Here is a 113,867-nt window from a genome sequence, read left to right on the forward strand (position 1 = left end):
TCAAGCCTGCTTGAGGCTATGGAAGAACGCCAGGTAACAATCGACGGACATACATTCAGGGCGGAAGAACCCTTTATGGTCATTGCCACGCAGAATCCGGCTGAGTCGCAGCAAGGGACCTTTCCTCTGCCGGCTGCGCAGCTTGACCGCTTTTTCATGAGAGTTAAACTGGGCTATCCCAGCCTTCAAGAAGAAAGAATGATATTAAAGGGGAAAAGGAGGCCGTCAGGACCAGTCACTCAGGCTATAAGCATGCAGGAACTTGAAGGATTGAGGGAGGCAGCAGCACAGATACATATATCAGAAGAGCTTGAAGGCTATCTGCTCGAAATTGTCAGGAAGACGAGGGAAACCCCTGCCATTGAACTTGGGGTCAGTCCAAGGGGTTCACTTGCCCTGCAGAGGGCTGCAATCGGCGCTGCACTGATAAAAGGCAGAAGTTATGCCGTCCCGGAGGATATAAAGGAGATGGCACCATATGTGCTGGCACATAGAATCTATCTAACCGCCGAAGCATCCCTTACAGGCACAGAGGAAGAAGTGATCAAAAAGATCATCGATTCAGTTGAAGTTCCTGTTGAAGCAGGTGCCCGCTAGAATGGATTGGAAAAAGTATACGGTCGAAAACCGGTCCATGCAGATCATGTCTGCACTTGCCCTGCTGCTGGTTTTGCTTAGCCTTTATTTGGCTTCGGCGATTTTGTTCCTAATGTCCACTTTGTATTTTTGTGTGCTCCTTGCCAACAATTATTATTTGAAAAAAATGGGGGAAGGGGTTGAATTTGAAAATAAAGCTGTCAGGAAAAGGATGTTTATTGATGAGCATCATGAATGGGAGCTGGATTTTGTAAATAACGGACTTCCAATATTGAATGCACGGCTCTATATATATTTCGATGATATTGTAATCCCCTTGAAAGGTGCGCAGCAGCCGAGATTTTCAAAATACGAGCTATCCATTCCATTCACTCTGCCAAGAAAAGGGGAATATTCCGTCCGGGTTCCATTTTCAGCCGGCAGGAGGGGGCTGGCGAAAATCCGCAGCATGGAGCTGCGGATTCCCCATTTCTTCGGTTTTGGCGAGACAGTGCTTGAATACAGGGCAATGATCTCCCAGGAAGCGCTCATCTACCCGAAAAGGCTGCCCGTTGAAAACAAGGAAGAGTTTGTTTCAGCAAAACCGGGATATGAAGCTGCCAGGCATACACTTTTTCAGGATGTGATGTCTCCTGCCGGCACGAGGAATTATGTGCCGACTGACAGCTTCAATCAAATACACTGGAAAGCAACGGCAAGGAGCCAGAGCATTCAGACGAAGGTATATGAAACGGTCTCTGAAAAAGGCCTGCTGCTTTCTTTGAATTTATCCGAAGGGTACTCCATTACTCCGAGGCTTGAGGAGCTTCTGAGCTGTTCGGCCGAGCTGGCATATACAGCTGCAAAATATGGCATTCCCTTTGCAGTCTGCATAAATATCAGGACAGCAGGACCCATCCCCTTTCAATATATACCTGCCGGGACCGGAAAGGCGCATCTGCAGAAAGTGCTGGAAAGCTTTGCGGTTGCAGGCTATCATTCTGTTCTGTATCCATATGACAAGATGGCTGCCCATTATACAAGGCATTTTGCCCTGCAGCCTTATATTATCCATGGAGGCTCCAAGCCGCAGGCTGGAGAAAAGTACTTTAAAGAATTGGAACAGAATGGATTTACAGTGCTGGAAATGCAGCTGCTGGAGCAAAAAGCCTGGATAAAGCCGTTGTCAAAACCTATTCATAAAGAGGTGGTTTAGGTGCCGGGAATCAAATGGCATCCCTATATGACGCTCATTTCGGAGGCTGCTCTTGCAAGCATGCTGCTCTGCCCTGTCTTTATGCCCTCAGGCGACTGGCTGCCGGTATTATATTCGTTTTCAATCCTGGCAGCATCAGCCTTGCTGTTTTTCTACCTGCTGAATGCTGGAGGAAGCAGAGGGAGCCTGCTGTTTTTTGCCGCTGTACTGCCCTTTATCTTCATTAGCGGAACCCTTCTTGGCTTTTCGTGGTTCGCCCTGCTATGTTTCGGTGTGCTTGTGTTCTGGCGGACTGAATCTGCTTATAAAGACCCTGGGGGAAGTTCTGACAGTAATCTTTTCCTTCTTGTTTTCGCGGGCGGCTTTGCCGTCATCCTGGCGGCTGTTTTTCTGGATCCCGCATGGATAAGCAAGGTGGTTTGGATGGTCGTCCTCCAGGAAGCCTTTATTATCACAGCAGGATTCTTCTCAAGATTGGCCGCCTCCGGAACTTCCAAAAAAAACAAAGGTCTTCTCATTCGTGATTTTGTCCTTGCCATGCTGGGGATTTTTGCGATGGGAGTGGCGGCTGTGTTTGCTATTCCCGCTGTCAGCGGGCTGTTCTTTTCACTGATGAGGGGCATTGCTTACCTTTTTGGCGCAGCAGCATCTCCATTTTTCCAATGGGCCGAAAAACGCGACTGGAGCGTAAATTTAAATGAAGAACCTGAACGCCAGGAGGAGCAGCTGGATGAGAGCAGGGAACAGCCTTTGATGGAAGAACAGGGCCAGGGATTTGAAATGGTGCTCGCAGCAGCTGCTGCTGCCTTTCTTATTTTTATCATGTATTATTTATATAAGAAAAGGAAGAAAACCTCCGATGGTGTGATGCAGGATAAGGAGAAATCATATATCACTGTCGAGCGGGAGCCTGGCAGCGATGGAGGGCTGGACCGCGGAAGAAAACGGACAGAGGCGCCTTTAGACCCTGTCAGGAGGGAAATCTACCAGCTCGAAGCATACAGTGATAAACTGCAGCTCGGCAGAAGGCAGTCCGAAAGCTTTCCGGAGTGGATGAAAAGGATCGGCCTGCATGTTGATCCCTTTACCAGCAGCGTATATGAAAAAGTAAGATACGGAGAAAAGCTGGCTGACGCCGCTGAAGCTGCTGCTTTTCTAAAAGAGATTGCCTTATTGAAAAAAGATCTGAAGCGGGTTCATCTGCATCTTGTTAAAGAGGGTGAACTATCGTCAGGCAGATTCCTGGGCATTTTACAAAAAAAGCAGCTGAAAGGACGCAAATCCTAACATCTAAAGAAGCCTCCTGCATATAAATCTAAAAAGCATGGAGGAGGCGGCTTAAATGGGATTATCAAGACAAGAACGTCTTTACAGGATCATGGCCCTTGCAGATTCAATATTAGAGGAGCTGGTCGAAGACCGGACTGAATTCGGGGAAAAGGATTTGAAGCAGGCGGCCGAACTGCTTGCAAGGTGCGTGAAAGAAATGGCGAAGCTGCAGTCACAAGGTACAGAGAACACTCCATATGAATATGAGGCAGCCATTAATAAGCTGAGAGTAAGTTATAATATCCTCTTTTTGGGTAAAGAAAAGAAAACTATGGCAAATGAAAGCGTTTTATAAAAAAAATACCTGCAAATCCTTAAAAAATAAGGCATTAACGTTGTCTAAGACGGGAGGAAATGCTATTCTTTTTTTTGAGATGTTGGTTGTCTGATGACTTGAAAAAAAGGCGACTAAACTATACTTAATTTCATACATGAATAAACCATAGATGGAAAAAATACTATTGCGTGGATAAATAAATGCAATATGTACTGGCGCTTTTGGCCTGTTCCATTTAGAACGGAATGCGGCTTTTATGGGCGTTTCCGGCAACTGCTTAGTCGTTTTGGCATTAATGAGTTAAGATTAAGTTAGTAGGCAACAAACTCATATACATCTTGCTATGATTAATTAATTTTAAAGGAGACTGATCTCAATGGTTGAAAAACAATTTAAAGTAACGGCTGAAACTGGAATCCATGCTCGTCCAGCTACACTATTGGTTCAAACTGCAAGCAAATTCGATTCTGATGTGCATTTAGAATATAAAGAAAAAAAGGTTAACTTAAAGTCAATCATGGGTGTTATGTCTCTTGGTGTCGGCCAGGGCGCTGATATTAAGATCATTGCTGAAGGAAACGACGAAGCTGAGGCTGTAAAAGCACTTGAAGAGACTCTAACAAAAGAAGGACTTGCTGAATAATGAGCTTTCTACAGGGAATTGCAGCTTCAAGCGGCATTGCGATTGCAAAAGCATACCGTTTGGTAGAACCTGACCTGTCTTTCAGCAAAAAGACGGTTGAGGATGCAGACAGTGAAGTCGGCCGCTTTCAGCAGGCTTTGGCCACTTCCAAATCAGAGCTTGAGGCAATCAGGGAAAAAGCGGAAAAAGACCTTGGCGCAGACAAAGCGGCTATCTTTGACGCACATCTCCTGGTACTCAGCGATCCGGAATTAATATCACCCATCGAAGACAAGATCAAGACAGAAAAAGTGAATGCTGAACAAGCATTGAAGGAAACAGCTGATATGTTCGTCAGCATGTTCGAACAAATGGACAATGAGTATATGAAGGAACGCGCAGCAGACATCCGCGATGTCACCAAGCGTGTGCTTTCCCATTTGCTTGGAGTCCAGGTCGTCAATCCAAGCATGATTGCTGAAGAAGTGATCATCATTGCGGAAGACTTGACGCCGTCTGACACTGCGCAATTGAACAGGCAGTTTGTTAAAGGGTTTACAACCGATATCGGCGGAAGGACCTCCCATTCAGCCATCATGGCCCGTTCAATGGAAATACCTGCGGTTGTCGGTACTAAGACAGCTACAGAGGAAATCCAGAATGGCGATATGGTGATTGTTGACGGTCTTACTGGCCAGGTTCATGTGAATCCTACCCCTGAGGCAATTGAAAGCTACAAAGAGCAAAATGCTGCCTTTGAAGCACAGAAAGCTGAATGGGCAAAGCTTGTCAACGAAAAGACGGTATCAGCAGACGGCCACCATGTGGAACTGGCTGCCAATATCGGAACGCCTAAGGACCTTAAAGGAGTCATCAATAACGGCGGTGAGGCTGTAGGCCTCTACCGTACAGAATTCCTTTATATGGGCAGGGACCAGCTTCCGACAGAGGAAGAGCAGTTTGAAGCCTATAAAGCTGTCCTTGAAGGGATGGAAGGAAAGCCCGTTGTAGTCCGTACACTGGATATCGGCGGGGATAAAGAGCTTCCTTACCTGAACCTCCCGAAGGAAATGAATCCTTTCCTTGGCTTCCGTGCGATCCGCCTGTGCCTCGAAGAACAGGATATCTTCCGTACGCAGCTAAGAGCATTGCTGAGAGCGAGCTCTTACGGAAATCTGAAGATCATGTTCCCAATGATCGCTACTCTGGATGAATTCCGCCAGGGGAAAGCAATCCTTGAAGAGGAAAAGCAAAAGCTTGCATCCGAAGGCGTGAAAACAGCTGATAAGATTGAGCTTGGCATCATGGTCGAAATTCCATCGACTGCTGTCCTTGCCGATCAGTTTGCCAAAGAGGTGGACTTCTTCAGCATTGGCACGAACGATCTTATCCAGTATACAATGGCAGCGGACAGGATGAATGAAAGGGTATCTTATTTATACCAGCCATATAATCCGGCCATTCTGCGCCTTGTAAAAATGGTGATCGATGCAGCTCATAAAGAAGGCAAATGGGCCGGCATGTGCGGTGAGATGGCAGGGGACGAGACCGCCATTCCTCTTCTGCTCGGCCTCGGTTTGGACGAGTTCTCTATGAGTGCCACTTCCATTCTGAAAGCACGCTCGCAAATTCTTCGCCTGTCAAGGGAAGAAATGAAAAAGCTTGCCGAAAAGGCGCTTCAGATGGGGACAGCTGAGGAAGTAGTGGCAGCAGTTAAACAGGCAACACAAAAATAAAATCTTTTTTTAAAAAAAGGTTTTAATCTGATAAACACGGGGAATATGCAGAGTAAGCACTTAAGCAAGATGTAAGCTGATCATTCTCATTTTCCCCCCTTACTGACCGACTGGCATTGCCAGTCGGTATTTTTTTTGTTAAGGAATTTATAATTTGCAAGTCTTGTGGATAATAATCAATTCTTGATCCACGTCCAGCAGCTGCGCCTGCCCCCCCTTGAGGTCTCAATCCAAACCTCCCAAAAAGGCAAAGACCGCCTTTCCGGGAGGTTGGTTCTTTAGGCGCCCAGGAAGCTGGTCATGCAGACCTTGCCACAAGTCTTGGTGTTCTTTGTCTGCGTTCCTTAAGGTGATCAAGGTGCTTGCGCTTTTGTCCTGTCCATAAAGCTCCGCCATAAGAAGAAGAAAGCATTCAGACCAGAGGAGGAGCTAAATCCATCCTCTTGATTGTTACTGATCCGTTTCCAAATTTTTATAATAAAAGCATAAGAAACGGAAGGATGCTGATAAAAATGATTAGCATGATCATCAGCTTTTTTACTAAAGATAGATATTCCCAATTGAAAGAAAAACAGAGGAATGAACTGTATATTTCACAAAGCCCGTTTTTAAGCAGGGTCCTCCATTGAGCCTGATGCACCATCTGTGTAATTTGCCTGTATATTCTGTATAATGTTGCTATGAATAAATGTACAGGAGGCTGACTAATGGAATTGAATCTAAAAGGGAAAACGGCGCTTGTCGCTGCTTCCAGCCAGGGACTTGGAAAGGCGATTGCAGAGGCGCTTCTAAAAGAAGGCGCGAATGTTATGCTGGCAAGCAGGGACGAGGCAAAGCTGAAGAAAGTTAAATCAGAGCTTGAGAATCTTGGCGGTGAGGTGGACTTCATACGCGCAGACGTCACTTCAGAAAACGATATAAAAAATATGGTAAAAGCTGCGGCTGAACGTTTTGGAGGAATCGATATTCTGGTCAATAATGCTGGAGGCCCTCCATCAGGCTCTTTTGAAACACTTTCAGATGAACAATGGTTCCAGTCATTCGAGCTTAACCTGCTCTCATATGTGCGAAATATAAGGGAAGCACTGCCTTATCTGAAGAAAAACGGCGGAAAAATCATTAATATCGCTTCTTCCTCCATTAAAGAACCGATTCCGGGACTGGTGCTGTCCAATACATTCAGAACAGGGATAGTCGGGCTTTCTAAGACTCTGGCCCAGGAATTTGCTCCATACGGCATTCTTGTGAATACACTGGCTCCGGGGAGGATTGATACGGACAGGGTAAAGCATCTGGATCAGGTGAATGGGGAAAAAGCGGGTGTCTCCCCTGAGGAGATGAAGGAGAAATCAAAAAAATCCATCCCGCTCAATCGCTACGGAACACCCGAAGAGTTTGCAAAGGTGGCTGTTTTTCTGGCCTCGGATGCAAATACCTATATGACAGGAAGTTCCTTTCTTGTGGATGGGGGCATGGTTAAATCCATCTAAAGAACAAGCCGGGAGAAATCCCGTCTTTTTCTTTAGAGCGCAACAGTAGAATTTTCCCTTTTTGGAAATTAGCGTTTAAGATAGCAGACTATAGGAAATGGTAATGGCAAGGAGGTGTGTTTATGAAATTATTGGTGCCGCTCCTCTTCCTATTGTCTGCTGCCATCTTGCCAGGCTGCATGCCTGCAGACGAAAAGGCGATTGTAAACAGGCATGCAGAAGCTTATTTGACGAACCAGAATGAGCTTCAGTTCCGCTTTAAGCTTAACAGCCAGATCTTAAGCGGGGAAGAGCTGTTCAAGGTAAAGGTATTAATACATAACAAAAGGCTTGCAAAAGCGCTCGGTACAAAAGAAATCATTTACGGCGCAGACTCTGTATATGATGGACAGTATATGGAAGCTGAAGAAAATGGCGGAGAAAAAATGGTTTATATGGATCCTATCCCTCTTCAGCAAGATTTGCTCTCCTCGGACATTGAACAGATGATCTCAAGCAATCAGGCTGTATCGGTTGAAGTGTATAATGATCAAAAAGTCATTGCGGAAGCTTATCTGACCAACTTTTCAACCCAGTTTTAAGGTTTGCTTTCCTGCTAAGCGGGTAAAGAGCTGTACGTGCATAAAATTGGGGATAGACCAGGCAGCAGCTGCCTGGTCTTTTGTCATTCATCAGAGAGCTGGCAGCAGCGGGACTTGAAGAAAGCTGATCTTTTGCTGATATGCTACAATCTAAATGCAGACATAAGCAGAGAGGGGAATGGAAATGGTGTCACCTGAAAATACGACCATCGGCTTCATTGGTACAGGGGTCATGGGGAAGAGCATGGCTAAGAACCTGATTACGGCAGGCTATTCACTGGCTGTATATTCAAGAACAAAGTCCAAGGCCGAAGAGCTTTTGGAACTGGGGGCCCAATGGGCAGATTCCCCCCGGAAGATAGCCGAGACATCGGATATCATCATTACGATCGTCGGCTATCCGAAGGACGTAGAAGAGATTTATCTTGGGGAAGAAGGCTTGATTGCAAATGGGAAAAAACATTCATATTTGATTGATATGACAACTTCTACTCCCACTCTAGCCAAAGAAATCTTTGAAGCTGCCCGTCAGAAGGGGCTAAGAGCCATTGATGCACCTGTTTCGGGCGGCGATATCGGCGCGAGGGAAGGCAGGCTGTCCATTATGGCAGGCGGAGAAAAGGAAGACTTTGACACTCTGCTTCCTTTGCTGGAGGTGCTTGGAAGCAATATTGTACACCAGGGACCGGCTGGAGCGGGCCAGCATACGAAGATGTGCAATCAAATTGCCATCGCATCCAATATGATCGGCGTCAGTGAAGCGATTGTCTATGCAGAAAAGGCAGGCCTGGATCCAGCGACAGTGCTGAAAAGCATTTCTGCAGGGGCAGCCGGCAGCTGGTCGTTGTCCAATCTGGCTCCAAGAATGATTGCAGGAAACTTCGAGCCGGGATTTTACATAAAGCATTTTCTGAAAGATATGAATATCGCCCTTGAAGAAGCAAGGCAAATGGGCATGGATACTCCCGGGCTTGCTCTCTCAGAATCGCTCTACAGGGAGCTTGCTGAAAAAGGAGAAGAAGACAGCGGGACACAGGCCCTATACAAGCATTGGGAAAAATAAAGAATTACGGTTTGGCAGGTTCAAACAGAAAACCCGCAGTCATTGGACTGCGGGTTTCCTGCATTTTTACCTGTCCAGCCTGCCAAGATAGGCTTCAAGCCTGTCCAGCCCTTCTTTCAGCGTATCCTGCGAATAGGCAAAGGAAAGGCGGAAATAACCTTCTCCGAATTCCGAAAAAGAACTTCCTGGAACGAAAGCGACTTTCACCTCGTTTACAAGCTTCAGGCAAAAATCAAAAGAAGTGATATTTTTTTCCGGAATTTTAACGAAAAAGTAGAAGGCACCGTCCGGCTTGACAACGTCAAGCCCCATGTTTTCCAGGCGGCCGTACACATAATCCCTTCTGGACAGGTACTCTTCCCTCATAGGAATAGCATCATCGATACCCTCTGTCAGAGCCTCCAGCGCCGCCATCTGGGAGATGGAAGAAGCGCAGGTAACATTATATTGATGCACCTTCAGGATATGCTTTGCTATTGATTCCGGCGCAAACAGCAGGCCGATTCTCCAGCCTGTCATCGAGTGGGATTTAGAAAGCCCATTAATGACGATCGTCTGCTCCCGCAGCATGGAAGAAATTGATGTATGAGGTCTGCCATAGTTCAGTTCGCTGTATATTTCGTCGGCCAGGATAAAGATCTCCCTGCCTTTTACAAGATCCGCTATTTCTGCCAGTTCTTCATCCGTAAGACTGACGCCGGTAGGGTTGGAAGGATAGGGCAAAACGATGCAGCGGGTCTTAGGGCTGAGATGCCTGCGGATGACTTCTGCAGTAAATCGGAACCGGCTGTCCCTTATATCGGCATGTACCGGTACTGCACCGCACAGCTTTATAATCGGCTCGTACCCTGGATAGACCGGACCGGGCAGGATGACTTCGGCTCCTTCCTCAAGAATGGTGCGGAACGCAATGTCGATCGCTTCGCTGGCGCCTGTTGTCACAATCACTTCATTTTCAGCATTATAATCCATCTTATATTTTTGCCGGACAAAAGAGGCAGCCGCTTCTCTTAGCCTAATATCCCCGGCATTATGGGTGTAGGATGTAAAGCCGCTGTCAATCGCTTTTTTTGCAGCATCCCTGACATGAAGGGGAGTAGGGAAATCGGGCTGTCCAATTGTGAGGGAAATCATGTCCTTTGTCCCTGCAACCATATTGAAGAATCTCCTGATGCCCGATATTTCAATTTGTTGCACGCTTTTATTTATCAAATGTTCCAAAATATGTACCTCCTACAGAAAGTGCTGGAGAGAAGATGATGCCCAGCTGTGCTATTCAATAGCAATATTTTATCAGATTTAATGAATTGTAACCATGCAGTCTGTTTCGCAAAATGAGTATCGGGGTGAAAGTTGATGGTTCTATATTCCATTTATGGTTTTTTGAGGGTAAATCAGCTATTGAATATTGGCAGGGAAACCTTTAATATGGAATTGATAATGGTAAGGGAGGTATTTTGGTGGAGGCAGCATTTGAAAAACAAAATGATTCAGAACAAAAGGAGTATGGGGGTTTTTGGCTCAGATTCGGGGCCTACCTGATTGACAGTATCATTGTGGGGATTCCAATCGTCATTATAACAATTATCATCTTTGTCGTCTTTCTGGGCACCTCAGATTCTGTCTTGTCCTCGTTCACTGACCCGGCATATATGGAATCCGGAGAGATGACAGATGCAGAGGCCATGGACTTTATCAGCCGCTACTTCGGGGCGCTTCTGCTGACTTTACTGATCAGCACAGTAATCGCGGTAGCATATAATGCAGGAATGCACGCATCTAAATGGCAGGCGACGTTTGGGAAGAAGCTTGTCGGCCTGAAAGTGACTGATCTTCAAGGGAACAGGATTACTTTCTGGAGAGCGCTAGGCAGATACATGGCACAAGCCTTTTTATCGCAAATTTTGCTGATTGGCTATATTTTGGCAGCTTTTACAGAAAGAAAGCAGGCTCTGCATGATATGATTGCCGGCACGGTTGTTGTAAGAAACTGAGAAAGATAAAGCTTGGGGAAAAAGGGGGGGCGCAAGCAATTGCGGCTGCCTTTTTTTTAGGTAATTAAAGGATTTATTAAGCAAAATGATGAATGTATTAACTAGTAAGAGGGGGTGCATCTCAGTTGAAGAAACAAGATTTGATTGAACATAATGTAAGGATTTCAGAATGGGTTCATTCTCTGAAAGAAGCGGATGATGAGGCATGGCTTGTGCCGACAGCCGAGGGTAAATGGCCGCCGGCTGCTATTGTCAGCCATATGCTGTTCTGGGATCAATATTCCTTGACTGAAAGATTTCCGCACTTTGCAGAAGGGGTCAAGCTTCCCAATTTCCCGGATTTCCAGAAAATCAATGATGAAGCAGAGGCTTACGCCTTAAGCGGGACCGCCAAAGAGGAAATTCTCCGCCGGTTTGCCGAAACGAGGGCCAGGATCATTCAATTGCTTGAAGGCCTGGAAGACAGCGACCTGGATAAGGAATTCTTCATTGGCGGCAATAAAATTTCGGCAAGAGAATATTTCATGGACTTTGCCGAACATGATCTGCATCATAAAGAGCAGGTGGAGCAGTTCTTTAATGCACACCGCGGCTGAGTCCTCCCAATAGCCAAAAGAGCCACTTTGCTAATGATGGGAGCTCTTCAATCTGAAAAGGTAAAGCCCTGCCATACTGGCCATCAGCTCTTCCAGTGATTCCTGCTCATAATGCTGGACCCAGTGAAAAAGGGTTCCGAAGAAAGAGTTCACAATCATCTGCGCAAAGGGATCCGCGTCTATGGAACTGGAAAACTCGCTGGATTCCTGGCCCTCTTTGATCATGCTGGCCAGGAAATCTTTAAAAAATCCGGTCATTTTAAGCTCGGAATGCTGAAAGTCTTTCTGAACCGTCATAATATGAAAAATAGATAAAAGCAGATTCGGGCCGTATTCTTCATTGACGGCTGCCATTTTGCTGAAGAGCGCCATAAACGCCGTCTCGGTGCTTGTACAAGATTCGTATTCCGATTTAAAATCCTTGAGCATAGCTATTTGATGAGATCCGATTGCGTGCAGCGCCGCTTCTTTGGATGTGAAATAATTAAAGAATGTCCCCTTGGCTACACCGGCATGATTGCTGATTTGCTGAACGGTCGTATTTTGAAAGCCCTGCTTTTTGAATAGCTCGATCGCACTGTCAAATAAAAGCTGTTTTGTCTGTTCTTTTTGTTCCTTCCTCCTCATCGTTCCCCACCTTTAAATTAATTCCTGTCATTATACCATAATCGTCCTGAATAATTATTGAAAAACTTAAATTTATATGAAGCGCGCTTCTTTGTAAATTAATTGTAAAAAGAAAGGTATTCTGTACTAAGAGATTGAATATATGATGGATGGGGAGAGGGGGATGAAAAAGGGGCTCTGCAGCCTGTTTACCAGCAGGTCAAGCAGGTATACAATGAAACTGGGAAAAGAAAAAGAGAATATGAAAAAAGAAAAAAGGGGTTGTAAGGATGCCTGCACTGGAAAAGAAGCAGACAGCTAAGGCCGGAAGCGGCATAAGCCCTTGGAAGCTGTATTTCACACTTCCTGTTATATCATGGGCTTTATACGATTTTGCCAATACGATATTTTCATCCAATATCAATACTATTTTCTTTCCGTTTTATCTGGATGAAGTGGTCGGGACGAGCGAGGTGCTCGATCAGATTGCCAGCACTTTTATCTCTTATTCAAACGCAGTAGCAAGTTTCTTTTTAGTTTTGTTTTCACCGCTGTTCGGTGTCATGATCGACAGGACCGGAAGAAAGAAGAAATACATTGTCATATTTACACTCATTTCCGTGGCGTCGATCATCCTGATGGGGCTTTTTGCAGGAAGCAGCATGGACAGTACCATATTCGGGCTCCCCATGTCCCTGGCGCTCGTAGTGGTGTCCTTTGTGATAGCCAAGTTCTTTTTCCATTCCAGCCTGGTTTTCTATGATTCTATGATTACAGATATAGGAACCAAAGAAAATATTCCCCTCATTTCCGGCTTTGGGGTTGCTGTCGGCTATATCGGTACATTAGTAGGGCTCACTGTCTATCCTTTTATAGGAGATGACAATTTTCATGAAGCCTTCATTCCGACCGGGATTTTATTCCTTGTATTTTCACTGCCGCTTTTCTTCTTTGTAAAAGACAATCCGAAGCCTGCGGGGAAATTAAAGAAAGAATCTTTTTTATCCGGCTACAGGGAAATCTATCAAACCTTTAAAGAGATGAAGCTGTATAAGCCGGTCTTTACCTTCATGATTGCTTATTTCTTTTTAAATGATGCGATAGCCACAACAATCGCCATGATGGCTATCTATGCAAAAGCAATCATTGGCTTTACCACAGGCCAATTCATCCTTCTTTATCTGGTGTCCACCTTATCAAGCATCATCGGCTCATTTATTTTCGGATATATCACGAAAGCTAAGGGGGCGAACAAGGCTGTCAGATATGTTGGCATATTGCTTCTGGCAGCCCTTATCATAGCCACTTTTGCTGTCAACGAAGCGATGTTCTGGGCAGCAGGAAGCATGTTTGGCGTTTCCCTTGGAGCAATGTGGGTGACAACAAGGACGTATATTGTTGAACTGACACCCGAGCACAAAAGGGGCCAGTTTTTCGGGCTGTTTGCCTTTTCCGGGAAGGTTTCGTCCATCATCGGCCCTTTTCTTTACGGAAGCATCACGCTCATTTTTGCGGATTGGGGCGATATTGCCAGCCGAATGGCACTTGGATCCCTCATGGTTCTTACCATCATCGGCCTTATTGTCCATTCAAGGATCCAGCAGCCGGATGAGGTGCAGCAGGACTGATATCCGGATTTAAGGCTGCCTTGTTAAACTGAGACAGGTTCCTGCCGATATAAAGAAAGAGACCAGTTTTTTTGAAGAGGGCAGGAGATTAATATGGAATCCAACAACGGAATTTTGCTAGAAAGCGGAACGAATGAACTTGAAATCGTCGAGTTTACAGTTGGCGGCAATCAATTCGGAATCAATGTCATCAAGGTGAAGGAAATTATTAATCCTCTTCCTGTTGTTCAGATTCCCCGTTCACACAAAAATGTAGAGGGAATCATTGAGCTGCGCGGAGAGGTGCTTCCAGTCATCAATGTAGCGGAGACACTCGGGCTTGCCGCGGGCGGGAGTCAGGAAACCGATAAATATATTGTGGCAGAATTCAACCAGCAGAAGGTTGTATTCCATGTCCAGAATGTAACCCAGATCCATCGGATATCATGGGATAAGATTGAGAAGCCGTCAGAGCTGTATCAGGGAGCTGAGAGCCAGATCATCGGGGTTGTTAAGATAAATGGCGGCATGGTATTATTGCTCGACTTTGAAAGAATTGTAGTAGATATCAACCCTGAATCAGGAATCAATGTCCAAATGGTGCAAAAACTTGGTGAAAGGGAGCGCAGCACCAAGAAGCTTATTGTTGCAGAAGATTCTCCTCTTCTCCGGAAACTCCTGCACGATACCCTTGCGGAAGCAGGCTTTCAGTACGTGGAATTCTTTGAAAATGGCCGGGATGTACTTGAATATCTCCAGAAACTGGAAGATGAAGGCAAGAATCTCAAAGAGGAAGTCCAGCTGGTCATAACGGATATAGAGATGCCGCAGATGGACGGCCATCATTTGACAAAGCGGATTAAATCAAGCCAGTCCTTCGGGGAGCTGCCTGTCATTATCTTCTCCTCGCTGATTACTAATGATCTGCGCCACAAAGGGCAAATGGTTGGGGCAGACGCCCAGGTGAGCAAGCCGGAGATTGCTGAACTTGTATTATTGATCGATAAGCATGCATTGTGATGGGAAACAAAAAAAAGACATCTGCGGATGTCTTTTTTGTTTGCGCGGGAAGTGCGCATTATAGTCTTTGATCTTCAAATACGGTCCAGCTCCAAAGCCTAGCCCCTCGAGTCATAAGCCAATCAGGCCAGAAGGTTAAAGAGCAGCCTTCCGTCCTGCTCGTCTTATGCTTGAGGCCCGCAGGACGCGGGTCATGCAGACGTTGCCACAGGACGTGGCGTTCTTAGTCTGCGTTCCTTAGTGAGCAAGGCTTTTCCGCTTTTCTTAATAGCTTTCTCCCAGTTTCTTAAATACCGGTTTTTGGTATTTCTTCTGTTTGTCATGCTGATTTTCCGATTCTTCCTTTAGTCCTGTATAAGAAGACAGGAGTTTTTTCGCTTGTCCGAGGGGAAGCCGGGTTTTAGGATTGCGCACAAAGGAATCAAGCTTCCCGAGATGGGGAAGGTCTTCGAAATCCTTTTTGGCAGGAGGGATGTGGAAGGTATAGCTTCCGCACTCGACCAGGACGTCTGATTGCTGCTGGCTGTTTCTTGGGTTCCCGGAAAAGTGAAGGCCGATTTTACGGGCATCTCCGTTTTTGATCAGCTTCAGGATTGCTTCATGCTTCAATTTATATAAAAATTTAGGGTTTGTTGCTGTTTTCGCATGGCGGTTCACAGTGAAGATGGCTTGAGAGAGGTTTTCAACCGTTGGATGCAACCGGGGGGGCTGATTCTTGTCCGAATTCAATGTTTTGGCTCCTTTCTAATCGTTAAACATAATAGAAAACATTGTACCAGCTTTTTCCGCAGATTAAAAGTCATGTCTCCCATAAATCTGCCAGAGGAAGAGATATAATTCATTATACCTCTTCCTTTTGGATTTTGGAAAGATTATGATAATCGTTTTTATCAGAGTGATTGGCTGATTACTTTCTCCGGGGCTGGTGTTTTAAGCTTCCTCAGAACGTATAGCAGCACTATAGCTCCCATTAGGCAGGTGGCGCTTCCTGCACCTGCCATAACGTAAGATACCCCCCATAATTTGGCCAGTAGCGCTCCGGCAGCAGGGGCAATCAGCATGGAGAAGGTCTGCAGGCCCATTGCTGCCGCTGATACCCTGCCCATCATATTCTGCGGTGTTTCTGACTGAAGCACATAACCATATGGCACTGCTTCTCCTGCTCCGAAGAAGCCGAGCAGGAAGGCGCCTGCAAGCCAGACAATTTGAGGGAAATTAAGGATGCCGAAGCTGCCCAATCCGACCAGGATAATAAAAAGTCCGCTGAAGCATGCTGAAGCAGACATTAAATGGATCGGACCCTTTTTCCAGAAAGTCCATTTCCCGAGTGCCAGTGATCCGGCAACACTCCCAAGGCCGACGGCACTGATCAGGAAGGTGAAACTTTCTTGTGTAAAGCCGAGATTTTTTGCAACAAAAATAAACAGTCCATCATATAGAAAAATGATGAAGAAAGCCACAGAAGATAAGAGAATGGAAATTTTCAGAAGCCGTGTGCTGGCGATATGCCTGATGCCCGCTGCGAAATCTGTCCAATAGCCTTGCTCCTTTTCACCGCCGGGCTGTTTGGCAGTTTCTGCATCTGCAGGCAGACCTTTAGATGCGGGAAGGGAAGCCAAAAAAAGGATGCTGACCAGGAAACCGGCCGCTTCAAAAATAAAGGGGCTCTTCGTTCCGAATAGTGCCATCAGAAGGCCGCCAAGTGCAGGGCCGGCAATTTTCATGGTATTCACTGACAGCTGGCTCAGCGTGACAGCCTCCGGCAGCCTATCTTCTGCCACAATTGCCCGAATCATGCTTTGCCTTGCCGGGTCATAAAGAGCAGCTGCAGTTCCTTTTAAAAAGACAAACAGCAGCAGCACATACAGATTCGGCGACCAGAAAAGGCCTGCGACGAATAAAATTTTGCATAACATGCAAACCATCATCAAAGCTTTCTTCGGCAGCCTGTCAACAAACACACTTGCGAACGGACCGATCAGCACCCAGGGAATTCCCAGAGTGATGATAACGGCGGCAATGGCAGATTCGCCAAGCCCCCAGTAATAGACAACAATGACCTGCAATGCAACGAGATCGAGCCAATTACCTAAATCAGAAAAGATCTGCGCCCCAAAGAGGGAACGGAAGGCTTTCTCTTTTAAAGGGGAGAAAATGCCGTTTTTCATTTATTCTTCCTCCGATTTCAATCCAAGCGAATCTCTGCGCCTGGCCAGCAATTTTTTCTCTGCACCGGTTGGGTCCTGGCCTTCCGGCAGTTCCCCGGCTTTTAATATTGATATGCTTTCGTCTATCCATTTCAGCTCAGTCTCCAGCCGCATCTCTGCATAGCGGATCGTCAGCATGCCTATACTGCTGACATAGGAGATTCCGTTCCTTGGCCATTCTTTCACAAAATTGAGGATATCTTCGGATTCGCGTTTTCTTTTTTCGAGATGGCTGATTAAATGGCGGGTATCCATATCACTGTGCCAGGTGCTCATTTTCATGAACAGTTCATCTTTGATGGCCGGGTATGCAGGCGGGGTGCAGAGCCACTCTTCAAACTCCTGCCAGCCTTTTTCCGTCAGTTCATACAACTTTTTATTCCGTCCATTTTCCTCTTTTTCCATTGAAAATACATAGCCTTCTTCCTCCAGCTTTTTCAGCTTCGGATAAATGCTTCCATAGCTCATGCCCCAATAAAGGCCGGCAGCTTTATGTTCAAATTCTGATTTAATATCATAACCTGAGCTGGGCCAAAAGCTGAGAACTGCAAGTAAGCTGTGTTCAGTTGACAATAGGATCACTCCTTATACCATATTTATATATCAGATTGATATATCAACATGATACGTTAAATGGAATAAAATCACAATAGGTATTATGATAATTTGGCAATGGAAGGATTTAATAAAAATTAAGGGCAGCCAATATTCCCGATCAAAATGGAAAACCCCATCCTGCAAATCTTATGCAGAATGGGGTTCTTTCAATTTTTGATCATAACCCTTGTTCCATTTGGTACAATTCCGGCAAGTTCCAGCACATCCTGGTTATACATCCGCACACAGCCTTTGGAGACTGCCTTGCCAATGGATGAGGGGTTATTGGTTCCATGGATTCCATAGCCTGCTTTTGATAAAGAGAGCCACATGAGCCCAAAAGGACCGCCAGGATTGGGTTCACGGTTAACAATTACATAATCGCCGGGAGGTGTTTGGGTAAGCATCCTGCCGATGCCGACAGGATAGTTTTTTTGCAGTATTCCATTTTTAAAGAGAGACAAGCGGCGGGTGGATAACGTAATACTTAACATATACGGAATAGAAGAAGGCTCAGGAAGTCCGGGAATCATTAGCCTTTGCCCCTGAAAAATTTGATCTGGATTGCTGATTTGCGGGTTTGCAGCCAATAACTGGGCAATCGGGCGGCGGTAGTCCATTGAGATGCCTGCCAGAGTTTCGCCTTGCTTTACTGTATGGTAGATAAGCAGCCACTCCATTCACAGGGTTTATTACAGCATATGCACCAGCAGCTTGTATTTTTCCTCATGAGCAGAGCCGTCTGTTCATGAGGAATGGAAGGTAAATAGCGTCAACTCAGGTTTGGATAGGAATCTGAATGGAAGCCTCGTAGTGCCGAGCCCTCGATTGACATAAAGAGTCAAAGGGTTACTTTCGCCAATTGTATAAAAGCCTTCATAATATTTTTGTCCATAAGGCGGGGTGACCAGTGCACCGAAAAACGGAATCTTAACCTGACCGCCGTGGCTGTGGCCGCTCAGCTGGAAGTGGAAGGAATTTTCATATGCCTTGTCCGCCAGGTCGGGAGCGTGTGACAGGAGGATGCTGTAGTGTCCTTCCGGAATGCTTTCTGCCGTTCTTTTCAAATCAGGCCTTCCGAGCATGGCATCATCAACTCCGGCTATATAAATGCTGCTATCTCCAAGCTTTACCTGATGTGACTCATTGAGCAGGAGCTTGAAACCGCTTTTTTCAATGATATTTTTATAAATATCGGATCCGTATCCTCCGTGGTCATGATTGCCGTAAACTGCAAATTTGCCGAAAGGGGCATTCAGCTGCTTGAGGAGTGAGACAATCTGCTCTGCCTGCATAAATTTATTGGGCTCATCCATCAGGTCCCCGGTAAAGAGAATGATATCCGGCTCCAGACTGTTTATTTTGCCGGCGAGTTTTTCAAGCTGGCCGAGCGTGTACTGGAAGCCTATATGGGTATCGCTGAATTGCACAGCTCTGAAATTATTGAAGGCTTGCGGGATGGTTGGATCTGTTATTCTATGAACAGCCGTTTCCAGTAACTTCGGTTCAATCTCACGCGCATAGTAATAGCTTCCAGAACCTGCCGCCAATGCTGCTAAAAGAGATCCGGCAGCTGTTTTTAAAAATGATCTTCGTGATATTTTTTTGGTCATATATCTACCAGCCTATCTATATATGAATATACGTCTTTATACTATCAGACAAGAGCAAGGAAAAGAAGGCGGTAATTCGCAGCATAGAGAAGTACAAGATGACATTGAAGAAAATAATTGGCATTTAGCTGCCCAACTCTTTTTCTAATAATAAATTTATATCAAAAAATATTAGAAAATTCTCTTAATATGATAAAATAGAATAATGAACGATCATTCATTTTAAGGGGGATTATAATGGAAAGCAAAACAGTCATCGTGACCGGCGGTTCGAGCGGGATGGGCAAATATATGGCTAAAAGGTTCTCAGAAGCAGGAGCGAATGTGATGATCACCGGCCGCAATTTGGAAAAGCTGGAGGAAGCTAAAAAGGAGATCGAAACAAAGGGAGCAGTGCTTCCTTTTCAAATGGACGTCAGGGAGCCTGAGCATGTTAAAGCAATGGCACAAAAAGCACATGATAATTTTGGCAGCATTGATTTTCTTGTCAATAATGCTGCTGGGAACTTCATTTGCCCTGCCGAGAGCTTGAGCGCCAATGGATGGAATTCCGTCATTAATATCGTTCTGAATGGAACATTTTACTGCAGCAGTGAAATTGGGAAGTATTGGATTGAAAAAGGCATTAAAGGAAGCATCATAAACATGGTGGCTACTTATGCCTGGGATGCCGGACCGGGGGTGATCCACTCGGCGGCTGCTAAGGCCGGAGTCCTTTCCATGACAAGGACACTTGCTGTTGAGTGGGGCAGGAAGTATGGCATCCGGGTTAACGCGATTGCACCCGGGCCCATAGAAAGGACCGGCGGTGCAGATAAGCTTTGGGAGTCAGAGGAAGCAGCGAAAAGAACCTTGAACAGTGTCCCTTTAGGGCGGCTTGGAAAGCCGGAGGAAATTGCCGAGCTTGCGTTTTTCCTCTTCTCTGAACATGCTGGCTATATTAATGGTGAATGCATTTCAATGGATGGCGGCCAATGGCTAAACCAGCATCCTTTCTGAATGCGCATAACAACAGCGGCCAAACGGCCGCTGTTGTTTTTTAGTTATAGCTTATTGCCCTTGATTTTAATGCAAGCCAGGAGGATTTAAATCTTTCTTTTTCGATGCGTACTTGCTTTTTTCCTGACAGCGGATCGTTTACGTAAACAGCCTTATGGTCATAGCCAACAAGGGTTACTGCATGCAAATCAAGCGGAGTCATAATTGTTTCTCCATTATGTGACCATGATTCCCATCGGTCAGGCAGCCTGTAATCACCTGTTGTCCAGACTACTGCTGGGTATCCTTTTCCTACATGGGAAAGGATGTTTTCAAAGGACTTCCCCGTCAGATTCACTGCCCTGCCAGGAAGGTATTGAAGGGCCAGTTCAAAAATCGGTATATCAAAGGCTGCATAGCCGGCTTGCTTTCCGGTCATGTCCCCGACAAACCCATGTGCTGGATTTCCCCATTGAACAATATCCCTATTTGATTTTATAATTGGATCAGGATCTTTTTTTATTTTGTGATAAAGGTCCATTTTATCAGCCTTGACTCCTGCGTATTGGAGCATCATGGCAAGGCTCGTCACTTCACAGCCATATTTCAGCTCAGGATTCTGCTTTATCAGCGGAACATCCAATATAACCTTTTCTCTGCCGGCAGTCTCCTTGCCTGCCGACCGGTTTATTTGAATTTCACCCGCAGACTGGCTCCTTATTGCAGCCTCCTGTTTATCGAAGTGGCTGCTGCAGCCCAGCAGCGGAAGCATTAAAACAATCATATACATATTTTTCAAGGCAGGCCCTTCCTTCTGTCCGGCGTTCCGAAAACAGGCCATGCCAGATCAAGAAACGGCTCCGGTTTTTATTTTTATCATACCTGGCCAAAGATATTCCGGCTGGTTTTCAATATGGTCTTATGACTCTTGGGGGATGCTTTTCCATCCTGTTTGGCAGGCTCCAATAATATATATGAAAGGCGGGGAAAAGCGATGGATGCATTGGATATATTAACAGAACTTGACCGTGTTATACCGCATTTCCAGGCCATATTCAGTGCTGACGAACATAAGGTTATCGGTTATGAGGTATTGGGAAGGTTTGCTGCTGACGGCTCTGCCGAAAGCCTTGGCCCGTTTTTTCTGGACGACAGCATCCCAGAAGAATACAGGCTTGAAGTGGATAATGTGGTCTTAATGAAAGCACTTGACCATTTTGCCGGCAGGCAAGGGGAAGAACTCATTTTCATCAACCGGGACGCCGGTCTGCTTATGCACGATTCCGGAGAGCACTTCCTGCAGCTCCTTTTGCAATATCAGGATAAAGGCATCAGCCCCGAAAGAATAGTACTCGAGATTACCGAAAGAAATTACAAGGGAGACCTTGAACACCTCGACCACCTCCTTAATTATTACAGGACGTACGGCATCAAGATAGCCGTTGACAATATGGGACATGACAGCAGCAGGCTTGACAGGATCGGCCAGCTTTCTCCTGATATCATCAAAGCAGACCTCAAGGGCCTCAGATCAAATGCGTCAGCTGCTTCCTATCGCGATATCCTGTATTCTCTTTCCCTCCTGGCAAGAAGAATTGGGGCGACGCTACTGTTTGAAAATATTGAAATGGTCTACCAGCTGCAATTCGCCTGGAAAAATGGAGGAAGATACTATCAGGGATTTTATTTGGCCAAACCCCAGGCCGCTGTGATCGAAAAAGATTACCTGAAGGAAAAGCTGAAAACAGAATTTCATCGTTTTATCCTCCATGAAACAAAGAAGCTGGAAAAGATCCATGCAGCTGCTGGAGAATTTCAAACTAAAATCCAAGAGCTTTTGTCTAAGTACAAGAAAATTCAGGATTATGAAGAGCTTCTGCTGGCATTGTCCGGGGAAATGGATGGAGTTGCTTTCAGGATGTATGTATGTGATATGGAAGGCTTCCAGCAGTCTCCGAATATCTTTAAAAAAGGTGAGGACTGGATCATCCAGCGGAAGTATTACAGGAAGAACTGGAGCTGGCGCCCATATTTCCTTGAAAATATAGTGAGGATGAGAAATGACCAGAAAGGGATCCTGTCTGATCTTTACAGTGATATTGAAACAGGGGAAACCATCAGGACCTTTTCTTTCCCTTTACATTCGAAGGATTACCTTTTCATAGATATTGCTTATTCTTTTTTGTATGACCAGGAAGGTCTGCTATAAGATTTTTCCTGTATACTCCATAACGGTAAGTGGCACATTAGGAATACTACTTTCCCGGGGGGAATTCTAATGAGCGCTTTTATGACCATCCTTCTGATCATCGCTGCAGGCATTCTGCTGACCGGCTTATTATATACGATGTCCGTCGCACGAAATCAGAGAGCGGTGAAGGGAGATATGGATTCAAGTATTTCGCGGCAGGTGCAGGATCACCCATACATCCGCAATCCGGTCATACTGACATATGCCATCTGCTTCATTCTTTTAGTCATTTTTATTGCCTACTATACAACTACAGTCAGCTGGTAACTGATTATAAATGAGGGACTGCCATTCAGGCAGTCTCTATTTTTATTTCCAAAAATATGCACAGGTAAAATTCATGGAAAAATGTTAATCCTTCCTTAATGTCGGGTAATTTCTATTAAATAAAAGAATTGGCACTATAGATTATTTTCCGCTTTTTTTAATTTGCCGGCTTATGACAAATAAATCAATGAGGAGGAGGATTTGTGTATATAAAATGGGCTTTTATCCTGTTGGCCGCGGGAATCCTGGCCGTTATGCTGCCTATGGCAGGTGCTGAAGCTGCCGAAGACCACGTTCTGGAAAACAGGGGAGAGGTGCTTCAGTTCCTGGAAAGTGCTTTTGAGGCGCAGACATCTCTGAGTAAAGAGCCGAGATCACTGGAAGAAATAGAAGCTGTTCTTGACCCTTATTTTACAGACAGCTACGCAAGCCTTTTTCTGCAGGAGAACCTGTCTGAGGAAGGGGAAGGGAATATTATTTACGGAACTGACTTTGGTTTGTATTATATACCGTTCTTTGAGTTTACGGAGGAGACGAAAGTGGTCATTGACCCCGAAAAAATTCTAGTATTTGAATATTTTCCTGGCATGAACGAAGGCCCGGCTGCCTATCCAGGACATTATGAAGGAATCCGGATCGAAAAGACTGATTCAGGCTGGAAAGTGGCAGAATGGCTTTATGATGAGGCACCGCAGAATATATTATCAAGTGCTGCTTCTGATTTAGTATATAAAGGATACAATGACAGGGCCGGCTTCTCCAGGGAAGCAGATAACCTTATACCTATGGCCGGGAGCGGCTTGCTGGTGCCTGGCTTTTCTCTGAGCGGCGGTGAACAGCTGCTGCTGATGGAGGCATAAAAAAGAGCAGGCCCGCAGCCTGCCCTTCTAACTAATCGATATTCAGCTCTGCTTTCAATTTTTCCAGGTCAAAACCAGTTATGACGGTTTGATCAATCACAAAGGTTGGAGTGGAGTAGGAATTATATCTTTTGGTTAATTCATCCCTGGCTCTCTTGTCCTTGCTGATATCCTTCACCTCATATGCAAAGCCGTATTCCTGGAGGAATCGCTTGGAAATTTCGCATGGCGGGCAGTCTGGCTGGGAATATAGGATAATTTGTTTCAATTGAATCTGCTCCTTTATTTACTCTCACTTTGAATATAACATATTTTTATGAAAGCTATCCTGCCATCTACCGAAGATTTTCCGTTTTTTTGTCCCTTTTTGCCAAATAGTTTGCAAGCCCCATCGCTGATACTTCTAAATCTAGTGACAGCAGGCTGTATATAGGATGGTCCTCCGCAATGCCCTTTTGACTTAAATAGGCAGTTACCCTCTTTTTGAGGCGGGAGGCTATGAGGCCAGGTGCTGCATTAGGGGATGAAGCGCAGTGAAAGGATGTTTCCGCTTCTTCAATGAAGATTTCAAGCCAGCTTCTGACCTGGAAAAAGACTTCAGCAGGATTTCGCGATATGCCAAAATGTCCGAAGTAAAGGCAGTCCAGTTTTTTTGATTCATACAAAGAGAGGGAAGCCAGCATCTTCTCAGGACTGAATTGATTTGGCGAAGTAGAAGGCAAATAAAATTCAACGCCCTCCCTATAAAGCTGGGGGTAAAAGATGCCAGCAGTGTCGCCTGTAAACATCCCGTTCTCAGGGGGATAATAGACGCTGAAGTGATGGTTTGCATGGCCTGGTGTATCAAAAAAGGCTAGTGTACATGTATCGCTCAGCCTCAGCTTACTTCCATCCTCCATTGCTTCCAGCCTGTCTGGCGGTACTGGGAGGATCGGGTCAAACAAAGCTTCAAATTGATCACCGTATACGGCTTTTGCTCCTGCAATCAGACGGGATGGATTTGCCAGATGTTTTGCTCCCTTTGGGTGAACGATCACTTTTGCCTGCGGACATGATTTAAGCAAAAGTCCAGCACCCCCGGCATGATCAAGATGAATGTGCGTGAGGATGATATATTTTACATCTTCGGCTGAGAGGTTTAATGCTTCGAGCCCGGCGAGGATTCTCGCAACTGAAGGGCTTGCAGAGGTTTCAATGAGGGCGAGGCTGTCTTCAGCCAATATGTAAGTTCCTGTCCGCTCTTCCATATTCAGGTCGTAATCATCGATTAAAAAAAGTTTTTCGGCTAACTTTGCCGGCTTTTGCAAAAAAATCACGTCCTTTTCCGAAGCTTTTGCTTGTACAAAGCATGTCATTATTTTATGCTGTTAATATTGGCATGTAAAGAATTATGGTTCGAATATTCTGATTTTAATTCTTTAGGATAGAAACATGCTGAAAGTGAAACCTAAGAGCAAGATGAAGGTTTGTATGAAGGAAAAGGAACGGAGCTTTCCAGTTTGCGGGTTCGCCGGCTTAAGGATGGAGCAGCTCCGCCAACGCTGCCGATTGGAATGATGTTTCCAATGTCCTTCATATATAATGGCGGCATATATTTGATTTGGTTTTGTTCGAAAGGAGAGGGAGCATGTCACAGCTTCAAGGTATATTAACACGTTTAAAGAATTTACAGGAACAGTCAAGCAGCGGGGAACCCGCCCAGCGTTTTTTTGAGGTGAATGGCGAAAGAAAATGCCAGGTTACTTATCATCCAAAAACAGAGACATACGAGCTGGAAGTATATAACGATAAAGAAAAGCCAAAAAGATACCAGTTTGACAATATGGATATGATTACAATTGAAATCTTTGATCTCATCCAATAATGCAATCCCTTTAAAGGAACCTTCGAGGTTCCTTTTTTGCATTTTCCATGCCTATGCAGCGAGGATAAACTTCGAAAATCAGCAAATCCTAAAGATAAAAAGGGGTGAAGCCATGTTTCCGACAGTTGAATGCCCAAAATGCCATGATGAAGATAGCATGGAACGAGTATTAACAGCTCAGTCCAACCAGAATGTTATTTATAGATGCCCCAAATGCCGTTTTACCGTAAAAGATATTCCCACCAGCAAAGGGTAAGAAGGCCAGCGCCGAAAAAATATGATAAAATGAAAAAGTAAACACTTTCATTTGAGGAGTTTCGGCTATGATAAGTCTTCACAGTGGTGAATATCTGGAAATAAGCATCAGGGACCTTATGATCCCTTCTGAAAGGGTAGCGCATGTACAGATTGGCAATACCCTTGAACATGCCGTGCTGGTGCTGACAAAAAGCGGCTATACAGCCATTCCTGTACTGGATCCCCGCTATAAGCTCCATGGTCTCATAAGCACTCCCTCCATTATGGATTCGATCCTCGGGATCGAAAGGATCGAGTTTGAAATATTGGAGGAAAAACGCGTGGAGGAATGCATGAATCAAAACATTCCCCGCCTAAAAGCAGATTCGGATATGAAGCTGGCAATTGAGCTTTTGGTTGATCATCCCTTTGTCTGCATTGAAAATGAGGACGGCTTCTTTGAGGGGATTTTAACAAGAAGAGCACTCCTTGACCGGCTGAACAAGCATGTACGCAGATCGAACAGGAAATGATTTTAGCAGCTCCCGCTGGGGCTGTTTTTTATTTATGAAGAATTGCGCTGTGTCATTGCAGCAGTCTTGCTGACAGCTGGATAATAAGGAGGATGGTAATGCCATGAAGCAATCTTTTCAGATAACCGGGGTTGATTTTACCTGCTGCCCTGACAGCGAGATGAGCACCGAGCAGCGACCCTGTCAGCAGACAGAGGGAAGGCTCGATCTGGAAGCTGCCTGCTCCAAGATAGACAGTGAACGACGCAAAGCAGCTGATGAATGTCTGGAATCGGCTGAAAGCCACTGCTCTGATATAGTTGAATCCTTTATTTAAAAAGGTATACATAAGGAGCGTTCCCTGGCCGGGGCCAAACAGTCCGTCATATGCCCCTATGAAATAGATGGATGGAAAAATTCGCGGTGTGATGCCTGTCTCACTGCCGGTTTCTGCCGGCTTCTTCAGCATCGTGATGACTAGGGCAAAAACCAGCAGGGAAACAGCAAGCATCGTCATGGTTTTTTCGGGGATGCTGTTAGCCAGGAGTGCCCCTGTGGCTCCTCCCGCAAGTCCGAAAGGCAAAGTTTGTATGCTGTCTTTCAAACTGATCTCCCTTTTCCGCAGCAGATAGATAAAGCTGGAGAAAGAACTGAAGATATTCGAAAATTTAGCCGCTGCAACCGCACTGTGGACGGGTATGCCGAGCAGGAGCATGGAGGGCATTCCGATAAGTCCGCCGCTCCCGGCAAGTGTTCCGATAAAAGCAGACAAAAATCCTATAAGTATTAAAATAGTGTATTCCATTTCATCCCTCCTTCGCTCTCAGTTTATTCATTTCTTGCTCATAATGAAAGTTGGAAAAATTTAAGATATAATATAAGAAAAAGTTATCAAGTGAATAAGGGGAAGATTACATGTCAGCACTTTCTGAATTTCATCTTTTATCGGTCCTGGCTCAGGAAATGAATATGAGAAAGGCGGCGGAACGGCTATTTGTCTCTCAGCCGGCTCTGTCGCAAAGGCTGCAGTCGATTGAAAAAGAATGGGAGACCAAATTGTTTGTGCGTTCTCAGAAGGGTCTTACCCTGACACCTGCCGGCGAACTGGTGATTCAGTTTGCCAATGATGTAATTGCCAGGGAAGAGAAGGTCAAAGAATCCATCGGGGCCCTTAACTCAGAGGTGCATGGGACTTTAAAGCTGGCAGTTGCTTCAATCGTCGGGCAGAACTGGCTTCCACAAGTCCTGAAAAAGTATATCAGCAGGTACCCGCAGGCCAAAATATCTCTTATGACAGGCTGGAGCAGCGAAATTTCCAAATCTCTGTATGAGGATCAGGTGCATATCGGCATCATCCGCGGGACGCCGGACTGGAAGGGAGTCAAAATCCATCTGTTCAAGGACAGCCTCTACCTTGTTGACAAGGAAATTACCCGGCCGGAGCAGGTACTTGAAACAGACCGTCCATTCATCCAGTTCAAAAGCGACTCTAATTATTATCAGGAAATCCAGGACTGGTGGATGAGGCAGTTCAAGACCCCGCCTAAACGGACTGTTGTTGTGGATCAGATTGAAACATGCAAACAAATGGCCTTCAATGGAATCGGCTATGCCATCCTTCCTGCGATCACCCTTAATGGTGCAGAAAAGGATATATTTAAGATTCCTTTATTGGATGAGGACAATGAGCCGATTATGCGCGATACCTGGCTGCTGGGCTATGAGTCTGCTTTCCAGCTGAAGCAGGTAAGGGCATTTGCGGATTTGATAAAAGAGCATGTAGAAGAGGGGGGAAATTAGGTTTTTTTCTTGTTTTCGGTGCTTTTGTTTGTTAAAGTAATGCTAGTTACATACATAGGAGGCCTGTCACATGAAAATGATGGACGCAAATGAGATTATTTCATTTATACAAAATAGCACAAAATCAACACCGGTTAAATTATACGTAAAGGGCGATTTGGAAGGATTGGATTTCGGTCCGTCCGCTAAAACCTTCTTAACCGGCAATACAGCAGTGGTGTTTGGAGAGTGGGCTGAAATCAGCCAGGCGCTTGAAACAAATGCTTCACGGATTGAAGACTATGTTGTGGAAAATGACCGCCGCAATTCAGCGATCCCATTGCTTGATATGAAAAACATCAAGGCAAGGATTGAGCCGGGTGCCATCATCAGGGACCAGGTTGAAATCGGGGACAACGCTGTAATCATGATGGGTGCTTCCATCAATATCGGTGCTGTTGTCGGCGAAGGCACAATGATCGATATGAATGTGGTCCTTGGCGGCCGTGCCACTGTCGGGAAGAATTGCCACATCGGAGCGGGCTCTGTTCTTGCAGGCGTCATCGAGCCGCCTTCAGCCAAGCCGGTTATCGTTGAAGATGACGTGGTCATCGGAGCAAATGCAGTCGTTCTTGAGGGCGTTACAGTGGGCAAGGGTGCTGTTGTAGCAGCAGGCGCCATTGTTATCGATGATGTTCCTCCATACACAGTTGTGGCTGGTACTCCGGCACGCGTCATCAAGGAGATTGATGAAAAGACAAAATCAAAGACTGAAATCAAGCAGGAGCTTCGCCAGCTGTAAAGGCAGGATAGAGGACCGTGCCTTCCAAAAGGGAGGCCGGTCCTTTTTTGTACCTTTACAAATGCAGGATTTTCACCTTTAAAGGAGAGAGATCACATGAATCAGTTCATTCAGGTCAGAAGGGATCTGCATCAGATTCCGGAGCTGGGATATAAAGAGTTCAAAACACAGCAATATCTGCTTGATTACCTGGGCACACTTGACCAGACTAATATGGAAATCAAAACGTGGAAAACAGGCATTTTTGTGAAAGTGAACGGGACAATGCCGGGCAAGATGATCGGCTATAGAGCTGATATCGACGGCCTTCCGATCACTGAGGAAACGGGCTTTGAATTCTCATCCCGGCATGAGGGCCGCATGCATGCCTGCGGCCATGACTTCCACATGAGCATCGCACTTGGGCTCATTGCCCATTTTACCGGGAACCCCATCAAAGATGATCTTTTGTTTATTTTCCAGCCTGCTGAGGAGGGACCCGGCGGTGCGGAGCCAATGCTGAAATCCGAGATTATGAAAGAGTGGCGCCCGGATATGATTACAGCACTCCATATCGCTCCAGAGTACCCGGCCGGTTCGGTTGCTCTGAAAGAAGGGCTTCTCTTTGCCAATACATCAGAGCTTTTTATCGATCTAAAGGGCAAAGGAGGGCATGCAGCGTATCCTCATAAAACAAATGACATGATTGTGGCAGCATGTTCACTGGTATCCCAGCTTCAATCCATCATATCAAGAAATGTTGATCCGCTGGACAGTGCGGTCATTACTATCGGGAAAATTACCGGAGGGACTGTCCAAAATATCATTGCGGAGAAAGCAAGGCTTGAGGGAACAATCAGGACTCTTTCTGTGGAAGCGATGGCCAGGGTTAAGAAGAGGATTGAGGCACTGGTCAAAGGAACTGAAGCTGGCTTTGAATGTGAAGCACATATAGATTATGGAGCCATGTATCACCAGGTATACAATGATGAGGTGCTTACAAGGGAGTTCATGGACTTTATGCGTACAGGGACCGAAGCAGAAGTGATTGAATGCAGGGAAGCAATGACAGGCGAGGACTTCGGCTATATGCTGAGCGAGATTCCAGGATTCATGTTCTGGCTGGGTACAGATTCTGAATTCGGACTGCACCATTCCAAGCTGCAGCCAAAGGAAGAGGCAATCGAAAAAGCAATCACTTATATGACAGCCTACCTGGAGTATAAAGGTAATCAATGAAGATGGAAGAAAGATGAAAGGATGATCCCCGTGAGGATCATCCTTTTATTTTGTAAGACTAAACAGCGCGATGAATACCAGCCCTGCCTATTTCAATTATTGCCGTTTTTTTCAATATAAACCTGATGCGGATAAGGGATTTCAATGCCGTTGGCGTCGAGCGCTTCTTTGAGCGCTTTCCGCAATTCCCGTTCAACCCCCCACTGCTCCATATTCTGCGTTTTTGCTATGATGCGGAGAACCACGTCCGAGGAGCCAAGGGACTGTATGCCAATGACATTAGGGCCTTCCATGATTGCCTCATTCCCCGCCTTTACATTGTCGCATGCTTCCTGAAGAACCATGATTGCTTTATCAATATCATCATCATAGGAAATGCCAATATCCACAAGCGCTCTCATGTTTCCGCGGGAATGGTTGCTCAGGCTCGTAATCTCCCTGTTGGGTACAAAATGCAGTGTTCCGTCAAAGCCCCTGATCTGCGTTGTACGCAGGCCGACTTGCTCGACAATGCCGGAAAAGCTCGCAGCTGTGACATAATCCCCTACATCTATCTGCTTCTCAAGAAGCAGGAAGAAGCCTGTAACCACATCACTCACAAGGCCCTGGGCCCCGAAACCGATTGCCAATCCGACAACACCGGCACCGGCCAGGATAGCGGTTGCCTGGATTCCAAAAATCTGGAGGACGGTGACCGTAACAATAAAGATCAGTACATAAGAAAAAACATTGCTTGTCAGGCTTTTGAGCGTTTGAGCACGTGCCGAAGAAATATTCTCCCGCTGTTCAAAAGTGTCAAAGCTCTTTGAAATAAGCCTGCCCCCTGCAGCTCTTACAATCAAAAAAATGATGAAGATGGCAGCAAGCTTTAAAATGGCTGCCCCTGCCGAGAAAGCGAGGGCCCCCCAATCAATATTCCCAAAATACTCTTCTGCTTCTCTAAAATTCAAAAAATCAATCCTTTCATATGTAAGCATTTTTTCATTCTAACAAACATACAGCGGGCTGAACAAGAAATCCCCTTTCCTGCAGCCATGAAAAGATGATTTTAAATAATCAAAAAAACTGGAAAATTCAGACTGAAAACTATAGATAATTATTTCGATAACCGTTATATTTAATATTACGGTCTTTTATTTTTCAATTTCTAACAACAAGAGAGGGGGAAATGGAATTGGAAATATTTAAGAAACTTAAGGAATATTACTGGCCCTATAAGAAATATTTTATTTGGTCGATGGTATTCCTGCTGGCTGTGACAGGCATCACGGTGGTTTATCCGATGATTCTGCAGCTGACCATTGATGAGGTGGTGCTGGGAGGGAAATATGAATGGATTCCTTATTTAGCGTTCGGCTTTATCGGGATCATGTTCGTTAAAGGTATTGCAACTTATATTCACCAATATACTGGAGATTTATTTGGCATCACATCCGTATATAAACTGAGAAACTCGCTTTATGAAAAACTGCAGTACCTTCCATTCAAGTATTACGATAATGCAAAAACAGGGGATATCATGTCGAGGCTGACCGCAGATGTCGAGGGGTTCAGGTTTTTCCTGTCCTTCGGGTTTTCGGAGCTGATCCGGTTCATCCTGCTTATCGGCATCAGTTTCTCAGTTATGTTTTATTACTCTGTACCGCTTACCTTAGTGACACTGGCAACCCTGCCGTTTCTTGCTGTGGTAACCTTCAAATTTGATAAAGCTGTACATCCTGCCTTCAGGGATATCCGAAAGTCGTTTGGAAAGCTGAATACGAAGGTGCAGGAAAATATCAGCGGCATCAATACGGTGAAATCTCTCTCAAGGGAAGACTTTGAAATAGGGAAGTTCAACCGTTCTAATGAAAATTATAAAGACAATTATCTATTCACTTCTGATATTTGGGCAAAATATTTTCCGCTGATGGAGTTCCTGGGAAATTTAAGTGTTGTTCTCCTGCTTTCTTACGGCGGATATCTGGTAATAGACGGATCCCTGCAGCCAGGGGAGCTTGTAGCATTCTACAGTCTTGTATGGTATATAATGTGGCCGATTATGAACCTCGGGTTTGTCATCAATCTATTCTCCCAGGCAAAGGCTTCAGGGGAGAGGCTGCTGGAGATCCTGGAAGCGGAGAATGAAATCAAAGAGGCGGCCAATGCTGCCAAACCTGATAGAATCCGTGGAGAGGTAGATTTCAAATCCGTTTCACTGCAATATACAGAAGAAGATAAAGAGGCGCTCCACGAGGTTTCATTCAAGGCTCACCCAGGCAAGACAATCGGACTCATCGGTGCAACCGGATCAGGCAAAACAAGCGTAACCCAGCTGATGACACGTTTTTACGAAGCATCATCCGGGGAAGTGCTGATTGATGGGAAGAATGTCAGGGACTATTCGCTTGAAGCCCTGAGGAGCGGGATAGGTTTTGTCCTTCAGGAATCTTTCCTGTTTTCTTCAACCATTAAAGCAAATATTTCATACGGAAGACCGGAAGCTTCCATGGAAGAAATCGTGGATGCTGCCAAGCGGGCACAGGCGCATGAATTCATCCTGGAGCTGCCTGAAGGGTATGATACCATGCTTGGGGAAAGAGGCATGGGACTCTCCGGCGGCCAGAAACAGAGGATAGCCATTGCCAGGGCAATCTGCACAGACCCCGGAATCCTTATCCTGGATGATGCCACCTCTGCAGTGGATATGACTACAGAATTCAATATCCAGCAGGCATTAAAGGAAGTCATGAAGGGGAGGACGACCTTTATTATCGCTCACAGGATTTCTTCCTTGAAGCATGCTGATGAAATCCTAGTTTTTAAAGACGGCCGCATTGCTGAAAGGGGCCGCCATGAGGACCTGCTGAAAAATAATGGTCCGTATCAGCGGATCTACGACATTCAATACCAGGACCACCAAAAGGTCCTCCAATCTCAAATAAGCTAAGGAGGGGTGAGCGTGAAGGAGACAGCAAAAGAAACAGTATTGAAAAGATTCCATTACTCAACAGATGATGTCATTGAAAAACCGTTTAACTGGAAGCAGATGTTCCGGCTGTTCAGCTACATGAAGCCGTACCGCAAGAAACTGCTCCCTTTATCGGTCCTGATGGTTTTGATCACGACTGCAGTCAGACTGATCATACCTATCCTGATCGGGGTTTATACATTAGATAAGGCACTGAAGGACAAAGACACAGGGCTGCTCACTACCCTCGTCATTGTCATTGCTGCTTTGTATACGAGCTCTTATATAGCTAATATTTTCAGGATCAAATGGATGAATGCCCTTGGCCAGAATGTCATCTATGATCTGAGGAAGCATTTATTCACCCATGTTCAGACGCTGTCGCACCGTTTCTTTGATCAGCGGTCTGCAGGATCCATCCTGGTGAGGATCATGAATGATATCAACTCCCTTCAGGAGCTGTTTACAAACGGTGTCATTAACCTTCTGATGGACCTTATATTGCTTTGCGGCATTTTTGTCATTCTGTTCTCGTTAAGTCCGCAGCTGACATTGGCGATCATGGTCATTCTGCCGATCATGTTTTTTATCTCAACGAGCCTGCGCAGGAATATCAGGAGGTCCTGGCAGACGGTGAGGCTGAAGCAGTCGAAGCTCAACTCCCATTTGAATGAAAGCCTTCAGGGAATACGGGTTACCCAGGCATTTACACAGGAAAAAGAAAATATGATGTTCTTCGATGGCGTGAACAACGAGAATTTCGAAAGCTGGAGGCAGGCTTCACAAAAAAATGCTATGTTCAGGCCGCTTGTAGAATTGACCAATGCTTTCGGTACGGCAGCACTAATCTGGTATGGAGCCCACTTGATCCAGAATGGGAGTATCACCATCGGCGTTTTCGTATCCTTCGCCTTTTACCTTGGTATGTTTTGGGAGCCGATTTCAAGGCTGGGAATGGTCTATAACCAGCTTCTTATGGGGATGGCCTCATCAGAGCGAATCTTCGAATTCCTTGATGAAAAACCGATCGTGTCAGAATCCGAAAATGCGATTGTCCTGGAGGATATGAAGGGGCATATTCAATTTAAGGATGCTGAGTTTTCCTATGATTCCAAGCGAACAGCATTAAACAAAATCAATCTGGAAATAAAAGCAGGCCAGACTGCTGCCCTGGTCGGCCATACTGGATCAGGAAAAACAACTATTGCAAATCTGATAAGCCGTTTCTATGATCCTACCGAAGGAGCGGTTTTGATTGACGGGCATAATTTAAGAGATGTTTCATTAAAGAGCCTGCGGGCCAAAATTAGCGTAGTGCTCCAGGATACCTTCATCTTTTCCGGAACCATTGGAGATAATATACGGTTCGGAAGGCCTGATGCATCCGAAGAAGAAGTAATACGGGCTGCCGAAGCAGTCGGCGCAGCTGATTTCATCCGCAATCTTCCTAAAGGCTATGATACAGAGGTTGAGGAAAGGGGAAATATCCTTTCTGTCGGAGAAAGGCAGCTTCTATCCTTTGCCAGGGCGCTTCTGGCCGATCCGCGCATCCTGATTCTTGATGAAGCAACTGCAAGCATTGATACAGAAACAGAAATGAGGATCCAGGAAGCCCTTAAAACACTTCTAAAGGGAAGGACGGCCATCATTATTGCCCACAGATTGTCAACTATACGCGACGCCGACAAAATCTTCGTACTCGACCATGGCAGCATTCTTGAAGAAGGAAGCCACGAAGAACTCATGGACAAAAAAGGCCAATACTTCCAGCTAGTAAAAGCGCAATTTACAATGCTGGATGCTATATAGAAAAGCGGAGGCGGCTTGCCCAGAGCCGACAAGCATAAGACGCGGCAGACAGAATAAAAGGCGTTCTTTGCCTTTAATTCTGCCGTGGCTTATGACTCGAGGCTCCAGCCGCCGGAGCTGGACTGGAAGAAAAGCATGCTAGAAAAGAAGTCACCGTCTGGTGGCTTTTTCTTTTATTGTAATATTCTTCATATAAATGTAACTTTTCTGCAATCTTTGCGTCTGCTAATAAAAGAGCCGATTACGAGGGGGATGTATATGAGGTGGAAAATGGCATTTTTAATATTTTTTAGTTCGTTGATTCTTTTTGGCTGCAGCAGCGGTGAAAGCAGTGAACAATCATCCGATTCAGCAGGCAAATCCGAGAGTTCGTATAAAGAAGCAGAGTCTGCCGCTGAGTCAGCTGAACAGGGTGGCGATTCAGAGGTCGGAAGCGGCGGGGAGGAAGCAAAGGGGACAGATCATAGTACGGCAGTTGAAAGGATGGTTATTTACAACGCCGAATTGGATCTTAAGGTAAAGGACTTCATGAAAGCACAAACCTCACTGGAGGAAAAAGCGGCCCAATACGGCGGGTTTATTGTGGAATCCAGCAGTTACCGGGATGAGGGCCGGCGGCTTAGCGGTACATTGGTGATCAGAATCCCCCAGAAGAACTTTAATCAATTTTTGAATGATGCAGAAGGGACAGCCTCAAAAGTGGATAACAGACATGTAAGCGGCCAGGACGTGACAGAAGAATATGTGGATTTGGAGTCCCGCCTGCGGTCCAAGAGAGTTGTTGAAGAACGGCTGATTTCTTTTATGGAAAAAGCAGAAAAAACTGAAGATCTGCTGAAAATATCACAGGACCTTGCCGGGATTCAGGAGGAAATCGAGCAGCTGGCCGGCAGAATCAACTATCTGAAGAACCAGACTGATTTTTCGACTGTCACGGTCAGTCTTTATGAGGAGCGGGCACCTTCAATCGATAAAACAGATTTGAATACATGGGACAGGACGAAAGAACAGTTTACAGCAAGTCTCAGCTTCCTTCTTTCAGCATTTTCTGGACTGTTTGTTTTCTTTGCCGGAAACCTTCCTGTACTTATGCTCATTGGAATTGCTGGAGTCATTGTCTTTTTAGCATACAGGAAATATAGATCTAAAAAGGACACATAAGCTGAAACGCGCCGGGATGGAGATATCCCGGTTTTTTCTTTTGAGCTAACAGCAAGCAGCAGGGATAATTTCAGGCTTTCTTTACATTCATATAAGATTGCAAACATATGAATTAGGGTAAAAGACAGTTTGAAGCTGCTCAGGGTTAACGACATACATATGCGAACAAAAACGCTCTTATTGAGCCAAAGCAGTAAGAAGGAAAATATAGATAGTCTGGAGGCTGGAAGATGGAATTGGATAGTGTCACATTGAGCAGGATGCTCACTTCTTTAACTCTTGCTTTTCATATTATATTTGCCACCATTGGCGTTGGTGTACCTGTGCTGATATCGGCAGCTGAATTCATTGGAATCAGGAAAAAGGATGATCATTATATCCTCCTGGCGCGCAGATGGGCAAGGGGCTTCACCATCACAGTGGCGGTAGGGGTTGTAACCGGGACCTGCATCGGCTTGCAGCTTTCTCTTTTATGGCCGAGCTTTATGCAGATTGCAGGACATGTAATCAGCCTGCCGCTCTTCATGGAAACCTTTGCTTTCTTTTTTGAAGCCATTTTCCTGGGCATCTACCTTTATACATGGGACCGGTTCAAAAAGCCGCTCCATCATTGGCTGCTTTCAATACCCGTCATAATCGGCTCTTCTGCTTCTGCGTTCTTCATTACAACGGTTAATGCGTTTATGAACACTCCGCAGGGATTTAAGCTTGAGGGAAGGACAATCACGGAGATCGAACCGCTCGCTGCTATGTTCAATCCGGCAACCCCGTCAAAGGTGCTGCATGTACTTACATCATCTTATATGACAGCTGCTTTCATACTGGCGAGCCTCGCTGCTTTTGCTATCCTGAGAGGCAGGGGGTCTGAGTATCACCGGAAAGCACTGAAGCTTACAATGATTTGCGGGCTGCTTTTTTCCCTGGCAACAGCCATAGCAGGTGATATTTCAGCAAAATTCCTTGCAAAAGAGCAGCCGGAAAAATTGGCCGCAGCTGAATGGCATTTTGAAACAGAAAAAGGCGCTGATTTGATCGTCTTTGGGACGATTGATGAAAACAATGAAATAAGGAATGAAATCCGCATCCCAAAGGCGCTGAGCTTTCTTGCAGGCAGCTCATTTGATACAGAAGTGATTGGCTTGAATGAATTTCCGGAAGATGAGCGGCCTCCGCTCTGGATCCACTATCTGTTTGATTCGATGGTTTCAATCGGCTTCTTTGCTCTTGGCATTTCAGCGCTGTTTGTCTTTCTGTCATATTGGAGAAAGGCAAATCCCATGAAAAATTGGCTGCTGTTCCTCATTGTCTGCTCAGGGCCTCTATCCATGCTCGCCATCGAATTCGGCTGGATTTTTGCAGAGGTCGGCAGGCAGCCCTGGATATTAAGAGGCTATATGAAGGTGGCCGAAGGGGCTACACAGGCAGATAATGTGGGCGTGACCTTCTTGATGTTTTTAGCTCTGTACATTGTACTGGGGATCATCACTGTTACTGTGCTGCTTAAAATGTTCAGGAATAAACCGGCTCAGGCAGAATATAATGACCGTTTCCCGGATTCCCCGGGCATAGGCCAATAAACAGGAAAGGGGTGCAAGGCCATGAGCATTGAAATCCTGGGAATAACGGTTCTCTGGGTGTTTCTCTACGGATATGTTATTGTGGCATCAATCGATTTCGGCGCCGGCTTTTTTGCCTATTATGGACGGGTGACAGGGAAGGAGCATGTGATCAGCCACATCATCAGCAGATATCTATCTCCTGTTTGGGAAGTGACCAATGTCTTTTTTGTTTTTTTCTTTGTCGGACTGGTCGGCTTTTTTCCGGATGCAGCTTATTATTATGGGACTGCTTTATTGATACCAGGAAGCATCGCCCTGATCCTCCTAGCCATTAGAGGTTCGTTCTATGCATTCGGGAATTATGGATCAAAGGACAATTCATTTTATTTATTTCTTTATGGCGCCACAGGACTGCTGATACCTGCAGCACTGTCGACGGCATTGACGATTTCTGAAGGGGGATTTATTGAAGAACAGGGGAATAAGGTCGTTTTCCTTGCCGGAGAGCTTGTGAGCTCCCCTTATTCATGGTCTGTCGTCATCCTTGCCATCGTATCGGTGCTCTTTATCAGTGCAGTATTTCTTACTTATTATGCAGACAGGGCGGGAGACACTCCGGCAAGAGATCTTCTGAGGACGTTTGCCCTGTTCTGGAGTCCGCCGACCATCCTTGCCAGCTTCCTTGTCTTCGCTTCTTTAAGGGAGCATAATGAGCGCCATTTCAATAATGCTTTAGAAATTTGGTGGATGTTTGGTTTATCGCTTCTCTGTTTTCTGGCCGCTGTGCTGCTGGTTTATAAGAAAAAGAGATTCGGAACCAGTTTTATTCTGGTTATGCTTCAATTCTTTTTCGCCTTTTTCGGATATGGCGCTTCCCATCTCCCATACATCCTTGACCCGTTCATAACGATCTATTCAGGCTATACAAATCCTGAAATGGGGATGGCGCTGGTAGCGGCATTTATAGCAGGGCTGCTGCTCCTCATCCCGTCACTGATCCTATTGATGAGGCTGTTCCTGTTTAACGCCGATTATGTTAAGGGTGAAAAGTGAATGCTACTAAGAGTTAAGCTATGATAAAATAGAGACGAACTTTGAAACTGCTGGAGGAATATCCGTGAAAAAAGAATTTGCTGTAATTGGATTGGGGCGCTTTGGAGGAAGTATTTGCAGGGCGCTCGCAGAAGAGGGCATGGAGGTAATGGCCATCGACAATGACGAAGACAGGGTGAACGAATTCGCACTGATTGCTTCTCATGCTGTTGTGGGGGATACCACCGATGAGAATGTACTTAAAAGCCTGGGCATCAGGAATTTTGATCATGTCATTGTTGCAATCGGTGATAATATCCAGGCCAGCATCCTTACAACATTGATTCTGAAGGAAATCGGCGTCAACAAGATTACCGTCAAAGCGCAGAATGATTATCATGAGAAAGTCCTGCGCAAAATTGGAGCGGACCATGTTGTCCACCCTGAAAGGGATATGGGCAGAAGGATTGCCCATAATATTGTTTCCAACAATGTACTGGATTATCTTGAGCTTTCAGATGAACACAGCATCGTGGAAATTGTGGCAAGCGATAAGCTTGGCGGAAATTCGATCATTGATTTGGATGTCCGTGCCAAGTACGGCATCAATATTGTTGCCATAAAAAGAAGAAATGAAATCATCGTATCCCCGCAGGCGAATGAAGTGATCCGGGCAGATGATATCCTTATCGTTATTGGAGCAGATGTCGATATCAACCGCTTTGAGAAGAAGCTGATGGCTTAAGCCCGGGCAGGACCTGCGGAAACGGAAGCAGCCTGCGGATTGCAAGCGAAATGGAAAAAGCACTCACAGATTTTTTGTGAGTGCTTTTTTATATGAATGATTACACTTCCATAATGATCGGAAGGATCATTGGACGGCGTTTTGTTTTTTCATATAGGAAAGGAGACAGTGTATCGGTAATTTCATTTTTAATTTCAGACCATTGTGTCGTTTTTCTTTCCATGACCTTGTTCAGATGCTTAGAAATCAAGGACTGGGCATCGCTGATCAAATCGCCTGATTCACGCATGTACACGAAACCGCGGGAAATGATATCAGGACCTGCGGAAATCTTAAAGTCTTTCATGTTGATGCTGACCACGACAACGACCAGGCCTTCCTCAGAAAGGATCCTGCGGTCCCTGAGAACGATATTCCCAATGTCGCCTACACCGCTTCCGTCGATATAAACAGAACCTGAAGGAATTTTACCTGCCACCTGTGCAGTATCCTCACTCAGGGCGAGAACTTCTCCATTATCCATGATAAAGCAGTTTTCTTCAGGAATGCCGCAATCAATTGCGAGTTTGGAGTGCATTTTCTGCATTCTGTACTCGCCGTGGATCGGCATGAAGAATTTCGGCTTTATAAGGCGAAGCATCAGCTTTTGCTCCTGCTGGCCGCCATGTCCGGATGTATGAATGTCATTCAGCGGTCCGTGAATGACTTCTGCTCCTGCACGGGATAGCATGTTGATTGTTCTGCTGACACTGATGGTATTTCCCGGGATAGGAGAAGATGAGAACACCACTGTATCACCTGGGTTGATCTGAATCTGACGGTGTGTTCCATTAGCGATTCGTGATAGGGCTGCCATAGGCTCTCCCTGGCTTCCTGTGCACAGAATGGTAACCTGGTTGGCAGGGAGCCGGTTGATCTGCTGCGCGTCTATAAATACATCCTTAGGAGCGCTTATATAGCCAAGCTCCCGCCCGATGTTGATTGCAGCTTCCATGCTCCGGCCAAAAACAGCCACTTTTCTGCCATTGGTCACAGCAGCCTCGATTACCTGCTGAAGGCGGTGGATATTTGAAGCGAATGTCGCAAAAATGATCCTTCCGTCCACTTTGCGGAAAATATCGTGGATACTTTCGCCGACACGGCGTTCAGACATAGTAAAGTTAGGAATTTCACTGTTGGTGCTGTCAGAAAGGAGGCAAAGTACTCCATCCTTGCCGATCTCAGCCATTTTTGTAAGGTTCGCAGGTTCGCCCACAGGCGTGAAGTCGAACTTGAAATCCCCAGTATGGACTACCTGGCCAGGCGGTGTTTTCACTACGACGCCGTATGAATCAGGGATGCTGTGTGTAGTCCTGAAGAAAGTGACAGACGTTTTTCGGAATTTAATAATGTCATCTTCCTTGATTTCAATCATTCTTGTCCTTCTCAAAAGGCCATGCTCTTCCAGCTTATTGCGAAGAAGGCCAAGGGCCAGCTTTCCGCCGTACACAGGAATATTCACCTGTCTTAATAGATAAGGAATGCCGCCGATATGGTCTTCATGTCCGTGCGTAATAAAGAGGCCTTTGATTTTGTCTTCGTTTTTTACTAAATAGGTATAATCAGGGATTACATAATCGATTCCCAGAAGCTCATCCTCAGGGAATTTAATGCCAGCATCAATCAGGATGATTTCATCCTGAAACTGGACTGCATAAGTGTTTTTGCCGATTTCCCCAAGTCCTCCAAGGGCAAATACAGCTGTTTGATCGTTCTTAACAAATTTCATAAATTATCAGTTCTCCAATACTTTAAAGTCTTCGTTTCTTTTTTCATATTCCAGGTAATCGCCTTCAACCGGGACTACGAGTTCAATGTTATAGTGTTTGTCCGCCAGTTTTGTACGTACATCTTTCGGCGAATCTCCATCAACATAAACGGTTTTCGTTTTTTCCCTCACTGGGACTTCTTTAATGGATTCCTGGTAATAAACTTTAAAAATCATCTAAATCGCTCCTTAATCCGATATAACTTTTTCTATTATATAAAAAAATAACATGTTTTTCATGTTTTTTCTTTTAAAAGAACAGAAAGCATAGTTTTTCCTTTTATTTCCGGGGTTTAACGAACGCCCCTTCAAAGATTTTTGTTGTCAACTTACAATGTCCATCGCACTGCTTCCCTCAGCAGTCTGTGGGGGGCTTTTCCGCATTTCTACTTGTCCAGCTCCAAAGCCTAGCCCCTCGAGTCATAAGCCAATCAGGCCAGAAGGTTAAAGAACAACCTTCCGTCCTGCTCGTCTTATGCTTGTCGGGGCTGACCAAGGCTTTTCCGCATTTCTCATTGTCCAGCTCCGGCTCCTAGGTGCTCGAGTCATAAGTCACTTTGGAACCGAAGGCAAAGAACGCCTTCAATTCCAAAGCGCCTTATGCTTATCGCACCTAAACAGTCGCCTCCGCTTTTCTATGTAACCTTTATACAATTTACCTTAAAGAAGGAGCCCTTCGCAAGTTTGAAGGGCTCTGGGTTTATGCGATTGATTTTTTCCGAAGCATGTCTTTCCACTGTTTTAGGAGCTTTTTGCGCAGCTTCTTTAACATAGTGGATCATCTCCTTACTTCCTATTTTAACGCAACCTTGTCCAATGTAAAGGATTACAATCACTGCTGCCGATCAACAACCGTTTTTTGGGGCATTAGGAAAGCCGCCTTTTCTTCTATTATATGATGAAAAGGCCAAAAATCTCATGGATAATGATGGAATCATATTGAATATGCTGGATTGACAATTAGCATTTCAAGGGTTAGCTTTTAACAGAGTGAAAGTTATTCTGGAAAGAAGAGTGGACAAATGGGTAAGCTTTATAGTGCGCTGATCGGTTTAAGCCTGATTTGGGGTACCTCATTCCTTTTTATTAAAATTCTGCTCCATGATTTAGGCCCGGAGGCAGTTGTCTTTGGAAGATGCCTATTTGGTGCAGCAGTATTGTGGGGGATCAGCATTATTAAAAGAGAAAAGATTCAGTGGAAACGCCTGCCTTTCAGGATGCTGTTCCTGGTCGGGCTCATTAATAATGCGCTTCCCTGGTACTTTATTTCTAAAAGCGAGACGGCTATTTCATCGAGTATGGCCTCCGTTATAAATGCCACTACACCGATCTGGACGATCATCATTGGGTGGCTTTTCTTCGGATCAAAGCTCCGGAAAAGCCAATGGGCCGGAATATTGATCGGATTTTTCGGCATTTTTATTCTCAGCGGTTTCAGGACCGGGGATTTGGCAGAAGGGAATACGGCAGGAATTGTATTCATGTCTATGGCAGCATTCTGCTATGGATTAGGGACCCATCTGTCCAAAAAACATCTTGAGGGTGTATCCGTTCTTCAGATTTCCCTTTTTACGCTTACATCAGCAGCCCTGGCAAGCGGCCTGTATACAGGGATTGCATCTCCTTCAGCCATCCCGCTTCTTTTTGCGCCGGAAAGGCTGGGTTCTCTCTTTGTACTCGGCGCCCTGGGCTCAGGCGCTGCCTATCTGCTATACTATTTCCTTGTACAGAAGGGAAGCCCGGAGTTTGCCTCCCTCGTCACCTATATCGTCCCTGTATCCGCAATCGCATGGGGGTACTTTCTCCTTGGTGAGCACATCAAGCCAGGGATGGCTGTTGGCCTGGCTGTCATCTTTCTGGGGATATATATATCCTCCTATAAAGTTAAGCGGGAAAAGAAACGAGACCTGGCTGCTTAGGAATGCAGTTCATGCAAATGGAAAGGAAGTAAAGAATGAAGAAAATAGTTTTTTTTGATATTGATGGAACACTGCTGGACCACGGCAAAAAACTGCCGGTAAAAACGAAGGAAGCAATCGGGCTTCTTCAGGAAAAAGGGGTATTTACAGCAATCGCGACTGGCCGTGCTCCTTTCATGTATGAAAGTCTCCGGGAAGAGCTGGGCATTGATTCTTATGTCAGCTTCAATGGCCAGTACGTTGTGTTCGAAAATGAACCGATCTATGCCAATCCTTTAGACACAGAAGAGCTGGAAAGGCTTTTGAAGCATGGGAGAAGAAATGGGCATCCGCTCGTTTTCATGAACGAAACGACTATGAAATCAAGTGTACCGCACCATCCTCACATCGAGGAAAGCCTTGGCACGCTTAAGTTCCCGCATCCTGATCAGGATGAAAGCTTTTATAATGGGCGGGAAATCTACCAGTCCCTTATTTTTATGGATGACAGTCTCGAACAGGAGTATCGCGAAGGTTACGGGAAATTCCACTTCATCAGATGGCATCCTTATTCCGTTGATGTCCTTCCTGCCGGAGGCTCAAAAGCAGAGGGCATAAAGAAAATGATCAGCCGCCTAGGTTTTGCAATTGAGGATGTGTATGCCTTTGGAGACGGATTGAATGACATTGAAATGCTCCAGGCGGTAGGCACGGGAGTGGCCATGGGCAATGCTGAAGAAGAAGTGAAGCGCCATGCAGACCATATCACCTCAGATGTTGGGGAAGACGGAATCTGGAACGGTTTGAAAAAGCTTGGTTTAATATAGAAAGAAAAAAGAAGCGGGCAAAAGGGCCTGCTTCTCCTTTATAGGGTCACCTTTCAATAGGGAGGGCATCCTTGATTATTTCAAGCGGGTTTTCCTTATTGATATGGTCGTAGAACATGACGCCGTTCAAATGATCGATTTCGTGCTGAAAAACGATTGCCGGAAGGCCTCTCAGCCTGAGTTTCACTTCTCTGGCGTCTATGTCGAAGGCTTTGAGGGTTATCCTTGCAAATCGCGGGACAAATCCCGGAAAAGGCTGATCGACTGAGAGGCAGCCTTCTCCGGAAGTTAAATAAGCTTTCTCGACCGAATGGCTGATGATTTTCGGATTGAAAAGTGCAAAGCTGTACAGCTTTCCATCTGTATCAGTAACATGGACTGCAATCATTCTTTTGAGGCAGTCAATCTGCGGGGCGGCTAGCCCTATTCCAGGCCTAAGCCCATATTTTTCAGCCAGGGCAGGATTTTGGCTGTTCCTTACATATTCCATCATGTCGGTAAGAGTCTGCTTATCCTCCGCAGAAGGGGGCATTGGCACCTCTTCTGCCGTTTTCCTGAGGGATGGGTGGCCATCCCGGATAATATCCGCCACTGTTATCATTAAAAATCCACTCCTGTGCATGCCTTTTTCGGCAGAAATTTATTATAATATGTTTAACCGCTGTGCTGGCGGGTAATTGATTAAAGTTCAGGGAGCTGTATGTACGACAATAGTCTAACAGACATAAAGGAAAAAGTTAATAAAGAAAAGGTGCTCTCTAGAAGCACCTTTTCGGCTTGTATTAGAATTTCCAGCAGGAACAGCCTACAATAATAAGAAGAATGAAGAGAACGACAATTAAAGCAAATCCTCTTCCGTAGCCAGCTCCGCCTACAGGGTAGCCGCAGCCGTAACCGTATCCACCATAACCATACATAAGGATAACCTCCCTGAAATAAAGTATCGTCCCCTACATATTTATAAGTTTTATGGACGATTTACTATAGCCTATGAAAGAAGGGGAAATTGGTGTAGGCCGCTGCCCAGTCATAAATGAAAAGAATAAAGAATATGTATCTTTATGGCATTATCCTGCTCAATTCTAATCAAATGGTTGGACAAGCTTTTTCGTAAGATTATGAAAAAACTTGCACCATACCTATTTGCAGATTATTTGCAACAGCTATTTTCCATTTAGGGGGTTTAATGATGTCAATTATCAGAAAGAAAAAAGCACTGGCTGTATTATTTTTAAGTTTGTTTGTGCTCGGGGGATGCATGGACAAGGAGACACCAGGTGAAAAAGCCTACAGCATACTGGAGAAAACTGCAGAAGCAGAAGAAGGGTTTGAAAAGCAGCAGGACCCGCTTGTGAAACTGGAAAAGCAGGAAAAAGAGCTTTATGATCAGATCATTGCGCTGGGCATGAAGGAATTTGACCAAATCAAAAAGCTGTCAGATGAAGCCCTTGAAGCCGTGGGGAAGAGGGAAGAGCTCATGAATAAAGAGCAGGAGAGCATTGATTCCTCCAAAAAGGAATTTGCACCCCTTGAGGACATCATCCCTGACATTGAAGATAAGGAAGCAAAAGAAAGTGCTGAGGAAATGTACAAAGTGATGATGGACCGTTACAGCGTCCACGATGAACTGTACAGTGAATATAAGAATGGCCTTGAACTTGACAAAGAGCTGTACTCGCTGTTCAAGAAAGAAGGTCTGACAATGGAGCAGCTGGAAGCCCAGATTGACAAGATCAATCAATCTTATGATCAGCTGATGATACATAATAAAAAATTTAATGAGCTGACAAAAAAATATAATGAAATAAAAATTTCCTTCTATAAGCAGGCTGGAGTAGAGGTTGCCGGCAAGTAAACATAACCATTTAGGCACGGCCTGTTCACAGTATTATATTCAAGAAGCCTTTCGGTCAAAGGATGCCGAAAGGCTTTTTGTGTTGGCCACAAATTATTTTTTAAAAATAATTCTTCCTAAAGAATTCTTCTCTTGTTATAACACATCCTGCCAAAACGCTTCTTTTTTATAGTACAGTTTGTGGGGAGTTATTAATACAGTTTTTTAAAACGCCCGAAATATTTTTAGAAAAATAGGTTTAAATAATTGACTGTTACGGATTTCTTATAATAAAATGAGTAAGGTGATTTCATTGCTTGTATCAGTGGGTCATATTGAATTCAATGATACAGAAAATGATTGTAAAGAAATATCAGAATAGACGTTTTTTCCGGAGGCATCTGTGGAAAACTAAGTAAAACTATGTTTGCAGCTGTCAAAGGATGAGCCGGACAGTTTTTTTGCATGTACGGCTAAATTTAATAGGGAAAAAACAAAAGCAGATTTCTAAGATGATTTCATTTTGGGTATTCTAAGCTTTGTGTATTTATCTCTTAAAATAATGTCTTTTTAATGAAAGGAAAGGGTGACAAAGATGGCTTCTAAAACGAAGAAAGCACAATTGGATGCTACTAAAGCGCTTGAGGCGGTAGAAGAGCAGTTTGAAATGTTTCAAATATTGAATGAAGAAGGCGAAGTCGTAAATGAAGCGGCAATGCCTGAATTAAGCGATGAGCAGCTTCAGGAATTGATGCGCCGCATGGTATACACTCGTATTCTTGATCAGCGTTCCATCTCTCTAAACAGACAGGGGCGCCTTGGATTCTATGCGCCGACAGCAGGACAGGAAGCTTCCCAGCTTGCTTCACAGTTCGCTCTTGAAAAGGAAGACTTCATCCTTCCTGGATACCGCGATGTGCCTCAAATGATCTGGCATGGCCTGCCGCTGTATCAAGCATTCTTGTTCTCACGCGGACATTTCCACGGAAACCAGATGCCAGAAGGTGTGAACACAATCTCACCTCAAATCATCATCGGTGCGCAGATCATCCAGGCTGCAGGTGTGGCTCTTGGCATGAAGAAGCGCGGTGCCGGTTCAGTAGCTATTACATACACTGGCGACGGCGGAGCTTCACAAGGTGATTTCTACGAAGGTCTTAACTTTGCAGGGGCATTTAAGGCTCCAGCGATCTTTGTTGTGCAAAACAACCGCTTTGCGATTTCAACTCCGGTAGAAAAGCAATCAGCGGCCAAGACTGTAGCTCAAAAAGCTGTCGCGGCAGGTATCCCTGGAATTCAGGTAGACGGAATGGATCCGCTTGCTGTATATGCAGCAGTCAGCGATGCCCGCAAGCGAGCAGTAAACGGCGAAGGCCCGACTCTTATTGAAACGATGACATACCGCTATGGCCCGCATACAATGGCTGGCGATGATCCAACTCGCTACCGTACAACGGACCTTGACAACGAATGGGAAAAGAAGGATCCTTTAGTCCGCTTCCGCAAATTCCTTGAAAACAAGGGCGTTTGGAACGAAGAAAAGGAAAACGAAGTGATCGACCAGGCTAAAGAAGATATCAAAGAAGCAATCAAGAAAGCTGACGGTTATCCGAAGCAGAAAGTAACAGACTTCATGGAGAACATGTATGAAGAAATGCCTCGTAACCTTAAAGAACAATATGAAATTTACCAAGCAAAGGAGTCGAAGTAAGCGATGGCGCAAATGACAATGATCCAGGCAATCACCGATGCGTTGCGCACAGAAATGCGCAATGATCCGAATGTACTTGTGTTCGGTGAAGACGTAGGCGTTAACGGCGGTGTATTCCGTGCTACGGAAGGTCTTCAGAAAGAGTTCGGCGAAGACCGCGTATTCGATACTCCACTTGCTGAATCTGGAATTGGCGGTTTAGCAATTGGTCTTGGCCTTCAAGGCTTCCGTCCAGTGCCGGAAATCCAATTCTTCGGATTTGTGTTTGAAGTAATGGACTCAATCGCTGGCCAAATGGCGCGTATGCGCTACCGTTCAGGCGGCAGATACAATTCTCCTGTCACTGTGCGTTCTCCTTTCGGGGGCGGAGTACATACTCCGGAACTTCACTCTGACAGCCTTGAAGGACTGATGACTCAATCACCAGGTTTAAAAGTGGTTGTGCCTTCAACTCCTTACGATGCAAAAGGACTTCTGATTTCATCTATCCGTGACAATGATCCGGTTATTTTCCTTGAGCATCTTAAGCTCTACCGTGCATTCCGTGAAGAGGTGCCTGAAGAAGAATACACAATTCCTCTTGGCAAGGCTGATGTGAAGCGCGAAGGTTCAGACCTTTCCATCATCACATACGGAGCAATGGTTCATGAATCATTGAAAGCAGCAGAAGAACTTGAGAAAGAAGGCTATTCAGTAGAAGTAGTAGACCTTCGTACGATCGCACCGCTGGACCTTGAAACAATCATTGCCTCTGTAGAGAAAACTGGCCGTGCCATTGTGGTCCAGGAAGCGCAAAAGCAGGCAGGCGTAGCTGCACAGGTTGTTGCTGAAATCAATGAAAGAGCGATTCTCAGCCTGGAAGCCCCAGTTCTTCGCGTAGCAGCCCCTGATACTGTTTATGCTTTCTCACAAGCAGAAACAATCTGGCTGCCAAACTACAAAGATGTACTGGAAACAGCTAAAAAAGTACTTACTTTCTAATAGAACAATTTTTTAATGGGAGAGGGCGTTTTTTCTCCCTTTCCTGCATCATCACTCAATTTACTAACAGGAAGGTGAACCCATTGTCATTCCAATTCAGATTGCCTGATATCGGTGAAGGTATCCACGAAGGTGAAATCGTAAAATGGTTTATTAAACCAGGCGATAAAGTTCAAGAAGATGACGTATTGTGCGAAGTGCAGAACGATAAATCAGTAGTAGAAATTCCATCTCCAGTTGAAGGGACTGTTGAAGAGGTCCACATCAGCGAAGGAACAGTTGCTACTGTCGGACAAGTGCTCGTATCTTTTGACGCACCGGGGTATGAGGATTTACAATTTAAAGGTGAACACGGTGATGAAGCGCCGGCAGAAAAAACGGAAGCACAGGTTCAATCAACAATGGAAGCTGGCCAGGATGTGAAGAAGGAAGAAGCTCCTGGACAGGAAGAAGCCGGTAAAGGCACAGTTATTTCCCAGCCGGATGTTGATCCTGACCGCAGAATTATCGCTATGCCATCAGTGCGCAAGTTTGCACGCGACAAAGGCGTTGATATCCGCCAGGTAGCAGGCAGCGGTAAAAACGGACGTGTGCTGAAGGAAGATATTGAATCATTCTTGAACGGAGGCTCTCAAGCACCTGCTCAGGAGGCACCACAGGCAGAGGCAGCTAAAGAAGAAGCAGCGGCGCCAGCGGCAGCGGCAGCGGCTCCTCAAGGCCAATATCCGGAAACCCGCGAGAAAATGAGCGGAATCCGCAAAGCGATTGCAAAAGCTATGGTTAATTCCAAGCAGACTGCACCGCATGTTACATTAATGGATGAAATCGATGTAACAAAACTGGTAGCACACCGTAAGAAATTCAAGGAAGTTGCAGCAAACAAAGGCATCAAGCTTACATTCCTGCCTTATGTGGTGAAGGCATTGACTAGTGCATTGCGTGAATTCCCGGCGCTCAACACGTCAATTGACGATGCTGCTGGCGAAATCATCCACAAGCATTACTACAACATCGGAATTGCTGCTGATACAGAGAAAGGCCTGCTTGTTCCTGTTGTGAAGGATGCAGACCGCAAATCTACATTTGCCATCTCTGATGAAATCAACAGCCTGGCAACCAAGGCCCGTGACGGCAAGCTTGCTGCGGATGAAATGAAAGGCGCTTCTTGCACAATTACCAATATCGGCTCTGCGGGCGGACAATGGTTTACACCTGTCATCAATCATCCTGAAGTAGCGATCCTGGGAATTGGCCGCATCGCTGAAAAGCCTGTAGTGAAAGATGGAGAAATCGTTGCAGCACCAGTTCTTGCACTTTCTTTAAGCTTTGACCACAGAATCATCGATGGCGCAACAGCACAAAATGCATTAAACCACATCAAGCGTTTACTCAACGATCCAGAACTATTGTTAATGGAGGCGTAATTAAATGGTAGTTGGAGATTTCCCTATTGAAACAGATACTATAGTAATCGGTGCAGGTCCTGGAGGCTATGTTGCCGCTATCCGCGCAGCACAGCTTGGACAAAAAGTAACAATCGTTGAAAGAGGAACTCTTGGAGGCGTCTGCCTGAATGTCGGGTGTATCCCTTCAAAGGCTTTGATTTCAGCTGGGCACCGCTATGAACATGCTAAGCATTCAGAAGATATGGGCATTTCAGCGGAAAATGTGAAAGTAGATTTCACAAAGGTACAGGAATGGAAAGCCGGAGTTGTCAAGAAGCTTACAGGCGGTGTTGAAGGGCTTCTTAAAGGAAACAAGGTAGAGATTGCGCGCGGGGAAGCTTTCTTCGTTGACGCAAATACTCTAAAAGTTATGGATGAAAAGTCTTCCCAGACTTACACATTCAAGAATGCAATCGTCGCAACGGGTTCACGCCCTATCGAACTGCCTGCGTTCAAATATTCAAAGCGTGTGCTTGATTCAACTGGCGCACTGGCTCTTGAAGAAGTTCCTAACAAGATCGTTGTCATCGGCGGCGGATACATCGGAACTGAGCTTGGCGGAGCTTACGCTAACTTCGGTACTGAAGTGACAATCCTTGAAGGAACTGATGAGATCCTGAACGGATTTGAAAAGCAAATGTCTTCATTGGTTAAAAAGAACCTGAAGAAAAAAGGCGCTGACATCATCACTAATGCACTTGCAAAAGGTGTTGAAGAAACTGACAGCGGTGTAACAGTCAAGTACGAAGTAAAAGGCGAAGAAAAATCTGTTGAAGCTGATTATGTCTTCGTTATGGTTGGACGCCGTCCAAATACAGACGAGCTTGGCCTTGAGCAGGCTGGCGTTGAAATGTCAGACCGCGGCATCATCAAGATCGACAAGCAATGCCGTACAAGTGTAAGCAATATCTACGCGATCGGCGACATTGTTGAAGGACCTCCATTGGCTCACAAAGCTTCTTATGAAGGTAAAATCGCAGCTGAAGCAATCGCTGGACACAATTCTGAGATCGACTATCTTGGAATCCCTGCAGTTGTATTCTCTGATCCTGAACTGGCTTCAGTGGGTTACACTGAGCAGCAGGCTAAAGAAGAAGGAATTGCAGTCAATGCTGCCAAATTCCCATTTGCAGCTAATGGCCGTGCCCTTGCTTTAAACAGCACTGATGGTTTCGTGAAGCTGATCACACGCAAAGAAGATGACCTGGTCATCGGTGCGCAAATTGCTGGTGCAAATGCATCTGACATGATTGCTGAACTAGGCCTTGCCATTGAGGCAGGCATGACTGCTGAAGATTTAGCTATGACAATCCATGCTCACCCTACACTTGGCGAGATCACTATGGAAGCAGCTGAAGTAGCACTTGGCAGCCCAATTCACATCATTAAGTAATTAGTAAGCGTGAGCTGCTTGCATGACAAGCCTCTTGCCTATAATAGAAAAAGACCTTTCCTCGCAAGAGGGAAGGTCTTTTTTATGTGTCAGTGCCAAGTGCTTTAGACAGCGGTTCAATAATTTTATCTTTAGAAACATCGCCATTCACTTTTGCTACAATCCTATTCTGGTGTAAAACCAAAATGGCCGGGGACCCTTTTATCTCAAAAGTATGATAATATTTTTTCGCCGTGGCAGCAGTCATGACTTTCATTTTCTTCATTTCATCCGGAAATTCTTTTCTCAATTCTATGATCGCATCATAATACGGTGCTTCATTCTGATAGTCAGATTCATCTGTAAAGAAAATCACCTGCTTTTGCGAGCTATCAAGCATTAAATCATCGGCAGCTTTCGTCTTGCTGCAGGAAACGGTCAAAATCATAAAAGAAGCTAACAGCAAAAAACGGAATCTCTTCATTTATGCTCACCTTTTCTTCTTTCATTGTGTTAAAAGCTGTAAATAATTTCGTCATAATAGCCCATATTCTAACATAATAAATAGTAATATCTTCGCTTGTCACCCAATTGTTACAGAATTGAAAAATACCCGGCAAAAGTGGTACATATAATACATATAAGCCTGGAATACAAGCAAACATATGAAGGGAATATATATTGCAATTGGCGGTGTTTATATGAAGACTTATTCGGTGATCATGATCCAGCTGATCATATGGAGCGGCTATACTTTTCTGGAGTGGCTTTCAAAGCATGACCATCCAGTTTATAATGTCCTTATGTTTTTTGTATTTTTTTATCTTGCTGTTGTTCTGGGTAATTTTATCATAAAATCACCGAAGAGAACCTTTATGGTCACTATGCTGTCTTTGGGGCTGTATGGTTCCTTTCAGGCAGCTCTGGCATTTATTCATTATTGAGAGTACCTGGTGGTAGTTGAACGCAATTTATAAGGCAGCCTGCAGACTTTCGCTTCTCAGGTCAAATGAAGCCAGTGAGGACCATCATAAGGCATAAGGTGATGGCAGCATAGGCAGCTGAGACCACTATCCTTGGAAAAAGAAAAAATAGCGGTTCCAGCCAGGTGAGCTAGAACCACTATTCTTGGAAAAAGAAAAAATAGCGGTCCCAGCCAGGTGAGCTAGAACCACTATTCTTGGAAAAAAGAAGGAATAGCGGTCCCAGCCAGGTGAGCTGGAACCACTATTCTTAGGAAAAGGAAAAATAGCGTTTCCAGTCAGGTGAGCTAGGACCACTATCCTTGGAAAAAGAAAAAATAGCGGTCCCAGCCAGGTGAGCTAGAACCACTATTCTTGGAAAAAAGAAGGAATAGTGGTTCCAGTCAGGTGAGCTAGGACCACTATTCTTGTAAAAAGAAAAAAATAGCGTTTCCAGCCAAGTGAGCTAGAACCACTATCCTTAGGAAATAGGAAAAATAGCGTTTCCAGCCAGGTGAGCTAGAACCACTATTCTTAGGAAATAGGAAAAATAGCGGTTCCAGTCGGGTGAGTTAGAACCACTATCCTTTGGAAATAGGAAAAATAGCGGTTCCAGCAGATAACCTGTAGCCGCACTTTTGAAAAAATCACAAACGCAGCAGGATAACAATGCTATATAAAAATACACGAACCAAAAAAGCTTCGGGATAAATCATCCCGAAGCTTTTTTATTATGCCGACCTTTGCTGTTTTTCTTTTGTGCCGCTGACGTTTTCTTCTTTCAAGGCTTTCATCAGCGATACGACAATCAGGAGCATAATGACTGTAAATGGCAGCGCGGCAATGATAGACGCACGCTGCAGTGCTTCAAGGCCGCCTGTCCACAGAAGTATGGCTGCAGATGCAGATTGAATGATTCCCCATACAAATTTAACTTTATTTGGCGGGTTCAAGCTTCCGTTCGTCGTTTGCATGCCAAGCACGAAGGTTGCCGAGTCTGCTGAAGTGATGAAAAAAGTGCTGATAAGGAAGATGGCAAGCAAAGACAGCACTATTGATAACGGGAAGTTTTCAAAAACAGCAAATAAAGCAATCTCCATGCCGTTCTCGTTCATCGTATTCATGATTGGCGTATTTTCAAAGAATTCGAGGAAAATACCAGTCCCTCCGAATACTGAAAACCATAACGCACCGAATAATGTTGGTACAGCAAGGACCCCGATGACAAACTCCCTGATAGTCCTGCCTTTTGAAATCCTGGCAATGAAGGTTCCCACAAAAGGAGCCCAAGCAATCCACCATGCCCAATAGAAAATAGTCCAATCCTGGAACCATGTCAGTTCCTGATCAAACGGGCTGAGCCTGAAGCTCATCGAAGGCAGGTTCTGCAAGTAAGAACCGATGGTAGTGGTGAATAGATCCATAATAAAATTGGTTGGCCCCACAAACAGCATGAATAGCAGCAGAAGTATAGCCAGGATGATATTAAGATTACTCAAGTATTTGATGCCTTTATTAAGACCTGTCTGGGCCGATAGCATAAATAAAACAGTGACAACAGCTATAATGATCATCTGAGTCCCTATGCCGTTGCTGATGCCGCTGAATACGTGTGACAGGCCGCCGCTGATTTGAATGGCGCCGAGTCCCAGTGAAGTGGCTACACCGAAGACCGTTGCAAATACTGCGATGAAATTGATCAGGACACCAAGCATTCCGTCGACTTTATCCCCTAAGATGGGACGAAGAATGGAACTGATGACCCCTGGGGCTCCTTTCCTGAACTGGAAGTAAGCCAAAGCAAGGGCTATCACTGCATAGATGGCCCAGGGATGGAGTCCCCAGTGGAAAAAGGAGTACCTCATGGCTGTTCTGGCTGAATCCGGCGTTTCTCCGTCGCCGAATGGCGGATCGAAATAATGATACATAGGCTCCGCAGCTCCCCAGAATACAAGGCCTATCCCCATTCCTGCACTGAACAGCATCGCAAACCAGGTTACATAACCGAATTCGGGCTGCTCATTATCTTTCCCTAAACGAATGTTTCCATACTTGGTGAAAATAAGCATAATCGCAAAAATCAAAAAGATCGAGGCTGACAGCATATAAAACCAGCCAAATTTCTCAAGGATGAATCCTTGCACATTTTGTGTGACAACGTCTAAATTTGCATTCGGCAATATTCCTTTTGGAATAAGCCCCCAGATAATAAATAATACAGTTACGATAACTGATACCCAAAAAACTGGTGTCAGTTTCTTCATCCAATCCCTCCAAATCAAATCGTACACATATGCAGGCTCAGCCATTACTAATGAATGGGCTGCAGTTTTATGTTTAGAAAATAGTATAGTGTGGAAACAGTGGTTTAGGGAAAACAGCAGATAGAAATATATTACGGATAAAAAGGGGGAGTTATTTCGATTGTCTACCAGTTACAAACCATTTTCTATATTAACATTTTATAAGTATAATAAAAAGCATAATGCTTATTGGAGGGGTAATGATGTACAAAAAAACTGTCAGCATGGTACTGTCTGTCATGCTGCTTTCTGCATGCGGTACAGGCGGAGAAGCAGGCGAAGATAAGGGAGAAGAACCTAAAGATACCGTGGAAACGGCCAAAGATGAGGGAAGCAGCAATGCAGAAAAAGCTGCTGAAATTGAAGAAGAAAGTGATTCAGAAGCCGAGGAAACCGGATCACATGAGGAACAGCCGGCTGAAACTGAGGATAAAGAGCCATTATACCGCATCAATGAAAATAACTGGACCATTGAGCCCCTGGCAGATGCCAACAAAAAAGTGGTGCTCCTTACCATTGACGATGCGCCTGATAAACATGCCGTAGAGATGGCCAAAACGCTGCACCGGCTCGGTGTTAACGCCATATTTTTTGTGAACGGGCATTTTCTGGATACCCCGGAGGAAGAAGAAAAATTGAAAGAGATACATAATCTTGGTTTTCCAATCGGGAACCATACATACAGCCACAGTAACTTAAAGGAAATTTACCCGGCACAGCAAAAGGAAGAAGTGCTGAAATTAAATAAACGTGTAGAGGAAATCATCGGAGAAAAGCCGCGGTTTTTCAGGGCTCCTTTTGGAATAAATACCGATGAAAGCAGGGAGGCTGCTGCAGCGGAAGGGATGGAGCTCATGAACTGGACATATGGATATGATTGGGAAAAGGACTATCAGAACAAAGAGGCTTTGACGGACATTATGGTCAATTCCCCTTATCTGACCGACGGGGCCAATCTGCTGATGCATGACAGAGATTGGACAAATGCGGCGCTGGAAGGGATTGTAAAAGGCCTGCAGGCAAAAGGTTATGAAATCGTGGATCCTGAAAGAATCCAAACAGCTTTATAAAGCAGAAAAAGAGCGGCATCCGAGTGCCGCTCTTTTTCTTTATCTTCTTTCATTCCCTTTAAATAATCTAGTGATTATAGTAGTGACTGCAAAAAAGAGCAGAAAATAACTCAGCTCTGTCAATACGAGGGGCGTTAGCTTGTAGTTCGTTTCTTTTTCCAGCGGAGATTCAAATTGTATAACCACCGGATATGCATCCACCTGCTCTGGCAGATAGCTGGTCTGCTCGGCAAAAGGGAAAGGACCCCCGAATAGAAGATTCTGTGTTAATGAATCTGGCTTAACTTCCAGCCTTGCGTCAAAGATGAAAGGGGACACAAAAGTAAAAGCCAGACTGACTATCGTAATGATTAGCACTCTTTTCTTCAAGCTGACAACTCCTTAATACCTGAAAACTTAATTCAACGAATCTATATTATCATACCTTATTATTTTCGCCCGTTAAAGTACATAATTCTGCCGTTGAACAGCTGCAGTTCAGCCTGGAGTTTTTTCGCTAAAAATCTGCAGAACTCATTTGCTTTGCTTTTGTCGCCCATTGCTGCATTTTCCGGCAAGGTAAGCTGTATATAGGACTGAATCCGGTCTGTACTGTCAGCATCCAGTACAGTTTCTGTACCTACTCCTATCAGTATCGTATTATAACGGTCATCCATAGATTTCAACCAGAACCATTTTCCATCACCTTGTGCATGTTCCTTTATTTCATAAGGAAAGGCTGCTCTGCTGTATCCCCAGTCAACCTGATCGCCGGTTTTTGCTGTTATTGACTTATAATATTCAAGTAGACCTTTTACCTCCTCGATTGTAATCGTTTCCTGGCTTGCTGTTTTAACCAATTTTATGTAAGCACTGCTTGACATGAAGGATCCTCCTTTTAAAAGGCAGAATATTTCGATTTTATTTTATCATTTTTTGGGGATTCTGTAACCTTCCAGGAGATATTGTTAGGCAATTATTCTTTACTATCTGGAAATAGGGATAAAAATACGCAAAATCACGCTAAATGTGTCATACAATTTAGGCTTGATATTTTAATAATGTTATAATATTATTGATTTAGATAAAATAAAACGCTTTCAAAACCAAATTCAGCGAAAAAGGGGATTGAAAAGATGGGGACAATTGTATGTCAGGATTGCAATTCAACAATCGATCACTTTGAAGATGAAAAGGTAACGGTTCTGTATGCAAAATGCAGCTGCAGAAAAGGCGGGCAAAAAGAGAAAAGCAATTAAATCTGCATTAAGAATGATCTTATAGAAGAAAGCATGCAAAAAATGCATGCTTTCTTTTTTAATGTTTAGGTATTTTATAATTAGTAAGCCTTGTGGATTATTATCAATTCTTGATCCGCGTCCAGCAGCTGCGCCGAGGTCACAAGCCAAATCTCCCAAAAAGACATAGAAAGCCTTTCCGGGAGGTTCGTCTTGAGGGCTCCCAGGATGGGGGTCATGCAGACGCTGCCACAGGACGTGGCGTTTTTAGTCTGCGTTCCTTAAGGGTGATCAAGGCGCTTGCGCTTTTGTTCAATATTCTTACCTGATCGCTTTATGCTCTTTTATCACACGCAGGAATTTAAAGTCGTAGTCCTCTGGTCCCTGGACAGGCAGTCCTGCCTCCATATTTGTTTTAATATAGACAAGATTGTCTTTCGTGATGATTTCCCCTGGAATGAAGATTGGGATTCCAGGAGGGTAGACCATAATAAATTCTGCAATAATGCGCCCTTCAGATTCGTCAAAAGGGACAAGTTCAGTCTCTGCATAAAAAGCATCCCGGGGCGTTAATGAAAGCACCGGTATATTAGGCAGCATGACCTTTGCATCTTTGCGTTCGGTTTCTTGAAGTCCGCCTGCAGATAATTCCCTGAGTGCCGCAAGCAGGGCATCTGCTTCTTGTTTTGTATCTCCTGGGGTAATGATGCAGAGAATGTTATATAAATCTGATAGCTCGACCTCGATATTAAACTTCTCGCGGAGCCATTTTTCTACATCATATCCTGTTACATTCAATTCCTTCACAGAGATGATCAGTTTGGTCGGATCATAGTCATAAGCCGCCCTGGTTTCAAGGATTTCTTCACCGACACAGTAGAGGCGGTCAATCTCATTGATTTCTTTCCTCATATACTGCGCCAGGTCTATAGTCCGTTCAATCAGCTCTTTCCCCTCTGTAGCGAGCCTTCTTCTTGCAACATCAAGAGACGCAAGCAGCAGATAGGAAGTAGAAGTAGTTGTCAGCATGCTTAGAATCGACTGGACGCGCTTAGGGGAAACGAGATTTCCTTTGACATTTAAAATGGAACTTTGCGTCATCGATCCGCCTAATTTATGGACACTGGTAGCGGCCATATCTGCGCCCGCCTGCATCGCTGACATCGGCAGGTCTTCATGGAAATGAATGTGAACGCCATGTGCCTCATCCACAAGGACCGGCACTTCATAGGAATGAGCGATTTCGACAATCTCCTTAAGGTTTGCTGATATGCCGAAATAAGTAGGGTTGATGACCAGCACACCTTTAGCATCCGGATGCTGGCTAAGCGCCTTTTCCACAGAATCTGTGGTGATTCCATGCGATATTCCCAGGTTTTCATCAACCTCCGGGTGGATGAAAATAGGGGTCGCACCTGAGAAAACAATAGCCGACATAACAGATTTATGAACATTTCTCGGGACGATGATTTTGTCTCCAGGGCCGCATACTGCCATGACCATTGTCATGATCGCTCCGCTGGTTCCCTGAACTGAAAAGAATGTATGGTCTGCACCAAATGCTTCTGCAGCCAAATCCTGCGCCTGCTTGATGATTCCTTTTGGCTGGTGGAGATCATCAAGGGGGCCGATGTTAATCAAGTCGATTGACAGGGCATTATCCCCGATAAATTCACGGAACTCCGGGTCAATTCCCGCCCCTTTTTTGTGGCCGGGTATATGAAACTGAATAGGGTTCTTTTTTGCATGTTCCAGTAAACCGCTGAATAACGGTGTTTCAGATTGTAGCAACTATTCCCACACCTCTTTAATCAATGTCGTTAATATACTTATAAAACAAATGAATTATAGCATTAAAGCATATGGATGCAAAGCGATTCTAGCCGGTATTAGCAGGCAAATTTGCAGAGCGGCTGAACATATGCCTTTTCTGTAGCATTCGATCAAATCCGGCTGGCTATTCGCCGGCCGCCCAAACAGCCGATCTCCAGTTTCCTGCCTGTTAAAAAAGGAATTTTCAGCAGCTGTCCCGAAGTATTTGAAGTAGGATTGATAAGAAAAAGGAGAGACGAAGATGAAATGGCAGACTAGAGTAACGGAACTATTGGATATACAGTACCCGATCATTCAGGGAGGCCTCGCCCATCTTGCGTATTCTGAGCTTGCCGGAGCGGTATCCAATGCGGGCGGGCTGGGCCAGATAACGGCCATGTCGCTGTCTTCGCCGGAGGAGCTCAAGGAGGAAATCAGAAAGGTCAAGAAAATAACGGAAAAGCCTTTTGGGGTCAATTTTGCCATCGGGCAGCACGGCAGGCCATTTGAAGACTTCCTGGAAGCTGCGATTCTTGAGGGTGTCCCGGTCATCTCCATGACGGGAGGGAATCCTGCCCCGATATTTGAGATGCTGAAAGGGACGGATGTAAAGAAGCTTGTGCTTGTGGCGGCCAGAAGGCAGGCTGTTAAAGCAGAGGAACTTGGCGCGGATGCAGTAATGGTTGTCGGCCAGGAAGGGGGAGGGCATCTTGGAAGGACAGATACCGGGACGATGGTGCTTGTTCCCCAGGTTTCAGATGCTGTGTCGATTCCTGTGATCGCCTCTGGCGGGATCGGCGACGGAAGGGGCCTGATGGCTGCCTTGAGCCTTGGTGCGGAAGGAATTGAAATGGGCACTAGATTTGTGGCAACAGAGGAATGCGTGCATGCTTCAAAGCTGTATAAAGAAAAGCTTGTCGGGGGCTCGGAAAACGACACACTTGTCATTAAACGTTCGATCGGGGCACCGGCGAGGGTCATTGCCAATTCATGGGCAAATAGAATATTGGAAATTGAAAAGAATAATGGAAGTTATGAAGAACTGAAGGATTATATAAGCGGGCAGGCAAACAAGCGCTATATTTATAAGGGCTCCGAAGATGAAGGATTTGCCTGGGCAGGGCAGGTGATGGGCTTGATCAGGGATATTCCTTCAGCGGGAGATCTTGTCAGCAGGATAATCAAAGAAGCAGAAGATATCCGGCGCTCATGGGCAGACTAGGACTGGAATTGCAAAAACTTCTTGTACTGGTTAAAATCAGCTAAGATGCTTGAAGAGGGGTGAACATCTTTGGAATATCAGTATCCAATCGACCCGGATTGGTCGACAGAAGAAATTGTAGACGTGATAAAATTCTTTGAAAGCGTTGAAGCCGCTTATGAAAAAGGGGTCGACAGGGAGATCCTAATGGATTCCTACCGCCGCTTTAAAGAAATTGTACCAGGCAAGGCACAGGAAAAGACAGTCTGCAGTGAATTTGAAGAGACAAGCGGGTATTCGCCATACCGTTCCGTCAAAGCAGCCAAAGAGGCAAAAGCCGGAGATAAAGTTAAAATGAAGTAAACAAAAGAACCTGCATCGGTCAGATGCAGGTTCTTTTGGCAGTTTGGGCGTCTGGACCTGTTTATGCCATTTTGTATAGGGGTAATAGATTTTTAAATACAGTATCAGCTTTCTGCAGGAATTCCTCAGAGCTGAGCTTGATGGCTTCTTCACGGGGTATGTTGACACCGCAGAGGATTTCCGCCTTTTTAACGTTTTCCAGGCGGTCGAACATGGCCTCAAGTTCTTCCTTGTCCAGGGAACTGTGAGGAACGGCGCCAGGCTTTGTGTGATCTCCTGACCATACATAGCTGCCGGGGATGCTGCTGTAAATTTCGCTTAAGTTTTTCTTTAATGCGGCCCCGAGTTCCTTTTTGTTGGGTGCTTCGTAAATGGTGGCAAACCAAATGAATACATGGCTTTCCCATAATCCGATCTGAAAATGGGGGAGCATTTTATATCCTCTTGGATTAGCCGCAAAGGCAACCCAGGTATCATTTGGCGGATTGATTGTCCTTCTGGCATGCTTGGCAACATGGGGATGCATTTCATCTCCTGTAAGAGCTGATAAGCCCGGTGCAAAATAACTGCCCAGCTCTTCAAGCTTTGGACGGATATTTTCTTTCAAGCTATCCATTCTTTCTTCCAGTCCATCTATTTTAAAAACATCGAAGTCTGCATTGGAAAAGCCGGTGAATGGCATATGTATAACCTCCTGCTGATTTTGGCAACATTGTAGCACAGCGCAGGGAAAAGAGGAAATGAACAGCTTCGGACCTATTTATTTACAGACAATGGGTATCAGCACAATTTTGTTGCAACTGCTTTGAGGCCCTCATATTATAATAAAAAAAGGTATCTGAAAATTCAATTAAAATCGGAAGGGGTGCAAGATCCATGAAACAATTGATGAATTCTGTAAAGAAAAAAGCCGGTGAAAAGGAAAGAACCGCCGTACTGAGGCTTGAGATGGATTATGAACTGGCGACGCTATTCGAAGCAATGGGCGAAAATAATGAGAGTGTCAAAATTAGATCAAAACAAAAGCTCGAAAGGATACGTGAAGAGCTGGTTAGGCTGAAAGCACTGTAAGGGAAAGGCTCCCGCAATTATTTGAAAATATATATAAAGATTCATTAAAAAGGAGAAAAAATGTCAGAATGGTCGACTGAAAACATCTATAGAAAATAAAAACGGGCTCCCGGGAACATGGCTGGAGTCCGTTTATTATTTTTCCGGAAGGGAAAAAAGAATGATATTGCTTAATAGAGTGATGCGGGGGGACGCTATGCTTGAGAAGTTCCTGCATTTCCGATAATCTTATCATTAATATACGGCCGGGCCCCAGGGGGCTGGCAGCTGGAGCCTGGCCTTTACGGAGGAAAGAGAAATGACGAACTGGGATCATATTGATGAAAAAGCAAAAGAATGGGTTAAAGAAGCCGGGAGGCGGATCAAGGATTCTTTTAAGAAAACGCTGACCATTGAAACGAAATCCAACCGCAATGACCTTGTGACTGACATCGACCAGGCCACCGAGCAGTTCTTTATAAAAAAAATCAATGAAACATATCCTGAGCACCGCATTTTTGGCGAAGAAGGATTTGGCGACAAAATAGAGAATCTGGATGGAGTCGTCTGGATCATTGACCCAATTGATGGAACGATGAATTTTGTTCATCAGCAAAGGAATTTCGCCATTTCGATCGGGATCTATGAAGATGGGGTTGGAAAAATCGGCCTTATTTACGATGTGGTCCATGATGAGCTTTATCATGCATTCCAGGGAAAAGGCGCCTATCTGGACGATATACAAATACCTAGACTTAAAGAAGCAAGTGTCCAGGATGCAATCATAGGGCTGAATGCGACCTGGGTCACTGAAAACAAACGAATCGACCCCAGCCTTTTGGCTCCGCTTGTCAGGGATGTTAGAGGCACCCGTTCATACGGTTCTGCCGCTATTGAAATGGCCTATGTTGCAACAGGCCGCATCGATGCATATATTTCACTGAGGCTGGCCCCTTGGGATTTCGCTGGAGGAAATATCCTCATAACCGAATTGGGAGGCAAAGCGACTACCCTGAAAGGGGAAGACCTGAACCTGTTAGAGCAAAGCTCAGTTTTCATCTGCAAGCCTGGCCTGCATGAAAAGATTCTCAGGGACTATTTGCATAATGGCAGCTGGTGAGATCAGCTCAAGGAGCCTTTCAGCCGGTGACTATGCTTTTTTTCAATATCTGGCTGACCATTCAGCAGAATGGAAGGTGCTGGAGACACAAGGGAGAGGTATTGAGGAATATATAGAGGAACATTCGGAACTTGATGGAGAATGGAGAGTGTGGGAAAAGGATGGTGAAAGGGCGGGTATTACCTTCCACGTAACAAGGGCCCCTTCAAACCAGAAGCCCTGGATCGGGACTCTCCTCGTTGATCCGGACAGAAGGGGGACAGGCATTGGCCGCGGGATCCTCTCGGCAATTGCGGAAGAATTGTCTGCAGATCATAAAGCAGTATTTTCCGCTGTTCCTGCAAGTGAATCCGGCTGGCTGGAGTTTCTTTCGAAGAGCGGCTTTGAGCAGTATAAATCCGAAAAAGATGAAGCAGGCAAAGAGCACCTCCTTTTACTGAGGCCTCTTCAGCCATGAACTGCATCAGACTAAGAAAAGCGCAAGCGCCTTGGCCATCCTAAAGTGAACCCAGACTAAGGGAGCCGCCTCATGCGGCAGCGTCTGCAAGACCGGCTTCCTGTGACCACGAGGGGAAGGCTCAGCTGCTAGACAGTAGCCAATTTCGAAAAAAAAATAGACACTTTCTTATTCTGTAAAAAAGAAGCCGGCACCCCAATGGGCCGGCTTCTTCGCTGGTTCTATGTTTATAATAACCCGTTTTCACGCATTTTCTTCTTTGTTTTAAACCCGAAGCCCATCACAAGCACAAGGGCTGCAATGCAGGCAAATACGCCGAATACGCTTTTCTCGGCAATCGATATGCCGACACCCATGATGCAGGCTGCTGCTGCCACGGCAAAGAATAATAAAGGCCACTTAATGTTTTTCAAAAGAATCCACCTCCCAAAAGTTTAACCGGAACCAGGCACCTGAAGATTCACTAAAGTTATACGCAAGCCCGGGATTGAACAATGAAAATGTATATGAAGCCCAGTCTTAAGGTATAGTGTAAATATGTGTTCTCCTCTTTAAAATTTATTTTACACAAAAAACTTTTAGTTTACCACTGTCATTATGGTATAATGTTTTAGTTGTGATTGTTTATAAAGCTTTAAAATAAATTAGCTTAGAATATAGCTAGGAGTGAATTTTTTGAAAATCAGAGAAGATCTTCGCAATATCGCGATTATTGCCCACGTTGACCACGGAAAAACAACACTTGTTGACCAGCTGCTGAAGCAGTCAGGAACTTTCCGGACTAATGAGCATGTGGAAGAACGTGCGATGGATTCCAATGACCTTGAAAGAGAGCGCGGAATTACCATCCTGGCTAAAAATACAGCCATCCAGTACAAAGATACCAGGATCAATATCCTCGATACCCCAGGCCACGCTGACTTTGGCGGCGAGGTTGAGCGTATCATGAAAATGGTTGACGGTGTTCTGCTGGTTGTCGACGCATATGAAGGCTGTATGCCGCAGACGCGCTTTGTATTGAAAAAAGCGCTTGAACAGAACCTGACGCCAATTGTTGTTGTCAACAAAATAGACCGTGACTTTGCACGCCCTGCAGAAGTCATCGACGAGGTCCTTGACCTGTTCATCGAGCTTGATGCCAATGAAGAACAGCTCGAGTTCCCTGTCATATATGCATCTGCAATCAATGGAACAGCAAGTACAGATCCTGAAAAGCAGGATGAAAACATGCAGTCCCTTTATGATGCGATTGTAGACCATATCCCTGCACCGGTTGATAACAGCGAAGAACACCTTCAATTCCAGGTTGCCCTTCTTGACTATAACGACTATGTCGGAAGAATCGGAATCGGCCGTGTTTTCCGCGGAACCATGCAGGTTGGCCAGCAGGTTGCCCTCATGAAGCTTGACGGAAGTGTAAAACAATTCCGTGTAAGCAAAATATTTGGCTTCTTCGGTCTGAAGCGCCAGGAAATCCAGGAAGCGAAGGCAGGCGACCTGATCGCCGTTTCCGGAATGGAAGATATCAATGTAGGGGAAACCGTTACACCTGTTGAGCATCAGGAAGCCCTTCCTGTCCTCCGCATCGACGAGCCTACACTGCAGATGACATTCCTGGTTAATAACAGTCCATTCGCAGGAAGAGAAGGCAAGTTTGTTACATCACGTAAAATTGAAGAAAGGCTTCGTGCCCAGCTTCAGACAGATGTAAGTCTTCGCGTTGAGAACACTGAGTCACCGGATGCGTGGGTCGTGTCAGGACGCGGTGAGCTTCACCTATCCATCCTGATTGAAAATATGAGACGAGAAGGCTATGAGCTTCAGGTATCAAAGCCTGAGGTCATCGTAAAAGTAATCGACGGTGTAAGATGCGAGCCTGTTGAGCGCGTCCAGATCGATGTTCCTGAGGAGCATACTGGTTCAATCATGGAATCAATCGGTGCCCGCAAAGGCGAAATGCTTGATATGATTAATAACGGCAGCGGCCAGGTCCGCCTGATCTTTAACGTTCCTGCACGCGGCCTGATCGGCTATACAACAGAATTCCTGACGCTTACACGCGGATATGGAATCATTAACCATTCCTTTGACAGCTATCAGCCAATGGCACAGGGCCAGGTCGGCGGAAGGCGCCAGGGTGTTCTCGTATCCATGGAAAGCGGAAAAGCCTCTACCTACGGAATCATGCAAGTTGAAGACAGAGGAATCATCTTCCTGGAAGCCGGAACAGAAATCTATGAAGGCATGATCGTTGGAGAACATACTCGTGAGAATGACATTACTGTCAATATCACGAAAGTAAAACAGGCTACCAATATCCGTTCTGCCAATAAAGACCAGACTGCTACTATGAAGAAGCCGCGCATCATGACGCTTGAAGAAGCGCTTGAATATCTGAATGATGATGAGTATTGCGAAGTGACTCCGGAATCCATTCGCCTCCGCAAGAAAATCCTGGATAAGAACGAACGTGAACGGATCGCTAAAAAGAAGAAATACGCTGAAACGAACTAAGGCTTTATAAGGAGGAGAGCAATATGAATGTTGCTGAACGCCTGTCTTTTTTCGCTGCGTTATATAAAGTGGACGAGAATCCCGAGCTGGGCATGTGGCTGCTCTATATAACCATCATTCTTTTATGTGTAGTCGTATTCAAACTCGGATTCGCCAAAAAGCTCCCGCTGGCAAAGTCAGCTGTTATCTATTTGTTTTTGATTCTGGGCTGTACGGTCCTCACCTTTTTGGGAGTTTTCCTTCCAATCGGGGAGGGGCTGGTGGTTGCCGCCCTTATCCTGATCATCTATAAAATCAGGCTGCATCAGCAGAAAAAACAGGAAGCAGGGATATAGCAGCGGGGAGGCGGGTCGATATGATGAAATCTACGCAGGATTCAATCTATAATTGGCTTACGATCAAGGTTGTGTGTGACGCGCGGCCGGAGGATACTGCAGCTGGAGATACGGAAGCAATGTTCAAAGCCATCCTGACTGAGGACTTAAAGCTTTCTGAGATTGAAGCTATTAAAGAGGCGGACTTTTACACTGTCTATTTTACAGATAATGATGAAAGAAAAAGCTTCCGTTATCCGGCTGAGCTGATTGATGTCATGCTGGACCAGATCAATGAAGAGCCCGAGAAATATCCGAACTTCCCTTTATAAAAAGGCTCTGTTAGTGCTTCATGCCGGTTTTGGCTCATTTGGGTGAAGCTTTTCCGCACAGCTGAATGGCAGCCCAAAATCAACAGTAATGTTTGACACAGCCTATAGAAAAACCCGCTTACCCCTTCAGGGCAAGCGGGTTTTTCTTATTCCCAGCCAAAAGAAGGCGGCGAGGGCGGTGCTGTATAGAAGATGGCCTGCTGTCCACACTGTGAAAGCCATCATATCACCCGGAGGCGGTACCTGCCGCACTGCCAGAAGGGAGAGCGGAAAATAGAGCAGGAGGGCAGGAAGAGTGATGGCAAACGACCATATAAAGCACCTCGGCAGTGTGGGGCCTGTCCCTTTCTCCAAAATAAGCATCAGGCCAAAGCTCAACAGCAGTGAAAACAGAAGATGAAAAGAGAATTCAGATGCCTCGCTCCAGCGATAATCTCCCAGCACGGGGATAAAATCGATATTCAGCAGCAGCACATACACTTTCATGCCGGTCAATGTTTCAGCGGCCTTCAGGAATAAACCCAATAAGATGCCTGCTCCCGCCCCGGAGGCAAGGGCGGTTTTTACCATTCCTCTTCTTCCGTGCGGCTTCGGTAAAGCTTAAAATTGCCTGTGGCGGCCCTTTGGTTGGTTTTTTCAGTTATTCTTTCTTCACATGGCTTGCACATATACGTATGAATTGGGCGGTTCCGCAGGCGTTTGGCCTGGAATGATTCATTTTCAATTGATTCTATCTTATCGCAAAGCACACATTTTACTCTCATACTGACACCCCGATTTATTAGTAGTAGTTGAATGATCAGAAGTATTAAGCACTGGTCCTGTCGGCAGCCCGCAGCCTCTTTTCAGCCGCAGGGACAGCCTGTTAGTATAGCTGCTTATCTATATTGCTTATCTATATTATAGTACAGTTCGGCAAGAGTTTCGAATAGAGATTGCACTGGCGGCAAGCCATCAGGGAAGGGGTTCTTGAAAGTTGGGGAAAGTCATACTATTATAGGACTAAGAGGAGGGGAAAGTAATGGCAAATCAAGTTGAGCCGAGGCTGATCAAGCCCTTATTCGATGAGCTTCAGCAGGAGCGGTTTGTTACTCTCGCAACAGTGGACCATGAAACAGGCGGCCCGAACGTGAATGCTATATCATGGGTCCTGGCAAAGGATGAAGAAACGATCTGCTTTGCTATTGACAGCAGATCTAAGATTATTGAAAATATCAAGAGCAACAGGCATGCCGTCATCAATATCATTGCAAATGAATCTACATACTCCATCCAGGGAGAAGCGGCAGTGAAGCTGGAAAGAATGGAATCTGTCCCCCTGAAGCTGGCACTTGCAGAACTAAAAATCAGTGAAGTAAGGGATGTCATGTTTTATGGATCAAAAATGACAGCTGATCCCCAATATGACAAAACGTATGACAAAACAGCAGCAGAGAGGCTCGATCAGCAGGTGATGGAGGCCATGAAAAAAGCTTAGTCGCGGGACTAAGCTCTTTTTTTACAGAAAAACAACTCTTTAATCTTTATGGTAATTAGATTGCTTCTGCTGCTTATCTTCGAGCTGGGAACGTTCAGTCTCGTTAAGTTTGTTCTTTGGCTCCTCGGTTGCATTCTTTGGCTGGGGATCTGTGATATCCCCGGGAACTTCCGGCATGATTCTTCCCGTGATATCTGCGAGTTCATTCATTATGCCCTGGATCGGACGGCCGTTTTGTATATCCTGTCCGACTTCCCTGATCCTGGCATTCAAGTCCGGGTCTGCTACTACAAGCGCTCTTGCCCCATGAGGGTCGTTGCGCAGGCTTTCTGTAACAGAATATTTGATGGAGCCCACTTCAGATCTGTCTATGTCTTTATCCACATCAATCCCTACAATGGCATATCCTGCGAAAACCACCGCCGCCGCATCTTTGACATTTGGCACCCTTTCTGCCAAATCTACAAGATGCCTTGAGATTTCCTGTTCAGATTCCCTGCTGTCATTCGTTATGGTGCTGTTTTTAACATTCAGCAGATTCCGGCTGCCGTCATCTGCTGATTGGCTGTTCGCTGCACAGCCTGCCAGCATTGAAACAGCGGCTATACATCCAAGCAATTTCTTCAATTTAAGCACCTCCATTAATTCTTAGTCCAGGTGTTTTCCGGCTGCTGGAATCCACATGCCCGGAAAGTTCTTCGTAAGGATTATTCTGCAAAAATTCGTCTATCTTTATGCAGGAAAACATATAGTTTACCAAGGCTTGTTTCTTAAAGCTTATGATTGCTTCTTCAAGCCAGGCAATAGGCAGGCCCAAGACAGCGAAATATAAGCCCTTCAAGAAACATTCAGTTTGACCTACAAGGAGCAGGAGGCATCATATTGACGAAAATATATGTATTGGATACCAATGTCCTGCTGCAGGACCCGCATTCTATTTTTTCTTTTGAAGACAATGAAGTAGTCATCCCGGCAGTTGTCCTGGAAGAGGTTGACTCTAAGAAACGATATATGGACGAGGTCGGAAGAAATGCAAGGCAGGTTTCTAGACTGATCGACAATCTGAGGGAAACCGGCAAGCTGCATGAAAGGATACAGCTTGAAAATGGCGGGGGGCTTAGAATTGAACTGAATCACCGATCCTTTCATGAACTGCAGGAAATATTCATTGAAAAAACAAATGATAACCGGATCCTTGCAGTCGCAAAGAATCTTTCGCTGGAAGAAGAGACTAAGGAAAACGGCCGCCCGGTCATACTTGTCAGCAAAGATGCTTTAGTGAGGGTGAAGGCGGACGCAATCGGGCTTCAGACAGAGGATTTCCTGAGTGACAGGGTGGTTGAGAATGACCATATTTATACGGGTTTTCTTGAGGTATATGTAAGCACCGATCTTTTGGGAAGATTTTATGAGAAAGGGGAGGTGCCGCTCGCTGATATAGCCAATCACCCTTTTTATCCCAACCAGTTCATTATCATGAAAGATGCACTGGGCACGTCTTCGTCTGCTATAGGCATTGTAGACCAGGCGGGGAAAAAAGCCAGGAAGCTTGTGTTTGACGGAGACCATATCTGGGGAATCCGCCCCCGCAACGTTCAGCAGACGATGGCAGCTGAGCTCCTTCTCCGCAAGGATGTGCCGCTGGTGACGCTGGTTGGAAAGGCAGGGACAGGGAAGACGCTGCTGGCGCTTGCCGCCGGCCTGATGCAGACAGAAGATTTTGGTGAGTATAAAAAGCTGCTGGTAGCAAGGCCGATTGTTCCGGTAGGCAAGGATATCGGCTATCTGCCGGGGGAAAAAGAAGAAAAATTAAGGCCGTGGATGCAGCCGATCTACGATAATCTGGAATATCTATTCAATGCCAAGAAACCGGGCGAGCTTGATGCCATCCTTGCAGGGATGGGGTCGATCGAGGTCGAGGCGCTCACATATATCAGGGGAAGAAGCGTCCCGGATCAGTATATCATCATAGATGAAGCCCAAAATCTTACCAAGCATGAAGTAAAAACCATCCTTACCCGGGTGGGGGAAGGAAGCAAGATTGTCCTGATGGGAGATCCGGAACAGATCGATCATCCGTATCTTGACGCCTTCAATAATGGACTTACTTATGTCGTGGAAAGATTCAAGGACCAGAAGATTTCAGGCCATACTAAGCTCATTAAAGGGGAAAGGTCAGGTCTGGCACAACTGGCGGCTGATCTTTTGTAAGAGGCATATCAGGCTAGCTGAAGCCAAACATAGCAGTTTAAATATCCCGGTTATCCTTCCGGGGGACCCGAAAAGGGAACTTGAGCCGCTATATCAGGAAAAGAGCCTGGTGGCCCCTTTTAAAAAATGCTTCTATAACACAAGAGCTGTTTGCGCACAGCAGAATGTTAAGCTTATGCCCATAATTAAAGAGGGCGGAGCATCCCGGCTCCCCCCTCCTGATTGATCATTCAGCGAACAATGAATTGCTTTATGTGCTTTATCGGATTGTCCTTATTGCTTCCGTCTCCGTAATAGACGTGAACAGGGCCGTCCTCTTTCAGCGGCTTGCCGTTCAGAGAATAGCCGAGGATCAGATTTTCAGCAGTTTCCAGCGTCATTTCCACCTCGCCGTCACCGGAAGAGATGACAAAGGAAGAGGCATCCTCCGCAGGTTCGGCATTTTTAAGAAAAGGCTTCAAAGGAATGCCGAAAGTACCATTCAGCACCTTTTCCTTCTCGAATTTTTTTTCGGTTTTCAGTGTCGGGGGATGGACAGCACCCTCCATGATTTCCCTGTCCCAATGCTTTGAGACTGATTTCGTATACTCTTCAAGCTCATCCTTTTTGATGGCATCAGCGTGAAAGAATTCTGTCAGGTCTACCCTTCGATCATCAAAAATCCATACACCGGGATCCAGTGTGATCTCAAATTTCACTTTTCCTTTTAACAAAATGATATTGTCCATAGCTAGCTACCTCCTGTATGTACCTTCTAAAATTATACCTATTTTTGTCTGTGAAAGATACTATGGGACCCTCACACAGAAAGCACTTCTTAGCGGGGTGCTGGTATTTATCCCCGCATATGCAGCTTTCCCCTTATATGTCTTGCATTTTTGCCTTCTTAAGTATAAAATTTATAGATAGATAATCGCTCGGAAACGGGGGGATCCATGTTGGCGTCAGAACTGATAGTCGATCATCAAGAAAAAGCCAATGCCTTGCTTAAGGCGGACGCTGATAAAATATTAAAGCTTATTAAAGTGCAGATGGATAATCTGACAATGCCCCAGTGCCCTTTGTATGAGGAAGTGCTTGATACGCAGATGTTCGGTTTATCCCGTGAAATAGATTTTGCCGTCCGGCTCGGGCTCATCGAGGAAAAGACAGGCAAAGCCATCCTGGGAGAGCTTGAAAAAGAACTCTCCATCCTGCATGAAGCTTCATTAAGAAAATAAATGTAAAAAACTCAAACTTTCTTTTAACACAAGGGTTTGAGTTTTTTTGTACATGCTGCGGTAAAGAAAAGAGTGGAGCATATTTTTTAAATAGTATGACATAATTCTTATGTTTGATGAATTAATATGTTACATGAAAATTAACATTTCTTTACTTCAATGCAGGAATCTCCTTTCTATAGTAGAATAGGTAATACAACGCAGAAGATGAGGAAGAGGTTGGATGTTCAAAAAAATATTAAAATCATACGATTACACATTGATTGCTGTCGTCGTTATGCTGGCATTATTCGGGCTGATTATGATTTACAGTGCAAGTATGGTAACTGCCGTCCAAAGGTACGGCTTTGAAAGCGACCACTTCTATCAAAGACAGAAGATCTATCTGTTTGGGGCAGCCTTAGCATTTATTTTTACAGCGCTCTTCCCTTATAAGGCGCTTATCAGCAATAAGATCCTTGTTCCGATGGTTTTCGGTTCATTGATCGGCCTTGGGGCATTGTTTGTATTCGGCCATGTAGCAGGGAATGCACAAAGCTGGTTTAAACTCGGGCCATTGAGCGTCCAGCCTTCAGAGTTTGTAAAGATTTTTGTTATTATTTACTTATCGGCCGTTTATGCAAAGAAACAGAGCTATATTGACCAGTTCAATAAAGGGGTTGTCCCTCCTTTGGTTTATTTGATCCTGGTCTGCATGCTTGTGGCAGTACAGCCGGATTTTGGGACAGCGGCAATCATTTTCCTGATATCGGCAACGATTATCCTGAGTTCCGGCATGAGCTACAAAAACATATTGAAGCTGTGCCTGATTGCCTTTATCATTGCACTCCCATTTATCCTGATTATGAATGACAAGCTTTTCTCTGATGTACAAATGGCCAGGATCCAGGTTCTTCAGGATCCTTTTGCAGATGCCCAGGATGATGGGTATCATCTCGTCAACTCCTTTCTGGCTCTCGGCGCAGGCGGTGTAAAAGGCCTCGGCCTCGGGCAGAGCGTACAGAAGCTTGGCTATCTGCCAGAACCGCACACAGACTTCATCATGGCTGTCATAGCGGAGGAACTGGGGGCATTCGGAGTTTGTTTCGTTTTGCTCTCACTTGGGTATATCGTTTTGAGGGGACTGTACATTGGGATGAAATGCAAGGATCCTTTCGGAAGCCTGCTTGCCATCGGCATTGCGGGGATGATCGGCATCCAGTCATTCATTAACCTCGGAGGGATCTCAGGGGTGATACCTCTGACAGGGGTCCCGCTTCCATTCGTGAGCTACGGAGGATCTTCACTTCTCCAGCTTTCAATTGCGATGGGGATTCTTGTAAACGTATCAATGTTTGTAAACTATGAATCTAAATATAAAAATAGAGCCAGCGAAAAACAGGCCGAACAAAACCAGAAAGTTTCCGGGGGAGCCTATTTTTATAAAAAATAAGCGCAGGGAACGTGTTTTCCTGTGTTTTTTTTACACATTCCTGCTCAATGCAGGAACGCTTTAAAGCTGCAGGCATTTAAATCAGGGCTGCAGGCTTTGGCCGCTTTGCTGCAGAATATCTGCTGCAAAGCGGCCGAAGTCTTTACATATAGCAATTCAAATTAGCCAAGCCTTTCTGCAATTTCCGGAAAGGAATCAAAAAAGACAATGAATGGGGTGGAATTTGTGAGCAGACAAATTAATAAAGTACTGGTTGCCAATAGAGGGGAAATCGCAATCCGGGTTTTTCGGGCTTGCACCGAGCTGAACATCCGGACCGTGGCTGTTTATTCTAAGGAAGATTCAGGCTCCTACCACCGGTATAAAGCAGATGAGGCGTATCTTGTCGGCGAAGGCAAAAAGCCGATTGATGCCTATCTGGATATTGAGGGAATTATCGGGATTGCGAAGGCAAGAAATGTAGATGCCATACATCCCGGCTACGGTTTTTTGTCAGAAAATATCGAATTTGCTAAAAGATGTGAAGAGGAAGGCATTATTTTTATCGGTCCAACATCCAGGCACCTGGATATGTTCGGGGATAAGGTAAAAGCAAAAGATCAGGCGATGCGTGCAGAAATCCCTGTCATTCCGGGCAGTGATGGGCCGGTCAAAAGCCTGGAAGAAGTCATATTGTTCGGCAAGGACCATGGGTTCCCGATCATCATCAAAGCCTCGCTCGGCGGCGGCGGCAGAGGGATGAGAATTGTCAGAAGCCTTGATGATGTAAAAGAGGCATACGACAGAGCAAAATCAGAAGCGAAGGCGGCTTTTGGAAACGATGAAGTATATGTAGAAAAATTCATCGAGAATCCAAAGCATATTGAGGTTCAGATCATCGGCGACAGAAGCGGGAACATCATCCACCTGTTTGAAAGGGACTGCTCAGTGCAGCGGCGGCATCAGAAAGTGGTTGAGGTTGCACCGTGCGTCTCCCTCTCTGAGGAGATGCGTGAAAGGATTTGCGGCGCAGCTGTAAGGCTGATGAAGAACGTTGATTACCTGAACGCCGGGACAGTGGAATTCCTTACCTCCGGGGACGACTTTTTCTTTATTGAAGTAAATCCGCGCGTGCAGGTAGAGCATACGATCACCGAAATGGTGACAGGAGTGGATATTGTACAGACACAGATCCTTGTCGCAGAAGGATTTGATCTCCATAGCCGGGAAGTTGGGATCCCCGCACAGGAGGATATAAAGATCAATGGCTATGCGATCCAGTCACGTGTTACTACTGAGGATCCTTTGAATAATTTTATGCCTGATACAGGAAAACTCATGACCTACCGATCCGGAGGCGGTTTCGGGGTAAGGCTCGATGCAGGCAACGGCTTCCAGGGGGCTGTTATAACCCCTTACTATGATTCCCTGCTTGTCAAGCTGTCTACATGGGCACTAACCTTTGAGCAGGCTGCTTCAAAAATGGTGAGGAACCTGCAGGAATTCAGGATTCGCGGAATCAAGACAAATATTCCTTTCCTTGAAAATGTCGTCAAGCACGAGAAGTTCATTACGGGGGAATATGATACATCTTTCATCGACAAATCGCCAGAGTTGTTTTTATTCCCTAAACGGAAAGACCGGGGCACTAAGATGCTGACATATATCGGCAATGTAACAGTGAACGGCTTCCCGGGGGTTGAGAAAAAGAAACGGCCGGTTTTCGAGAAGCCGAGGGTTCCGAAGCTGCGCTATAACCAGGAGTACCAGGACGGGTCGAAGCAGATCCTGGACAGCCAGGGTCCAGAAGGGCTAGTGAAATGGATCAAAGAACAGGAAAAGGTCCTTTTAACTGACACCACCTTCCGTGATGCCCACCAGTCCCTGCTGGCCACGCGGGTACGTACGACTGACATTCTGCATATCGCAGAACCGACGGCAAAGCTTCTGCCGGAAATGTTCTCATATGAAATGTGGGGAGGAGCAACCTTTGATGTTGCATACCGTTTCTTAAAAGAGGATCCTTGGGACAGGCTTCTCAAGCTCAGGGAAAAAATGCCGAATGTCCTTTTCCAGATGCTTTTAAGGGCTTCCAATGCTGTAGGCTATAAAAACTATCCTGATAATGTGATCAGGGAGTTTGTCCAAAAGTCTGCTTATGCAGGAATTGATGTTTTCCGTATTTTTGACAGCCTGAACTGGGTCAAAGGGATGGAAGTGGCGATAGAGGCGGTGCGTGATACCGGGAAAATAGCTGAAGCAGCCATCTGCTACACCGGCGACATTTCAGACAGCACGAGGACCAAGTATGATCTGGAATATTATAAATCCATGGCAAGGGAGCTTGAGAACCAGGGTGCGCATATTCTGGCAATCAAAGATATGGCCGGCCTCCTCAAGCCAAAGTCAGCGTATGAACTGATTTCAGAGCTTAAAGAAACCGTTGATATTCCTATCCATCTGCACATGCACGATACGAGCGGGAACGGCGTCATGACCTACAGCAAGGCTATCGAGGCCGGAGTGGATATTGTGGATGTTGCTTTAAGCACGATGGCCGGCCTGACTTCACAGCCAAGTGCAAGCTCTCTGTATTATGCTCTTTCAGGAGAGGAGCGCCAGCCTGAAGTAAATGTTGAAGCTTTGGAACAGCTGTCCCACTATTGGGAGGATGTGCGGAAATATTATCAGGATTTTGAGTCCGGAATGAAGTCTCCGCATACTGAGATATATAAGCATGAAATGCCGGGAGGGCAATACAGCAACCTGCAGCAGCAGGCAAAAGCGGTGGGCCTCGGCGATAAGTGGGACCTGGTCAAGGAAATGTATTCCCGGGTCAACCATATGTTCGGCGATATCATAAAGGTCACTCCTTCATCAAAGGTTGTCGGCGATATGGCTTTGTATATGGTCCAAAATGAATTGACAGAAGAGGATGTCATCACACGAGGACACTCGCTCGACTTCCCTGATTCTGTAGTTGAACTGTTTGAAGGGTCTCTCGGCCAGCCTTATGGCGGCTTCCCGAAAGAGCTTCAGGAGGTCATATTAAAGGGTAAAGAACCAATTACTGTAAGGCCGGGAGAGCTTTTGGAGGACGTGGATTTCGATAAGCTTAAAGAGAAGCTTTTCCACGAGCTGGGAAGGCCGGTTACAAGTTTTGAAGCGATTGCCTATGCGCTCTATCCGAAAGTATTCATGGAATACTGCAGCACTGTCGAACAGTTTGGCGATGTTTCTGTGCTGGATACGCCAACCTATTTATACGGACTGAGGCTGGGAGAAGAAATAGAAGTGGAAATTGAAACTGGAAAAACGCTGATTGTGAAGCTTGTCTCCATCGGCCAGCCGCAAGCGGACGGCACCAGGATCGTTTACTTTGAATTGAACGGGCAGCCGCGCGAGGTTTCCATCAAGGATGAAAGCATTAAAATTGCTGCTTCTGCAAAGATGAAGGCTGATCCTAAAAATGAGAAGCATATCGCAGCATCCATGCCAGGTACTGTCATTAAGGTGATTGTTGAAAAAGGGGAAAAAGTGGAGAAGGGCGACCATCTGATGATCACAGAAGCGATGAAGATGGAAACGACTGTACAGGCTCCTTACTCCGGTACTGTTGGTGATATCCATGTTTCAAACGGGGAAGCCATCCAGACTGGGGACCTTTTGATCGAGCTTTCGAAATAGAGATAAATCAGGGCCGCAAGAAAAACATAGTAAAAGAGGATGGGCAGCCAGTGAGTGCCCATCCTCTTTTTTATGAATACTGCAAGGAATCCATTTTCTATAAAGCCGTTTCGTGTTTCTTATTGAACAGGAACAGACCGGTGTGCGGCATTGCTTTCGTTTTCTGTTGCAGGCGGCACACTTGCAAGTGCTGCGGCGTTTTTCTTGCTCCTTGCAGTAAGGAGGATAAAATAGCTGAAAACACCGAACAGGCATGAGATGAAGAAGGCATGTCCAAGTGCAATGAACAAGTTGAGGCGGGATATAACAACCATCGCTCCAAAAGCAACCTGAAGGGAGACAAGGATAAATGATATGATCCATCCCCAGAACACGACCTTCTGGTGGCGGTAGTGCCTTATGGCCAATATAGTGATATAGCCTACCCAAAGAAAAATAATTCCGGCAGCAGCCCTGTGGCCCATCTGGATCCATTCGTACATATTGCCCGGCAGCATAATGCTGTCATTCAGGCAGAAGGGCCAATCGCGGCAAACAAGGCTGGCGTTGGTATGCCTTACGAGGGCACCGCTGTACACGACCGCATAGGAATAAACCGTAATGCCGATGATATGCTTTTGCATCCGTTTATCCAGGACCAGCTTTTCCGCCTGGAACTTTTTATCCACCTCAAAAATCAGAAGCGTAAGGAGCAGAACTGAAGCGAAAGAAATCAGAGAAATACCGAAATGAAGAGCCAGGACAAAATCCGATTGTCCCCATTTAACTGCAGCAGCGCCGATCAGTCCTTGGAGGACAAGGAAGAAAAAAGAGACAAGTGATAAAAATTTTGTTTCCCTCACATGGCCCAGCGCTTTCCAGGACCAGATTGAGAGTATCAGGACGAGTATGCCGACACCGCCGGATACAACACGGTGTGCAAGCTCGATGACCAGTTCCGGGGTTATATTGCTGGGGATGAGTTCTCCATGGCAAAGCGGCCAGGATCTCCCGCATCCCATCCCTGATTCTGTTTTTGTTACAAGAGCCCCTCCAAGGAGCACCATCAGCATTCCAATCGTTGTCAGCACTGCAAACCACTTAAGCAAACGCCGCAATCATGTCACCTTCTTTTAAATTAATTTCATAAATTGCCATAATAGACTTAATCTGTATAATAATAGGGTATAATAGTTCAGGTGGGTCAGCCAGCGCGGCATATCAGGAAAACGCTGACTGTTCGATACTACACAATTATGGAGGATTTTACAACTCCCCGGCAGCATATTCCGGCTATAATCTATTATTCATTCAAGTCAGTGTCACTATAGGTAAAATCCTCGTATTGCTTCAATTATATATTATGCTAAAAAAGTAACCTGTTACAATGTTTGTCGTCTCCTCGACACAAATTAGTCATAATTAATTCGAAAAAAATTCACAAAAAAAAGCCAAAGTATGATTTAATATACAGAGGCATAGTTATTTTTCTACACAAACTTTTGACATTTTTTATGACATTTGAATAGTAATAACTGCTATTTCAATTAGCATTCCCTCGTTTTCTGTTGCAAATATAGCATCGTATTACTTATAGTAGTTGTAGTGTAGAAAAGCTTTATTTGTGATAAGGGTTAAAGGAGGAGAAGTTATGGCAAACACAAGGGCTTTCAGTGAAGCTGCTTTAGAAAACAGTGAACGAAGCCTTCAAGCCAATATACCGGAGACAACTGCATGGAAGGATTTCCTGGCGCTTATCAAGGTAGGTATAATCAATTCAAACATGATCACTACCTTCACTGGTTTGTGGCTGGCCCTTCATTTTACAGATCAGCATTTTTTCAACAATCTTGATATTGTTTTTTATACACTGGTCGGATCTTCTCTGATCATTGCGGGTTCCTGTGCATTCAACAATTACTATGACCGCGATATCGACCATTTGATGGAAAGGACAAAAGACAGGCCTACAGTTACAGGAAAGGTCAGCCCGGGCAGGGTGGCACTGCTGAGCATATCCACCATCGCATTGGGAACCTTGCTGCTGCTTCTTGCATCACCTGCAGCGGCTGTAATTGGATTGATAGGCGTCTTTAGCTATGTAGTCCTCTATACAATGTGGACTAAGCGGAAATATGTTTCCAACACAATCGTAGGAAGCATTTCCGGAGCTGTGCCCCCGCTGATCGGCTGGGCTGCAGTCGACGGAAACCTGGACATGATAGCATGGGCGCTGTTCCTTGTTATGTTTGCCTGGCAGCCTCCGCATTTCTATGCACTTGCCATGAGGCGTGCAGAGGAATACAGGGCAGCAGGCATACCGATGCTTCCGGTTGTAAAAGGGTTCCGCACAACGAAAAAACATATTTTTGCATGGCTGGCGGTGCTTCTGCCGCTGCCGCTGATGCTTACATCTCTCGGCCTTCCATTCCTGATCCTTGCTTCGGCATTGAATATCGGCTGGATTGTCCTTGGGATCTATGCCAACAAATTCAAGGATGATATTAAGTGGGCAAAGGCAATGTTCATTTACTCGCTTCAATATCTGACGATTATGTTTGTGGCAATGGTGATCGTTACACTCATTTAACCTTTGTTAGGAGATTCCCTTCCGCGCACCAGCGGGGGAGGGAATTTATCCATATTTTTTTTGATCAAACAACAAAAGAAATTTTTTACGAAAGAGGGGTTTGATTAAGCATGAAAAGGCTTGCAAAATGGCGTCTTGCATCATTGTTTGCAATTTTGACGCTCATTCTTTCCGGGTGCGGCGAACCGTTTTTGTCCACGCTTCAGCCTTCCGGGGAAGTTGCGAAAACGCAATATGACTTAATGCTGCTGAGTACGGCGATTATGGTGGGAGTAATTGTCGTTGTCACGGTGCTTTTCCTGGTTGTTATTTTTAAGTTTCGCCGCAAAGACGAAAGAATTCCAAAACAGGTTGAAGGAAGTCACAAATTAGAAATCATCTGGACAGTTATTCCTATTCTTCTGCTTCTTGTTCTGACCGTTCCTACAGTAGCACAGACCTTCAAGCTTGCTGATGTTTCTCCAATGGAGAAAAAGAACGAAGAAGGAAAAACGGATGCATTGGTTGTCAATGTCCGTGCAAATCTTTACTGGTGGGAATTTGAGTATCCAAACCAGGAGATCATCACTGGGCAGGAACTTGTCGTTCCTACGGGTGAAAAGGTTTACTTTAATCTGAAGGCATCTGATGTTAAGCATTCATTCTGGGTTCCTGCAGTAGGGGGCAAGATGGATACAAATACTGACAATGTCAATAAGTTCTATCTGAAGTTCGATAAAGAAAGCTCTGATGTTGCAGGCGATCTTTTTTACGGAAAATGTGCGGAGCTTTGCGGACCTTCACATGCCCTGATGGACTTCAAAGTGAAAGCCATCTCTGGCGAAGAGTTTGATCAGTGGGTTGCGGATATGCAGAACGCAGAAGAGCCTCAGCCTCAGTCAGAAGTTGCCCAGCAGGGTCAGGAGATCTTTAACAACAGCTGTATCGGCTGTCACGCTGTGACTCCTGTGGATGGCAGGCCTGAGCAGGCAAGACAGGCTCCAAACCTTGCAAACTTTGGGGAGCGCGATCGCGTTGCCGGTATCCTTGATCACAATGAAAAAGAATTGAAAAACTGGCTGAAGGATCCTGAAGCTTATAAGCCAGGGAATAAAATGACTGGTACATATGGCCAGCTCTCAGAAGAGGAGCTTAATGCTCTGACAGAATATCTGATGGGCCTTAAAGTTCAGGAGTAACGAGTTCGAAAGGGAGGTAAAACTTGTGAGTACCTACGCTCAGAAGAAAGGATTCGGCGCCACTTTATGGGACTATCTAACAACAGTGGACCATAAGAAGATCGCGATCCTTTATCTAATTGCCGGCGGTTTCTTCTTTATAGTGGGTGGACTTGAAGCCATGTTCATCCGTATTCAGCTGGCAGTTCCAAACAATGATTTCTTAAGTGCCGGCTTGTACAATGAGATATTGACAATGCACGGTACAACCATGATATTCCTGGCAGCTATGCCATTGATCTTTGCTTTTATGAATGCAGTCGTTCCCCTTCAGATCGGTGCGCGCGATGTAGCGTTCCCGTTCCTTAACTCACTTGGTTTCTGGCTGTTTTTCTTTGGAGGGATCTTCTTAAACCTATCTTGGTTTTTAGACGGTGCACCTGATGCAGGATGGACTTCTTATGCATCCTTATCGATGGCATCAGAAGGACACGGGATCGACTTCTATGCACTCGGGCTGCAGATTTCCGGGGCAGGTACCCTTATCGGGGGGATTAACTTCCTTGTAACGATTGTCAATATGCGTGCCCCTGGCATGACATATATGCGTATGCCATTGTTCACATGGTCTACATTTGTAGTATCTGCACTTATTCTGTTTGCGTTCCCGGCCCTTACTGTTGGTCTTTTCCTATTGATCTTTGACCGCATGTTCGGTTCTAATTTCTTTGATGTTGCCAACGGCGGAAACACAGTTATCTGGGAGCATTTATTCTGGATTTTCGGACACCCTGAAGTATATATCCTGATTCTGCCTGCTTTCGGTATTTTCTCTGAGATCTTTGCTACTTTCTCAAGAAAAAGGCTGTTCGGATATTCCTCCATGGTATTTGCAACTGTATTGATTGGTTTCCTTGGCTTCATGGTATGGGCTCACCATATGTTTACAACAGGGCTCGGGCCAATTGCCAACGCTATCTTTGCTGTAGCGACTATGGCAATCGCTGTTCCTACAGGAATCAAGATTTTCAACTGGCTCTTTACAATGTGGGGGGGAAGCATCAGATTTACAACACCGATGCTTTATGCAGTAGCCTTCATTCCTTCCTTTGTTGCCGGCGGGGTAACAGGAGTAATGAACGCAGCTGCTCCAGCCGATTACCAGTTCCATGACAGCTACTTTGTTGTAGCCCACTTCCACTATGTAATCGTTGGCGGTGTTGTTCTTGGACTATTGGCAGGCCTTCATTTCTACTGGCCAAAAATGTTTGGAACCATGCTGAGTGAAAAGCTTGGAAAAATCACTTTCTGGCTGTTCCTGATCGGTTTCCACCTGACATTCTTCATCCAGCACTTCCTGGGCTTGATGGGTATGCCTCGCCGCGTATTCACATTCCTGCCTGGACAGGGGCTTGAAACAGGAAATATGATCAGTACAATTGGTGCATTCTTCATGGCAGTTGCCGTGCTGATTTTGCTTATCAATATCATTATCACAAGTGTTAAAAATGTTAAAGTCGGGAATGACCCTTGGGGAGACGGGCGCACACTTGAGTGGGCTATCCCTTCACCGCCGCCATTCTACAACTTTAAGCAGACGCCGCTTGTCCGCGGTTTAGATGCATACTGGCTTGAAAAGATGGAAGGCAAGAACGCTTTGACGCCTGCAGAGCCGATCGGCGATATCCATATGCCTAATTCATCTTTCATTCCATTCATGATTTCGTTTGGACTGTTCGTAGCTGCCTTTGGTGCAATGTACCACGGCGACGACGGCAACAACTGGGGCATTCCTGTCCTGATTCTCGGCATGGCCATTACACTGGGCTCCATGTTCCTGAGATCTGTCAAGGATGACCACGGCTTCCATATTCATAAAGAAGATTTACTTAAAGAAGATGATGACAAGGGGGTAAAGGCATAATGCATACAGAAGAAAAAATGACTGTAGAAACATGGCCTGCATCGCCTGAGAAACAAACCCTCGAAGCAAAGAATAAATTTCTAGGCTTCTGGTTCTTCCTTGGCGGAGAGACGGTGCTTTTCGCATCTCTCTTCGCAACCTATCTTGCTTTAAAAGATAAGGTTCCGGGAACAGAACATGCCCTGGCTAAGGACCTGTTTGAATTGCCGCTCGTATTTGCAGCTACCATGCTTCTATTGACGAGTTCATTGACCAGCGTTTATGCAATGTACCATATGAAGAACTTCAACTTTAAGAAGATGCAGCTATGGATGTGGATCACCGTTGCTCTAGGTGCTGCGTTCCTTGGACTGGAAATTTACGAATTCAATCACTATGTGCATGAATTTCACCATACATTCACAAGCAGTGCTTTCGGTTCAGCCTTTTATACGTTGGTAGGCTTCCATGGAGGACACGTTGCATTCGGTCTCCTGTGGATCACAACATTGCTGATCCGCAACTCAAGACGGGGATTGAGCCTTTACAACGCTCCAAAATTCTATGTCGCAAGCTTATACTGGCATTTTATTGACGTTGTTTGGGTATTTATCTTTACAGTAGTATACTTAATGGGAATGGTGGGATAAACTGATGGCGAATCAACAACCGAACTCAGGTAACCCAAGAGTAGACATTGAATACCGTCGCAAGAAAAGTGCAGAGGAAATGAGAATGCAGGTCATCACTTTTGCCCTGATGATCTTCCTTACGCTTGTAGCATTTGTAGCTGTTGGCTATGAGGAATTTTCGGCATGGTTCATCGTGCCGTTCATCCTGATCCTTGCGGTAGTGCAAGTTATCTTCCAGCTTTATTATTTCATGCATATGAGCCATAAAGGCCATGAGGCTCCGGCACTGTTTCTGTATTCCGGCTTGCTCGTGGGTGCGATTACAGTATTGGCTTTCATGACAATTATCTGGTGGTAAAAAAGAAATCGGCTTTTAGCCGATTTTCTTTTTTTTGTATGAATAAGGAGATTTGATGAACTTTGTGCAGGGCTTGCCTGCAGTAAGCTGTGTATTATTGAGTTTCATCTCCAGCAGCGGTATAATGGCTTTGTACATGCATTTGACAGTGCAAGCGACAATATTACTTTAAGAGGTGGCAAGCAATGCTTACACTAGACATATTCGGTTTTAGAGCGCTTTGGAGTCCTTATTTCTTTATAGTCATGCTGGCAATCCTTGCAGTCTATTTTCTGCTGACAGTGAAATATCGGCAGCGATTCAGCGGGAGTACCCCGCTTTCAGCAAAACAGGCAATCCTTTTTACATCAGCCATTATTCTGGTCTACGCTGTTAAAGGTTCGCCGGTAGATTTGATGAGCCATATTACTTTCTACGCGCATATGATTCAGATGTCGATTTTATATCTGATTGTACCGCCGCTTTTGATTACAGGGATCCCGGAATGGCTATGGCGAAAGATACTGGCACCGTCAAGTATTCAAAAAGTTTTCAGGTTCCTAACAAAGCCCCTGATAGCACTGATTTTGTTCAATGGCATTTTTTCTATTTACCATATTCCATTGATCTTTGACGCAGTCAAGACGAACATGTGGCTTCATGGCGGCTATTCTATACTTCTGTTCATCCTTGCCGGGCTGATGTGGTGGCCTCTTGTGAATAAACTTGAAGAATACGAATCCTTGAATGGGCTGAAGAAGGTCGGCTATATTTTTGCTGACGGCATTCTTCTTACACCTGCCTGTGCGCTGATCATTTTTGCAGACACACCTATTTACGCGACCTTCTCGGATCCGCGTGCCTGGGCTGATGCCATGCATCTCTGTGTTCCTTCAGCCACGCTGGCTTCGCTCAATTTGAGCGGTCCTGAAATGTTCAACAGTATGTCAGCCCTCAATGACCAGCAGCTTGGCGGCGTTCTTATGAAAGTTTTCCAGGAAGTTGTTTACGGGGTAGTCCTTGCACAAGTCTTCTTCCAATGGTATAAGAAGGAGCAGCAGGAAACTGAAGCTGAACTTAAGGCTTCCAGATCACTTGATCCGCAGATTGCTGAGTAGGAAAAATCTCCCATGCCGGGAGATTTTTCTATTAAATGATGTCTGGATTTATGAACAATTAGAGAACATTGCTGATTGAAGCGGATTGTTTATTGAAAAAACACTGCTGTTTTAATAGAATTGATTTTGTAAAACATGAGTCCAGAGAGGAAGTTATTATGAACTATTCATTGCCTGTTTTGCCTACCATCAGCACCACGTTCATTGTATTGAGCGCTGTTACAGTAGCGATCGGCTGGTATCAGATCCGCCAGCGGAAAATAGAAGCGCATAAAAAGACAATGCTGCTTGCGGCCGTATTTGCTATCATTTTCTTCATTATTTATGCGAGCAGGACGGTTTTTATCGGCAATACTGCCTTCGGAGGGCCGGATGATATAAAAATTTATTATACTTTATTTTTGATTTTCCATATTACATTGGCTACCACAGGTGCGGTGTTCGGCATTGTAACACTGCTGACCGGCTATAAGAATAAATTGGAAAAGCACCGCAAACTTGGCCCGATAACAAGCATCATCTGGTTTTTTACGGCGATAACAGGTGTCGCCGTCTATCTGCTGTTATATGTGTTCTATCATGGCGGGGAAACCACATCGGTCATTAAAGCGATTTTAGGATTCTAATAAAGCTTTACAGAACTTTACTATATAAAAGGGAGGCTCCAGCTTACGGTGGTGCCTCCCTTTTACTGTCTTCTGATTCTATATGAAGGAAATGCAAGCCTCTCTATAGAATGTATAATAGCAGAATGGAGGCAATGACAGTGGAAATAAAATTGATGCAAGAGGATTCGTTTGATGAAGCCATAAGGCTTTCCAGTTATGCTTTTCAATATCATGTACCAGAAAGTGATTATCCTAAAAGAAAAGAAACAATGAGGAAACATAAAATATATGGAGCTTATGAGGATGGAAAGCTGGCAGCCAAACTGCATTTACTGGATTTAAAAGTTAAAATCCAGGACAAAGAATGGAAAATGGGGGGAATAGCAGGGGTGGCCACCTTTCCTGAGTACAGAAGGAAGGGCTATGTATCAGGCCTTATGCGCCAGGCTCTGTCGGCTATGAAGGAAAATGGGCAGATAATATCCTTTCTCCATCCTTTCAATATTCATTTTTACAGGAAATATGGATGGGAACTGGCATCTGACCAAAAAAGAGTTGAAATCAATAAAATAGATTTGCATATGATCGGCCAGCAGTCCGGAAGGATCACCAGGTTTAACAAAGATAACCATGATGCTGCAGCAGAAGAGATATACGACCGCTTCAGCAGCAAGTTTTCCGGCATGCTTGTCAGGGACAGGGACTGGTGGCTCAAGAGTGTTTATTCCGACTATCAAATTGCGGTATGGCATACTGATGGAGGAAGGCCGGAAGGTTATATTCTTTACAACATTGAAAAAAGCATCCTCGACATTCAAGAATTAGCTGCATTAACTGCTGAAGCGCGGAAAGGGTTATGGAATTTTGTATGCCAGCATGATTCTATAATTGATAAAGTAAAGGTGCTTACTTCGGTCCACGATCCTTTCCCGTTTTATCTAAGGCAGCCCAAGCAGCATATGGAGATCACACCTTATTTTATGGCACGGATTGTAGATCTTCCGGTGGCATTGGCTGACTATCAATTTAATGTAATTCCGGAACAATCAATGTTCCTGCATATTGCAGACGAATTAGCTCCCTGGAACACAGGGACCTATCAGGTATCAGCCAATGGTGTTCAATACTTTCCGCCAAAAGAGGGGGGCAGCTGCACCCATCCGCCGAAAAGGGGGCTGCAATTGAGCATCAATGCACTGACTGCCGTTATCACCGGTTACAAGCGTCCGATTGAGCTGTATGATCTCGGGGAAATCAAGGGAACGGCAGAAGATGCTGACAGATTTGAAAGAATGGTGCCGCATCAAAAAGCGTGTTTCTATGACTTTTTCTAACATTGGTTTTGGGCCGCATAAGTTTGGAGACTGCTGACGATTCAATGCCACTGCCAGTAAAAAAACAAGCAGGGATCTTGTAATTAAGATTCCTGCTTGTTTTTTTGTTTAAACTTTGAAATCCATTTTGATCAGTCCTGCCTCTTTTGCTGAATTGAAAGCAATCAAGATGAGCGGCCCGATGATGAATCCAAGAATACCGAGGAGCTTAAGCCCGAGATACATGGCTATCAAAGTGGAAAGAGGGGAGAGTCCGATATGGGTTCCCATCACTTTTGGCTCTACGGTTCTTCTGATGATGAGCAGGACAGCTGCAAGGATGGCAAGCTTCGTGCCCAGAACCACATCTCCTGTGAATAAATGAAACAGCGCCCAGGGCCCGAGGATGACTATGGAGCCGATGATCGGAATGAAGTCAATGATCCAAAGGACGAGCGCCATGACGAGTGCGATATCCGGCGCAATGATAAGAAGCCCGACAAGGCTCACAAAAAAGATGATCAGGCTTACGAGGAACTGTGCCTTGAAAAAGCCCAATACAACATAAGAGAGCCGGGAGGTCATGAAAGAGACCTTATCTGCTGTCTTTTCTGTCAAATGGTTGTAGGCACCCCGGCGAAGCCTCGGAAGATCGATCAGGAACAGGAATAATGCAATTAAATAAACAAGGAAGCTGACAAGATAATTCGGGATATTGGTCAGCAGCGCTTTCACATTATCAATGCTCACATAGGCAACCAGTTCATTTTTCGTTTTATTCAGGAATGTCTGTACCTGGTTGCTGATTTCATCTACCACATCTTTCGGAAGATCTTCAGCAGCACGGGTAAACTTCTCCTCAGCATCCAGCCAAGCATTATTAATTTCATTCACATATTCCGGAGCATTTTCAACCAGCTTAATGGCTTCGGTTATAACTTTTGTCGTAATAAAATATCCGGACAGTCCGATAAACAGTACAAAAGCAATGAAAACGATCATAACGGAAATTCTTCGTTTGATGTTAAGTTTTCCCTGGAGAAGCTTTACGAGCGGTTCCAGCATGAGTGCTGTAATAAAAGCAACAATCAGCGGGACGGAAACAGGGAGGATAAAATAGAAAAGCGTGCCTATTAAAATAAGCACAATAAGCCAGATGAAAAAACGTTTTGTAAAAAAACCGGACAAGGTGAAACTCCTTTCCAAATCACTGAGGGTTAGCTTCAGATATTGATTCTTTAAACTGAGATATATTATTATATTATATTATGCAGAACTGCTGGCCTTCAACTGATTTTGTCGGCTTTTTTATCTGGAAAAAAAGACGCATGGTTCCATGCGTCTTTTACTGTGTTTTCCATTGTAATGCGGTTCTTGCAGCTTACAATGCAAACCCTTTAACTTTGGTCTGGATGTCTGCAAGAATTTTTTCGCATTGGCTGACCAGTGTCTTAGGGAAGCTTTCTCCTTCTCCATACTCAATTCCATGGGGATAATAATGCTTTCCTAATAGAGGAGTCATCAGCTGGATAACGGCTTTATGGGAGCCAATATCCCCTTCAGCAGCATATCCGAAGACACGCAGATAGAAAACGCCTTCTTTTAATTCAAACTTGCGGTCGTATGTAACTCTTTCATAATCCCATTGGCCTTCACGGACCAATCCATGTTCAAGCATCACTTCATCAAGACGTGTAAGGTCTGCTTTCAGTTCTTCCAAACCTGTGTTTTCGAACTTCATCTTTGTCCCTCCTGAAAAACAATGCCGTCCATCCGGACAGCAATTCTGTAAGTAAAGGCAACCAGCGGCCAAGCCTTTCAAAAAAGGCATCCCGGGACTATAAGCAATGAAATCGGGACCCTTTTATCTCAAATTTAATAATAGTAGAAAAATGTCAAAGTTGCAACGAATAGATGAAGAAAACTTAAAACAGTCACATTTATGCCGGTCACTGAGGCTGTTCTTATTTTGCCTCTGCAGTACATAATTATCCCTTGACTGGAAAACCTATCTTTTAACGGATATGTCTGCCCCTCTGAAAGAGGCGGCAGCAGGAATCAAACAAGGAGGGCTTTACATGAAAAAAATTGGCGACATAATGACAAAAGAGGTAGATTGCTGCACTCTGCTGGACAATATGTATGAGGTAGCTTTGAAAATGAAGGAGCAGGATGTCGGGGCCATTCCGATTGTGGATGCTGACAGGCTTGTAGGGATGATCACAGATCGGGACATCGTGATAAGAGGGGTGGCAGAGAAGCATCCGGGATCCACGAAAGTCGAGGATATCATGAGCAGTGATCTTGTTACAGTCTCTCCTGATACCAATATCAGCGAAGCATCAAGGATCATGGCTGAGCATCAGATCAGAAGGCTTCCTGTCGTAGAAAACGGCAAACTGGCCGGCATTATATCCCTTGGCGACCTTGCCGTCAGCAGCCGCACCAACGCCCAGGCCGGAAAAGCCCTCACAGATATCTCTGAACACGAAAATGAAGCAACACAATAAAGACTGCATAGCCTAAGCATAGAAACAGCTCGTCAGGAGTAGGAATGTTTTTGGTTACAAAGTAAATAAATTTATAAACCCTGTTGATTGGAGTGGAAGGCACGAAGACTCCTGCGGGATTGCAGCGGCAAAGCTGAGACCCTGCAGGAGGTGCGACGAGGAGGCTCAGCGCCGCCCCGCGGAAAGCGAAGTGCCTGCAACGGAAATCAACAGCCCCATTTATAAAACAAAGTATTGGACTGCGCTCAGGCAGTCTTTTTGTGTTTTCAGTAACAAACCTGCAATTTCATCATTCTATTCTATTAAAAAGAAAGTTGAAAATGATATAATAATCTATATACTGCGGCATATAATGATAGAAATGATAGAAAAGACGGCAGGGAGGGGGCTCGAGTCTGCTAAAATTAATCCGTATTTTAATTATTGTATCTATTTTTCTGGTCATTAGTTTTTATTTTAATATATCATCAGACCCTAAAGACGAACTCCTGATCAGCGATGAGGAAACTAAACCCCAGGAAGACAATTCCCTCACCGAGCAAAATATGATAGACGAATCTTCCTTAAAGCTTCCAGGGGAGGGACTGTCATCGCTTATTGGAAAAAATGCCTCTGATCTGCAATCTTTGCTTGGCGACCCAGAACGTAAAGACCCATCAGAATATGGCTATGAATGGTGGATTTACAAGGAAGGCACCAGCCAGTATGTCCAGGCGGGTGTATCGGATGGAAAAGTTGTCACGCTGTTTGCCACAGGGCCCGATGCAGACGTGAGCCCTTTTAATATAGGTCAGCCGGTCAGCGAAATATACTCTTCTGTATTTATTGATACTAATATCAACTTTCAATATAAAGGCAGCTCGTACCGTTTTGAACTGTCTGAAGACGATCTTAATACCAGGCCGCTCATCAAAACAGGAAAAATTTATGCGCAGCTGTATATCGACCGTTTCACAGGCAAGCTGTCGAGTATCAGGTATATGGATGCCCCGACGCTTGTAAAGCTTCGGCCGTATGAACTGGTATACAGGGGGGACCTGATAGAAGCAGATCCTTCAGAGCAGTCAGAAAAGAGGCTGATTGAAGAAGGCAATGAAAAGCAGATTTTTGATATCAGCAATTTTATCAGGGTGAGACACGAGCTGAGTGTGCTTGAATGGGACAAAGCTACAGCAAAAGTAGCTTATGAGCATAGCAGGGATATGTTTGAAAGCAAACAGTTTTCCCATACTTCTGAGAAATACGGTGAGCTGTCGGACAGGCTTGAAGCTGGGGAAGTTTTTTATCAGATGGCTGGCGAGAATATCGCCGCACACTATGTGGATGCTCCCGCAGTAGTGGAAGGCTGGCTGAACAGCAAAGGCCACAGGGAAAGCTTGCTTAACCCGGATTTCACCCACCTTGGGGTCGGGGTGTACGACAGGCATTATACTCAGAATTTCATACAGAAATGGCCAGAATGAAAATTGTCAAAGAGGCTTTCGGACTGCCGGGAGCCTCTTTGACCTTTTAGTCTTTTTCCAGGGATACTGTCTGTTTTAGGTATTCCTGGGGCATTGAACGGTTTATAATGAAAATATCTTTCAGCCACTTCCCGAAAAGGATAACACATTCGCCCTCTTTAAAACCGGGATTCCTGAAGTCCTGATCTGCTGCCTGAAGTATTCTGGCTGTTATTGTCTCTGCTGCAGCCTGAAGCCGTATTTCAAGCACCCAAACATGCAGATGATGATAATACTGCTGTTTTTCAAGGTGAAGTGCAGTGACTTTCCCTTCAATCACAGCTTCTTCAGAGACCATGCCGATATTTCTCCATTCTGCCTCGGATTTCCGCCTTTCCTTCCTCGTGACCCAGAAGAAGTATATACATATGATAGGGATGACAATGGCAGTGACCATAGAGCCCTCCTTATTTTTTTTCAATAACAAAGAAGCTGCCGGTAGCCTGCGCGATTTTTCGCCCGTCAGCCCTGTATACATCAGCAGAAAGAACCATCGTCTTTGTGCCTTTGTGGCTGAGAGCGGCCGTACATATAATGTTTTCGCCTTTACCGACAGCCAGATAGTGGATATTCAGCTGTGTTGTGACTGCCCCATATCCCTCGGGCAGAAGTGAGTTGGCAAGGGTGCCCATTGCTGAATCGACCGCAGTGGCCGTCATCCCGCCATGCACAATGCCGAGTGTATTATGCAGGAGGGGGGAGACAGGCATTGTTACTTTGCATTCCTGTGCTGTGATGGTCCGGTCCATATGCAGGATGCCGCCTATATAGGAGCTGTTTACGTTATCCTGCTTCTTCTTCACTCCTGCAAGAAGTGTGTGCAAAACCTTCCTGTCGTCATCAGTGGCCTGTTCAAGGCAGGCTTCGAATAAATCCCTTAGCTGCTCATCCATCAATATCACCTTTCACATGCTTTCTGCTTCATATCTTATCATTTAATTGGCATTTTTTGCATCTGTGAAAGACAGCTTTCACATTTCATGAAGCTTTTTCATATGGTAACGTAGGCGAATGCATCAGATGAGGTGATTGAATGATGACTGTAAAGAAACTTCATCCTTCCGTTGCGCAATTCAAGGAATTCGTAAAATCCAGGCCGCATATTATAAAAGAAGTAAGAGATGGAAAGTCGACGTGGCAGGATCTATACGAAGATTGGTACCTTCTCGGTGAGGAGGATGCCAGATGGGGGGAAGCGGCCCCTGGGGCAGAAGTGAAGGAAGAGGAGAAAAAAAGCGACTGGATGTCCACAGTGATGGGCACTGTCAAAAAAATGGATCCCAGCCAGGTACAAGGATATATTAATAATCTCAGCCAGGCCCTGTCTGCGGTCCAGGGCGTGATCTCCCAATTCCAGACAGGAAGCCAGACGCCGGGTTCACAAAGCCCGGTCCAGGCGAAACCGCCTAATCCCTTTTCATTCCGAAAAGATTGATTTAAGGCAGGTGTGAAATGAGAAGAGATATCCTTGACTATTTAGAGCAGAAAAAAGAATTGAAGCAATTTATTAGGGAACAGCCGCAATGGTATCGCACTTTGTCCAGGAATCCCCAGGAAATACAAGCGCTGGAGGTTGCCGCACTGCACTATTATAAAAGAACGATCCCGCATCATGTAGAGAAGTTCACCAATGGCGTCCAGATGGCTTCCATGATGATGAGCATGTTTCAGGCAATGAACTCACAATCTTCATAGTAAGCTCTTCTCCCGGGAGAAGGGCTTTTTACATTCTGAAAGAAAAAAGATTCGTTCCCTCTCTGAAAAATTCTGCTCATAAACAGCCCATTTCCAAGAAAGACTAGAAATAGCCTGGGTGGCAAAGGAGGAACAGGAAATGAAAAAAGTATTCGCCTTGTACATTGGAATGGCAGTGCTGGCTGCCGGATGCGGCAAAGATTTGCCGGAGCCGGAGGCAAAGGCTTTTGAAACAGGGGGGATTGCGGCTAAAAATATATCAGCAGCAGGGCTGGGGGAAGATGAGAGCCCTCTTTTTGTCAAGTATGCAATTCATGGCAGTGACCTTTACATAGACTGTATTGTTACAGGAATTTCTTTTCGGGAAGGTGCCGGGGAACAGCATGGAAAAATCCTGCTGTACGCTGACGGAAAGAAAGTACGGGAAGTTCATGCTGCTTCCTTTTCGGTCAAAGGACTTGCAAGCGGAACCCATAGGATAAAGGTGAAAGTCGTTTCAAAAGGACGGCCTGCGGGTGAGCAAAAGGAATTTACTGTAAAAATTCCTTGAGCACATACTTCGCAAATGATCATATTCATGATAGAATATGAATCGGAGGTGGGCTTTTCATGCTTGCAACAACCGAAAGAGTCGAATTGCTTGAGAGAGCTGACCAATTATCGGCCATGATTCTTACATCAGAAGCGGCGGAGCAGTACCGCGCTTGTTTATATAAAGTGAAAAACAGCAGGGAGACACAAAGGAAAATTAAAACCTTTGTAAAAATGAAGGAGCAGTACGAAGAAGTGCAGCGCTTCGGCAGATATCATCCTGATTATAAAACAGTGATGATGAGCATCAGGGAAGTGAAAAGGGAGATGGACATGGACATCCATCTGGCTGAGTTCAAAAAGGCTGAAACCGATCTGCAAAGCCTTCTGGACGAGGTCAGTCTCATCATTGGAAAGTCTGTCTCGGAAAGTGTAAAGGTGCCGACTGGCAACCCGTTCTTTGACTCCAGCTGCGGAGGCGGCTGCGGATCAGGCGGAAGCTGCAGCTGTTCCGCATAAACCAGCCTGGCCCGGGAGTTTGTCTCCCGGGCTTTTTGCATTCCGGGCCGGCTCATAAGTCTATAAGCTTTTCTTGATATATGCCTTTTTGTTTGCTAGACTATAAAAAACTGCCAAATTGAAGGGGAAAATTTTATGCTAGGTCAGCGACAGGGAATCATTGTTTGGCTTTATTCTCTTAAGCAGGCAAAAATGCTGAGACGGTTTGGAAATGTCCATTATGTTTCCAAAAAGCTGAAGTATGCGGTCATTTATTGCGATATAGAGGATACTGAGGCATTGATCCAAAAGATATCATCCTATTCATTCGTAAAAAAGGCTGAGCCTTCCTATAAACCGTTCCTGAAGACAGAATTCGAAAATTCGAAGCCGGATAAAGCGAAAGAATACGATTATAAAATGGGTATTTAAAAAGGCGGGGAGAAAATCCCCGTCTTTTTTCTGGTTATAAAAGAAATATTGAAGCATCAATCACTATGGGTGCCTGCCCTCGAGTACTTGACTGAAAAGGCTCCTGGATTGGAGTTAAGCATTACTGCGGCAGGAAGTTATATACGCCGCCTGAGCTTTTGTCATTCTAATGCAGCGGCAGGATATAGTGGTTCAATCTGAGAATGCCGATGAGGTACTGATAGAATAATTCTTTTTCTGCAAAGAGTGCGGAAGGCTTTACTTCCAGACGGATCATTTCCTTTCCGCAGTCATCAGCCAAATCCTTAAATAATTGAAATCTGGCATTGGGAGCAGTGTCAGGATGGGGGACACCTTCCCGGCAAATATACAGCGGCTGGAATTTCCCTGTCTCTGCAGGCTTGAGCACTGCGGCGACCGATGTCATCTCTTTCCCTTCAAAAGTGGATTGGAATGCAATCAGATGCTGCAGCCGATGCTTGTTGGAACGGACAATTTCAAGTAATTCATATATATCGGAATAGCCTTCTCCCAATTCAATAAAACGCTGGATCACATAGATTCCTCCTGATTTATATGTATAAATTTAATGAATCTCCTGATACTTTATCACTTAGCAGAGTGTTTGAGAAGTCTGCATTCTAATCTGAAAACGGGGGCCTCTGGTGAAAGTCCACAGAAAGAACGAAAGGTATGCAAATCAGGAATCAGGATAAAAGATTCATGAAATCGTGAAAAAAAGGATAGTCCTGGGCAGATTCATTTGCTATTGTATGAATAAAGAATTATTTTTTGAAGGGGAATCGGCATGTGGAAAGGATTGTTTCTTAGTTTTTTGGCATTAGGGACTGTAATCGGCGCTATGCTGTTCTTTCAGTGGAATGCCTACTCCAAACAGTCAGAGCCTTCTAAGGTGAAGGAAACAGCCCAGCAGGAGCTGACAATAGAAACAAAACAAGATCAATTATTTGTAACACAGACTATAAAAGGCCTGTCGCAAGGCAAAGAATACAGGACTGCCAAGACAGAAAAGCAGTTCAGTTGGGAATGTCCCGGCATAGAAGGGAAGGGGTGCAGCTCTTCTGATGAGGATCCGTCCACATTCCTTTCTGAAGACGGCAGCCTCACATTCGAATATATCATTCCTGTCAGCGCTTCTCCAGCTGCGTTCCTGCTGACTGATTGGACGACCATGATTCCTGATGTTCAAATAGATGAGACACTCACTGTCATTGTAGATTCCTCCAGAAGGTCTGGGACCTGGGCTGCCGGCGGCCGTCCAGAAGGGTACAAGCAGGGGGAGCTGATCGATTATTATGTGTTTGAACGGGAAGGGGACGCACCGGCAGTCTTCTGGCAGGCTGAAAAGCTGAATACTTTGAAGGCAGCCGAAAATGTTACCTTTTTATCTGCAGAGAAAGAAAACGGACTTGCCATAGATGCGGAAAAGGCGGAGAAAATTGCCGATCTGCCGTTTATAACTTTGATCCAAACCGGTTCATATAAGGAAGCTGCCGGCAGCGGACTAATGATTATTAATCCCGGAGCTGATCCAAACGAGCTGATGGGTAAAATTCTGTCTCATGCTCTAAAAGAGAAATTCAGCGGGACACCTGCTGGTGAAACCTGGCTGCTGGATTTAGCAGCTTCGGCAGCCCTTTCACAGGAGCCTGGCTCTAAAAAAGCCAAAAGTCTTCTGGCAGGGTTGAAGGAAATCCTGGGTGAAGAAGGAATGGAACTTTTTTACTCTTATGTTAAAAACTCGGATTCTTTGGATGCGGAACAGCTGGATCGCTTCCTTGTAAGTCAGCTTGGAAAGGAAACAAGTTATTTTACCCTGAACAAAGATGAGAAAGCGCCTTATATTCCTTTTTATTTTGCTGATGAGCGTAAAATAGATGTAAATGGGAAAGAGTCAGGATTGAAAGCAATCGGACTGAATGGAAAAACATATTTTCCATTTATAAAAACTGCAGGGCTGCTTGGGTTCAAAGCGGAAAAGGTCTCTGCTAAGGAAATCCTCCTTCAGGGGGCGGGCAATAATAGCTACCGTTTCTATCTTGACAAAAATATTTTCATATACAATGAAGAGGACTACGGGCTCCTGGAGAATCCGCTGGTAACAGTAGGGTCAGAGCTTTTTATGGACAGGCATTGGCTTGAAGCACTATTTAAAATAGATGTGGCCGAAGAAGAAAAAAGGATTTCAATCGAAAAAGGCAAATGAGAAAAGCTGGTGATGCCAGCTTTTTTCATTTGTTCGTATATGAAAAGCTAAGAATTTGTCGATAACTGTCTAATTTGAGTTCTTCAGGCACTCCCGCCGTTCTAATGGCAGAAAAAGAAAAAACCCTGCATTCCTGCAGGGCCCTTCTATATCCCATAGGGACAGAAGGCAAAGGGAGAGGAGAAACCGGAGGAAGAACTTATGGGGAAACGTAAGTCTTCTCCACGGTTGGCAACAACACCCTCGAATAGATGTTGTTACTAACATTATTTCCATAAAGAACACGGTTATACACCTTTTAGGAAGATTTTTTTCAATTAAGGTCAAGGCGCTTCCGCTTTCCTGCATAGAAGAATGGGGTATTTCTCTGCTTCGGTCACTGTCCAGCTCCAGCGCCTCCCCCCTCGAGTCATAAGCCAAGCCTCCCAAAAAGGCAAAGAACGCCTTTTCGGGTGTCTTGTCTTATGCTTGTCGGGGGTGAGCAAGGCGCTTCCGCTTTTCTAATGAATCCGCTTTCAAATAGCCTGTTGGCGGCAGGGGGTGAATTGTGTTAGGATAAGTAAGAAAATAAGGGAAAATGTCATATGATTGTGGTGATGAATGATGAGAGTGGTGTCGGGTGAATGTAAAGGCATTTCTTTAAAAGCAGTGCCCGGAAATACAACAAGGCCAACCACCGATAAGGTTAAAGAAGCTATTTTTAACATGATTGGGCCATATTTTGATGGCGGAACCGGTCTTGATCTTTTTGCCGGCAGCGGAGGCCTCGGAATCGAAGCATTAAGCCGGGGGCTCGAAAGCATGATTTTCGTTGACCGGGAAGGAAAGGCAATCAAGACGGTCCATGAAAACCTGGAAGCCTGCGGCCTTGAGGAAAAGGCGGAGGTTTACCGGAACGATTCTGAAAGGGCATTGAAAGCGATTGTTAAAAGGGAAATCTCTTTTGACTATATCTTCCTGGACCCTCCTTATAAAAAACAGCAGCTGATGAAGCTGATGGAACTGATCGGCCGGCATTCCCTCCTGAAAGAAGAGGGAGTTATCGTTTGTGAACATGCTTCTGATATAGAGCTGCCAGATGCGGCCGGGAATTTTGTGAAAACTAAAAGCGAGACATATGGAATAATAGCAGTTTCAATTTTTACATACAGCAACGGCAATGAAGGAGGATGACAATGGCAAGCATTGCAGTTTGTCCGGGCAGCTTTGATCCCATTACATATGGCCACCTGGATATCATTAAAAGGGCCTCGAAGGTTTTTGACCAGATTCATGTGGTTCTGCTTAATAACTCATCCAAAAACCCGCTGTTTTCTGTTGATGAGCGCATCAGCCTGATCAGTGAAGTAACGAAGGAATTCCCCAATGTGAAGGTGGACTCTTTCCAGGGACTGCTTGTTGACTACGCAAAAGGGGTTGGGGCAAGCGCAATCATCAGGGGCCTCAGGGCGGTTTCAGATTTTGAGTATGAGATGCAGATTACATCAATGAACCGGGTATTGAATGAGGAAATAGAAACATTTTTCATGATGACAAACAACCAGTTTTCTTTTTTAAGCTCCAGCATCGTTAAAGAAGTGGCTAAATACGGCGGAGATATTTCCGAGCTAGTGCCAGAGGCTGTCCAGAAAGCTCTCAGCGGGAAATTCAATCTGCAGAATTAAAAAATAACCGGCAGCTGCCGGTTATTTTTTTGGTGCATCTCCTGCATAAATTTGCCTGCTGAGCAGGAAAATATAGACAAGCAAAGCTGTGAGCGTTATCAGCGGTCCATGCTCGGCCAGGAAGGCAGCGGCCTGTGAATAGGCATTTCCGCCAAACAGCCCCACAGGCAAAGCATTGGAAGGGGCATTTGTATGATAGAACCTCTCATAGACTGGCCCCCAAAGAAGAAAGGCGAACATAGCCGCCGCAAGTCCATGGATGATTCTTGCAGCAAAGAAAGGCTTAAAGCCGATATCTGTCTGGGCCAGAATGCTGGCCACCTGAGCCTGTACACTAAACCCTGAGAATCCCAGTACAAGACTTGTTACGATAACCTGCTGCATCAGGGTGGCCTGCTGAATCTGGCTCGTCATCTGGCTTCCCAGTGTAATTTCAAACAGCCCAGAAATAAATGGGATGCTGAGCTCGGAAGGAAGACTGATGCTGCTGAAGACGACTGCTATGAATTCGGCTACAAAAGCTGTGATATGCAGATGGAAGAGCAATTTATTGATAACCGAAAATAAGATGATGAAGCCACCGATCATAAGCAGCGTCTGGACTGATGACATAACAGCGTCGCCGAGCAATTTACCAATGGGCCTGTTGTCATTGATCCTTGTCTGATGGAGAGCAGAAAACGCAGCCCTGAGAGAATTTTTCCTTTTTGGCTTTGAACGGGTCACCTCTTCTTTTCTTCCGTAAAATCGCATGATCAGGCCGACAGTAATATTTCCAAGATAGTGGGCCAGAGCCAGTATGATGCCGATTTTTGCATTGTTGAAAAAACCGACAGAGACAGCTCCAAAAATAAACAGGGGGTTTGATGAGTTTGTAAAAGAAACGAGCCTTTCAGCTTCTGTTTTGGTCAGCTGATCTTCCTGGCGCAGCCTGGCAGTAAGTTTTGCCCCGGCAGGATAGCCTGAAGCCATCCCCATCGCCCAGACAAACCCTCCGACCCCAGGCACGCGGAAAAGCGGGCGCATGAGCGGCTCCAGCAAAACTCCGAGGAATTTGACCACCCCAAATCCGATCAGCATCTCAGATACTATGAAAAAGGGGAGGAGAGAAGGAAAGACAATTTCCCACCACATATTGAGGCCTCTTATCGAGGCGTCGACTGATTCTTGTGGAAAGGATATGAGCGATACAGCCATTAATGTAACGGATGAAGCTAATATGAGTGTTTTTAGTTTGGAACGCAACACCGGCAAATCCTCCCTTATCAGGTAAACAAACTGTGCAGCTCATGCAGAACAGTGATAAACTGTATTTATAATCAGCGGGCCGGGTGTGGTGCAGCAAACCGTCCCTCCTGAGTCTGCACAGCAGATTTTTCAGCCAGTATACAGGTTTTTCCATTCGCTTTGCCCAATCGGCTTCAGCCGGGCACGCCTTGTCCCCATATATCCCAATATACTCATAGAAAGATAAAATAGACCATAAGATTAAACCAGGCTTTATTGTGTTTGATGCGGAGGTAAGCAAATTCTTGACTATCGCCCGCCATGAGTCTTATATAAAAGGGGGGATGCTGATGAGGCAGCCCGTGATTGGATTGGCGCTGGGATCAGGGGGAGCCAGGGGGTTCGCCCATCTTGGCGTCATCAAAGTGCTGAAAGAGGAAGGAATTAATGTCGATGTGATTGCCGGGAGCAGCATGGGAGCGCTTGTAGGCTGCTTTTATGGAGCAGGACTGGACATTGACAGGCTCTATAAGCTGGCAGGTGCTTTCAAAAGAAAGTACTATCTTGATTTTACAGTGCCGAAGATGGGGTTTCTGGCTGGCAAGAAGGTGAAGGAACTTATTCGATTGTTTACCCATGGCAAAAGTCTCGAAGACCTTGATATCCCTGTCAGAGTGGTTGCAACTGATCTAAAGGCAGGGGAAAAAGTGGTTTTCAGCAAAGGGCCGATTGCTGACGCCGTCAGAGCCAGCATATCAATACCCGGTATTTTCATTCCCGAAAAACTGGAAGACCGGCTCCTGGTCGATGGAGGGGTCATTGACAGGGTGCCGGTGTCAGTTGTCGAAGAAATGGGAGCGGACCTTATCATAGCTGTCGATGTGTCAAGAGTGAAGACCAGCTCGGACATTACATCCATATTCGATGTAATCATGCAAAGCCTTGATATTATGCAGATGGAGCTGGTTTCGAACCGGGAGATCGCCTCTGATATCATGATCAGGCCGCATGTGGAAATGTACAGCTCCAGAGCTTTCACCAATATTGAGGATATCATCAGAATTGGGGAAGAGGAAGCAAGGAAGCAAGTTCCCAGGATAAAGGAAGCTATTCAAAACTGGAAGGGGCAAGAAGACGATGAAGAGAAATAAAATCTTCCTCCGTTCCTTCTTTATCGCTGCAGTGATTTTGCTGGCAGGGTTTTTCTATTATCTGCCTTATTATGTAACAAAACCAGGCATGGCCAAGCAGCTGGAACCGATAATTGAAGTGGAAGGCGGATATGATGAGTCAGGGGACTTCATGCTTACGACCGTCAGAATGGGCAGGGCTAATATATACTCCTATCTGACTGCAAAGGTGAGCAAGTTCCAGGAAATCTATCCTGTCGAGGAAATTAGGCGCGAGGATGAAACTGATGAAGAATATAATGTCCGACAGCTGCATCTGATGGACACATCAAAAACAGCAGCCATTGAGGTTGCCTATAAAAAGGCGGGCCTGCCGGTGGATTATGAGTACAGAGGCGTCTATGTGATGAATGTCCTGCCTGATATGCCTGCTGACGGAGTGCTGAAGGCGGGCGATATGATAACACAAGTCGACAATCAGAAATTCGAGTCGTCTGAAGAATTCATTTCCTATGTCAGCGGAAAAAAAGAGGGAGATACCATCACGCTTGCCTACAAAAGAGGCGAAGAGAGCAATGAAGCAAAAGTTTCACTGAAAGCCTTCAAGGATGACCCTGATAAAGTCGGGATCGGCATATCGCTTGTCGATGACAAGGAGATTAAAGTGGATCCGGAAGTCAGCCTCAATACAGAGGAAATAGGCGGCCCGTCGGCTGGATTGATGTTTTCGCTTGAAATCTACAATCAGCTGACTAAGGATGATTTGACAAGAGGCTATCAGATTGCGGGAACAGGAACCATTTCTGCTGATGGAACGGTCGGAAGGATTGGCGGCATAGAGCAGAAAATAGTAGCGGCCGACAAAGCTGGTGCAGAAATCTTCCTGGCGCCGAATGAAAATGGCGCAGCCGGGTCGAATTACAGCGAAGCAGCCAAAACTGCCGAGGAGATCGGGACAGATATGAAAATCATTCCCATCAACACTTTTGAGGAAGCGGCAGATTATTTGGCAGGCTTGGAACCAAAATAACAAGCAGGCAGGATTATTCCTGCCTGCTCTTATTTGTCAGACCCTTCCTTTCAGGTAGATTGGGGGCTGGGTGTATTCCATATCCAGCAGCTTCTGGCTCTGCGGATGGGGCAGGGCTGAAGCGTAGATCCTTGCTGCCCGTATATCCTGCCGCACAGCTTCTTCCGGAATGGAGGACAGCTTGGAGATGAGTGGCAGGCCCAGGCTTCCTTTTTGCCTGTTTAAATATATCCGCCCTTCCTCACTCATTCCGAGCAGCCGGAGGTAGGATGCTGACTTAGGCTGCGGCAGCATTTCTTCTTTTTTCGTGTTAGTCAGTATATGGACACAAGCGCGCTGCAGCCTTGTCCATGTATACCGCTTCGTTTTTATGGATTCCATGAACTCATGGAAGGTTCCTGCCTTTATAGCCGAAAGTATGACTCTGTTTTCAAGGCCCTCTTCCATTTCATAGATTTCCTTGAGTTCAGGAGCTGACATCTGGAGGAGCCGGTACTTAAGGAAGGGCCAGTACATTTCCCACTTGTGGAAGGCACCAAAGGTTTTTTTATAATCTTTCATGATTTCAAGCGTTGTTCCAGGAACGTAAGACTTAATATCGGTCAGTTCCTGCCCTTCTGAAAACAAAGCTTTCCTGATGCTCGTTGCACTCGCAATGGTCTCTGATGAGAAGTGTTCATCATGGTATCCGGCACTTTTTCTTTCGACAGTCAGGAGCTCCAATTTCTGATGGCGGGAATGGACCGACTTGGCGTACTGATAGCCGAGAATATTGTTAGGCTTGGACAGGTCCAGACCATCTTCGCCAAGCCCGAGATCTTTGAAAGCAAGGGACAATGCTTTTGGATAGCTGTTTCCGTCTCCTATATGGTGCTTGATCCTTTCCTGATAGGCTTCATTATGCTTGTCGAGCAAATGGACGGTAGAATTGAATTTATCGATGTCTCCTGATTCGCTCCCAAAGCAGAGGGAGCTGCATCCTGAGGCAGCAAGAATGGAAACCGCCCCGTCAGCAAAAGTTTCGGCATTTTGAACAGCGAATTTATAGGGAAGCTCAAAGACAAGGTCGGCGCCGGCTTTTAACGCCATTTCAGCCCTTGCCCATTTCGAGAGCAGCGCGGGTTCGCCTCTTTGGAGGAAATTTCCGCTCATGACAGCAATGGCAACATCTGCGCCTGCTGCTTCCCGCGATTTTTCCAGATGATATAAATGCCCGTTATGGAAAGGATTATACTCAACGATCACACCAACTGCTTTCATAAGAACATTCCCCTTATAATGGTTTAATATCGGCTGCTTGTGATAAACCTATATTATAGCGGCAGAAGCTATAATGGTAGATGAGCCTTCTCCTTCAAATGGAAAAAGCCCGGAAAATAAGCCGATTCTGCGTTTAACTAGCTTAAATTATAGTGTAAAGAAAAAATATTGACAAATAATTATATGAAAGCTATAATTACTTTTGTTGCCTTGGGGTGATTCGTATGAAATGGACAATAAGTCAATTACAGAAATATCGAAGCAAGGATTATCCGATCGATGAAACAGTGGATGTGAGCGGGATCAGGGAGACCGACCCGACGATCAGAGAAGTTTCTCCGATTCATATATTTGGCCGGGCGGATATAGATTCGTCCAAGGTGACTTTTCATTTAACGATAAAAGGTCATCTGGTGCTGCCTTGTTCTCGTACGTTAGTTGATGTGCATTATCCAATTAATGTTGAAACAACTGAAACATTCCTCTTAAAAGGTTTGGATTATGAAACCGAAGAGGAAACCCATCAGGTGAAAGGCGATGTCATTGATCTTCAGCCGATCATTGAAGAAATCCTTTTGCTTGAAGTCCCTATGCAGGTTTTTTGCGAGGACAGCGGTGAAGAGGGTGCCCCCCAATCCGGTAAGGACTGGGAAGTCATCCAGGAGGAAGACCTTCAAAAGAAAGTCGACCCCCGGCTTGCTGGGCTTGCGAATTTCTTTGATCAAAATGATCCCTCCGGCGAATAGCTGGAACAATGGGATTATGATCCCCCGGAATATTTCCGGACTAATGAACTACTACAAGAAGCATTTGAAGAATCCAGCGAATACCTGGCCTTCATAACTTTCTTAATACTCTTTAAGGAGGTGGGAAGAATGGCTGTACCTTTTAGAAGAACTTCTAAAACTGCGAAAAGAAAACGTCGCACTCATTTCAAACTGCAAGTGCCTGGTATGGTAGAATGCCCAAACTGTGGTGAGATGAAACTTGCTCACCGCGTGTGCAAGGCTTGCGGAACATACAAAGGAAAAGAAGTTGTTAACGACTAATTTTCACCATTAAAAGCACAGGGATAATGTCCCTGTGCTTTTAATTTGGGCTTTTTTAGGGGGAGCTGGGCTGTTCTGCGATTTTATTGCTATTTAGCTGGACTTCTTCCTATAATGGAAGAAAAGTGAAGGAAGATGATGATGCCGTATTTGATAGAACAGCATGAAGATGGACTGCTTCAATTCACGATCAACAGGCCTGAAGTCCGTAATGCAATCAATTATGAAGTAATGGAAGGGCTGAGGGAGGCTGTCAATCTGGCGGGCAGGAAAGAGGTTAAGGCACTCATGATAACCGGATCCGGCAGTCAGGCTTTTTGCTCAGGCGGAGATTTGGGGATCTTCCACAGCCTGAAGACAGAGGAGGAGGCTTTTGGAATGCTGTCCGGTATGGCGGCAATCATGAAAGACCTGCTGTTCCTTCCAAAACCGACAGTCGCTTTTTTAAATGGGGCGGCGGTCGGAGGGGGATGTGAGCTGGCTTCTGCCTGCGATTTCCGTATAGCAGCTTCAGGTGCAAAGGCGGGATTCATCCAGGGAAAGCTAGCAATTACCACAGGCTGGGGCGGAGGCTCTATTCTAATGGAGAAACTCCTGCCCGCCCATGCTCTAAAAATGCTGGCAGAAGCATCGGTTTATGAATGCTCCGAACTGCTGGAGCTCGGATTCGTCCATAGAATAAGCGATAAGGATGCGCTCGAAAGCTGCGGGGGCTTTTTGTCAAAAATCCTTCAGCTTGATGTGAATGTGCTTGAAAGCTACAAAAAGCTGCAGACTGAAAAGTGGCAAAACAGCCATATTTTGGAGAGAATTGACGATGAGGTCCGCCGCTGCGCAGTTTTGTGGGAAAAGGATGAGCATCATGCCCAGGTGGACAAATTTCTAAATCGCTCTTAATTATTTTATTATTATGCATCAGTCTATCTTTTCTAGCAGAAGCATATGCTTTTAAAAAGACTAGGAGGGATAGCTGATGTCGACAACAAGGCAAGATGCCTGGACCCAGGATGAGGATCTCCTGCTTGCTGAAGTGGTGCTTCGTCATATACGGGAAGGCGGTACACAGCTGCAGGCCTTCGAGGAAGTGGGAAAACAGCTTTCAAGGACCCCTGCGGCCTGCGGTTTCAGATGGAATTCTTATGTGAGGAAGCAATATAAATCAGGGATTGAGCTTGCTAAGAAACAGCGGAAGGAATTGAAGAAAAAGCCGGAAGCAGTCCAGATTGCCAAGCAGGAACCTGAACAAGCCAAAACAGAGGGCGGCAGCTCCACGGAAAATGCCGTATCCGGGGCTGAAATCCCTGAATTTGAGGTTCTTGTGGGGTATATTGAAGCATTGTACCGCAAAGCCAATCATCCAGCAGCTGCTGAGACTGGAGAGCAGATCAAGAAACTGGAGAATCAGGTATTTTACCTGGCTGCAGAAAACGAAAGGCTGCTGAAGGAAATTTCGGTCATGGAGAGAGACTATGATGCGCTTACGGAAATAATGGAAAGGGCAAGGAAGATGGTGGTGCTGAAAGAGGAAGACCGCCAGCAGAAAACAAAGCACAGCCTATACCAAAAGTGATTATATTAAAAAGCGGACAATAAGATGTCCGCTTTCTGGCTGTCTGCCCCCAGTTATTTGGTTTCAGCTGTCTGTTCAGATGCTCCGGCAGGGATCCATACCAATGGGTTTTCTCCCAGATCCCTTTCTATGTCATATGAAACAGAAGTGAATCCCATCTTCTCCCAGAAATCCTTTGATTTGATGCGGGGATTGGTTTTAATAGGAAGCTTGAAGCTTTTCGCAAAGTTTACAAGCGCGGTTCCGTAGCCCTTGGCCTGGTAATCAGGAAGTACCTCCAGCTTCCAGAGTTCAAGATAATCCTGCGGCGGGCTGAAATACCGGTCAAACTTCGCAGCTTCCCGATACAGGCTCATTCTGGCAACCAGCTTATCCCCGAAATAGATCCCGTAAAAAGGAGACTCGCTGTCGTTTTCAATAATATTGGCTTCAAGATCTTCAAACATGGATAATTCCTGCAGGCCGTATTCTTTGAATCTTTTAAATTCCTCAAGAGTTTTATAGTTCACCTTTAATTTTTCTACTTTAAATTCCATTATGTTTCCCCCTTGCGTACTAGTTACATTACATCATATGAATTTTTTTGCCCTGCAGTATAGAAAATTAAACCTGCCTGGTGGAGCAAAAATTTGAAGGCGCTTTCCTACATTATATAACAAAATAACAAATAATTCTGCATAATCAAGCCGCAGCTGCTGTTGAATTTTATGGCCGCATGAGGGTTCTGGGATGAATATTCTCCTGCGAAGCGAAAAAATAGCGTGCTATTAGCTATTTTCAAATAATTTAGAAAGCGTTTTCAAAAAAAGAAGGGAAAAAGGAGAACTTTGTAGAAATATATTTTATTGCAGGGATTAAGCCAGGAAAGGGGATTAAATGTGCGAAAAATACTGATTGCAAACCGCGGCGAGATTGCCTCGCGCGTTATTAGAACATGCCGTGAAATGGGAATTGAAACGATTGCTGTTTACTCGGATGCAGATAGCGGAATGCCGTATGTACAGGAAGCGGATCAGGCTTTCCGGATAGGGGAGCCCCCGGTAGGCAGATCTTATCTTAAAGCAGATGAAATACTGCGGATTGCCAAAGAAGAAGGAGCTGACGCTATCCACCCGGGCTATGGCTTTTTGTCAGAAAACGCGGCTTTTGCCCGCGCTGCAGCAGATGAGGGGATCGTTTTCATCGGGCCTGCCCCTGAGACCATCGAGCTGATGGGAGATAAAATCGTTTCCCGGGATACAATGGCCAAAGCGGGAGTTTCGGTGGTTCCGGGAAGCAGTGAAGGGGTCGCCACGCTGGAAGCCGCTATAAGCCTCGCAGATGAAATGGGTTATCCTGTCATGCTAAAGGCAAGCGGCGGCGGGGGAGGGATCGGAATGATCCGCTGTGAAAATGAGCAAGCGCTCGCTAAGTCCTACGACTCAACGAAAGGACGGGCAAAAGCTTATTTTGGCACAGATGAAGTATTTGTTGAAAAGTATATCCCTAATGCCAGGCATATCGAGGTGCAAATATTCGGGGATTCATTCGGAAACCTCGTGCACCTGTACGAAAGGGACTGCTCCATCCAAAGAAGACACCAAAAAGTAGTTGAGGAGTCGCCATCCCCGTTCATATCTGAGGGGACAAGGCAGAAGATGCTGGAAACAGCTCTGAGAGCAGGAGAAGCGGTCGGCTACGTCAATGCCGGCACAGTTGAATTCATTGTAGATGAAGATGAGAACTTCTATTTCCTGGAGATGAATACAAGGCTCCAGGTCGAGCATCCCGTAACCGAGCAGATCACCGGCCTGGATCTTGTGAAATGGCAGATCCTCGTGGCAAGGGGTGAAAAGCTTCCATTGCTTCAGGATGAAATAGCAAGGAACGGCCATGCAATCGAGTTCAGGCTTTATGCAGAAGATCCTGTAAGCTTCATGCCTTCTCCTGGAAAAATTGATAGCTTTTCCTGGGCGAAAGGGGAGGGAGTCCGGATGGATAATGGGTATCTCGCGGACAACACGGTCACCCCGTTTTACGATCCGATGATTTCGAAATGCATCATTTTCGGTGATTCAAGGGCAGAAGCGGTCAGAAGGGCTTCTGATTTCTTTGCACAGCTGGAAATCAAGGGGATCAAAACAAATGCTCCTTTATTTCAGCAAATATTAATTGATGAAGATTTTATTAAAGGAAACTATACAACTGCCTTTTTGGCGGAAAAGAAATTTGCAGTTCATTAAGAGGAGGAAATCACATGAAAGAAATAACATCATCAATGGCTGGTACAGTTTTGAACACATTGGCTGGGCCTGGGGATGAGATCAAGGCCGGCCAGGAAATCATCATGCTGGAGTCCATGAAAATGGAAATCCCGGTTGAAAGCCATATCGACGGAAAAGTAGCTGAGGTAAAAGTCTCAGCCGGTGATTTTGTCAACGAAGGAGACGTTCTGATCGTACTGGAATAGCAGTCCGCTAAAAGTAAAAAGAGGAGGCATAACATGAAGGCAGTCAACACTTTGACCGAAACATTAAGGGAAAGGTCCTCAGCGGCAGAAGCCGGGGGTCCCCCTAAGTATCATGAAAAGCTGAAGGCGCAAAATAAGCTGTTTGTCAGGAAGCGCCTCGAGCTTTTATTTGATGACGGGGAGTATATGGAAGACGGCAAATTTGCCAATTGCAAGGAAGAAGGCCTCCCGGCTGACGGCGTAGTTTGCGCCACTGGAAAAGTGGGCGGACAGACAGTCTGTGTCATGGCCAATGATTCAACCGTAAAGGCTGGATCCTGGGGGGCAAGGACAGTCGAAAAAATCATCCGGATCCAGGAAACGGCCGAGAAGCTGAAGGTTCCATTATTGTATTTGGTAGATTCTGCCGGCGCGAGAATCACAGATCAGCTTGAAATGTTTCCAAACCGCCGCGGTGCCGGCCGGATATTCTATAATCAGGTCAAGCTGTCGGGAGTTATCCCGCAGATTTGCCTGCTGTTTGGACCATCTGCTGCAGGCGGCGCATATATCCCGGCTTTCTGTGATATCGTCATCATGGTGGATCAAAACGCATCCATGTATTTGGGTTCCCCAAGGATGGCTGAAAAGGTAATCGGGGAAAAAGTGACGCTGGAAGAAATGGGCGGAGCCCGAATGCATTGTTCTGTCAGCGGATGCGGCGACGTGCTTGCTTACAGTGAGGAAGAGGCGATCGGGTATGCCAAACGGTACCTGCCATACTTCCCTCCGAACTTTCAGGAGAAAACGGAACTGCTGGAGGGAATCGCAGCCAAAGAGGGCCGTCAGCTGGAAGACATCATCCCGGTTAACCAAAATGCCCCTTTTGATATGTATGAATGCATTGATGCCCTGATTGACGAAGGCAGTTTCTTTGAAATCAAGAAGCTGTTTGCGCCTGAAATCGTTACCGGGCTGGCACGGATAGGCGGGAGAGCTGTCGGTATCATTGCCAATCAGCCGAAGGTGAAAGGCGGTGTGCTGTTTGTTGATTCAGCCGATAAAGCGGCGAAATTCATCCAGCTCTGCGATGCCTTCCATATTCCGCTTCTGTTCCTTGCCGATGTCCCAGGCTTCATGATTGGCACAAAGGTAGAGCGTGCCGGCATCATCCGCCACGGCGCCAAGCTGATTGCTGCCATGAGCTCGGCAACTGTTCCGAAGATATCGGTCATTGTGCGGAAAGCATATGGCGCCGGACTATATGCCATGGCCGGCCCGGCATTCGAACCTGACTGCTGCATTGCCCTGCCGACCGCACAGATTGCAGTAATGGGCCCAGAAGCAGCAGTCAATGCGGTATATTCCAACAAAATCAACGAAATAGAAGATCCAAAAGAAAAAATCGCCTTTGTCCAGGAGAAACAGCAGGAATACAAAGAACATATCGATATCTACAGGCTAGCTTCAGAACTGATCGTAGATGATATTGTCGCTGCCTCTGACCTCCGCGATCAGCTGATCGAGAGATTCTCCTATTATGAAACAAAAGAACTGAATTTCAGTGTGAGAAAGCATCCGGTTTATCCGGTTTGATAGAAAGAAAAGGGGAGGGTTCCAGTTTCGAAACTGGGACCCTCTATTTCGTAAATAAAGAAAACAGAGGGTTTTAGTCAAGGCTGCTGGAACCCCTCTGGCCAAGAAAAATGTAAATAGAAGGTCCCAGCGATAGGCGCTGCAGCCCTCTGACCTCTGTAGTTCTGCTCCGCATCTCCTCACCACGCCAAAATTGCCTTCAATCACTTATAACACCTTCTGGGCGTGCTGGCCTTTTGCCTGATTTCATCCCATAAACTCAGTCTTTTTCATAAAAAAAAGAAAAAGTCCCAGGCAGAGTACAGGAAGTTGGCTATATCTGATAAAATATTACTAAAAGTTTCAAAATAGAGGAGTTATTATGAAAATAGGAATCATTGGCGGGGGGGCCATTGGATTATTATTTGCAGCCTACTTGCAGAAGGATCATGAAGTCACCCTGTATGTCCGTTCTGCAGAGCAGAAAAAGCTTATCTCTTCATATGGGATTTCATTAATCGCGAAAGGTCAGGAACATAGTTCCTATGTACAGGTGCTGCTGATCGGTGAATGGAAGGGAGAAGAAGAGCTCTCCATTGTTGCGGTCAAGCAATACGATGTGCATTCCCTTATTTCTATCATAAATGATCATCAGGCGGCACCATCTCCTGCATTTTTATTTCTCCAGAATGGAATGGGACATCTGTCACTGCTTCACAATCTCAGGGCCAAGGCCATCCTTGTAGGAACTGTTGAGCATGGGGCATTAAAAAAAGATGCAAGGACTGTTCAGCACACAGGAGCCGGAAGAACGAACATAGCGGTATTCTCAGGAGAAGGAACAGAAGCAGCTGAATGTCTGGAGGAAACTTCCGGAGACTTTCCTTTTACCGTCCGCAAGTGTTACAAGGATATGCTCCTTCAAAAGCTTGTCATCAATAGCATAGTCAATCCGCTCACTGGCATCCTTCAGGTAAAAAATGGAGAATTGATTGAAAATCCCTATTATTACACATTGGTGCAGGACTATTTTGCGGAAATTGCCGCTGTGCTGGAGCTGACAGATCCTGAAGAAGCCTTTGCCGCTTTGGTTTCAGTGTGCAGGAAAACATCATCAAATACTTCATCTATGCTAAAAGACCTGCAGAACCAGAGAAAAACAGAAGTGGATGCCATTCTCGGATATATTCTGGGAGAAGCGGATAGAAAAAATAAAAATGCTCCCCTTGTCCATGCATTTTACTCTTGCATCAAGGGAAAGGAGCCTGGAAACTAGGGGGGATCCATCATGTCATCATTCTTTTCAGCGGTTGCCGCAACACTTGTGACAGTACCGCTGCTCGGCTACTTGATTGTATTCGTCATCAGCAAGCAAATTACTGGCAGCCACAAAAAGTCAGTCCGCATCGCACTCGACTGCAGTACCTTTCTTCTTATTCTTTCTGTTCACTTTTTGATCCTGGCTATTTGGGAACGGTCTTATTTATGGATCATAGTGCTGTTCATGCTGTTTGCTGCGGTCATTTTCACAGTCATCCATTGGAAGATCAAACAGGAGATTAATTTTCAGATGATTTTTAAGGGATTCTGGCGGTTCAATTTTCTTTTGTTTTTTTCTGCCTATATTGTCCTTTTGATCTTCGGTGTGTTTCAAAGCGTTTCAGGCTATCTGTCTATTCCGTAAAGCTGCCAATGCTCTGATGGTCATTTTGAAGCATGTTTTTCAGGCAAAGTTTTTTTCTTTTCAATTCTGACAATGCTATACTCAGGTAGGAGTGAAAATTGTTGACCAGAAAGGAAGTACTTAGATGGAGATTTTAAATCTCTCACTGCCGGCAACCAGCCGGTTTGCGACAGATTATACGTCTCATGAGCCTGAGGTGGAGCGTTTTTTCCACTACCGATATCATGATGCCAGCGAATATCAGAGGCGTTTGAACGAGCTGAAGGGACGGAAGTTTTACAGAGATGAGCTTGCCGATTATATCGCTCAGTATATGTCCAGATTTCCTTCTTCGGACAAAACCGGCATATCATTAGATAAGCTTCGCTCTGAGGATAGTGTGGTCATCGTCGGCGGACAGCAAGCAGGAATATTGACTGGGCCTTTATATACTATACATAAAGTAATTTCTATAATTGTTCTTGCAAAGCAGAAGGAGGCCGAACTGGGAGTTCCAGTAGTGCCGGTGTTCTGGATAGCCGGGGAGGATCATGATTATCACGAGGTCAATCATATCTTTGCGGAAAACAGCGGGCGGATTGAAAAAGCTGTGTACCCGGACAAGGTACTGGAGAAGAAGATGGTGTCTATGATCAAGCTGGATCGAGCCCTATGTTTCCGCTGGGCAGAAAGCCTGATCGAAGGATATGGAGAAACAGAGCATACGAAAGATCTGCTTCAGTTTGTCCAGCGGGCTGCAGACCAGTCAGAAACCTTTGTCGACTTTTTTTCATATATAATTATGGAGCTGTTTAAGGAATATGGCATTTTGCTTGCCGATTCAGGGGACAGCCGTCTGAGAAAGCTTGAAAAAAGTATTTTCTCCGAACAGCTGAGCCAGTTTTCCTCTATCACCAAAGCGGTGAAGCAGCAGCAGAGGGAATTGGAGGCAGCCGGTTTCAAACCGGCGATCGAAATAGGCGATAATGCGGCAAACCTTTTCTTCTATGATGAAATCAATTCTGAAAGGGTCCTTCTGGAGTATAATGAGGAACTCAGCCTGTTTGAAGGCAAGAACGGGGCTATTCAGTTTTCTCTTGATGAATTGTCCCTGATTGCCAAAGAATCGCCAGAAAAGCTAAGCAATAATGTGGTGACAAGGCCAATTACGCAGGAGCGGCTTTTCCCGGTTCTTGCTTTTATTGCCGGCCCGGGGGAGATCGCCTATTGGGCAGAGCTCAAACAGGCTTTCGAACATCTCGGCATGGAGATGCCGCCGATTGTGCCAAGGCTGAACATCACATTGCTGGAAAGGCCTGTTGCTTCGGACATTCAGGATCTGGACCTGGAAATCACAAAGGTTCTGGAAAATGGAACAGGCAAAGAGCAGGAAGCTTTTGTCGATGGAGTCAAGGACCAGGCGCTGACAAGCCTTTTCGATGAAACGAAAAAGCAGCTGATCAGTCAATATAAGATGATTGAAAGCCGTCTTCAGGAAACTGACAGGGGAATGCTGCCCCTGCTTGAAAAAAATGAATTATTCCTGCTGAAGCAGCTGGATTTCTTGGAGGCAAAAACGGAAGAGAGCTTGAAAAACAGGCATTCAGCCGTTCTTTCTAAATACAGGCGCATTGAAGCTGCCTTAAGGCCTTCAGGGTCGCCTCAGGAACGAATCTGGAATATCCTTTATTATCTGAATCTGCATGGTCTTACCCTTATAGACGATATAATGGAGCTTCCATTTGAGTTTGATGGAAAGCATAAACTAATAAATCTTTAAACATAAGGGCGGCAGATGGCAGATGACGCATATGCCTGAAAAAGGGTTTGGGATGGAAACATCCCAAACCTTTTTATTTGCCATTTTTTTAAAAGAAATCTGTTTCAACATTCCTTGCCAGTCTGATAGGGGATTGCTGCGTTAGGAAGAATACTGCACCCTCTTTAGCCAAAATCATGGCGGGAAGGATTTTTCCTGCAGGAAATAAAAAGGAGAAAAATAATTATTTACCAGAAGGATTTGCAGAATGCAAGGAGAATATAAAAAACATGTGGAGGAAAGTGGGGGAATGTGGTACATTTGAGTTGGAAAGTGGGGTTTAGGGCATGTTCATGGGCGAATACCATCATAATGTTGATACAAAAGGCCGTTTGATAGTGCCTGCCAAGTTTCGTGACAACTTGGGCGAAATGTTCATTTTGACACGCGGGCTTGATCAATGTTTGTTTGGCTATCCGCTTTCTGAATGGAAGCAGCTTGAAACCAAGCTGAAAGGGCTGCCCTTGACCAAGAAGGATGCACGCGCGTTTACCCGCTTTTTCTTTTCCGGTGCATCTGAATGTGAACTCGATAAGCAGGGAAGAATTAACATTTCCAGTCCCCTCATGCAATATGCGAAGCTGGAAAAGGAATGTGTTATAGTAGGCGTTTCCAATCGAATCGAAATATGGAGCAAACATCTTTGGGAAGATTTTTTTGCAGAGTCGGAGGAATCTTTTGCTGAAATTGCAGAAAATATGATTGGGTTTGATATATAATGGGAATGTTTTATTAGTATAATAATTCCTCGTTGATTCGATTGGAAGGTGGACAAGTATGTTTGATCATAAAACAGTTTTGCTGGAGGAAACGGTAGCCGGCCTGGATATTAAGCCGGACGGCGTCTATGTCGATTGCACAATGGGCGGTGCCGGGCACAGTGAACTGATTCTGACACAGCTGTCAAGCCAGGGGAAGCTGTATGCTTTTGACCAGGATGAAACAGCCATTGAAAATGCACAAATGAAGCTCAGTAAATATGGAGACAAAATCACTATAATAAAAAGCAATTTCCTTTATTTAAAGGAAGAGCTGGAAATGGCCGGAGTCACAGAGGTGGATGGTGTGCTCTATGATCTTGGCGTATCTTCGCCGCAGCTTGATACACCTGAGCGGGGATTCAGCTATCATCACGATGCACCGCTTGACATGCGGATGGATAAGGATGCAAGCCTGTCTGCTTATGAAGTGGTGAATGATTGGCCGTATGAGGACCTTGTAAGGATTTTCTTCCGGTATGGAGAGGAAAAGTTTTCGAAGCAAATAGCGAGAAAGATTGAAGCGGCCAGGGAGAAAGCACCGATTGAGACGACCTACCAGCTGGTTGAACTGATAAAAGATGCTATACCGGCACCAGCAAGAAGAAAAGGCGGCCATCCTGCCAAGCGGATTTTCCAGGCAATCAGGATTGCTGTCAACGATGAGCTTGGTGTTTTTGAAAAGTCGCTTGAGCAGGCAATCGATATACTGAAGCCAGGCGGCCGGATCAGTGTCATCACTTTCCACTCGCTTGAGGACAGGATATGCAAAGCGACCTTCAAGAAAGCGAGCGAGACTCCGCCGCTGCCTCCGGGCCTGCCGATCATTCCTGACGAATTCAAGCCGGTGCTTAAGCTTGTTGCAAGGAAGCCTATTCTTCCGTCAGAAGAAGAACTGGAAGAAAACAACCGGGCAAGGTCGGCAAAGCTTAGGGTCGCAGAAAAGCTGTAAGAAAACTGAAAAGGGGACAAGCTTAACAGCTTGCCCCGATATATAAAGGCCTGGCATTGTCCGGCCAAATGATCACAGGAGGGATATAATGAGCAACTTGGCAAGGAAAATGCAGCAGGAGGAAGTACAGCAGCACAAGACAGCTGTTAAGGTGAAGAAGAAGATTAAGATTAAGAACCTGTGGCTCTCGCCCGGCGAAAAAATAATGGGTGTCGTTTTCGGGGCCATTGTCTGTTTTGGCGCTGTTCACATCATTTCAAACCAGGCTGCCATTTATGAGATGAACAAAGATATCCAGGACATCCAAGCCTCTATTCAGGACAAGGAAAAATCAAATCGCGAGCTTGAAATGCAAATCAGCGAGCTTAGTACATACGAGCGCATCTTCGAAAAAGCAAAATCTCTCGGTCTGACACTCAATGAAAATGTCAGAGGTGTACAGGATAAATGATGAAGAAACAGCCAAATATCAATTATGGAGCAGCGATATTATTTGTAATATTCAGCCTGCTCTTTTTTGTCTTGCTGTACAGATTTGTGTCAATTCAAATAACAGGAGAAGCGGGCGGACAGCCCCTTGCGGCAAAAGCGGAGCAGAAGTATACCAATGAACGTGTCCTTGAGGCAAAAAGGGGAACCATCTATGACCGGGGCGGCGATGTAGTTGCCGAAGATGGAAGCTCATTCACGCTGGTTGCCATCCTTAACAAAAAAATGACCGTCAATAAGAAGAAGCCGCAGCATGTAGTGGATAAGGATAAGACGGCAAGAGAGCTTTCCAAGGTAATTGACCTGGAAGAATCCGAGATTAAGAGAATTCTTTCAAAGCCGGGAGCCAAACAGGTGGAGTTCGGTACGGCAGGCCGCAATATTTCCAATTCACTTAAGAGGGAAATCGAGGACCTGAAGCTTCCGGGAATTTCTTTCCGTCCGGAAATCAAGCGATTCTACCCAAATGGA

Annotated in this window: 121 protein-coding genes (2 of these 121 only partly in view); 85 read left to right on the forward strand and 36 right to left on the reverse strand. The window is 45.3% G+C overall.

The genetic code is table 11. The annotated features are described in order from the left end of the window. From ACQCVH_RS04695 to ACQCVH_RS04735, 9 genes are all read left to right on the forward strand, one after another. Positions 1-597, forward strand: the 3' portion of a protein-coding gene (locus ACQCVH_RS04695) for an AAA family ATPase (RefSeq protein ID WP_426834669.1). 339 nt of this gene lie to the left of the window's left edge; 597 of the gene's 936 nt are visible here — the last part of the coding sequence; its start codon lies beyond the left edge, outside the window; the stop codon is at positions 595-597. A gap of 1 nt (position 598) precedes the next feature. Continuing rightward, positions 599-1,792: a DUF58 domain-containing protein gene (locus ACQCVH_RS04700; protein WP_426834670.1), complete on the forward strand. Its 1,194-nt coding sequence runs from the start codon at positions 599-601 to the stop codon at positions 1,790-1,792. Continuing rightward, positions 1,793-3,079 carry a hypothetical protein gene (locus ACQCVH_RS04705; protein WP_426834671.1) on the forward strand — a complete coding sequence of 429 codons (1,287 nt, stop codon included), beginning with the start codon at positions 1,793-1,795 and terminating at the stop codon, positions 3,077-3,079. Positions 3,080-3,134: 55 nt separating this feature from the next. Beyond that, complete coding sequence (locus ACQCVH_RS04710) at positions 3,135-3,416, forward strand: hypothetical protein (RefSeq protein WP_426834672.1); 282 nt, start codon at positions 3,135-3,137, stop codon at positions 3,414-3,416. A gap of 358 nt (positions 3,417-3,774) precedes the next feature. Continuing rightward, positions 3,775-4,041: a phosphocarrier protein HPr gene (locus ACQCVH_RS04715; protein WP_426834673.1), complete on the forward strand. Its 267-nt coding sequence runs from the start codon at positions 3,775-3,777 to the stop codon at positions 4,039-4,041. After that, complete coding sequence (ptsP, locus tag ACQCVH_RS04720; protein ID WP_426834674.1) at positions 4,041-5,756, forward strand: phosphoenolpyruvate--protein phosphotransferase; 1,716 nt, start codon at positions 4,041-4,043, stop codon at positions 5,754-5,756. The genes ACQCVH_RS04715 and ptsP overlap by 1 nt, the downstream gene beginning before the upstream one ends. A gap of 707 nt (positions 5,757-6,463) precedes the next feature. After that, entirely contained in the window at positions 6,464-7,246 is a 783-nt protein-coding gene (locus ACQCVH_RS04725; RefSeq protein ID WP_426834675.1) for an SDR family oxidoreductase, read from the forward strand. 122 nt (positions 7,247-7,368) lie between these two features. Beyond that, positions 7,369-7,827 carry a hypothetical protein gene (locus ACQCVH_RS04730; protein ID WP_426834676.1) on the forward strand — a complete coding sequence of 153 codons (459 nt, stop codon included), beginning with the start codon at positions 7,369-7,371 and terminating at the stop codon, positions 7,825-7,827. Between the two features lie 184 nt (positions 7,828-8,011). Further along, complete coding sequence (locus tag ACQCVH_RS04735; RefSeq protein ID WP_426834677.1) at positions 8,012-8,890, forward strand: NAD(P)-dependent oxidoreductase; 879 nt, start codon at positions 8,012-8,014, stop codon at positions 8,888-8,890. A gap of 66 nt (positions 8,891-8,956) precedes the next feature. Here ACQCVH_RS04735 and ACQCVH_RS04740 read toward each other — a convergent pair whose 3' ends face one another. Beyond that, positions 8,957-10,111, reverse strand: a complete 1,155-nt coding sequence (locus ACQCVH_RS04740) for an aminotransferase A (protein ID WP_426834678.1) — start codon at positions 10,109-10,111, stop codon at positions 8,957-8,959. A 239-nt stretch (positions 10,112-10,350) separates the two neighbouring features. On the opposite strand from ACQCVH_RS04740, the gene ACQCVH_RS04745 reads away from it, so the two are divergent. Both ACQCVH_RS04745 and ACQCVH_RS04750 read left to right on the forward strand, forming a co-directional pair. After that, the gene (locus ACQCVH_RS04745; protein WP_426834679.1) at positions 10,351-10,884 is read left to right on the forward strand and encodes an RDD family protein; all 534 of its coding nucleotides are present in this window, start codon (positions 10,351-10,353) and stop codon (positions 10,882-10,884) included. A gap of 125 nt (positions 10,885-11,009) precedes the next feature. Beyond that, entirely contained in the window at positions 11,010-11,480 is a 471-nt protein-coding gene (locus tag ACQCVH_RS04750) for a DinB family protein (RefSeq protein ID WP_426834680.1), read from the forward strand. A gap of 30 nt (positions 11,481-11,510) precedes the next feature. Here ACQCVH_RS04750 and ACQCVH_RS04755 read toward each other — a convergent pair whose 3' ends face one another. After that, on the reverse strand, positions 11,511-12,107 hold the full coding sequence (locus tag ACQCVH_RS04755; RefSeq protein WP_426834681.1) for a TetR/AcrR family transcriptional regulator: 597 nt from the start codon (positions 12,105-12,107) through the stop codon (positions 11,511-11,513). A gap of 269 nt (positions 12,108-12,376) precedes the next feature. Between ACQCVH_RS04755 and ACQCVH_RS04760 the strand changes: the two genes are divergently transcribed. Next, positions 12,377-13,714, forward strand: coding sequence for an MFS transporter (locus tag ACQCVH_RS04760; protein ID WP_426834682.1), 1,338 nt, complete (start codon positions 12,377-12,379; stop codon positions 13,712-13,714). A 93-nt stretch (positions 13,715-13,807) separates the two neighbouring features. Beyond that, the gene (locus ACQCVH_RS04765; protein WP_426834683.1) at positions 13,808-14,713 is read left to right on the forward strand and encodes a chemotaxis protein; all 906 of its coding nucleotides are present in this window, start codon (positions 13,808-13,810) and stop codon (positions 14,711-14,713) included. A gap of 264 nt (positions 14,714-14,977) precedes the next feature. Here ACQCVH_RS04765 and ACQCVH_RS04770 read toward each other — a convergent pair whose 3' ends face one another. The 5 genes from ACQCVH_RS04770 to ACQCVH_RS04790 form a co-directional block, all read right to left on the reverse strand. Continuing rightward, positions 14,978-15,442, reverse strand: a complete 465-nt coding sequence (locus ACQCVH_RS04770) for a YkyB family protein (protein WP_426834684.1) — start codon at positions 15,440-15,442, stop codon at positions 14,978-14,980. Positions 15,443-15,603: 161 nt separating this feature from the next. Continuing rightward, positions 15,604-16,881, reverse strand: a complete 1,278-nt coding sequence (locus ACQCVH_RS04775; RefSeq protein ID WP_426834685.1) for an MFS transporter — start codon at positions 16,879-16,881, stop codon at positions 15,604-15,606. Then, positions 16,882-17,502 (reverse strand): PadR family transcriptional regulator, encoded by a 621-nt coding sequence (locus ACQCVH_RS04780; RefSeq protein ID WP_426834686.1) that lies wholly within the window; start codon positions 17,500-17,502, stop codon positions 16,882-16,884. Positions 17,503-17,684: 182 nt separating this feature from the next. After that, on the reverse strand, positions 17,685-18,182 hold the full coding sequence (locus tag ACQCVH_RS04785) for a L,D-transpeptidase family protein (RefSeq protein WP_426834941.1): 498 nt from the start codon (positions 18,180-18,182) through the stop codon (positions 17,685-17,687). An 81-nt stretch (positions 18,183-18,263) separates the two neighbouring features. Next, entirely contained in the window at positions 18,264-19,130 is an 867-nt protein-coding gene (locus ACQCVH_RS04790) for a metallophosphoesterase (RefSeq protein WP_426834687.1), read from the reverse strand. A 237-nt stretch (positions 19,131-19,367) separates the two neighbouring features. Between ACQCVH_RS04790 and fadH the strand changes: the two genes are divergently transcribed. Beyond that, positions 19,368-20,129, forward strand: coding sequence for a 2,4-dienoyl-CoA reductase (gene fadH / locus ACQCVH_RS04795; protein WP_426834688.1), 762 nt, complete (start codon positions 19,368-19,370; stop codon positions 20,127-20,129). A 40-nt stretch (positions 20,130-20,169) separates the two neighbouring features. Here fadH and ACQCVH_RS04800 read toward each other — a convergent pair whose 3' ends face one another. Next, positions 20,170-20,907 carry a C39 family peptidase gene (locus ACQCVH_RS04800; protein WP_426834689.1) on the reverse strand — a complete coding sequence of 246 codons (738 nt, stop codon included), beginning with the start codon at positions 20,905-20,907 and terminating at the stop codon, positions 20,170-20,172. A 195-nt stretch (positions 20,908-21,102) separates the two neighbouring features. Here ACQCVH_RS04800 and ACQCVH_RS04805 point away from each other — a divergent pair, with 195 nt between their 5' ends. From ACQCVH_RS04805 to ACQCVH_RS04815, 3 genes are all read left to right on the forward strand, one after another. Continuing rightward, positions 21,103-22,317 carry an EAL domain-containing protein gene (locus ACQCVH_RS04805; RefSeq protein WP_426834690.1) on the forward strand — a complete coding sequence of 405 codons (1,215 nt, stop codon included), beginning with the start codon at positions 21,103-21,105 and terminating at the stop codon, positions 22,315-22,317. A 69-nt stretch (positions 22,318-22,386) separates the two neighbouring features. Next, positions 22,387-22,626 carry a hypothetical protein gene (locus tag ACQCVH_RS04810; protein WP_426834691.1) on the forward strand — a complete coding sequence of 80 codons (240 nt, stop codon included), beginning with the start codon at positions 22,387-22,389 and terminating at the stop codon, positions 22,624-22,626. 203 nt (positions 22,627-22,829) lie between these two features. Beyond that, on the forward strand, positions 22,830-23,486 hold the full coding sequence (locus tag ACQCVH_RS04815; RefSeq protein WP_426834692.1) for a DUF3993 domain-containing protein: 657 nt from the start codon (positions 22,830-22,832) through the stop codon (positions 23,484-23,486). 31 nt (positions 23,487-23,517) lie between these two features. Here the strand turns inward: ACQCVH_RS04815 and ACQCVH_RS04820 are convergent, their stop codons facing one another. Continuing rightward, positions 23,518-23,754 carry a glutaredoxin family protein gene (locus ACQCVH_RS04820; protein ID WP_426834693.1) on the reverse strand — a complete coding sequence of 79 codons (237 nt, stop codon included), beginning with the start codon at positions 23,752-23,754 and terminating at the stop codon, positions 23,518-23,520. Positions 23,755-23,821: 67 nt separating this feature from the next. Next, positions 23,822-24,793: an MBL fold metallo-hydrolase gene (locus tag ACQCVH_RS04825; protein WP_426834694.1), complete on the reverse strand. Its 972-nt coding sequence runs from the start codon at positions 24,791-24,793 to the stop codon at positions 23,822-23,824. A gap of 320 nt (positions 24,794-25,113) precedes the next feature. Here ACQCVH_RS04825 and ACQCVH_RS04830 point away from each other — a divergent pair, with 320 nt between their 5' ends. Then, entirely contained in the window at positions 25,114-25,350 is a 237-nt protein-coding gene (locus ACQCVH_RS04830) for a YkuJ family protein (protein ID WP_094768870.1), read from the forward strand. 323 nt (positions 25,351-25,673) lie between these two features. Further along, entirely contained in the window at positions 25,674-26,120 is a 447-nt protein-coding gene (cbpB, locus tag ACQCVH_RS04835; protein WP_426834695.1) for a cyclic-di-AMP-binding protein CbpB, read from the forward strand. A 52-nt stretch (positions 26,121-26,172) separates the two neighbouring features. On the opposite strand, the gene ACQCVH_RS04840 is transcribed toward cbpB, so the two are convergent. Further along, the gene (locus ACQCVH_RS04840) at positions 26,173-26,904 is read right to left on the reverse strand and encodes a sulfite exporter TauE/SafE family protein (protein ID WP_426834696.1); all 732 of its coding nucleotides are present in this window, start codon (positions 26,902-26,904) and stop codon (positions 26,173-26,175) included. Between the two features lie 110 nt (positions 26,905-27,014). On the opposite strand from ACQCVH_RS04840, the gene ACQCVH_RS04845 reads away from it, so the two are divergent. The 3 genes from ACQCVH_RS04845 (at position 27,015) to ACQCVH_RS04855 (ending at position 29,898) form a co-directional block, all read left to right on the forward strand. Then, on the forward strand, positions 27,015-27,899 hold the full coding sequence (locus tag ACQCVH_RS04845) for a transcriptional regulator CcpC (RefSeq protein ID WP_257990466.1): 885 nt from the start codon (positions 27,015-27,017) through the stop codon (positions 27,897-27,899). Positions 27,900-27,969: 70 nt separating this feature from the next. Next, complete coding sequence (gene dapD, locus ACQCVH_RS04850; protein ID WP_224903915.1) at positions 27,970-28,680, forward strand: 2,3,4,5-tetrahydropyridine-2,6-dicarboxylate N-acetyltransferase; 711 nt, start codon at positions 27,970-27,972, stop codon at positions 28,678-28,680. A gap of 96 nt (positions 28,681-28,776) precedes the next feature. Continuing rightward, on the forward strand, positions 28,777-29,898 hold the full coding sequence (locus ACQCVH_RS04855; RefSeq protein ID WP_426834697.1) for an N-acetyldiaminopimelate deacetylase: 1,122 nt from the start codon (positions 28,777-28,779) through the stop codon (positions 29,896-29,898). A 92-nt stretch (positions 29,899-29,990) separates the two neighbouring features. Here the strand turns inward: ACQCVH_RS04855 and ACQCVH_RS04860 are convergent, their stop codons facing one another. Further along, on the reverse strand, positions 29,991-30,875 hold the full coding sequence (locus ACQCVH_RS04860; protein ID WP_426834698.1) for a mechanosensitive ion channel family protein: 885 nt from the start codon (positions 30,873-30,875) through the stop codon (positions 29,991-29,993). Between the two features lie 197 nt (positions 30,876-31,072). Here ACQCVH_RS04860 and ACQCVH_RS04865 point away from each other — a divergent pair, with 197 nt between their 5' ends. From ACQCVH_RS04865 to ACQCVH_RS04890, 6 genes are all read left to right on the forward strand, one after another. Next, the gene (locus ACQCVH_RS04865; RefSeq protein WP_426834699.1) at positions 31,073-32,827 is read left to right on the forward strand and encodes an ABC transporter ATP-binding protein; all 1,755 of its coding nucleotides are present in this window, start codon (positions 31,073-31,075) and stop codon (positions 32,825-32,827) included. A 12-nt stretch (positions 32,828-32,839) separates the two neighbouring features. Further along, on the forward strand, positions 32,840-34,657 hold the full coding sequence (locus tag ACQCVH_RS04870; RefSeq protein WP_426834700.1) for an ABC transporter ATP-binding protein: 1,818 nt from the start codon (positions 32,840-32,842) through the stop codon (positions 34,655-34,657). 258 nt (positions 34,658-34,915) lie between these two features. Further along, the gene (locus ACQCVH_RS04875) at positions 34,916-35,818 is read left to right on the forward strand and encodes a DUF4349 domain-containing protein (RefSeq protein WP_426834701.1); all 903 of its coding nucleotides are present in this window, start codon (positions 34,916-34,918) and stop codon (positions 35,816-35,818) included. A 230-nt stretch (positions 35,819-36,048) separates the two neighbouring features. After that, entirely contained in the window at positions 36,049-37,395 is a 1,347-nt protein-coding gene (locus ACQCVH_RS04880) for a cytochrome ubiquinol oxidase subunit I (RefSeq protein WP_426834702.1), read from the forward strand. A 21-nt stretch (positions 37,396-37,416) separates the two neighbouring features. Further along, entirely contained in the window at positions 37,417-38,430 is a 1,014-nt protein-coding gene (locus ACQCVH_RS04885; protein WP_426834703.1) for a cytochrome d ubiquinol oxidase subunit II, read from the forward strand. A 64-nt stretch (positions 38,431-38,494) separates the two neighbouring features. Continuing rightward, complete coding sequence (locus tag ACQCVH_RS04890) at positions 38,495-39,154, forward strand: potassium channel family protein (RefSeq protein WP_426834704.1); 660 nt, start codon at positions 38,495-38,497, stop codon at positions 39,152-39,154. A 100-nt stretch (positions 39,155-39,254) separates the two neighbouring features. Here ACQCVH_RS04890 and rnjA read toward each other — a convergent pair whose 3' ends face one another. Continuing rightward, positions 39,255-40,922 (reverse strand): ribonuclease J1, encoded by a 1,668-nt coding sequence (gene rnjA, locus ACQCVH_RS04895; RefSeq protein ID WP_426834705.1) that lies wholly within the window; start codon positions 40,920-40,922, stop codon positions 39,255-39,257. 6 nt (positions 40,923-40,928) lie between these two features. Further along, positions 40,929-41,138: a DNA-dependent RNA polymerase subunit epsilon gene (locus tag ACQCVH_RS04900; RefSeq protein WP_426834706.1), complete on the reverse strand. Its 210-nt coding sequence runs from the start codon at positions 41,136-41,138 to the stop codon at positions 40,929-40,931. A gap of 845 nt (positions 41,139-41,983) precedes the next feature. Here ACQCVH_RS04900 and ACQCVH_RS04905 point away from each other — a divergent pair. Together ACQCVH_RS04905 and ACQCVH_RS04910 are read left to right on the forward strand one after the other, a co-directional pair. Continuing rightward, positions 41,984-42,880, forward strand: coding sequence for a DMT family transporter (locus ACQCVH_RS04905; RefSeq protein WP_426834707.1), 897 nt, complete (start codon positions 41,984-41,986; stop codon positions 42,878-42,880). Between the two features lie 35 nt (positions 42,881-42,915). After that, the gene (locus ACQCVH_RS04910; protein ID WP_426834708.1) at positions 42,916-43,686 is read left to right on the forward strand and encodes a Cof-type HAD-IIB family hydrolase; all 771 of its coding nucleotides are present in this window, start codon (positions 42,916-42,918) and stop codon (positions 43,684-43,686) included. A 46-nt stretch (positions 43,687-43,732) separates the two neighbouring features. On the opposite strand, the gene def is transcribed toward ACQCVH_RS04910, so the two are convergent. After that, positions 43,733-44,287: a peptide deformylase gene (gene def, locus ACQCVH_RS04915; protein WP_426834709.1), complete on the reverse strand. Its 555-nt coding sequence runs from the start codon at positions 44,285-44,287 to the stop codon at positions 43,733-43,735. 181 nt (positions 44,288-44,468) lie between these two features. Beyond that, positions 44,469-44,603, reverse strand: a complete 135-nt coding sequence (locus tag ACQCVH_RS04920) for a YjcZ family sporulation protein (protein ID WP_009791087.1) — start codon at positions 44,601-44,603, stop codon at positions 44,469-44,471. 272 nt (positions 44,604-44,875) lie between these two features. On the opposite strand from ACQCVH_RS04920, the gene ACQCVH_RS04925 reads away from it, so the two are divergent. The 5 genes from ACQCVH_RS04925 (at position 44,876) to lpdA (ending at position 51,050) form a co-directional block, all read left to right on the forward strand. After that, a complete protein-coding gene (locus tag ACQCVH_RS04925) occupies positions 44,876-45,541 on the forward strand; it encodes a YkyA family protein (RefSeq protein ID WP_426834710.1) in 666 nt (221 codons plus the stop codon). A gap of 574 nt (positions 45,542-46,115) precedes the next feature. Then, a complete protein-coding gene (gene pdhA, locus ACQCVH_RS04930; protein ID WP_224903944.1) occupies positions 46,116-47,231 on the forward strand; it encodes a pyruvate dehydrogenase (acetyl-transferring) E1 component subunit alpha in 1,116 nt (371 codons plus the stop codon). 3 nt (positions 47,232-47,234) lie between these two features. After that, positions 47,235-48,212: an alpha-ketoacid dehydrogenase subunit beta gene (locus ACQCVH_RS04935; protein ID WP_148973762.1), complete on the forward strand. Its 978-nt coding sequence runs from the start codon at positions 47,235-47,237 to the stop codon at positions 48,210-48,212. 83 nt (positions 48,213-48,295) lie between these two features. Continuing rightward, positions 48,296-49,636 (forward strand): dihydrolipoamide acetyltransferase family protein, encoded by a 1,341-nt coding sequence (locus ACQCVH_RS04940; RefSeq protein WP_426834711.1) that lies wholly within the window; start codon positions 48,296-48,298, stop codon positions 49,634-49,636. 4 nt (positions 49,637-49,640) lie between these two features. After that, positions 49,641-51,050 carry a dihydrolipoyl dehydrogenase gene (gene lpdA / locus ACQCVH_RS04945; protein ID WP_257990482.1) on the forward strand — a complete coding sequence of 470 codons (1,410 nt, stop codon included), beginning with the start codon at positions 49,641-49,643 and terminating at the stop codon, positions 51,048-51,050. 82 nt (positions 51,051-51,132) lie between these two features. On the opposite strand, the gene ACQCVH_RS04950 is transcribed toward lpdA, so the two are convergent. Next, positions 51,133-51,513, reverse strand: coding sequence for a small peptidoglycan-associated lipoprotein (locus ACQCVH_RS04950; protein WP_426834712.1), 381 nt, complete (start codon positions 51,511-51,513; stop codon positions 51,133-51,135). A 217-nt stretch (positions 51,514-51,730) separates the two neighbouring features. Between ACQCVH_RS04950 and ACQCVH_RS04955 the strand changes: the two genes are divergently transcribed. Beyond that, a complete protein-coding gene (locus tag ACQCVH_RS04955) occupies positions 51,731-51,973 on the forward strand; it encodes a hypothetical protein (protein WP_426834713.1) in 243 nt (80 codons plus the stop codon). Positions 51,974-52,722: 749 nt separating this feature from the next. Here ACQCVH_RS04955 and ACQCVH_RS04960 read toward each other — a convergent pair. Beyond that, positions 52,723-54,255, reverse strand: a complete 1,533-nt coding sequence (locus ACQCVH_RS04960) for a glycine betaine uptake BCCT transporter (RefSeq protein ID WP_426834714.1) — start codon at positions 54,253-54,255, stop codon at positions 52,723-52,725. A gap of 239 nt (positions 54,256-54,494) precedes the next feature. Between ACQCVH_RS04960 and ACQCVH_RS04965 the strand changes: the two genes are divergently transcribed. Further along, on the forward strand, positions 54,495-55,364 hold the full coding sequence (locus tag ACQCVH_RS04965) for a polysaccharide deacetylase family protein (RefSeq protein ID WP_426834715.1): 870 nt from the start codon (positions 54,495-54,497) through the stop codon (positions 55,362-55,364). 39 nt (positions 55,365-55,403) lie between these two features. On the opposite strand, the gene ACQCVH_RS04970 is transcribed toward ACQCVH_RS04965, so the two are convergent. Together ACQCVH_RS04970 and ACQCVH_RS04975 are read right to left on the reverse strand one after the other, a co-directional pair. Beyond that, positions 55,404-55,733, reverse strand: coding sequence for a hypothetical protein (locus ACQCVH_RS04970; protein WP_426834716.1), 330 nt, complete (start codon positions 55,731-55,733; stop codon positions 55,404-55,406). 59 nt (positions 55,734-55,792) lie between these two features. Further along, a complete protein-coding gene (locus tag ACQCVH_RS04975; RefSeq protein WP_426834717.1) occupies positions 55,793-56,227 on the reverse strand; it encodes a DUF1885 family protein in 435 nt (144 codons plus the stop codon). Positions 56,228-56,479: 252 nt separating this feature from the next. On the opposite strand from ACQCVH_RS04975, the gene ACQCVH_RS04980 reads away from it, so the two are divergent. Then, positions 56,480-56,602 carry a GapA-binding peptide SR1P gene (locus ACQCVH_RS04980; RefSeq protein ID WP_224903960.1) on the forward strand — a complete coding sequence of 41 codons (123 nt, stop codon included), beginning with the start codon at positions 56,480-56,482 and terminating at the stop codon, positions 56,600-56,602. Between the two features lie 300 nt (positions 56,603-56,902). Here ACQCVH_RS04980 and ACQCVH_RS04985 read toward each other — a convergent pair whose 3' ends face one another. Further along, a complete protein-coding gene (locus ACQCVH_RS04985) occupies positions 56,903-58,372 on the reverse strand; it encodes an aminotransferase class I/II-fold pyridoxal phosphate-dependent enzyme (RefSeq protein WP_426834718.1) in 1,470 nt (489 codons plus the stop codon). A gap of 283 nt (positions 58,373-58,655) precedes the next feature. On the opposite strand from ACQCVH_RS04985, the gene ACQCVH_RS04990 reads away from it, so the two are divergent. Both ACQCVH_RS04990 and ACQCVH_RS04995 read left to right on the forward strand, forming a co-directional pair. Next, positions 58,656-59,615 (forward strand): NAD(P)H-dependent flavin oxidoreductase, encoded by a 960-nt coding sequence (locus ACQCVH_RS04990; RefSeq protein ID WP_426834719.1) that lies wholly within the window; start codon positions 58,656-58,658, stop codon positions 59,613-59,615. Between the two features lie 69 nt (positions 59,616-59,684). Further along, on the forward strand, positions 59,685-59,957 hold the full coding sequence (locus ACQCVH_RS04995) for a UPF0223 family protein (RefSeq protein WP_009791105.1): 273 nt from the start codon (positions 59,685-59,687) through the stop codon (positions 59,955-59,957). 61 nt (positions 59,958-60,018) lie between these two features. Here ACQCVH_RS04995 and ACQCVH_RS05000 read toward each other — a convergent pair whose 3' ends face one another. Further along, positions 60,019-60,639, reverse strand: coding sequence for a YktB family protein (locus tag ACQCVH_RS05000; protein WP_426834720.1), 621 nt, complete (start codon positions 60,637-60,639; stop codon positions 60,019-60,021). 194 nt (positions 60,640-60,833) lie between these two features. On the opposite strand from ACQCVH_RS05000, the gene ACQCVH_RS05005 reads away from it, so the two are divergent. From ACQCVH_RS05005 to ACQCVH_RS05015, 3 genes are all read left to right on the forward strand, one after another. Further along, complete coding sequence (locus tag ACQCVH_RS05005; RefSeq protein ID WP_224903971.1) at positions 60,834-61,028, forward strand: hypothetical protein; 195 nt, start codon at positions 60,834-60,836, stop codon at positions 61,026-61,028. Positions 61,029-61,326: 298 nt separating this feature from the next. Next, complete coding sequence (locus ACQCVH_RS05010) at positions 61,327-62,127, forward strand: inositol monophosphatase family protein (RefSeq protein WP_426834721.1); 801 nt, start codon at positions 61,327-61,329, stop codon at positions 62,125-62,127. Beyond that, on the forward strand, positions 62,114-62,584 hold the full coding sequence (locus ACQCVH_RS05015) for a GNAT family N-acetyltransferase (protein WP_426834722.1): 471 nt from the start codon (positions 62,114-62,116) through the stop codon (positions 62,582-62,584). Before ACQCVH_RS05010 ends, ACQCVH_RS05015 begins: the two co-directional genes overlap by 14 nt. A 227-nt stretch (positions 62,585-62,811) precedes the next feature. Here the strand turns inward: ACQCVH_RS05015 and ACQCVH_RS05020 are convergent, their stop codons facing one another. Then, on the reverse strand, positions 62,812-62,997 hold the full coding sequence (locus ACQCVH_RS05020; RefSeq protein WP_257990496.1) for a YlaF family protein: 186 nt from the start codon (positions 62,995-62,997) through the stop codon (positions 62,812-62,814). 262 nt (positions 62,998-63,259) lie between these two features. Between ACQCVH_RS05020 and typA the strand changes: the two genes are divergently transcribed. From typA to ACQCVH_RS05035, 3 genes are read left to right on the forward strand one after another with little or no spacing between them, the layout of a single operon-like run. Then, on the forward strand, positions 63,260-65,098 hold the full coding sequence (typA, locus tag ACQCVH_RS05025) for a translational GTPase TypA (protein WP_009791111.1): 1,839 nt from the start codon (positions 63,260-63,262) through the stop codon (positions 65,096-65,098). Positions 65,099-65,121: 23 nt separating this feature from the next. After that, positions 65,122-65,433 carry a YlaH-like family protein gene (locus ACQCVH_RS05030; RefSeq protein WP_224903981.1) on the forward strand — a complete coding sequence of 104 codons (312 nt, stop codon included), beginning with the start codon at positions 65,122-65,124 and terminating at the stop codon, positions 65,431-65,433. 23 nt (positions 65,434-65,456) lie between these two features. After that, on the forward strand, positions 65,457-65,744 hold the full coding sequence (locus ACQCVH_RS05035; RefSeq protein WP_426834942.1) for a hypothetical protein: 288 nt from the start codon (positions 65,457-65,459) through the stop codon (positions 65,742-65,744). A 126-nt stretch (positions 65,745-65,870) separates the two neighbouring features. On the opposite strand, the gene ACQCVH_RS05040 is transcribed toward ACQCVH_RS05035, so the two are convergent. Further along, positions 65,871-66,314: a hypothetical protein gene (locus tag ACQCVH_RS05040; protein ID WP_426834723.1), complete on the reverse strand. Its 444-nt coding sequence runs from the start codon at positions 66,312-66,314 to the stop codon at positions 65,871-65,873. Further along, the gene (locus tag ACQCVH_RS05045) at positions 66,308-66,508 is read right to left on the reverse strand and encodes a YlaI family protein (RefSeq protein ID WP_009791115.1); all 201 of its coding nucleotides are present in this window, start codon (positions 66,506-66,508) and stop codon (positions 66,308-66,310) included. The genes ACQCVH_RS05040 and ACQCVH_RS05045 overlap by 7 nt, the downstream gene beginning before the upstream one ends. 257 nt (positions 66,509-66,765) lie before the next feature. Here ACQCVH_RS05045 and ACQCVH_RS05050 point away from each other — a divergent pair, with 257 nt between their 5' ends. Continuing rightward, a complete protein-coding gene (locus ACQCVH_RS05050; RefSeq protein WP_426834724.1) occupies positions 66,766-67,221 on the forward strand; it encodes a pyridoxamine 5'-phosphate oxidase family protein in 456 nt (151 codons plus the stop codon). Between the two features lie 39 nt (positions 67,222-67,260). Here ACQCVH_RS05050 and ACQCVH_RS05055 read toward each other — a convergent pair whose 3' ends face one another. Further along, positions 67,261-67,863, reverse strand: coding sequence for a YhcN/YlaJ family sporulation lipoprotein (locus ACQCVH_RS05055; protein ID WP_426834725.1), 603 nt, complete (start codon positions 67,861-67,863; stop codon positions 67,261-67,263). A 240-nt stretch (positions 67,864-68,103) separates the two neighbouring features. Here ACQCVH_RS05055 and ACQCVH_RS05060 point away from each other — a divergent pair, with 240 nt between their 5' ends. After that, complete coding sequence (locus tag ACQCVH_RS05060; protein ID WP_426834726.1) at positions 68,104-69,432, forward strand: PhoH family protein; 1,329 nt, start codon at positions 68,104-68,106, stop codon at positions 69,430-69,432. A gap of 230 nt (positions 69,433-69,662) precedes the next feature. Here ACQCVH_RS05060 and ACQCVH_RS05065 read toward each other — a convergent pair whose 3' ends face one another. After that, positions 69,663-70,160 (reverse strand): peptidyl-prolyl cis-trans isomerase, encoded by a 498-nt coding sequence (locus ACQCVH_RS05065; RefSeq protein WP_426834727.1) that lies wholly within the window; start codon positions 70,158-70,160, stop codon positions 69,663-69,665. A gap of 210 nt (positions 70,161-70,370) precedes the next feature. On the opposite strand from ACQCVH_RS05065, the gene ACQCVH_RS05070 reads away from it, so the two are divergent. From ACQCVH_RS05070 to pyc, 3 genes are all read left to right on the forward strand, one after another. Further along, complete coding sequence (locus tag ACQCVH_RS05070) at positions 70,371-70,652, forward strand: Fpa/YlaN family protein (protein ID WP_094768883.1); 282 nt, start codon at positions 70,371-70,373, stop codon at positions 70,650-70,652. Between the two features lie 223 nt (positions 70,653-70,875). Further along, positions 70,876-72,084, forward strand: a complete 1,209-nt coding sequence (locus ACQCVH_RS05075; RefSeq protein ID WP_426834728.1) for an FtsW/RodA/SpoVE family cell cycle protein — start codon at positions 70,876-70,878, stop codon at positions 72,082-72,084. Between the two features lie 225 nt (positions 72,085-72,309). Further along, complete coding sequence (gene pyc, locus ACQCVH_RS05080; protein WP_426834729.1) at positions 72,310-75,750, forward strand: pyruvate carboxylase; 3,441 nt, start codon at positions 72,310-72,312, stop codon at positions 75,748-75,750. Between the two features lie 119 nt (positions 75,751-75,869). Here the strand turns inward: pyc and ACQCVH_RS05085 are convergent, their stop codons facing one another. Beyond that, on the reverse strand, positions 75,870-76,847 hold the full coding sequence (locus ACQCVH_RS05085; RefSeq protein ID WP_426834730.1) for a COX15/CtaA family protein: 978 nt from the start codon (positions 76,845-76,847) through the stop codon (positions 75,870-75,872). A 533-nt stretch (positions 76,848-77,380) separates the two neighbouring features. On the opposite strand from ACQCVH_RS05085, the gene cyoE reads away from it, so the two are divergent. The 8 genes from cyoE to ACQCVH_RS05125 all read left to right on the forward strand — a co-directional run bounded on the left by cyoE (position 77,381) and on the right by ACQCVH_RS05125 (position 85,408). Continuing rightward, positions 77,381-78,319 carry a heme o synthase gene (cyoE, locus tag ACQCVH_RS05090; protein WP_257990506.1) on the forward strand — a complete coding sequence of 313 codons (939 nt, stop codon included), beginning with the start codon at positions 77,381-77,383 and terminating at the stop codon, positions 78,317-78,319. Positions 78,320-78,429: 110 nt separating this feature from the next. Next, positions 78,430-79,497 carry a cytochrome c oxidase subunit II gene (gene coxB / locus ACQCVH_RS05095; RefSeq protein ID WP_224904002.1) on the forward strand — a complete coding sequence of 356 codons (1,068 nt, stop codon included), beginning with the start codon at positions 78,430-78,432 and terminating at the stop codon, positions 79,495-79,497. A 25-nt stretch (positions 79,498-79,522) separates the two neighbouring features. Further along, positions 79,523-81,400, forward strand: a complete 1,878-nt coding sequence (gene ctaD / locus ACQCVH_RS05100; RefSeq protein WP_426834731.1) for a cytochrome c oxidase subunit I — start codon at positions 79,523-79,525, stop codon at positions 81,398-81,400. Then, complete coding sequence (locus tag ACQCVH_RS05105; protein ID WP_426834732.1) at positions 81,400-82,029, forward strand: cytochrome (ubi)quinol oxidase subunit III; 630 nt, start codon at positions 81,400-81,402, stop codon at positions 82,027-82,029. Before ctaD ends, ACQCVH_RS05105 begins: the two co-directional genes overlap by 1 nt. Positions 82,030-82,033: 4 nt before the next feature. Further along, on the forward strand, positions 82,034-82,369 hold the full coding sequence (gene ctaF / locus ACQCVH_RS05110; protein ID WP_035401058.1) for a cytochrome c oxidase subunit IVB: 336 nt from the start codon (positions 82,034-82,036) through the stop codon (positions 82,367-82,369). A gap of 185 nt (positions 82,370-82,554) precedes the next feature. Beyond that, positions 82,555-83,466, forward strand: coding sequence for a cytochrome c oxidase assembly factor CtaG (ctaG, locus tag ACQCVH_RS05115; RefSeq protein WP_426834733.1), 912 nt, complete (start codon positions 82,555-82,557; stop codon positions 83,464-83,466). A 158-nt stretch (positions 83,467-83,624) separates the two neighbouring features. Continuing rightward, complete coding sequence (locus ACQCVH_RS05120; protein ID WP_426834734.1) at positions 83,625-84,092, forward strand: DUF420 domain-containing protein; 468 nt, start codon at positions 83,625-83,627, stop codon at positions 84,090-84,092. Between the two features lie 134 nt (positions 84,093-84,226). Beyond that, on the forward strand, positions 84,227-85,408 hold the full coding sequence (locus ACQCVH_RS05125) for a GNAT family N-acetyltransferase (protein ID WP_426834735.1): 1,182 nt from the start codon (positions 84,227-84,229) through the stop codon (positions 85,406-85,408). 108 nt (positions 85,409-85,516) lie between these two features. Here ACQCVH_RS05125 and ytvI read toward each other — a convergent pair whose 3' ends face one another. Together ytvI and ACQCVH_RS05135 are read right to left on the reverse strand one after the other, a co-directional pair. Further along, positions 85,517-86,575, reverse strand: coding sequence for a sporulation integral membrane protein YtvI (gene ytvI, locus ACQCVH_RS05130; protein WP_426834736.1), 1,059 nt, complete (start codon positions 86,573-86,575; stop codon positions 85,517-85,519). 193 nt (positions 86,576-86,768) lie between these two features. After that, entirely contained in the window at positions 86,769-87,128 is a 360-nt protein-coding gene (locus ACQCVH_RS05135) for a YugN family protein (RefSeq protein ID WP_426834737.1), read from the reverse strand. Between the two features lie 337 nt (positions 87,129-87,465). On the opposite strand from ACQCVH_RS05135, the gene ACQCVH_RS05140 reads away from it, so the two are divergent. Continuing rightward, complete coding sequence (locus tag ACQCVH_RS05140; protein WP_224904019.1) at positions 87,466-87,897, forward strand: CBS domain-containing protein; 432 nt, start codon at positions 87,466-87,468, stop codon at positions 87,895-87,897. 545 nt (positions 87,898-88,442) lie between these two features. Beyond that, the gene (locus tag ACQCVH_RS05145) at positions 88,443-89,360 is read left to right on the forward strand and encodes a CAP domain-containing protein (RefSeq protein ID WP_426834738.1); all 918 of its coding nucleotides are present in this window, start codon (positions 88,443-88,445) and stop codon (positions 89,358-89,360) included. A gap of 46 nt (positions 89,361-89,406) precedes the next feature. Here ACQCVH_RS05145 and ACQCVH_RS05150 read toward each other — a convergent pair whose 3' ends face one another. Beyond that, a complete protein-coding gene (locus ACQCVH_RS05150) occupies positions 89,407-89,796 on the reverse strand; it encodes a hypothetical protein (protein ID WP_426834739.1) in 390 nt (129 codons plus the stop codon). Positions 89,797-89,806: 10 nt separating this feature from the next. Then, positions 89,807-90,292, reverse strand: a complete 486-nt coding sequence (locus ACQCVH_RS05155) for a PaaI family thioesterase (RefSeq protein ID WP_426834740.1) — start codon at positions 90,290-90,292, stop codon at positions 89,807-89,809. Positions 90,293-90,435: 143 nt separating this feature from the next. On the opposite strand from ACQCVH_RS05155, the gene ACQCVH_RS05160 reads away from it, so the two are divergent. The 5 genes from ACQCVH_RS05160 (at position 90,436) to ACQCVH_RS05180 (ending at position 92,555) form a co-directional block, all read left to right on the forward strand. After that, positions 90,436-90,834: a YlbD family protein gene (locus tag ACQCVH_RS05160; RefSeq protein ID WP_426834943.1), complete on the forward strand. Its 399-nt coding sequence runs from the start codon at positions 90,436-90,438 to the stop codon at positions 90,832-90,834. 17 nt (positions 90,835-90,851) lie between these two features. Further along, positions 90,852-91,094: a YlbE-like family protein gene (locus ACQCVH_RS05165; RefSeq protein WP_009791144.1), complete on the forward strand. Its 243-nt coding sequence runs from the start codon at positions 90,852-90,854 to the stop codon at positions 91,092-91,094. Positions 91,095-91,233: 139 nt separating this feature from the next. Continuing rightward, on the forward strand, positions 91,234-91,644 hold the full coding sequence (locus ACQCVH_RS05170) for a hypothetical protein (protein WP_426834741.1): 411 nt from the start codon (positions 91,234-91,236) through the stop codon (positions 91,642-91,644). A 59-nt stretch (positions 91,645-91,703) separates the two neighbouring features. Beyond that, entirely contained in the window at positions 91,704-92,144 is a 441-nt protein-coding gene (locus ACQCVH_RS05175) for a YlbF/YmcA family competence regulator (protein ID WP_426834742.1), read from the forward strand. A gap of 135 nt (positions 92,145-92,279) precedes the next feature. Beyond that, positions 92,280-92,555, forward strand: a complete 276-nt coding sequence (locus ACQCVH_RS05180; protein ID WP_009791147.1) for a YlbG family protein — start codon at positions 92,280-92,282, stop codon at positions 92,553-92,555. Between the two features lie 166 nt (positions 92,556-92,721). Here ACQCVH_RS05180 and ACQCVH_RS05185 read toward each other — a convergent pair whose 3' ends face one another. Continuing rightward, positions 92,722-93,111, reverse strand: a complete 390-nt coding sequence (locus tag ACQCVH_RS05185; protein ID WP_426834743.1) for a DUF7147 family protein — start codon at positions 93,109-93,111, stop codon at positions 92,722-92,724. A 252-nt stretch (positions 93,112-93,363) separates the two neighbouring features. Here ACQCVH_RS05185 and ACQCVH_RS05190 point away from each other — a divergent pair, with 252 nt between their 5' ends. From ACQCVH_RS05190 to coaD, 3 genes are all read left to right on the forward strand, one after another. Beyond that, positions 93,364-94,782 (forward strand): hypothetical protein, encoded by a 1,419-nt coding sequence (locus ACQCVH_RS05190; protein ID WP_426834744.1) that lies wholly within the window; start codon positions 93,364-93,366, stop codon positions 94,780-94,782. Positions 94,783-95,385: 603 nt separating this feature from the next. Beyond that, positions 95,386-95,955, forward strand: a complete 570-nt coding sequence (gene rsmD / locus ACQCVH_RS05195; RefSeq protein WP_426834944.1) for a 16S rRNA (guanine(966)-N(2))-methyltransferase RsmD — start codon at positions 95,386-95,388, stop codon at positions 95,953-95,955. A 2-nt stretch (positions 95,956-95,957) separates the two neighbouring features. Next, positions 95,958-96,446: a pantetheine-phosphate adenylyltransferase gene (gene coaD, locus ACQCVH_RS05200; protein ID WP_224904041.1), complete on the forward strand. Its 489-nt coding sequence runs from the start codon at positions 95,958-95,960 to the stop codon at positions 96,444-96,446. 21 nt (positions 96,447-96,467) lie between these two features. Here the strand turns inward: coaD and ylbJ are convergent, their stop codons facing one another. Next, a complete protein-coding gene (gene ylbJ, locus ACQCVH_RS05205) occupies positions 96,468-97,694 on the reverse strand; it encodes a sporulation integral membrane protein YlbJ (RefSeq protein ID WP_426834745.1) in 1,227 nt (408 codons plus the stop codon). A 329-nt stretch (positions 97,695-98,023) separates the two neighbouring features. Between ylbJ and ACQCVH_RS05210 the strand changes: the two genes are divergently transcribed. Both ACQCVH_RS05210 and ACQCVH_RS05215 read left to right on the forward strand, forming a co-directional pair. Further along, positions 98,024-98,824, forward strand: a complete 801-nt coding sequence (locus tag ACQCVH_RS05210) for a patatin-like phospholipase family protein (RefSeq protein ID WP_426834746.1) — start codon at positions 98,024-98,026, stop codon at positions 98,822-98,824. Continuing rightward, a complete protein-coding gene (locus ACQCVH_RS05215; RefSeq protein ID WP_426834747.1) occupies positions 98,811-99,833 on the forward strand; it encodes a SepM family pheromone-processing serine protease in 1,023 nt (340 codons plus the stop codon). Before ACQCVH_RS05210 ends, ACQCVH_RS05215 begins: the two co-directional genes overlap by 14 nt. 36 nt (positions 99,834-99,869) lie before the next feature. Here the strand turns inward: ACQCVH_RS05215 and ACQCVH_RS05220 are convergent, their stop codons facing one another. Further along, positions 99,870-101,093 carry a nucleotidyltransferase gene (locus tag ACQCVH_RS05220; protein WP_426834748.1) on the reverse strand — a complete coding sequence of 408 codons (1,224 nt, stop codon included), beginning with the start codon at positions 101,091-101,093 and terminating at the stop codon, positions 99,870-99,872. Between the two features lie 224 nt (positions 101,094-101,317). Here ACQCVH_RS05220 and ACQCVH_RS05225 point away from each other — a divergent pair, with 224 nt between their 5' ends. The 4 genes from ACQCVH_RS05225 to ACQCVH_RS05240 all read left to right on the forward strand — a co-directional run bounded on the left by ACQCVH_RS05225 (position 101,318) and on the right by ACQCVH_RS05240 (position 103,712). Then, positions 101,318-101,839, forward strand: a complete 522-nt coding sequence (locus ACQCVH_RS05225) for a YceD family protein (RefSeq protein ID WP_009791159.1) — start codon at positions 101,318-101,320, stop codon at positions 101,837-101,839. Positions 101,840-101,968: 129 nt separating this feature from the next. After that, positions 101,969-102,142, forward strand: coding sequence for a 50S ribosomal protein L32 (gene rpmF / locus ACQCVH_RS05230; protein ID WP_009791160.1), 174 nt, complete (start codon positions 101,969-101,971; stop codon positions 102,140-102,142). 138 nt (positions 102,143-102,280) lie between these two features. After that, positions 102,281-103,039, forward strand: a complete 759-nt coding sequence (locus ACQCVH_RS05235; protein WP_426834945.1) for an enoyl-CoA hydratase/isomerase family protein — start codon at positions 102,281-102,283, stop codon at positions 103,037-103,039. A gap of 76 nt (positions 103,040-103,115) precedes the next feature. Beyond that, positions 103,116-103,712, forward strand: coding sequence for an RsfA family transcriptional regulator (locus tag ACQCVH_RS05240; protein WP_426834749.1), 597 nt, complete (start codon positions 103,116-103,118; stop codon positions 103,710-103,712). A gap of 53 nt (positions 103,713-103,765) precedes the next feature. On the opposite strand, the gene ACQCVH_RS05245 is transcribed toward ACQCVH_RS05240, so the two are convergent. Then, on the reverse strand, positions 103,766-104,248 hold the full coding sequence (locus tag ACQCVH_RS05245) for an N-acetyltransferase (protein WP_426834750.1): 483 nt from the start codon (positions 104,246-104,248) through the stop codon (positions 103,766-103,768). A gap of 342 nt (positions 104,249-104,590) precedes the next feature. Here ACQCVH_RS05245 and ACQCVH_RS05250 point away from each other — a divergent pair, with 342 nt between their 5' ends. The 10 genes from ACQCVH_RS05250 to ACQCVH_RS05295 all read left to right on the forward strand — a co-directional run. After that, a complete protein-coding gene (locus ACQCVH_RS05250; protein WP_426834751.1) occupies positions 104,591-105,934 on the forward strand; it encodes an acetyl-CoA carboxylase biotin carboxylase subunit in 1,344 nt (447 codons plus the stop codon). Between the two features lie 14 nt (positions 105,935-105,948). Further along, complete coding sequence (locus ACQCVH_RS05255; protein ID WP_426834752.1) at positions 105,949-106,161, forward strand: biotin/lipoyl-containing protein; 213 nt, start codon at positions 105,949-105,951, stop codon at positions 106,159-106,161. Between the two features lie 33 nt (positions 106,162-106,194). Beyond that, positions 106,195-107,736, forward strand: a complete 1,542-nt coding sequence (locus ACQCVH_RS05260; RefSeq protein WP_426834753.1) for an acyl-CoA carboxylase subunit beta — start codon at positions 106,195-106,197, stop codon at positions 107,734-107,736. Between the two features lie 361 nt (positions 107,737-108,097). Continuing rightward, the gene (locus ACQCVH_RS05265) at positions 108,098-108,991 is read left to right on the forward strand and encodes a 2-dehydropantoate 2-reductase (RefSeq protein ID WP_426834754.1); all 894 of its coding nucleotides are present in this window, start codon (positions 108,098-108,100) and stop codon (positions 108,989-108,991) included. 12 nt (positions 108,992-109,003) lie between these two features. Next, complete coding sequence (locus tag ACQCVH_RS05270; protein ID WP_426834755.1) at positions 109,004-109,399, forward strand: DUF3397 domain-containing protein; 396 nt, start codon at positions 109,004-109,006, stop codon at positions 109,397-109,399. Positions 109,400-109,523: 124 nt separating this feature from the next. After that, positions 109,524-111,158: a bacillithiol biosynthesis cysteine-adding enzyme BshC gene (gene bshC / locus ACQCVH_RS05275; RefSeq protein ID WP_426834756.1), complete on the forward strand. Its 1,635-nt coding sequence runs from the start codon at positions 109,524-109,526 to the stop codon at positions 111,156-111,158. A 326-nt stretch (positions 111,159-111,484) separates the two neighbouring features. Further along, on the forward strand, positions 111,485-111,916 hold the full coding sequence (mraZ, locus tag ACQCVH_RS05280) for a division/cell wall cluster transcriptional repressor MraZ (protein WP_009791171.1): 432 nt from the start codon (positions 111,485-111,487) through the stop codon (positions 111,914-111,916). 58 nt (positions 111,917-111,974) lie between these two features. Continuing rightward, a complete protein-coding gene (rsmH, locus tag ACQCVH_RS05285) occupies positions 111,975-112,907 on the forward strand; it encodes a 16S rRNA (cytosine(1402)-N(4))-methyltransferase RsmH (protein ID WP_426834757.1) in 933 nt (310 codons plus the stop codon). An 88-nt stretch (positions 112,908-112,995) separates the two neighbouring features. Next, a complete protein-coding gene (gene ftsL / locus ACQCVH_RS05290) occupies positions 112,996-113,358 on the forward strand; it encodes a cell division protein FtsL (RefSeq protein ID WP_257990534.1) in 363 nt (120 codons plus the stop codon). Next, positions 113,355-113,867 carry the beginning of a penicillin-binding protein gene (locus ACQCVH_RS05295; protein ID WP_426834758.1) on the forward strand. It continues 1,731 nt past the right edge of the window, so only the first 513 of its 2,244 coding nucleotides appear in the window; it begins with the start codon at positions 113,355-113,357; the stop codon falls past the right edge of the window. The genes ftsL and ACQCVH_RS05295 overlap by 4 nt, the downstream gene beginning before the upstream one ends.

Origin of the sequence: Bacillus infantis (assembly GCF_050107595.1) — a bacterium.
GTDB classification, from domain to species: domain Bacteria; phylum Bacillota; class Bacilli; order Bacillales; family Cytobacillaceae; genus Bacillus_AB; species Bacillus_AB infantis_C.

Excerpts from the sequence above, each read along its gene's own strand:
- ACQCVH_RS04700 (WP_426834670.1), top strand. The coding sequence starts at position 599 with ATGGATTGGAAAAAGTATACGGTCGAAAACCGGTCCATGCAGATCATG.
- ACQCVH_RS04710 (WP_426834672.1), top strand. The coding sequence starts at position 3,135 with ATGGGATTATCAAGACAAGAACGTCTTTACAGGATCATGGCCCTTGCA.
- ACQCVH_RS04715 (WP_426834673.1), top strand. The coding sequence starts at position 3,775 with ATGGTTGAAAAACAATTTAAAGTAACGGCTGAAACTGGAATCCATGCT.
- ptsP (WP_426834674.1), top strand. The coding sequence starts at position 4,041 with ATGAGCTTTCTACAGGGAATTGCAGCTTCAAGCGGCATTGCGATTGCA.
- ACQCVH_RS04725 (WP_426834675.1), top strand. The coding sequence starts at position 6,464 with ATGGAATTGAATCTAAAAGGGAAAACGGCGCTTGTCGCTGCTTCCAGC.
- ACQCVH_RS04730 (WP_426834676.1), top strand. The coding sequence starts at position 7,369 with ATGAAATTATTGGTGCCGCTCCTCTTCCTATTGTCTGCTGCCATCTTG.
- ACQCVH_RS04735 (WP_426834677.1), top strand. The coding sequence starts at position 8,012 with ATGGTGTCACCTGAAAATACGACCATCGGCTTCATTGGTACAGGGGTC.
- ACQCVH_RS04755 (WP_426834681.1), bottom strand. The coding sequence starts at position 12,107 with ATGAGGAGGAAGGAACAAAAAGAACAGACAAAACAGCTTTTATTTGAC.
- ACQCVH_RS04760 (WP_426834682.1), top strand. The coding sequence starts at position 12,377 with ATGCCTGCACTGGAAAAGAAGCAGACAGCTAAGGCCGGAAGCGGCATA.
- ACQCVH_RS04765 (WP_426834683.1), top strand. The coding sequence starts at position 13,808 with ATGGAATCCAACAACGGAATTTTGCTAGAAAGCGGAACGAATGAACTT.
- ACQCVH_RS04775 (WP_426834685.1), bottom strand. The coding sequence starts at position 16,881 with ATGAAAAACGGCATTTTCTCCCCTTTAAAAGAGAAAGCCTTCCGTTCC.
- ACQCVH_RS04790 (WP_426834687.1), bottom strand. The coding sequence starts at position 19,130 with ATGACCAAAAAAATATCACGAAGATCATTTTTAAAAACAGCTGCCGGA.
- fadH (WP_426834688.1), top strand. The coding sequence starts at position 19,368 with ATGGAAAGCAAAACAGTCATCGTGACCGGCGGTTCGAGCGGGATGGGC.
- ACQCVH_RS04805 (WP_426834690.1), top strand. The coding sequence starts at position 21,103 with ATGGATGCATTGGATATATTAACAGAACTTGACCGTGTTATACCGCAT.
- ACQCVH_RS04810 (WP_426834691.1), top strand. The coding sequence starts at position 22,387 with ATGAGCGCTTTTATGACCATCCTTCTGATCATCGCTGCAGGCATTCTG.
- ACQCVH_RS04830 (WP_094768870.1), top strand. The coding sequence starts at position 25,114 with ATGTCACAGCTTCAAGGTATATTAACACGTTTAAAGAATTTACAGGAA.
- cbpB (WP_426834695.1), top strand. The coding sequence starts at position 25,674 with ATGATAAGTCTTCACAGTGGTGAATATCTGGAAATAAGCATCAGGGAC.
- ACQCVH_RS04840 (WP_426834696.1), bottom strand. The coding sequence starts at position 26,904 with ATGGAATACACTATTTTAATACTTATAGGATTTTTGTCTGCTTTTATC.
- ACQCVH_RS04845 (WP_257990466.1), top strand. The coding sequence starts at position 27,015 with ATGTCAGCACTTTCTGAATTTCATCTTTTATCGGTCCTGGCTCAGGAA.
- dapD (WP_224903915.1), top strand. The coding sequence starts at position 27,970 with ATGAAAATGATGGACGCAAATGAGATTATTTCATTTATACAAAATAGC.
- ACQCVH_RS04855 (WP_426834697.1), top strand. The coding sequence starts at position 28,777 with ATGAATCAGTTCATTCAGGTCAGAAGGGATCTGCATCAGATTCCGGAG.
- ACQCVH_RS04860 (WP_426834698.1), bottom strand. The coding sequence starts at position 30,875 with ATGCTTACATATGAAAGGATTGATTTTTTGAATTTTAGAGAAGCAGAA.
- ACQCVH_RS04875 (WP_426834701.1), top strand. The coding sequence starts at position 34,916 with ATGAGGTGGAAAATGGCATTTTTAATATTTTTTAGTTCGTTGATTCTT.
- ACQCVH_RS04880 (WP_426834702.1), top strand. The coding sequence starts at position 36,049 with ATGGAATTGGATAGTGTCACATTGAGCAGGATGCTCACTTCTTTAACT.
- ACQCVH_RS04885 (WP_426834703.1), top strand. The coding sequence starts at position 37,417 with ATGAGCATTGAAATCCTGGGAATAACGGTTCTCTGGGTGTTTCTCTAC.
- rnjA (WP_426834705.1), bottom strand. The coding sequence starts at position 40,922 with ATGAAATTTGTTAAGAACGATCAAACAGCTGTATTTGCCCTTGGAGGA.
- ACQCVH_RS04900 (WP_426834706.1), bottom strand. The coding sequence starts at position 41,138 with ATGATTTTTAAAGTTTATTACCAGGAATCCATTAAAGAAGTCCCAGTG.
- ACQCVH_RS04905 (WP_426834707.1), top strand. The coding sequence starts at position 41,984 with ATGGGTAAGCTTTATAGTGCGCTGATCGGTTTAAGCCTGATTTGGGGT.
- ACQCVH_RS04910 (WP_426834708.1), top strand. The coding sequence starts at position 42,916 with ATGAAGAAAATAGTTTTTTTTGATATTGATGGAACACTGCTGGACCAC.
- def (WP_426834709.1), bottom strand. The coding sequence starts at position 44,287 with ATGATAACAGTGGCGGATATTATCCGGGATGGCCACCCATCCCTCAGG.
- ACQCVH_RS04920 (WP_009791087.1), bottom strand. The coding sequence starts at position 44,603 with ATGTATGGTTATGGTGGATACGGTTACGGCTGCGGCTACCCTGTAGGC.
- ACQCVH_RS04925 (WP_426834710.1), top strand. The coding sequence starts at position 44,876 with ATGTCAATTATCAGAAAGAAAAAAGCACTGGCTGTATTATTTTTAAGT.
- pdhA (WP_224903944.1), top strand. The coding sequence starts at position 46,116 with ATGGCTTCTAAAACGAAGAAAGCACAATTGGATGCTACTAAAGCGCTT.
- ACQCVH_RS04935 (WP_148973762.1), top strand. The coding sequence starts at position 47,235 with ATGGCGCAAATGACAATGATCCAGGCAATCACCGATGCGTTGCGCACA.
- lpdA (WP_257990482.1), top strand. The coding sequence starts at position 49,641 with ATGGTAGTTGGAGATTTCCCTATTGAAACAGATACTATAGTAATCGGT.
- ACQCVH_RS04950 (WP_426834712.1), bottom strand. The coding sequence starts at position 51,513 with ATGAAGAGATTCCGTTTTTTGCTGTTAGCTTCTTTTATGATTTTGACC.
- ACQCVH_RS04955 (WP_426834713.1), top strand. The coding sequence starts at position 51,731 with ATGAAGACTTATTCGGTGATCATGATCCAGCTGATCATATGGAGCGGC.
- ACQCVH_RS04960 (WP_426834714.1), bottom strand. The coding sequence starts at position 54,255 with ATGAAGAAACTGACACCAGTTTTTTGGGTATCAGTTATCGTAACTGTA.
- ACQCVH_RS04965 (WP_426834715.1), top strand. The coding sequence starts at position 54,495 with ATGATGTACAAAAAAACTGTCAGCATGGTACTGTCTGTCATGCTGCTT.
- ACQCVH_RS04975 (WP_426834717.1), bottom strand. The coding sequence starts at position 56,227 with ATGTCAAGCAGTGCTTACATAAAATTGGTTAAAACAGCAAGCCAGGAA.
- ACQCVH_RS04980 (WP_224903960.1), top strand. The coding sequence starts at position 56,480 with ATGGGGACAATTGTATGTCAGGATTGCAATTCAACAATCGATCACTTT.
- ACQCVH_RS04990 (WP_426834719.1), top strand. The coding sequence starts at position 58,656 with ATGAAATGGCAGACTAGAGTAACGGAACTATTGGATATACAGTACCCG.
- ACQCVH_RS05000 (WP_426834720.1), bottom strand. The coding sequence starts at position 60,639 with ATGCCATTCACCGGCTTTTCCAATGCAGACTTCGATGTTTTTAAAATA.
- ACQCVH_RS05005 (WP_224903971.1), top strand. The coding sequence starts at position 60,834 with ATGAAACAATTGATGAATTCTGTAAAGAAAAAAGCCGGTGAAAAGGAA.
- ACQCVH_RS05010 (WP_426834721.1), top strand. The coding sequence starts at position 61,327 with ATGACGAACTGGGATCATATTGATGAAAAAGCAAAAGAATGGGTTAAA.
- ACQCVH_RS05015 (WP_426834722.1), top strand. The coding sequence starts at position 62,114 with ATGGCAGCTGGTGAGATCAGCTCAAGGAGCCTTTCAGCCGGTGACTAT.
- ACQCVH_RS05030 (WP_224903981.1), top strand. The coding sequence starts at position 65,122 with ATGAATGTTGCTGAACGCCTGTCTTTTTTCGCTGCGTTATATAAAGTG.
- ACQCVH_RS05035 (WP_426834942.1), top strand. The coding sequence starts at position 65,457 with ATGAAATCTACGCAGGATTCAATCTATAATTGGCTTACGATCAAGGTT.
- ACQCVH_RS05040 (WP_426834723.1), bottom strand. The coding sequence starts at position 66,314 with ATGGTAAAAACCGCCCTTGCCTCCGGGGCGGGAGCAGGCATCTTATTG.
- ACQCVH_RS05045 (WP_009791115.1), bottom strand. The coding sequence starts at position 66,508 with ATGAGAGTAAAATGTGTGCTTTGCGATAAGATAGAATCAATTGAAAAT.
- ACQCVH_RS05050 (WP_426834724.1), top strand. The coding sequence starts at position 66,766 with ATGGCAAATCAAGTTGAGCCGAGGCTGATCAAGCCCTTATTCGATGAG.
- ACQCVH_RS05055 (WP_426834725.1), bottom strand. The coding sequence starts at position 67,863 with ATGGAGGTGCTTAAATTGAAGAAATTGCTTGGATGTATAGCCGCTGTT.
- ACQCVH_RS05065 (WP_426834727.1), bottom strand. The coding sequence starts at position 70,160 with ATGGACAATATCATTTTGTTAAAAGGAAAAGTGAAATTTGAGATCACA.
- ACQCVH_RS05075 (WP_426834728.1), top strand. The coding sequence starts at position 70,876 with ATGTTCAAAAAAATATTAAAATCATACGATTACACATTGATTGCTGTC.
- cyoE (WP_257990506.1), top strand. The coding sequence starts at position 77,381 with ATGGCAAACACAAGGGCTTTCAGTGAAGCTGCTTTAGAAAACAGTGAA.
- coxB (WP_224904002.1), top strand. The coding sequence starts at position 78,430 with ATGAAAAGGCTTGCAAAATGGCGTCTTGCATCATTGTTTGCAATTTTG.
- ACQCVH_RS05105 (WP_426834732.1), top strand. The coding sequence starts at position 81,400 with ATGCATACAGAAGAAAAAATGACTGTAGAAACATGGCCTGCATCGCCT.
- ctaF (WP_035401058.1), top strand. The coding sequence starts at position 82,034 with ATGGCGAATCAACAACCGAACTCAGGTAACCCAAGAGTAGACATTGAA.
- ctaG (WP_426834733.1), top strand. The coding sequence starts at position 82,555 with ATGCTTACACTAGACATATTCGGTTTTAGAGCGCTTTGGAGTCCTTAT.
- ACQCVH_RS05120 (WP_426834734.1), top strand. The coding sequence starts at position 83,625 with ATGAACTATTCATTGCCTGTTTTGCCTACCATCAGCACCACGTTCATT.
- ACQCVH_RS05125 (WP_426834735.1), top strand. The coding sequence starts at position 84,227 with ATGACAGTGGAAATAAAATTGATGCAAGAGGATTCGTTTGATGAAGCC.
- ACQCVH_RS05135 (WP_426834737.1), bottom strand. The coding sequence starts at position 87,128 with ATGAAGTTCGAAAACACAGGTTTGGAAGAACTGAAAGCAGACCTTACA.
- ACQCVH_RS05140 (WP_224904019.1), top strand. The coding sequence starts at position 87,466 with ATGAAAAAAATTGGCGACATAATGACAAAAGAGGTAGATTGCTGCACT.
- ACQCVH_RS05145 (WP_426834738.1), top strand. The coding sequence starts at position 88,443 with ATGATAGACGAATCTTCCTTAAAGCTTCCAGGGGAGGGACTGTCATCG.
- ACQCVH_RS05150 (WP_426834739.1), bottom strand. The coding sequence starts at position 89,796 with ATGGTCACTGCCATTGTCATCCCTATCATATGTATATACTTCTTCTGG.
- ACQCVH_RS05155 (WP_426834740.1), bottom strand. The coding sequence starts at position 90,292 with ATGGATGAGCAGCTAAGGGATTTATTCGAAGCCTGCCTTGAACAGGCC.
- ACQCVH_RS05160 (WP_426834943.1), top strand. The coding sequence starts at position 90,436 with ATGACTGTAAAGAAACTTCATCCTTCCGTTGCGCAATTCAAGGAATTC.
- ACQCVH_RS05165 (WP_009791144.1), top strand. The coding sequence starts at position 90,852 with ATGAGAAGAGATATCCTTGACTATTTAGAGCAGAAAAAAGAATTGAAG.
- ACQCVH_RS05170 (WP_426834741.1), top strand. The coding sequence starts at position 91,234 with ATGAAAAAAGTATTCGCCTTGTACATTGGAATGGCAGTGCTGGCTGCC.
- ACQCVH_RS05175 (WP_426834742.1), top strand. The coding sequence starts at position 91,704 with ATGCTTGCAACAACCGAAAGAGTCGAATTGCTTGAGAGAGCTGACCAA.
- ACQCVH_RS05180 (WP_009791147.1), top strand. The coding sequence starts at position 92,280 with ATGCTAGGTCAGCGACAGGGAATCATTGTTTGGCTTTATTCTCTTAAG.
- ACQCVH_RS05190 (WP_426834744.1), top strand. The coding sequence starts at position 93,364 with ATGTGGAAAGGATTGTTTCTTAGTTTTTTGGCATTAGGGACTGTAATC.
- rsmD (WP_426834944.1), top strand. The coding sequence starts at position 95,386 with ATGAGAGTGGTGTCGGGTGAATGTAAAGGCATTTCTTTAAAAGCAGTG.
- coaD (WP_224904041.1), top strand. The coding sequence starts at position 95,958 with ATGGCAAGCATTGCAGTTTGTCCGGGCAGCTTTGATCCCATTACATAT.
- ACQCVH_RS05210 (WP_426834746.1), top strand. The coding sequence starts at position 98,024 with ATGAGGCAGCCCGTGATTGGATTGGCGCTGGGATCAGGGGGAGCCAGG.
- ACQCVH_RS05215 (WP_426834747.1), top strand. The coding sequence starts at position 98,811 with ATGAAGAGAAATAAAATCTTCCTCCGTTCCTTCTTTATCGCTGCAGTG.
- ACQCVH_RS05220 (WP_426834748.1), bottom strand. The coding sequence starts at position 101,093 with ATGAAAGCAGTTGGTGTGATCGTTGAGTATAATCCTTTCCATAACGGG.
- ACQCVH_RS05225 (WP_009791159.1), top strand. The coding sequence starts at position 101,318 with ATGAAATGGACAATAAGTCAATTACAGAAATATCGAAGCAAGGATTAT.
- rpmF (WP_009791160.1), top strand. The coding sequence starts at position 101,969 with ATGGCTGTACCTTTTAGAAGAACTTCTAAAACTGCGAAAAGAAAACGT.
- ACQCVH_RS05235 (WP_426834945.1), top strand. The coding sequence starts at position 102,281 with ATGATGCCGTATTTGATAGAACAGCATGAAGATGGACTGCTTCAATTC.
- ACQCVH_RS05240 (WP_426834749.1), top strand. The coding sequence starts at position 103,116 with ATGTCGACAACAAGGCAAGATGCCTGGACCCAGGATGAGGATCTCCTG.
- ACQCVH_RS05245 (WP_426834750.1), bottom strand. The coding sequence starts at position 104,248 with ATGGAATTTAAAGTAGAAAAATTAAAGGTGAACTATAAAACTCTTGAG.
- ACQCVH_RS05255 (WP_426834752.1), top strand. The coding sequence starts at position 105,949 with ATGAAAGAAATAACATCATCAATGGCTGGTACAGTTTTGAACACATTG.
- ACQCVH_RS05260 (WP_426834753.1), top strand. The coding sequence starts at position 106,195 with ATGAAGGCAGTCAACACTTTGACCGAAACATTAAGGGAAAGGTCCTCA.
- ACQCVH_RS05265 (WP_426834754.1), top strand. The coding sequence starts at position 108,098 with ATGAAAATAGGAATCATTGGCGGGGGGGCCATTGGATTATTATTTGCA.
- ACQCVH_RS05270 (WP_426834755.1), top strand. The coding sequence starts at position 109,004 with ATGTCATCATTCTTTTCAGCGGTTGCCGCAACACTTGTGACAGTACCG.
- bshC (WP_426834756.1), top strand. The coding sequence starts at position 109,524 with ATGGAGATTTTAAATCTCTCACTGCCGGCAACCAGCCGGTTTGCGACA.
- mraZ (WP_009791171.1), top strand. The coding sequence starts at position 111,485 with ATGTTCATGGGCGAATACCATCATAATGTTGATACAAAAGGCCGTTTG.
- rsmH (WP_426834757.1), top strand. The coding sequence starts at position 111,975 with ATGTTTGATCATAAAACAGTTTTGCTGGAGGAAACGGTAGCCGGCCTG.
- ftsL (WP_257990534.1), top strand. The coding sequence starts at position 112,996 with ATGAGCAACTTGGCAAGGAAAATGCAGCAGGAGGAAGTACAGCAGCAC.